Below are 112,845 nucleotides of genomic sequence, written 5' to 3'. Positions count from 1 at the left end.
ATAGCTCAATTCAACAGGGAGTTTTGTAACTTAAGGTTAACAACCCGTGGGAGCCGGCGCGCTCCCACGGTATCGCGTATAGCCGTTATGGCAAGACGGTCCAGATGGCGAAACCGGCATACCACAGCACGGCGGCACGCAGCAGCAGTTCCCATAACCGGTCGAGGCTGTTGATGCCCTCGGCGCCTACTGCGGGAGCCGGGATTTCGGCGGCGGCCAGGCCGACTTTCTCTACCAGTTGGGCTGCGCTGATGTCCCAGCTCAGCAACTCGTGGAGCATCACTCGGCTGACCGCGACGAAGTTGCCTACCAAGGCAAAGCTGGCCGCCAGCAAGCGCACCGGCAGCCAGTCGAACGCGTGGCGCAGTTGCCCGGCGCGTTCGGCAACCAAAGGGTTGAGGCTGTGCTCGCTGGCCAGTGCCAGCAGACGATAGGCCAGGGCGGCCACCGGGCCGAGCAGGAAATACCAGAAGATCACCGCAAAAAAACTCTGGTAAGCCTGCCACAACAGATGGCCCTGCACGCGCTCGAGCAGTTGCTCGCCGCTGTCGGCAGCCAGCGCCAAGTCGCGCTCGGCCACATGTTCGGCGGCCTGCAGGTCGCCGCGCCGCCAGGCGTCGCGGAACGGCCCCAGATCAGCCAGCAGATCGCCACGGCCCAGGCTGTAGATCACCACCAGCAGGTGCACCGGCAGTGCCAGCAAACCATAGGCCACCGGTTCCAGCACCATCAGCAACAGCGCCAGCACGGCCACCGGCAGCAGCACCAGTAACGTCAGGATCAGCCAGGGCCGCTGTGCCAGGCGCGGGCTCGATTCCAGCCTGGCCAGTTCGCGCAGCCAGCCGCCATCGCGCTGCAACCGATGACGCAGGGCCGAGAACTTCTCGATCCATACAGCCAGCACCAGTACCAGGAAACTCATCAGGTGTGTCCTCCATCCTGCAGGGCGCTGCGAAAGCGCGCCCAATCAAAAGCGGGGCCGGGATCGGTCTTGCGTCCCGGGGCAATATCGCTGTGACCACAAATGCGTTGCGCGGTGATGTCCGGATAAGCCGTCAGCAATTGCCGGGTCAGCTCGGTCAGCGACGCATACTGGGCATCCGTGTACGGCAGGTCATCCGTGCCTTCCAGTTCGATGCCCAGGGAAAAATCGTTGCAGGTTTCCCGTCCTTCGAACCGCGAAATACCGGCATGCCAGGCCCGGTCGCGGCAGGACACAAACTGCGTCACCGCGCCGTCGCGCTCAATCAGAAAATGCGCAGAGACCCGTAGGTCGGCAATCCCTTCAAAGTAGGGATGTTCCGTGACATCCAGGCGATTCTGGAAAAAAGCCTGCACGTTGCCGGTGCCGAACTGAGCCGGTGGCAGGCTGATGTTATGCACCACCAGCAGTGAAATCTCGCCTGCGGGGCGCTCGTTGAAGTTGGGCGAGGGGCAATGAGCAATGCCCTGGCACCAACCGCTGGCGGGGTCCAACTGCATACAGGTTCCTTGAACGGGACAACAGATGACCAGTATGCCGCGTTCGACCCCGTGGTTGCGATCACTTGGCGTGATTGAGTTGCCGCAGCCTGTCAACCACCGCGGCCAGCGCGCGTTCGAACAGTGGGCTGTCATCCAGCACCTGCAAACTGCCCTGCTTGAATGCCAGCGCCAGTTGGCCGGGGCTTTGCTCCAGCACCTTGAGCCCCGCGCGGTTGACGAACACATAGGTATTGGCCGGTGCCAGGATGGCGGCGAGCTTGCAGCGCAAGGCAACGGTGGCGTCCTGTTGACGCAGGATCCAGGCGCCGACCCGAAGTGAATGGACCTTGAGCAGATCGGGATCGTCGGATGGCAGGTCGATCGCCGGCTCGCCTGGCAACGTGCCAAGCACGAAAGGCTCGCGCACTTCGATCAACCCGTCGATGCGCTCGGCCGGTTGCACATGCAACGCCTGCAGCTGCACGAAGAATTCTCGGGCACTGAAAGGATCGAACGCGGCGCTGTTCAAACCATCGCGCAGCGCCTTGAGCAGGCCAGGCAACTGCTCCAGCAAACGCCGGCCGGCTTCGGTGTCGTCGTGCAGGCCGACGCTCCAGATCAGGTCGTCCATGGTGCGCAAGGCCGCCTGCCAGTGCACCGACTGCTCGCCATGCTTGAGGCTGGCCAGCAACAGCACCTGGCTCCAGGCCTGTTGCAGGAACTGCACCACCACCTGCGGCAGTACTTTGCCCAGCAGCCGCCGATTGAGCGCATCGGCCACCCGCTGACGCGCCTCGTCGGTGCGTACGCGGCCTTGTTCGGCTTCGCGGGTGTGCTGTTCGAGCAGCGCGCTGCGCCGTTGTTCGTCGGCGGTAAAGGCCCTGAATTCGGTGAGCAATTGGGAAAAAATCGCCGGGTCGTCGACAAACTCGTTGAGCAAGCGCTGCACCAGTTGCTCGACGCGCAGGTACAGGGGGTCGCGCGGCTCGTCTTCTCCCACGCTGGCGCCCATGGTCGCGGCGGCGATGTCATTGAGCAGGCGTCGCGCCGGATGGCTGGCGTGGCTGAAAAAGCCCTTGTCCAGCACCGCCACTTTCAGCATCGGAATCTGCAGGCGAGCGATCAATGACTTGAAGGTATCGGGGACGGTGCAGTCGCTGAGGATGAATTCGAACACCAGCGCAATCAGGTTGATCACGTCTTCGTCGGCTTCTTCCACCACCCGCGACTTGCCACTCTTGACGCTGACGCGGGTGAGTAATTGCTCAAGCTGGTTGCGCAGATCGAACTCGTCCTCGACCTGCGGCGTCGGCACGTACTGCTGCAAATGGGACAACAGTCGCAACAGGTCGCGGGTGGCGATGGGCTGCGGTTGGTGACTGGCTTCCAGGGTCGGCGCCACACTGCCGCGCACGGCTTTGAGTAAGGTTTGCAGCGCAGCGAAGGCTTGCTGGCCGCCCTCGTCGACGGGCAACTCGGTGGGCGGCAACGCCTCTTCGTGCCGCTGCTCACGAGCGGCACGCTCACCCGCGCGCCGCGACGGCGCAGCCTTGAGTTCAGGCAGCACGCCGGTGGCGACCAGCAACTGATTGGCTTCGCCATACAGTTGATCGGCATCGCTGAGGACGTATTTTTCGAAGAGTTTGAGCATGATCAGCTTGACGCGGATTTCCACCCCAAGGCTGCGCCCCGCCTGCAGGAAGCATTCGCAGAGCAGCGCCGGCCCCAGGGGGTTTTCACATTCGGCCAGGTGACTGCCCAACACGGCGCTCAGCCGTGCGGTGAGCTGCGCCAGCGCCAGCCCGTCGCGATGCCGCACACGCTCGAGCATGGCCTCCAGTGCCACGGCTTTTTCCAGTGCATCGCGGGGCGTCGTGGGCGCCGCTTCGTAAGACACCAGCGGCACCAGTTGCAGCTCACCGCGCCCGGCTTCGCCCAGGCTGGCGAAGGCCGCGAACAGGCGCTCCATGAACACGCGCTCGAAATTCTTGCGCTTGAGGCGCAGGTCGCGCATGGCCTCAAAGAAAATATGGTGGTCGACGTTGCTGCGGGCCTTGTCGGCCATTTCAAACAAGGTGTCGTCGGCGTTATCGAACAGGTCCTGCAAGCCCTGCTGCAGCTGCTGCGCCGCCTTGTCGCGAACCTGCAGCAACACAACCGGCAGGCGGGCGAGCGGCGATGGCGTGGCGTGCGCCTTGTTGATCGGCACCACCTTTCCGTCATTGTGCATCCTGGCCTCCTGAGACGGCGGTATCGAATGGGGCGGGACCGGCTGCGCGCCAGCACGCACGCTGGCAAAAGCCGGCCACCACCAGGACGTCAAAGCTATGACGCCAATTGCAAGGCGCGAGATTATCTTGCAAACGAGGGGGGTTACGCCAGCACGCTCTGACATTCGCGCATAAATCAGCAGGCCGCTGGGTTCGCAGGCACACACCCCCTATAATCGAGGCACTTTGTTTGTGGAGCCTGTTATGCCGAATCTGCGTCTTGCCGACCTCACCGCCGAAATTGAAGCCAACGTGCGCCGTGCGCTGCTGGAGGACATCGGCAGTGGAGACATCACCGCGCAGCTGATCCCTGCCGAACGGCTGGCCAAGGCCACCATCATTACTCGCGACGCAGCGGTGATCGCCGGCACGGCGTGGGTGGACGCGGTGTTCCGCCAGTTGGACCCTCGGGTCGCCGTGCATTGGCAGGTGGCCGATGGCGAGCGCGTCAGCCCCAATCAGGCATTGTTCCACCTAGAGGGCCCGGCGCGCTCGCTGCTCAGCGGCGAACGCAGTGCGCTGAACTTCCTGCAAATGCTGTCCGGAGTCGCCACACGCGCCCGGTTCCTGGCGGACTTCGTCGCCAGCACTCCAGTCAAATTGCTGGATACGCGCAAAACCCTGCCGGGCTTGCGCCTGGCGCAGAAATACGCCGTGACCTGCGGGGGCTGCCACAACCATCGCATCGGTTTGTACGATGCGTTCCTGATCAAGGAAAACCACATCGCGGCCTGCGGGGGCATTGCGCAGGCCATCACTGCCGCGCACAGGATCGCCCCCGGCAAGCCAGTGGAAATCGAGGTGGAAAGTCTGCAAGAGTTACGCGAAGCATTGGCGGCGGGCGCCGACATCATCATGCTTGATGAGTTGAGCCTGGAGGACATGCGCGAAGCCGTGCGCCTGAGCGGCGGTAAGGCGAAACTGGAAGCCAGCGGCGGTATCAATGAAAGCACCCTGCTGCCCATCGCCGAGACCGGTGTGGACTACATCTCCATCGGTGCGATGACCAAGGATGTGAAGGCGGTGGATCTGTCGATGCGGCTCAGTATTTGAGGCATTTCAAGCTGCAAGCAAGTCGAGTGAACACTTGCAGCTTGAAGCGTGCGGCTCTTATCTAAACCACCAGGTTATTCATCTCGCAATACTCGTCCCATTCGACGCCCAGCACCTCGGCCGCTTCCTTGTGCAGGACCAGCCGCTGAGCTTCGAATTCTTCCGGTGTCGAGGTGTACTTGAGGGTCAATTCCCAAGGCTGCAGGCCCTGGCTTTCGGCCTCGTCCTCGAATGCCCACTGGATCTGGTCGCGCTGGTCATCGGCGCTCAGGTCCTTGATCTCTTCTTTAAGCTGCGGCGACTCCTTGAGGTAAAGTTCAAGAGCTGCTTCGTGCCGCGCTGCCTGGGTCATTTCGGTCGTGGTCATGGTGTTCTCTTAGATCGAGGAATGGGGATGCATCTGGGACATCAGGTTGCGCAGATACAAAAGAACAGGCATGGATGCCGGCTCGTCTGGCCTTCAGAACCATTCTGGGATCAGCTGAAAACGTTGCCTTGAAACGCTGTTGCCTTTGTGCCCGAGACAGGAATCGAACCTGCGACCTTCGCGTTACGAGTGCGCTGCTCTACCGGCTGAGCTACACGGGCGGTGGACTAAAGCTAGCACCGCATCGGGCGTCCGGCAACTCGCGGCCTTCAGCGGGCGATGACACCCTGCGCCCAGAAGCGAGGCTGCAGGTAACTGCCCGTGGCGTCGAGGTACTGCCGCTGGGCCTGCTTGATGTGGGGCACATCGCGCAGCGCGACATGCACCAGCAACGCGATCGCCAATACACTCAACACTTTCCACACCGTCCAGGCCAACGGCCAAGTCGCCGTTGCAGGTGTTCGCCAACGATGCAACGCCATCAGCCACCCCACGACCAGCGCAAGCCAGACCTGGGAATTGGGCATCACCAGCACACCGTCGACCATGGACTGCGTCAGGGCACCCACCAACGCCGCAAACAGGCATAAGCGCAGCAGGTCCGCGCGTTCACTTGAGCGCGCGCGCTCACGCAACACAGCAACCGTGGCCCAGCCACTGCGTCCTGCCAAAACCGCCACGCACAACGTCGAAAGCACACCCCACTCGCTGGCCCACTGCAATACAGCCTGATGCGGATGGGCGGCAACCTTGTTGGCAATATCGGCAAAATGCATCGGGCCGAACCCCAGCCACGGCCGCTCGGCGACCATCTGCCAACCCTGCCACCAGATCGGGCCGCGCCCCGACAGTGAAGTGGTGAGGCGCTCGCTGGCGTCATTGGACGTCTCGATCCCCAGGTAGGTCGCCAGCACCGTGAACAGCAGCCAGTAAACCCACAAGCCGCCCAGCATTGCAGCCAACTGCCAACCCAACCATCGCCGCCCCCACGGACCGAGCAGCGCCAGTACCATTCCCGCCACCCCCATGCCCAGCCAGGTGCCGCGTGTACCGCCGCTGATCGCAATCAACCACCAGGCGCACAGCAACGCAAAGGCTATGCCCCGCAGTGAGCGAGAGACGGTGGGTAACAGCAGAGGAAGCGCCAGCAACGGCAGCGTGAATGTCTGGAACTGACCGTAGAAACGCTTATTGGAAAAACTCGACAACAGCAGGTCCGGGTTCAACGTGGGCCCGCCGCTGGCGAACGCAAGCACGCCGGCGTACAGGTACTGAAACGTTTTGATCAGGCACAGCAGCACAACGATCAGCAGCAGCGCCCGATCCAAAGGCTCACCGCCATGACGGCGCAGCGATGCAAAGGCCAGCGCGATGGCTGCGCAGCTGACGAACAGTGCCACTTCGGTCAGCGCCCAGAGCGGCTGATGGGCCAGCAGCGAAGACGTCACGCCCAAGCCCACGATTATCGATAGGCCCAACGCCGTCTGGCGATCCACCCAGGGTTCAGTGGGCGTCACCGAAATACCGTACAGCACCGCGCAGAACCCGATGGCAATCTGCATGACCCGCTGTAGATCGTGCCCACCGAACGGCGTGCAAATACCCACCACCAATAGGCACACAGCCAGCACCAGGAAAATACTGCCGCGCCGCTGTACGGATAATGTCATTGGCCATCTCGACGTGTGGGTTTAGGCACCGTCACGCGCCGCCGGCGGCGCAGCCCTTGGCGACGTATTTGGCCTCGGCAGTAGTGGTGCAGGTCCAGCCGCTGGTAGCGTTGCGAGTCAGGCTGATGGTCTTGCCCAGGACCGGCGCCGGCGCGTCGAGGATTTCGCAGCTGATGCCACCTGCGCCGGTGGCAACGTCGCCGGTCACGTCGATCTTGCAGTTGGCGGTAGGACTGGTGCCACCGATCAAGGCCACGGTAGGGGCCGTGCCCTGATTGAGCGTGTCTTCGTACCCAGCCTTTAACGCAGTGATTTCCGCCAGGCCGGCAGTGAACTTGGCCTTGGCCTGATGGGTGGTGTACATGGGCAGGCCAATGGTGGCCAGGATGCCGATGATTGCCACGACGATTAACAACTCGATCAAAGTAAAGCCTTTCTGACGCATCACTTTCATTCTCCAAAAGAACTCATGACAAGGCGCTTCCTGCGCCCCGTGTTGTGCAGCGGCGCCAGTGTACTCATCCGCCGAGCGTCAATCGCGTGCAAGACGCATATTCTGACATTTTATCCGCCGCCGCAGCCTGCCCCAACTCACCGCCTGACTAAGCTTTGAAGCTCAACGACCGTGTGCGGAACCGTGACATGAACAACGCTTCGACGACTTACACTTGGGAAGGCACCACGCGCAAAGGGCGCAGGGTGTGCGGGCAAAGCACCGCGCACAGTCCGGCCCTGGTCAAGGCGCAACTGCGCCTGCAAGGTATTCGCCCCAGCCGTGTGCGCAGGAAAGCCCTGCTGCTGCCAAGTTTTGCGGTGCCGATCAACACCGCCGACATCGCCCTGTTAACCCGTCAACTGGCCACATTGCTCAAGGCTGGTATTGCCTTGCTGCAAGCCCTCGACCTGATCAGCGAAGGTGTCGAAAACCGGGCCGTGCGTGAACTGCTGCAAGCGCTGAAACAGCAGATCGCCGCCGGCACCAGCCTGGCTGACGCATTGGGCAGGCATCCGCGGTATTTCGATGAGCTGTACTGCAACCTGGTAGCGGCCGGCGAACAGGCCGGCGCGCTTGAAACCCTGCTGGAGCGCGTAGCGGTTCATCTGGAAAAAAGCGAGCAGCTCAAAGCCAGGATCAAGAAAGCCATGACGTATCCCATCGCCGTGCTGGCGGTGGCCGGGGTGGTTACCGTTGTGCTGCTGGTGCAGGTGGTGCCGCAGTTCCAGGGCCTGTTCGCTGGCGTCGGCAGTCAGTTGCCGGACTTTACCCTGGCCGTCATCGCCCTGTCGGAATTCATGCGACAAGCCTGGTGGCTCGTCGCATTGGGGCTTGGCGCGGGGTGCATGGGGCTACGCCAGGCGCATCGAACGTCTTCACGCTTTCGCTACTGTCTGGATGCGGGTTTGTTGAAAATGCCGCTGGCAGGCAAACTGCTGCAGAAATCGGCCGTGGCACGCTACGCCCGCACGCTCTCAACCACATTCGCGGCGGGGGTTCCGCTGGTGCAGGCCTTGGATTCCGTGGCCGGCGCCGTCGGTTCCAGGCCATTCAAACAGGCAATCGAACATATGCGTCGCGATGTATCCACAGGCATGCAACTGAACCGCGCCATGGCCTCCAGCGGCTTGTTTCCCGGCATGGCGATCCAGATGACCGCCATCGGTGAAGAGTCCGGCACGCTGGACTTGATGCTGGAGAAGGTCGCCAGCCACTATGAGGCCGAGGTAGACAATCAGGTCGATAACCTGACCAGTCTGATGGAGCCGCTGATCATGGTGGTACTGGGAGGCATTGTCGGCGCGCTGGTCATCGCCATGTACTTGCCGGTCTTCCAATTGGGGAGCGCATTTTGAGTCAGCTGTTGAGTGAATCCCCCTGGCTGTTTGTGGCGCTGACGGCTTTGCTGGGGCTGATCGTCGGCAGCTTTCTCAATGTGCTGGTGTGGCGCCTGCCGAAGATGCTTGCACGGGAGTGGCGTGCCCAGGCCCACGAAGTGCTGGGTTTTCCTGCCGAAGCAACGGGGCCGACCTATAACCTGATACACCCCAATTCCTGCTGCCCCCATTGCGAGCAGCCGATCCGCCCCTGGAACAATATCCCGCTGCTCAGCTACCTGCTCCTCGGGGGCCGGTGCGCCCACTGCAAAGGAACCATCAGCGCTCGTTACCCCTTCACCGAACTCGCCTGCGGGGTGCTGTCGGCGCTGGTGGCCTGGCATTTTGGTTTTGGCTGGCAAGCCGCAGCGGTGATGCTGCTGACCTGGGGCCTGCTGGCGATGAGCCTGATCGATGCCGACCATCAGTTGCTGCCGGATGTGCTGGTGCTGCCGCTTCTTTGGCTGGGTCTGATCGTCAACAATTTCGTATTGCTGGTGCCGTTGTCCGACGCGGTGTGGGGCGCGGTGGTCGGGTACATGAGCCTGTGGTCGGTGTTCTGGCTGTTCAAGCTGATCACAGGCAAGGACGGCATGGGTCACGGCGACTTCAAGTTACTGGCTCTGCTCGGGGCCTGGGGTGGCTGGCAAATCGTGCCGATGACGCTATTTGTGGCGTCATTGGTCGGCGTGTTTGCCGGGCTGACCCTGATGCGTCTGCGCAAGGCCCAGGTATCCACACCCATGCCGTTTGGACCCTATTTGGCGATTGCCGGCTGGATTGCGTTGCTCTGGGGTGGTCAAATAACCGACTTCTATTTGCAGTCTGTCGGTTTCCAATGAGTCCTTCTTCTGTTCCAACTCCGTGGATACTCGGCCTGACCGGTGGCATCGGCAGCGGTAAAAGCGCGGCGGCTCAGCACTTTGTCGATCTGGGCATCGATATGGTGGATGCCGATCACGCTGCACGTTGGGTGGTCGAACCAGGGCGTCCTGCACTGGCACGCATCGCTGAACATTTTGGCGACGGCGTGCTCTTGCCTGATGGTCGGTTGGACCGTGCCGCCCTGCGCAAGCTGATCTTTGAAGTCCCTGAGGAACGCCGCTGGCTGGAAGCCCTTCTGCACCCGCTGATTGGCGAAGAAATTCGCAGCCATCTGGCGCAGGCGCGCTCGCCCTACGCGATTCTGGTGTCACCGTTGCTGATCGAATCAGGCCAGTACAGCATGACCCAGCGCATCCTGGTGATCGACGTGCCGCAATCACTGCAGATTCAGCGTACCCTGCAGCGCGACGGCATCAGCGAACAGCAGGTGCAGGCCATTCTCAAGGCCCAGTCCAGCCGCGAAGACCGCCTGAACCATGCCGACGACGTGCTGGTCAATGACAGAGACCTCGCCTGGCTGCACGACGAGGTCGAGCGACTGCACCACTTTTACCTTACTTTGCGTGGAGGCCGATCATGAGCCAACCCTTGACCGTCGACTGTCCAACCTGCGGCGCACCCGTAGAATGGAAAGCGACCAACCCCAACCGGCCGTTCTGCTCGGACCGTTGCAAGCTGATCGACCTGGGCGCCTGGGCCAGCGAAGAGCACAAGATCCCGGTGGCCCCGGACGCCGAAGACGAATTATTTTCCGAAGACCTGCCACCCCGCCACTAAGGGCGCATAAACGCATATTCCTGCTGGTCGTCGAGGTTTTCTGCCAGGTATTGCAGCTCGTCGGCCAGGTCTTCGAAACTGCGCACGCCCTTGCTCTGCTGCACCACCGCGCTGAGCATGGCGCGCAGGGTCAAGCCGGGGTCGAAACCGATTTCCTGGGCCGCGTCCTGACTTCTGCGAAGTTCCTGCCGTGCCCACTCATACACACTCATGATCCGCACTCCTGGAAAATTTCGCAGAGCATGGGCCTGCCGTGGCGCGCGCGGTTTGACCTGGATCAACGCAGCGAATCGTCGTCCTTCCAGGGCGCTGAGAGGTAGCGTGTGCGATTGAACGTCTCCAGCCATTCCGGACAAAACACCACCAGCGCACTGACGACCATGCCGTTGATAAAGGCTTCCGGAAAGATGATCAGCCACAGATAACCAATGAAGTCCTCCAACCATTCCGGCATGGCGAAAAGCCCATCGAACCACAGCAACCCCAGCCCCAGCAGCAGGCACGCCAACGCCGAGAGCGCAGCAGCCAGAAAACCGGAACAGAAGATGTACACAAAGGGATTGCGTGGCTGCGCACGCTCCACCCTTAACGCGACGCCTTCTGTGATCAGTACCGGCAGCACCATCAACAGCAGGCCATTGACGCCGATTGCGGCCAGGTCCTGGCGCCCGAGCAGTACCAGGCCCAATTGCGCGGCAACACCGCCGACAATCGCCAGTGGCCAGTCCAGCAGCAGCGTCACAGCCGTCATGCCGATGAAGTGGTAGGAAACCCCGGTGTCGAAATCGCGCCGAACCAGCCACAACATGAACAGCGCGAACACCGTCCCGAACAACAAATGCTGACGCCGTCGGTCGGCCAACAACTCGACCCACGGCGAGCGCAGTACCGCCCATGCCACCACTGGCGCAAACAACAGCCAACCGACAGCGAGGGTCTGCGGTGCCAGCACCGCGGCGCCGATCATGGCCTCACCTGCCCCACGGCCGGGAGACACGCGATCGTAAGATTGTAGGAAAGCCCTCCGAAACCCCTCACCGCTCACTCCTCGTACTGGCTTGATTGCAGGAGATCTCAGTCTACACCGAGCTTTTGCGGCGGGACTTCCTGCGGTCATCATTTGGACGCTAAGCTGCACCTATGGATGACTCAGATTACTTGCGCCTGCTCACCGTAGCGGCCGAACAAGCCAATGCGTTCCTATCCAATGCCCGCAAATGGGAGCGTGAGCGTTGGGTATGCCAGCGCCTGCTGCAAGGCCTGAATGTGCCCTACCGCGCCGAGGAGTTTCACCCTGCAGGGCAAGAGCCGCCGGACGTGTTGTTTCGCGATGCCAGCTTCGAGGTGTTTTTCGTGCTGGATGAGGGCCGACGACTGAACGACGAATGGCGCGATGAGTTGCTACGTCGACGCAGCGCGTTTTCCCTGAGTCAGCTGGTACGTCGCGAGGTCAAGCCGCGCCGCATTCCGGCGCATGAATTCCTGATGCGCCTGGCGCCTACGTTGCGCAAGAAGGCACATAACTACAAAGAACGCGGGATGGACCTGGGCGAACTGGATCTTGTCGCCTTCGCGAGCCTCAAACGTGAGGTGCTCGACCTCAACAGTCACTTCCCACCGCCAACCGAGTACCTGCGCCAGGGCTGGCGCTCGCTGTCGCTGGTGGGGCCGACGTTTGCCAGGGTGTTGTTCGCCCATCCGGACGCGCCGGATTTCTTGCGCAACAACCTGGGCCGCAGCATAGTGTTCGACGTGGGCATCAGCCTCTGAGCCCTGCTGTAACGTGGCGCCCCTTTGCAACGTCTACCTGACGAGGCCTTTATGACCAGCCGCCTGAAACCCGAAGACCAACAGCGTGTCGAAGAGTACCTGCAACTCTCCCAGAACAGAGTCGAGCGCAAGCCTTTCAGGCCCTGGCTGCTCCTTTGTGTGGTGCTGGTGGCCGTGATCGGGCTTGGTCTGCTGAGCCGCCTGTTGAGTTACCTCACGCTATGAGCTGCCTGGCGCTCGCGGGGGTAACTGCTCCGATTTCTTTTAGCCTTGCGAGATATCCCCATGACCCATCGTATTATTATCGTCGGCGGCGGCGCCGGCGGCCTGGAGTTGGCTACCCGCCTGGGTAAGACTCTGGGCAAGCGCGGCACCGCCAGCATCACGCTGGTCGACACCAACCTGACCCATATCTGGAAACCTCTGCTTCATGAGGTGGCTGCCGGATCCTTGAACTCTTCGGAAGACGAACTCAATTATGTCGCCCAGGCGAAATGGAACCACTTCGAGTTCCAGCTGGGGCGCATGAGCGGGCTCGATCGCGAGCAGAAAAAAATCCAACTGGCCGCGACCCTCGACGAGGAAGGCCGCGAACTGGTGCCTGCGCGCGTGCTGGGCTACGACAGCCTGGTGATCGCTGTCGGCAGCACCACCAACGATTTCGGCACCGAGGGCGCAGCACAGCACTGCCTGTTCCTCGATACCCGCAAACAGGCCGAGCGCTTTCACCAGCAATTGCTAAACCACTACCTGCGCGCCCATGCCGGGCAGACTGACGTGGTAGAAAAAATCAGTGTCGCCATCGTCGGCGCCGGCGCGACCGGCGTTGAACTGGCTGCCGAGCTGCATAACGCCGCTCATGAGCTGGCGGCCTATGGGCTGGACCGGATCAAGCCGGAAAACATGCACATCACGCTGATCGAAGCCGGCCCGCGGGTATTGCCCGCCCTGCCGGAACGCATCGGCGCGCCGGTACATAAAACCCTGGAGAAACTGGGGGTGACGGTGCTGACGAATTCGGCGGTCAGCGAAGTGACAGCCGATGCGCTGATCACCAGCAGCGGTCAGGTGATTCCGGCCAGCCTGAAGGTATGGGCCGCCGGTATCCGCGCGCCGGGCTTCCTCAAGGACATCGACGGCCTGGAAACCAACCGCATCAACCAGTTACAGGTGCTGCCGACGCTGCAAACCACCCGCGACGATAATATTTTCGCCTTTGGTGACTGCGCCGCGTGCCCGCAACCAGGCACCGACCGAAACGTGCCGCCACGCGCCCAGGCCGCGCATCAGCAGGCTTCGCTGTTGGCCAAGTCGCTCAAGCTACGGATCGAAGGCAAGGCGTTGCCGTCGTACAAATACACTGACTACGGGTCGTTAATCTCGCTGTCGCGATTCTCGGCGGTGGGCAACCTGATGGGCAACCTGACTGGCAGTGTCATGCTGGAGGGCTGGCTGGCGCGGATGTTCTACGTGTCGCTGTACCGCATGCACCAGATGGCGTTGTACGGCGTGTTTCGTACGGCAATGCTGATGCTGGGCAGCCGGATTGGACGCGGGACGGAGCCGAGGCTCAAGCTGCACTGACAGTAAGGTCTGGAGGGGGCTTGTTCGATGTGAGAGCAAGCCCCCTCTTGCATAGTCATAGTTTTCGCGCGCAAAAAAAATCCCCGTATCTTTCGATACGAGGATTTTTAATATGGTCGGGGTAGGGGGATTCGAACTCCCGACATCCTGCTCCCAAAGCAGGCGCGCTACCGGACTGCGCTATACCCCGGTAATAAAAAGGCGACCTTTCAGTCGCCTTCTTCGATCAGTGCTTTTGGCCTCTGATCTTAAGATCTGATCCCAGCGCTAACTGGTTTCAAAAATGGTGGGTCGTGTGGGATTCGAACCTACGACCAATTGGTTAAAAGCCAACTGCTCTACCAACTGAGCTAACGACCCAAATATGGTCGGGGTAGGGGGATTCGAACTCCCGACATCCTGCTCCCAAAGCAGGCGCGCTACCGGACTGCGCTATACCCCGATTTGAAGTTGGCTCCGTGACCAGGACTCGAACCTGGGACCCAATGATTAACAGTCATTTGCTCTACCGACTGAGCTATCACGGAACTTAGCACTTCAAACGTACAACTTACTGCTTTTTACTTCCTCTTCGACCCTTGCGTATCGCTACGTTCGTGTCTCTGAGGCGCGCTATTCTACAATCTTAAAAACCCCTGTCAACCCTTTAAATTGCTTTTAAGACAATGATTTGCGCTTGTTTCTGATTTCCTCTTGGGGAGAAGAAACCCGTGGGCTGACGTTGCTGCGGGGCGCACTTTACAAGCCTTTGCCTTACAGTTCAACGCCCTAGCGAAAAAAAAGGCCCCGCAATGCGGGGCCTTCCCTTCTCAACCGGCGACCAGGCCTCAGTGGAACACGATTTCGTCGTTTTCCACGCTGGCCGTGACGCTGGTTCCCGGCATGAAACTGCCCGAGAGGATCAACTGCGCCAGCGGGTTTTCGATCCAGCGCTGGATCGCACGTTTCAGAGGCCGTGCGCCATACACCGGGTCGTAGCCCACTGCGATCAGCTTGTCCAACGCTTCGCTGCTCAAGTCCAGAGACAGCTCGCGCTCGGCCAGGCGACCACGCAGACGACCCAACTGAATCTCGGTGATGCCTGCGATCTGATCCCGCGCCAAGGGCTCGAAGATCACCACTTCATCGACCCGGTTGATAAATTCCGGGCGGAAGTGTGAGGTCAACGCATCCATCACCGCCGCGCGTTGCGCCTCGCGATCGCCGACCAGTTCCTGGATCTGTGTCGAGCCCAGGTTGGACGTCATCACGATCACCGTGTTGCGGAAGTCCACCGTACGCCCATGGCTGTCGGTCAAACGGCCATCCTCCAGCACCTGCAGCAGGATGTTGAACACATCCGGGTGGGCCTTCTCGACCTCATCCAGCAGGATGACCGAGTAAGGCTTGCGCCGCACAGCTTCGGTCAGGTAACCGCCCTCTTCGTAGCCCACATAGCCTGGTGGCGCACCGATCAAGCGCGCGACCGAGTGCTTCTCCATGAATTCGGACATATCGATCCGCACCATGGCCTCTTCGGTATCGAAGAGGAACTCAGCCAGGGCCTTGCACAGCTCGGTCTTACCCACACCGGTCGGGCCGAGGAACATGAACGAGCCGCTTGGACGGTTCGGGTCGGACAACCCCGCACGCGAACGCCGCACCGCGTTGGACACCGCCACCACCGCCTCTTCCTGGCCGATAACGCGCTGATGCAATAGGCTTTCCATTTTCATCAGCTTGTCGCGCTCGCCTTCCAGCATCTTCGACACAGGAATGCCGGTCCACTTGGAGACGACCTCGGCAATTTCTTCCTCGGTCACTTTGCTGCGCAACAACTGGTTCTCGCTATGGCCATGCTGGTCGACCATCTGCAGGCTGCGCTCCAGGTCGGGGATAACCCCGTACTGCAACTCGGCCATGCGGTTCAGGTCGCCTTTACGGCGCGCAGCTTCCAGTTCCTGGCGGGACTGCTCGATCTTTTGCTGGATCTGCGCAGAGCCCTGCACTTCGGCTTTCTCCGAGGTCCAGATTTCTTCGAGGTCCGAGTACTCACGCTCCAGGCGCACGATTTCTTCCTGGAGTTTTTCCAGGCGTTTCTTCGCCGCGTCGTCCTCTTCCTTCTTGAGGGCCTGGGATTCGACCTTCAGTTGAATCAAGCGCCGATCCAGACGGTCGAGCACTTCCGGCTTGGAGTCGATCTCCATACGAATACGGCTGGCCGCTTCGTCGATCAAGTCAATCGCCTTGTCGGGCAACTGGCGGTCCGTGATATAGCGATGGCTCAATTTGGCCGCCGCTATAATCGCGCCATCGGTAATCGCCACCTTGTGGTGAACCTCATAACGCTCTTTCAGGCCACGCAAAATCGCGATCGTGTCTTCTTCGCTCGGCTCTTCCACCAGCACTTTCTGGAAGCGCCGCTCAAGGGCCGCATCCTTTTCTATGTACTGGCGGTACTCGTTGAGCGTCGTGGCGCCCACGCAGTGCAATTCGCCGCGGGCCAATGCCGGCTTGAGCATATTGCCCGCATCCATGGAGCCCTCGCCTTTACCGGCGCCGACCATGGTGTGCAGTTCGTCGATAAACAGAATGATCTGCCCTTCCTGCTTGGATAGCTCGTTCAGCAGGGATTTGAGGCGTTCTTCGAACTCACCGCGAAACTTGGCACCGGCAATCAGCGCCCCCATGTCCAGGGACAACAGGCGCTTGCCTTTGAGGCCGTCCGGCACTTCACCATTGATGATGCGCTGGGCCAGCCCCTCGGCAATCGCGGTTTTACCCACGCCAGGTTCACCGATCAGCACCGGGTTGTTCTTGGTGCGACGCTGCAGGACCTGGATGGTGCGCCGAATTTCGTCGTCACGACCGATCACCGGGTCGAGCTTGCCGTCTTCGGCGCGCTTGGTCAGGTCGACGGTGTATTTGTCCAGGGCTTGGCGCGACTCCTCATGATTAGGGTCGTTTACCGCATCGCCGCCGCGCAGGTTGTTGATGGCATTTTCCAGGGCTTTCTTGCTGACACCCTGGCCCAGCAACAACTTGCCCAGTTTGCTGTTCTCATCCATCGCGGCGAGCAGCACCAGTTCACTGGAGATGAACTGGTCACCTTTTTGCTGAGCCAGACGATCGGCCTGGTTCAACAGGCGCGCCAGGTCCTGGGACATGTTCACGTCGCCCGTCGGGTTCTGGATTTTCGGCAGTTGGTCGAGCTCTTTGCTCAACTCCTTGCGCAGGCTGTTGACGTCAAAGCCCACCTGCATCAGCAAGGGCTTGATGGAACCACCTTGCTGTTCCAGGAGCGCCTGCATCAAGTGCGCAGGCTCAATGGCCGGGTGGTCGAGGCCCACCGCCAAGGATTGAGAGTCCGATAAGGCCAACTGCAATTTGCTGGTTAAACGATCAATACGCATTAGTCACCTTCCTTTTGAGCAGGCCGGACCTATAAACACATCCTGAATGAAGAAACCTGCCAGATACCCTTATAGATGTGGTCGATTCTGGGAGATTCAAGCAGCCGGCAGTTGACGTAGATCAGGAGAGTCTAGCGCTCAAGCCAGATAAGGGAGGCGAATCGACCCGTACGAGGACTGCGGCGATAAGAGAAGAAGCGCGGATCGGTGACGGTGCACAAACCGCCACCATAGACCGCCTTGATGCCCCGCACAGCCAGGCGCAGGCGCGCGAGTTGATAGATGTCGGCCATGAACTTGCCGGGATTGCGGCTCGGCGTGAACGCCTGGGCGGTCGCCGGCAGTTGTTGCATGAACACTTCACGCACCTCCGGCCCGACTTCAAACGCCTGCGGGCCAATCGCCGGGCCCAGCCAGACCAATACATCGGCAGGCTCGACGCACAGGCTATCGACCGTCGCCTCCAGCACGCCGGCCGCCAGGCCGCGCCAACCGGCATGGGCGGCGGCCACGCGCGTTCCGGCGCGGTTACAGAACAGGGCCGGCAGACAATCGGCGGTCATTGATGTGCACGCGATACCTGGCGTGCCGGTCCAACTGGCGTCGGCCTCGACAGTACGGCCGGGATCGGCTTCGACCACGTTCACGCCGTGGACCTGACGCAGCCAGGCTGGCTGGATATCGAAGGTTTGGGAGAGACGCCGGCGATTTTCCAGGACCGCCTCCAGGCTGTCCTCGACATGATCGCCCAGATTGAGGCTGTCGAACGGCGCCAGACTGACGCCGCCCGCACGGGTGGTGACGCAGGCCTTGACCTGAGCCGGCGCGGGCCAGTCAGGCATCAGCCAGTCATTCATCCGATAAATGCCTCGCGGTCCTGCTTGAGCAGTGACAGCAACCACACCAGATCGTCCGGCAGCGGCGATTCCCAGCTCATGCGCTTACCGCTCGTCGGATGATCCAGTTCCAGGAACCGTGCATGCAGCGCCTGACGAGGGAAGGACTTGAGCGATTCAACCATAGTCGCGCTGGCCGCCGGCGGAATGCGGAAGCGACCGCCGTAGGCAGGATCACCGACCAACGGGAAGTTGATATGCGCCATATGCACACGAATCTGGTGGGTGCGACCGGTTTCCAGCTTGACCCGCACATGGGTGTGGGACCGAAAACGCTCCAGCACACGGTAGTGGCTCACGGCCTGCTTACCACCTTCCATCACCGCCATACGCTGGCGCTGCTGGCCGTGGCGGCCGATAGGGGCGTTGATCTTGCCACCGGCCACCACCACGCCGATCACGATGCACTCGTAGATCCGGCTGACGCTGCGACTCTGCAACTGGGTGACCAATTGAGTCTGGGCCTGGATGGTCTTGGCGACCACCATCAAGCCGGTGGTGTCCTTGTCCAGTCGGTGCACGATGCCGCAGCGCGGCACATTGATGATGTCCGGTACGTGGTGCAGCAGGGCATTGAGCAAAGTGCCATCAGCGTGCCCTGCCGCCGGGTGTACCACCAGGCCTGCGGGTTTGTTGATGACCAGGATGTCGTCGTCTTCATAGACGATATCCAGCTCGATGTCCTGGGCGACCCACTCTCCCTGGGCTTCCTGCTCGGCAGTCAGCTCAAGAATCGCGCCGCCATGGACTATGTCTCGCGGGCGGATAACCGCTCCATCCACAGTCAGGCGGCCGTCTTTGATCCAGGCGGAAAGGCGCGAGCGCGAGTGCTCAGCGAATAATTGTGCGGCGACTTGATCGAGGCGTTGGCCGCCCAATTCGGACGGCACCTCTGCGCGAAGTTCAATTTTATCGGACATGCTCAGACTAGGCGTGGCACAGCCTTTGGTTTCGGCTGCGCGCTTGTGGTTAAATACGGCGTCTTTTGCCCCGAGGCTTTCAACGGGGCGCTCATCATAACAGGACGGCCCCGCCCAAGACAGCGGCCGTCATAGGGACGCAAGCCGCCATGCAAGTGAAACACCTGCTGCTGATCGCCATCCTCGCCATGACTGCTGCTTGCTCGTCAACAAAGGAAGTCGTCGACGAAAACCTGAGCGAAGTCGAGCTGTACCAACAGGCTCAGAAAGACTTGGACAATAATAGCTACACCAGCGCCACAGCCAAGCTGAAGGCACTGGAGTCGCGCTATCCGTTCGGGCGCTACGCTGACCAGGCCCAACTCGAGCTGATCTACGCCAACTACAAGAACGCCGAGCCGGAAGCCGCCAAGTCCGCCGCCGAGCGTTTCATCCGTCTGCACCCGCAGCACCCGAACGTGGACTACGCCTACTACATGAAGGGCCTGACCTCGTTCGACCAGGACGTGGGCCTGCTGGCGCGCTTCCTGCCGCTGGACATGACCAAGCGCGACCCGGGCGCGGCGCGCGACTCGTACAACGAGTTCGCCCAACTGACCAGCCGTTACCCCAACAGCCGCTACGCGCCGGACGCCAAGCAGCGCATGATCTACCTGCGCAACCTGTTGGCGTCCTACGAGATCCATGTCGCTCACTACTACCTGACCCGTCAGGCGTACGTCGCTGCCGCCAACCGCGGCCGCTATGTGGTGGAGAACTTCCAGGAAACCCCATCCGTGGGTGATGGCCTGGCTGTGATGACCGAGGCCTACCAGCGCCTGCACCTGGATGAACTGGCCACTACCAGCCTTGAAACCCTCAAGCTTAACTATCCGGATCACCCGAGCCTGAAGGACGGCCAGTTCGTGCCCCAGGTTGCCGAAGCCGACAACCGCTCGTGGCTGAGCAAGTACACCCTGGGCCTGATCGAATCCCGTCCACCGCTGCCGCCGGGCGAAACCCGCGCCAACCAGGATGTGATCAAGCAGTTCCAGGACGCCAAGGATGCCATTCCTTCGGACCTCAAGCCCCACGACGAGAACGGCGACGTGATCGAAGAGGAAGAACCGCAGGCCCTGGGCAACAACCAGGACCGCTCGTGGTTCAGCTACATGACCTTCGGCGTCTTCGACTGACCCGTCGGCGTAACGCAAAAAAGGGAGCTCTTCGGAGCTCCCTTTTTCATGGGCCGGCATTATTGCTCTGTGCGCTTGCCACGTCCTTGGCTAAACTGGCGCATTCCCTGTAGAGAAACTGCCCATCATGCTTCGTCTTCTGTTCTGGATCGCCGTCATTGCTGCCGCAGTATGGTTCTGGCGCAAGTTCAAAAGCCCGGCCGCCAGGCAGCAGCGCGCCAGCGAGCCGAATGCAGCGCTGATGGTGCGCTGCGCCCACTGCGGCGTGCATGTGCCGCAGGATCGAGCCCTGAGCCTGCGCCAGGAGTGGTATTGCACCCAAGCGCACCTGGAACAGGGGCCGAAGTCTATCCAGCGTTGAGCCGGCCTTCGGGTGCATAAGGCGCCGGGTCGATAATCGGCGTTCGCCCCAGCAACAAGTCGGTAAATAGCTGGCAGGAGGCTGGCGCCAACACCAGGCCATTGCGGTAATGCCCGCAGTTGAGCCACAGCCCCTCGAAATTCGGAACCTGGCCAATAAAGGGAATGCCTTCCGGCGAGCCGGGCCGCAAGCCGGCCCAGTGCCCTACCACTTCAGCGTCCGCCAACGCGGGGATCAGCTCGACGGCGGAAGCTTTAAGGCTTTGCAGCGCAGTGTCGGTAGGCGCCTTATTAAAGCCTTCGTGTTCCAGGGTGCTGCCGATGAGAATATGCCCATCCCGTCGCGGAATTGCATAACGGCCCTTGGCCAGGACCATGCAGGACAGGAAGTCCGAAGCACACTTGTACAGAATCATCTGGCCCTTGACCGGCTCAACCGGCAGCGACAAGCCCAACGTACCCAGCAGTTCCCCGCTCCATGCCCCGGCCGCCAGTACTACCGTATCCCCAAGGATCGGACCATCAGCTGTATTAACACCCACTACGCGACCGTGCTCCACGACAAAACCGGCAACCTCGCAGTGTTCGCGAACCGCCACGCCAGGCAACGCCAGCAGTGCGGCCTTGAGGGATTTGACCAGGCGCGGGTTACGCACGTTGGCCACATCGGCCATGTACAGCGCCTGGGAATACCCGTCGCCCAACACGGGGACGGCATCATGGGCGGCCGATACATCCACCTTGCTCAGCGGGCGCCCCTCCCGCGCGGCCCAGGCCAGGGCCTCAGCCTCGTCGTCCAGATCGAGCCAGTACAAGCCGGTGATGTGAACCTGCGGGTCGACGCCCGTCGCGTCAAACAGGCGTTCGGCCAATTGCGGGTAGAAATCCTGCGACCAATGGGCCAACGCCGTGACCGCCGGGCTGTAGCGCCACGGATACAGCGGCGAAACAATGCCGCCGCCTGCCCATGAAGACTCCTGCCCTACGCCGGCGCGCTCCAGCAGCACCACCGCCTGGCCCTGGTTCGCCAGGTTGAACGCCGTCAACAAGCCGATGACTCCGCCACCGACAATCACTACCCGCTGTTGCTTAGCCATCATTTGATCCAGCCGATAAATAGGAACAAGCGCACCCGGCGCCCAATCATCCAGCATTTGCATCATTGCCCCCAGCACGCCTGGCGCGACATCTCCGGCTGCGCACCTGGATTGCTCCTCGCGCCGGTGCTGGTCAGGCTGAATTCGCCGCAAGCGTCGCCGACCATGAGCGAGTCAGCCACAGGCGTAGCCAGCAGATGGAAATCCTGAGGGTTCAATACGACGGTGATTCTATAGCGATCATTACCGGCACTGACGCCGCCTGCATCAATAAAAGTGCCGTTCCTGGTATAAAAACGCTCCAGCTCGTGTGCCTGCTCAGTCAGTAAGGCGACGATCTGCGCACGGTAGGCTGTTCTCACATGGCCGGTGTAACCGGGGTAAGCAATCCCGGCCAGCAGCGCGATGAGCACCACGCCGACCAGCAGCTCAATCAGGGTAAAACCTCGGCTTTCCTTGCCCATTGCATTTGCTCCTTATTGAAGTTGCCGCCAGGACACCCGCCGAAATCGTGAGCCGCCCTCCCCATCCACCCGCGCATACACGCTTTCCAGCACGGTGCGCGACTGACCATTGAGGCCCACTGCCGTCACGCGATAGAGCGCGGCCGGTGTCAGCGCCGGTAAATGCACAATCCCCACGCCAGCACCCAATGACTGAACGCCATAAAGACCGCCCTTAATCGCGACCCAGGTAATCGCCGAAACCGGGTGCGTCCCAGCATTCATGACTGTAAACGCCTCCTCCGGCGGGGCGCAGGTGACCGGCGAAGAACACGGCGGCAACCCCACGCCGCTGCGCCGTATGCTCCACTCTCCAAACCTCAAGCCGCTCTCGGCGCTTTGCAGCGACTGGTTGCGATGCCAGAAGCTGGCGGCCATTTTTTGCTGGGCCACCACCGCTTGCATCGAGGAAAGGCCGATCAGCGATAACAGCAGCAGGAAAACCAGGCTGAACAGCAGCACCATGCCTGCCTGGCGAAGATGAATACTTGCGGTGCGTTCCATGGTCGCCCTACCCCAGACGATTACGCAGCGCCGCAACGACACTGTACGTTTGATCCTTGACGCGAGCGGTCGGGTCCTGCAGCGTCATTTGAATACGCACGCTGCGTATCAACGAGTCGTCGGCCGGGCTGGCGTCGTAACGAGCCACCTGCGTCGATGCCGGGTCGGCGGCCACGCCGAAACTGATCTCGAACGCCCGCACGTTATCCACCAGCACCGCCTTGGCTGGCGCGGCCGGCGTACTGACCTTCAATTGACCCGCTTCGTAGGTGTAGGTGAGTTGGCGTACCGCGAAACGCATCTGCCCAGGGCCGGGAACAGGTGAATGCCCGGCATAAGCCTGGGCGGTGCCCGTACAGTCGGAGAGCACCGTCCAGTCCGGCCTGCCGGCGCCGTCACCTACGCTGGCGGTGACCAGGGTCAGCGATTTGGAACCTGCAACGGCGCTCCAGCTTACGGGCCGATCAAAGGCCGGTGGAGCGTGCTCGATGCCAGCGCTGGCCAGGCAACCGAACATGCCGACCTGGCGAATATCCTGAACCATCTTGCCGAGTGCGAACCGCGCATCGTCCTGCAACAACATCGCTGCCTGTTGGCTGGCGTGTGTCATTCGGGAAGAGATTGCAACCTGGCTGACGCCAGCCACCAGCACCCAGCCCAGCGTCATGGCCAGCAGCAATTCCACCAGGCTGAAACCGCGAATGAACGGGTTCATCGCATGCCCTCCACATCGGCGTCGAGGCGACTGGTCAACGTGAAGGTTTCGCGCGTGCCGGGGATGCCGCTGCCTCGGCTGTCATCCCAACTGATACTGACAGTCACGTCATGAGCATTGACGACCACCGCCCCTGCGCCGCTCTCCCCGGCGAACCCCAGGATATTGGCCTCGAAATCGTGCAGATCGAGGTCGCGCACGCTCGCGCCGGCAACACTGGCCGGGGCCCGCGCGGCACGGCCCCACGCGTAGTCGGCACCGGCGTTGGCACGGATTCGGTCGAGCATATCGTAGGCAATAAAGCTGGCCTGGCTGGTCATTCTCGAACTGTCGGTGGACTTCAACGCGTTGAGTTGGATAACCGCCGCGCCCAGCAGGCCAACGCCAAGAATCAGTACCGCTACCAGGACCTCGATCAGTGTCGTGCCGGCTTGGTGCCGCGGTAATGCAACAAAAAAATAAGCGTTGGAATAAGCGAGCATCACCATCGTCATCCGTGTCGAGGGTCGAAAGAGAGCAGGCAAAAACCTGCTGTGCGACCCAAGACTAGCGCCAGCTTTTCGCCCGTGCCGCGCCAGGAACAAAGGGAAATACTTTGGACATAAAGGCCATCATCCAAGGCCGAGCCCCAGGCGCTATACCTTGGTCTGCACCTGACATATTCAGCCGCGTCCACGGAGGGACAACCCATGAAACAACGAGGATTCACCCTGATCGAATTGCTGCTCGGGCTGATCGTGAGCGGTATTCTGGCTCACATCACCGTACCCGGTTTCAAGCACCTGCTGGAATCACAGCAGCGGCAAGGCGCAGCACACTCATTGGCAAACGGACTGCGCTTCGCACGCGCCGAGGCCATCGCACGCAATCGACCGGTGGTCATTCATGCCCTGAACAGCGATTGGAGCCACGGTTGGCGGATCATTGTCGACGTGAGCGGGCGCGGCCATCTGGACGATGACAACCCGATCCTGCTGGAGCGTCAGGACAACGGACGCATACCGCTTGTAGGCAACGGGCCGTTGAAGAACCAGGTACGCTTCAGCGGGCTGGGCGAACCGGTATTTTCGGGGGGAGGGTTTCGCGCCGGCACCGTGCATGTGTGCGACACGCAAAACGCCCGCAGCCTGCACCAGATAGTGCTGGCGCCCAGCGGGCGCATCAGCCTGCGCAGCGATAAGGCCGAACAGGCCTTGTGCCGCGGTTACTCGGGCAACCTCGCGCTCAGAGCAGCGAGCGAACCCGCAGCTCCTTGGGCATGGAGAAAGTAATGTTTTCCTCACGCCCGGCCAGCTCATCGGCGCCGGTCGCACCCCACGCGTGCAATTGCTGGATAACGCCACGCACCAGCACTTCCGGGGCTGAAGCACCCGCCGTGATGCCAATACGCTCAATGCCATCGAACCAATCGCGCTGCAGGTCTTCGGCACCGTCGATCAGGTACGCCGGGGTGGCCATGCGCTCGGCCAACTCACGCAGGCGATTGGAGTTGGAGCTGTTCGGGCTGCCAACCACCAGGACAACGTCGCACTCATCGGCCAATTGCTTGACCGCATCCTGGCGATTTTGCGTGGCGTAGCAGATGTCGTCCTTGCGCGGCCCGCCGATCGCCGGAAAGCGCGTGCGCAGGGCGTCGATGACGCGGCTGGTGTCGTCCATGGACAAGGTGGTCTGAGTCACGAACGCCAGACGCTCCGGATTGCGCACCTGCAGGTTGGCCACGTCCTTCTCGTCTTCGACCAGGTAGATGGCGCCACCGTTGCCGGCGTCATACTGGCCCATGGTGCCTTCAACTTCGGGGTGGCCGGCATGGCCGATCAGAATGCATTCGCGGCCGTCGCGGCTGTAACGCGCCACTTCGATATGAACTTTGGTGACAAGTGGGCAGGTGGCATCGAAGACTTTCAGGCCTCGGCCCGCCGCTTCGCTGCGCACGGCCTGGGAAACGCCATGGGCGCTGAAGATAACGATAACGTCGTCCGGCACCTGGTCGAGTTCCTCGACGAAGATCGCGCCGCGGGCGCGAAGATCTTCGACCACGAACTTGTTGTGCACGACTTCGTGACGCACATAAATCGGTGGCCCGAAGACTTCCAGAGCGCGGTTGACGATTTCGATCGCCCGGTCCACGCCGGCGCAGAAGCCACGGGGGTTGGCGAGTTTGATTTGCATGCTGTGGCCTCGTGCCTGGCGCTTGGTCAGAGTTGACGCTACTGAACTGTCAATGAAGATCAAAGGTGGGAGGGGGCTTGCCCGCTCCCACACCAGCCCGCTCCCGTATTTAAATCGGGGCGTTGATCAAAGTGCTTTAACGTCGATGATTTCCACATCGAACGTCAAGGTTTTACCGGCCAACGGGTGGTTGAAGTCGATGGTCACTTGCGCGTCATCGAACGTCTTGACCACGCCTGGCAACTCGGTATTCGCCGCATCGTTGAAAATCACCAGCAGGCCTTCAGACAGCTCCATGTCCTGGAACTGCGAACGCGGGATGATCTGCACATTCTGCGGATTGGGCTGGCCAAACGCGTTTTCCGGCTGGATCTGCAGGGTACGCTTGTCGCCGGCCTTGAAACCGAACAAGGCGGCTTCGAAACCCGGCAGCAGGTTACCGTCGCCGACCTTGAAGGTCGCCGGAGCCTTGTCGAACGTGCTGTCGACCGTATCGCCGTTTTCCAGGCGCAGTGCGAAATGCAAAGTGACTTCCGTGTTCTGGCCGATGCGTTGCTCAGCCAATACCTGTTCAGTCATTGACGGTCTCTCCGGTTTTCTTACTTTTGAACATATCCAGCGCCAGCATGATTGCACCGACGGTGATCGCGCTGTCGGCGAAGTTGAACGCCGGGAAATAGTGGCGGTTCTGCCAGTGCACCAGGATGAAGTCGATCACATGGCCCAGGGCAATACGGTCGTACAGGTTACCCAACGCGCCACCCAACACCAGGGCCAAGGCCACGGCCAACCAAGTGTCATCGCGGCCCAGGCGCTTGAGCCAGACCACCAGCACCGCACTGACCACCACCGCGATCAGGGCGAACAGCCAACGCTGCCATCCGCCGCTGTCGGCGAGGAAGCTGAACGCCGCGCCAGTGTTGTAGGCCAGGGTCCAGCTGAAGTAGTCAGGGATCACTACGATTTGCTGGAACATTTCCAGGGAGCCTTCGAAGTGAGCCTTGCTGACCTGGTCGATGACCAGCACCAGCAGACTCAATACGAGCCAACCCAGACGTCCGAAACGGCCGGCGTTAGGCATAGTGGCGAACCTCACCGGCACCGCTGATATTGTCGACGCAGCGACCGCAGATTTCCGGATGCTCGGGGTTCACGCCGACATCTTCACGGCAGTGCCAGCAACGGGCGCACTTGGCGAAGGCCGACTTGACCACTTTGAGCTTCAAGCCAGGCACTTCGGTAGCCACGGCATCCGCCGGAGCCTGGGCGAACGGCGCCAGGCTGGCGGTGGAAGTGATCAACACGAAACGCAGCTCGTTGCTCAACTTGGCCAGGTCGGCGCTCAGGCCTTCTTCGGCAAACAGCGTGACTTCGGCCTGCAGGTTGCCACCGACGGCCTTGGCCGCGCGCTGAACCTCCAGCTCCTTGTTCACCGCAACCTTGACCGCCATCACGCCTTCCCAGTACTCACGGCCCAATTCGAAGTCAGCCGGCAGTTCTGTCAGCCCTTCGTACCAGGTGTTGAGCATCACGGACTCGTTACGCTCGCCCGGCAGATACTCCCACAGTTCGTCGGCGGTGAAGGCCAGGATCGGCGCGATCCAGCGCACCAGCGCTTCAGAGATGTGGTACAGCGCGGTCTGCGCCGAACGGCGCGCCTTGCTGTTGGCGCCGGTGGTGTACTGGCGGTCCTTGATGATGTCGAGGTAGAAACCGCCCAGCTCCTGCACGCAGAAGTTGTGGATCTTGGAGTAGACGTTCCAGAAGCGGTATTCGCCGTAATGTTCCTGCAACTCGCGCTGCAGCAGCAGGGTGCGGTCCACGGCCCAACGATCCAGGGCGAGCATGTCCTCGGCCGGCAGGATATCGGTGGCCGGGTTGAAACCGGTCAGGTTCGACAGCAGGAAGCGTGCGGTATTACGGATACGACGGTAGGCATCGGCGCTGCGCTGCAGAATCTGCTCCGACACGGCCATTTCGCCGGAATAGTCGGTAGACGCCACCCACAGACGCATAATGTCGGCACCCAGGGTGTCGTTGACTTTTTGCGGCGCGATCACGTTGCCCAGGGACTTGGACATCTTGCGGCCGTTTTCGTCGACGGTGAAGCCGTGGGTCAGCAATTCGCGGTACGGCGCGTGGTCGTCGATGGCGCAACCGGTCAGCAATGAGGAGTGGAACCAGCCACGGTGCTGGTCCGAACCCTCCAGGTACAGGTCGGCGCGCGGGCCGGTCTCATGCCCCATCGGATGCGAGCCGCGCAATACGTGCCAGTGGGTGGTGCCGGAGTCGAACCACACGTCGAGGGTGTCGCTGATCTTGTCGTACAGCGGCGCTTCGTCACCCAGCAGCTCGGCGGCGTCCAGTTTGAACCAGGCCTCGATGCCTTCCTGTTCAACGCGCTGGGCCACTTCTTCCATCAGTTCAACGGTGCGCGGGTGCAGCTCGCCGCTTTCCTTGTTCAGGAAGAACGGGATCGGCACGCCCCAGTTGCGCTGGCGGGAGATGCACCAGTCCGGGCGGTTGGCAATCATCGAGTGCAGGCGCGCCTGGCCCCAGGCCGGGATAAAGCCGGTGCCTTCGATGGCCTTGAGGGCACGATTGCGCAGGGTGTCGCCGGCCACCGGTTCTTTGTCCATGCCGATGAACCACTGCGCGGTGGCGCGGTAGATCAGCGGCGTCTTGTGGCGCCAGCAGTGCATGTAGCTGTGCTGGATAGTCGCGGTCTGCATGAGTGCGCCAACGTCGCGCAGCTTGTCGATGATGGCCTTGTCAGCCTTGAAGATGAACTGGCCACCGAAGAACTCCAGCGACGGCACATAGACGCCGTTGCTTTGCACCGGGTTGATGATGTCATCGTTGACCAAGCCGTACTTCTTGCAGATCACAAAGTCGTCCACGCCGTAGGCAGGCGAGCAGTGAACCACACCCGTACCCGAACCCAGCTCGACGTAATCGGCCAGGTACACCGGCGACAGGCGGTCATAGAACGGATGACGGAAGTTGATCAACTCCAGCGCTGAACCGGTGGTGGTGGCAATCACCGAACCTTGCAGCTCGTAGCGCGCCAGGCACGCCTCGACCATTTCCTCGGCCAGCACCAGCAGGCGATCTCCGACGTCCACCAGGGCGTAGGTGAATTCCGGGTGCACGTTCAGCGCCTGGTTGGCGGGGATGGTCCACGGGGTGGTGGTCCAGATCACGATGGCCGCCGGCTTGGCCAGGCTGGCCAGGCCGAACGCATTGGCCAGCTTGGCCTCGTCCGCGATCGGGAAGGCCACGTCGATGGTCGAGGACTTCTTGTCTTCGTACTCAACTTCAGCTTCCGCCAGGGCCGAGCCGCAGTCGAAGCACCAGTTCACGGGCTTGAGACCCTTGAACACGAAACCGCCTTTGACGATCTCGGCCAAGGCACGGATTTCACCGGCCTCGTTTTTGAAGTCCATGGTCTTGTAGGGGTTGGCCCAGTCGCCCAGGACACCCAGGCGGATGAACTCGGACTTCTGCCCTTCGATCTGTTCGGTGGCATACGCACGGCACAGTTCGCGTGTCTTGTCCGCGCCCAGGTTCTTGCCGTGGGTCACTTCGACTTTGTGCTCGATTGGCAGGCCGTGGCAGTCCCAACCTGGAACATAAGGTGCGTCGAAACCCGACAGGGTTTTCGAGCGCACGATCATGTCCTTGAGGATCTTGTTCAGCGCATGACCGATGTGAATCGTGCCGTTGGCGTAAGGAGGGCCGTCGTGCAGGACGAATTTCGGACGATCCTTGCCAATTTCGCGCAACTTTCCGTACAGGCCAATACTGTCCCAGCGCTGCAGGATCTGCGGTTCGCGCTGTGGCAGGCCGGCCTTCATTGGGAAGGCGGTGTCCGGAAGGTTTAGCGTGGCTTTATAGTCGGTCATTTAAGGCTCTTCGGTTAGCGATGGGCGCTAGGTGCGGCTAGTGCACGGGCGGCGGCGACATCCGCATTGATCGCCGTTTTCAACGCCTCGAGGGAGGCGAAACGCTGCTCTTCACGCAGCTTCTGGTGGAAAACCACCGTCAAACGCCGGTCATACAAATCACCGGCAAAATCCAAAAGGTGAACTTCCAGGTGGGCCTTGCCATCACCTGCAACCGTGGGTCTGACGCCTATGTTGGCGACTCCCGGCCACGATTGACCGTCGATGTCGACGCTGACCAGGTAAACCCCGGTCAGCGGCACACGGCGGCGCTTGAGTTGCACGTTGGCGGTCGGCGTGCCCAATTGGCGCGCCAGCTTCTGGCCGTGCAGTACCCGCCCGGCGATGCGGAACGGGCGACCGAGCAAACGCTCGGCCAAGGCGAAGTCGGCGGCGGCCAGGGCATTGCGCACCTGCGTACTGCTTACACGCAGGCCGTCCAGCTCGACGGTTTGCGCGGCCTCGACGGTAAAGCCCTGGCGGATGCCGGCCTGTTGCAGAAAGTCGAAATCCCCAACCCGGTCGCAGCCGAAACGGAAGTCGTCGCCGACCTCCAGATGCTGCACACCCAGGCCATCGACCAGGATGCGGTCGACGAACTCGGCAGCGCTGAGACTTTGCAAACGCTGGTTGAAGGCCAGGCAGAGGACACGGTCCACGCCTCCTTCGGCCAGCAGCTGCAGTTTGTCGCGCAGGCGCGCCAGGCGAGCCGGCGCGGTCTCGGGGGAGAAGAACTCCCGCGGCTGCGGCTCGAAAATCACCACGCAGCTGGGCACGCCCAACTCGACCGCACGCTCGCGCAGCCTGGCCAGGATAGCCTGGTGGCCACGGTGAACACCGTCAAAGTTGCCAATAGTGGCGACGCAGCCCCGATGCCGGGGGCGCAGGTTGTGGAGACCTCGAACCAGCTGCATAACGCGCTTCTTGCTCATAAAGTGGTCGATTATAACCACACACTGCCCCGGACGACAGGCAACAGCGCAGGGCAAATGGGTCGAATCGATAAAACACCGGTTTTATCGCGGCAAACTCTCTAACTCAGCGACTTGCGATTGAAATCCCGCAGCCGGAAACCTTGCAGTAATAACATCCCGAAGTACACCACTACCCCAGCGACCACCAGCACGCCCAGGCGCATGAAGCGTTCGAGCATATGGCCCTGGTCCCAGGCGGGCATGAAGTGCATCAGCCCAAGCAACACGGCGCACATCATCCCCACCGCCACCAGCAGTTTGACCGCGAACATCCCCCAGCCTGGCTGCGGCTGGAACATCTGCTGTTTGCGCAGTTGGTAGAACAGCAGGCCGGCGTTGATGCAGGCGCCCGCGCTGATCGCCAGGGCCAGACCGGCATGGGCCAGCGGGCCGATAAACAGCAGGTTGAGCAACTGCGTGACGATCAGCGTGAAAATCGCGATTTTCACCGGCGTGCGAATGTTCTGCTGGGCGTAGAAGCCCGGCGCCAGCACCTTGATCACAATGATGCCGAGCAGGCCGACGGAGTAGGCGATCAGCGCGCGCTGGGTCATCAGGGCGTCATGGGCGTCAAATTGACCATATTGGAACAGCGAGACTGTCAGCGGCTCAGCCAGAATGCCCAGCGCCAGGGAACACGGCAGCACCAGCACGAAGCACAGGCGCAGGCCCCAATCGAGGATGCGCGAGTATTCCTGGCGGTCCTTGTTGGCGTAGGTTCGCGCCAGGGTCGGCAGCAGGATTGTGCCGAGTGCCACGCCCAGCACACCGGAGGGCAACTCCATCAGGCGATCGGCGTAATACATCCACGACACTGAACCCGATACCAGCAACGAAGCGAACGCGGTGTTGATGATCAGGGAAATCTGACTGACCGACACGCCAAGGATGGCCGGCAACATATTGCGCATGACACGCCAGACGCCGGTGTCCTTGAGGTTCAGGCGCGGCAGCACGAGCATGCCGATCTTCTTCAAATGCGGCAGCTGGTAAAGCAATTGCGCCAGGCCACCGGCCAGCACCGCCCAGCCCAGCGCCATCACCGGCGGATCGAAGTACGGGGTGAGGAACAGCGCAAAGATGATCATGCTGACGTTAAGCAGCGTTGGCACGAAGGCCGGTACCGAGAAACGGTTCCAGGTATTGAGGATGGCCCCGGCCAGGGAAGACAGGGAAATCAGCAATATATAAGGAAAGGTCACGCGCAGCAGGTCGGTGGTCAGCGCGAATTTTTCCGGGGTGTCGGCAAAGCCGGGCGCCGTGGCCCAGATCACCCACGGCGCGGCGAGCATGCCCAGGGCGGTCACCAGCATCAATACCAGGGTCAGCAGGCCCGAGACATAAGCAATAAAGGTGCGCGTCGCCTCTTCGCCCTGCTGGGTCTTGTATTCCGCCAGAATCGGCACGAACGCCTGCGAGAACGCCCCCTCGGCGAAGATGCGCCGCAGCAGGTTGGGCAACTTGAACGCGATAAAGAAGGCATCCGTGGCCATGCTGGCGCCAAAGATGCGCGCCAGCAGGGTGTCACGCACGAACCCCAGAACCCGGGAAATCATCGTGATAGAGCTGACGGCAGCCAGCGATTTGAGCAGATTCATTGAAAGAGTTTGCGCCTATGATAAAGAGCAGGCGAACTGTGCGCCCACTTATGCGATACTGCGCGCCTGCAACAGCACAGCGCCAAAGCTCGCGAGTTTACAGGTCAAGCGCCGGAAATAAATCACCCGCCTCTTAAGATCGACCACTCAGCAGTTCGCATCTGCCGCCCTTGACAACCCATCAAGTCATCGGCATGATTCGCGGCCTATTTTGTTTGCTATTTCCTAAAAAGTCTTTCGAGGAGCTCGACGGTGGCCAACACACCTTCCGCCAAAAAACGTGCAAAACAGGCTGAGAAGCGTCGCAGCCACAACGCCAGCCTGCGTTCCATGGTTCGTACCTACATCAAGAATGTAGTTAAAGCCATCGACACCAAAGACGCTGAAAAAGCTCAAGCAGCCTACGTTCTGGCTGTGCCGGTTATCGACCGTATGGCCGATAAAGGCATCATCCACAAGAACAAGGCCGCTCGCCATAAGAGCCGCCTGAATGGCCACATCAAGGCTCTGAGCGTTGCTGCTGCAGCCTGAGTGGTAACAACTGCAACGCAGCCCAGGTTGCGTAACAGTTAAGAAATGCCCCGTACCGAAAGGTCCGGGGCATTTTTGTTTGTGCCTGAAAATCATCGCAGCTCCACCGGTGGGCAAGTCCTCCCACATTTTGATCGCGGTGTATTTTCGGGCACAAAAAAAACGCCCCGAACCGGTCGGGGCGTTTTTGCTACCGCTTGATCAAAACATCAATCAATGGTGATGACCGCCTTCACCGTGGACGTGACCGTGGGCCACTTCTTCCTGGGAAGCGTCGCGGATGGCAACGATCTTCACTTGGAAGTTCAGGCGCTGGCCAGCCAGGGGATGGTTGCCGTCGACGGTAACGTCGTCGCCGTCCAGGTCACGGATTGTGACGATCTGCATTTGACCGTCCGGCGCGGAAGCGTGGAACTGCATGCCCACTTCCAACTCATCAACACCTTCGAACATGCTGCGGCTCAGGGTGCTGACCAGTTCGGCGGAGTATTCGCCGTAGGCATCTTCAGGCTCCACGGCAACGTTCAGCTCATCGCCAACGCTTTTGCCTTCCAGTGCCTTTTCCAGGCCTGGAATGATGTTACCTGCGCCTTGCAGGTAGACCAGCGGCGCGCCGCCGGCTGAGCTGTCGATGACCTCACCAGCGTCGTTGGTCAGGGTATAGTCGATGGAGACAGCCTTGTTAGCGGCGATCGTCATGGGGCGAGACCTTTTGCATAAGAATGAAGAACGGACAAGTCTAAACAAGGATTTGCCCGAAAGCGAACAGAACCCGGACGGACGGGACCGACCAACGGTCTCCCGCATCCTCGGCTTCCACCTGGACGCCGAGCAGCAATGGGTTGTCGAGCTGTCCTGCGGCCACACCCAGCACCTGCGCCACCAGCCACCCTGGCAATCCCGCGCCTGGGTACTCGACCCGCTGCAACGCAGCAAAAAAATAGGCCAGCGCTTTGCCTGCGGCTGGTGTGCGCAAGCCCACGAATAGCGATAACCTTGGCACCTGATTCCCGGCAGGCGCTCAGTCATAGAGCGCCACCGAAGCCATGCACCTCCAGAGAATTCGCATGCAGACTTTTTTTATCGCGCCCACCGATTTTGGTGTGGGTCTGACCTCCATCAGCCTCGGGCTGGTGCGCACCCTCGAACGAGCCGGGCTGAAAGTCGGCTTCTTCAAACCGATTGCCCAACCTCACCCAGGCGATACCGGCCCCGAACGCTCCACCGAACTGGTGGCGCGCACCCACGGCCTCAAGCCGCCACAGCCCCTGGGCCTGGCCCACGTAGAGCGGATGCTCGGCGACGGCCAGCTCGATGAGCTGCTGGAAGAAATCATCACCCTGTATCAGCAGGCCGCCGTGGGCAAGGATGTGCTCATCGTCGAGGGCATGGTGCCGACCCGCAGCGCCAGCTATGCCGCACGGGTCAACCTGCACCTGGCCAAGAGCCTGGATGCGGAAGTGATCCTGGTCTCGGCCCCGGAAAACGAAGTACTCACCGAGCTGTCCGGCCGCGTGGAACTGCAGGCCCAACTGTTCGGCGGGCCGAAAGACCCGAAAGTGCTCGGCGTAATCCTCAACAAGGTGCGCACCGACGAAAGCATGGAAGCCTTCTCGGCGCGCCTCAAGGAACATTCGCCCTTGCTGCGCAGTGGCGATTTCCGCCTGTTAGGCTGCATTCCCTACCAGCCTGAACTCAATGCCCCGCGCACCCGTGACGTCGCCGACCTGATGGGCGCACAGATCCTCAATGCCGGCGACTACGAAACCCGGCGCATGACCCGCATCATCATCTGCGCCCGCACCATGCGTAACACCGTGGAACTGCTCAAGCCCGGCGTGCTGGTGGTGACTCCCGGGGACCGCGACGACATTATCCTGGCCGTCAGCCTGGCCGCCATCAACGGCGTGCCCCTGGCCGGGTTGCTGCTGACCAGCGACACCCTGCCCGACCCGCGCATCATGGACCTGTGCCGCGGCGCCTTCCAGGCCGGGCTGCCGGTGCTGTCGGTGAGTACCGGCTCCTACGAGACCGCCAACCTGCTCAACAACCTGAACAAGGAAATTCCCATCGATGACCGCGAGCGCGCCGAGATCATTACCGATTTCGTCGCCGGCCATCTCGATGCACGCTGGCTGCACCAACGCTGCGGCACGCCGCGGGAGATGCGCCTGTCGCCGGCGGTGTTCCGCTACCAGTTGATCCAGCGCGCCCAGGCCGCCAACAAGCGCATCGTCCTGCCCGAAGGCAGCGAGCCGCTGACCGTGCAGGCCGCCGCCATCTGCCAGGCTCGCGGCATTGCGCGCTGCGTGCTGCTGGCCAAGCCGGCGGACGTGGAAGCCGTGGCCCGTGCCCAAGGCATCGAATTGCCCGAAGGACTGGAGATTCTCGACCCGGACCTGATCCGCGAGCGGTACGTCGAGCCCATGGTGGCGCTGCGCAAGAGCAAGAGCCTCAATGCGCCGATGGCCGAGCAGCAGTTGGAAGACACCGTGGTGATCGCGACCATGATGCTGGCCCTGGATGAAGTCGACGGGCTGGTATCCGGGGTTATCCATTCCACCGCCAATACCATCCGCCCGGCCTTGCAGTTGATTAAAACCGCACCGGGTTGCACGTTGGTGTCGTCGGTGTTCTTCATGTTGTTCCCCGAACAGGTGCTGGTGTACGGCGACTGCGTGATGAACCCGCACCCCAGCGCCGCCGAACTGGCGGAGATCGCCCTGCAGAGCGCCGACTCGGCGCAGGCGTTCGGCATTACCCCGCGCGTGGCAATGATCAGTTACTCCAGCGGCGACTCGGCCAGCGGCGAAGAAGTCGAGAAAGTCCGCGAAGCCACTCTGCTTGCCCATGAACAGCAAAGCGCACTGTTGATCGACGGCCCGCTGCAATACGACGCCGCCGCCAACGAAACCGTGGCGCGGCAACTGGCGCCCAACAGCCCGGTCGCCGGCAAGGCCACGGTATTCGTGTTCCCGGACCTGAACACCGGCAACACCACCCACAAAGCGGTGCAGCGCAGCGCCGACTGCGTAAGCCTGGGGCCGATGCTCCAGGGGCTGCGCAAACCGGTCAACGACCTGCCGCGCGGCGCCCAGGTCGACGACATCGTGTACACCATCGCACTGACTGCGATCCAAGCCGCCAACCGACCTATGGATATCTAAATGCTGGATTTTCTGCCTGCCGCCGTACGCGGGGTGATCGCATCGCTGTTGCTGGCGCTGAACACAATTCTGCTGTGTTCGTTTCTGTTCGTCGTGGCGCTGTTCAAGGCCCTGCCCTTTGCCAAGCGCTTCAGTGAATGGCTGATGAACCACACCCATGAGGCCTGGGTCACCAACAATAAGGGCTGGATGAACCTGGTCCGGCACACGCGCTGGCACGTGTCCGGCCTTGAAGGCCTGGACTACCAGCATTCCTACCTGGTGACCAGCAATCACCAGAGTTGGGTCGACATCATGGTGCTGCAATATGTGCTCAATCGTCGCATTCGCCCGCTCAAGTTTTTCCTCAAGCAGGAGTTGATCTGGGTGCCGGTGATTGGCCTGGCGTGGTGGGCGTTGGGCTTTCCCTTCATGAAACGCTACACCAAGGCCTACCTGGAAAAACACCCGGAGAAGAAAGGCAAGGACCTGGAAACCACCCGCAAGACCTGCGCGAAGTTTCGCGACAACCCGGTGGGCATCTTCAATTTCGCCGAAGGCACGCGGTTTACGCCGGGCAAGCACGCGCAGCAAAATTCACCGTTTCGCTACCTGCTCAAGCCCAAGGCCGGCGGTATCGCGTTTGTGCTGGATGCCATGGGCGAACAGTTGAAGTCGCTGGTGAACGTGACTATCCACTACCCCGCCGGGCGCCCTGGGTACTGGGACTTGCTATGCGGGAAGGTGAAGGACGTGGTGGTGCGGTTTGATGAGGTGCAGATCCCGCGTGAGTTCATCGGCAAGAACTATGAGCAGGATGGGGAGTATCGACTGGCGTTCCAGGGGTGGATCAACCAGCTGTGGGAAGAGAAGGATGCGTTACTGGACAAGCTACATAAAGACTTCCCAGACAAACGATAATCAAAAGGTGGGAGAGGGCTTGCCCTCGATAGCAGTGTGTCAGTCAGTACCTCTGTCACGGGTACATCGCTATCGGGGGCAAGCCCCCTCCCACATTTGACTGCGCAAGCTTAGATCGCGCCGCGCTGACGCAACAGTTCCAGCACTTGCTTGACGCTGTCTTCCAGCGACAGGGCCTGGGTGTCGATGACCAGGTCGGCGTTCAACGGCACGTCGTACGGGAAGGACTCGCCAGGAATGTTATCCCCACCGGCGGCATACAGGCCTTGCGGATCGCGCTCGGCGCACACCAGCGGCGATGCCTGCACGTAAACGGTCAGCAGGCGGTCGCTGCCAATCAGCGCCTTGGCCTGTTCACGACCTTCGGCGTCCGGTGCGACGAACGCGGCCAGGGTCAGCAGGCCGGCTTCGTTGAACTGACGCGCCACATGCGCGGCACGCCGCCAGTTCTCGGTACGCCCGGCGCGATCCTGCGGCAGCCCTTTGTTGAGGTCGTGGCGCAGGTTCTGGCCATCCAGCACGAACACGGCACGGCCCATATCGAACAGCTTGCGCTCGACCGCATAGGCCAGGGTGCTCTTACCGGCGCCCGACAACCCGCTGAACAACACCGTAGCCGGTTGCTGGCCGAAGCGCAGCGCGCGCTCTTCGGTTGCCACATGGGCCAACTTGCCGTGGTGCGACGCACCGCCATGGTTCACCGGCGGCGCGATGATCATGCCGGCCGCCACGGTGCCGTTGGTCAAGCGATCGATGACAATGAAGGCGCCGGTGGTGCGGTTGCTGTCGTAACCGTCCAGCGCGATGGCGGCGTCGAGGCTGACCTTGACCCGGCCGATCTCGTTCAACTGCAACGAACTCGCCGGGCCTTCGGCCAGGGTGTTCACGTCCACGCGGTGCACGATGCTGGTGATGGAACCCGGCACGTAACTGGTGGCGCGCTTGATGTCGTATTTCTTGCCCGGCAGCATCGGTTCTTCGGCCATCCACACCAGCATGGCATCGAAGGCGTCGGCCACCTGCGGCACGTTGTCGGCATGCACCAGCAAGTCGCCGCGCGAGATGTCGATCTCGTCTTCCATGGTCAGGGTCACCGCCTGGCCGGGGCCGGCGTGCTCCAGCTCACCTTCGAAGGTGACGATGGATTTGACGCGGCTGCTCTTGCCCGACGGCAGCACCACGACTTCGTCGCCCTTGTGCACGATGCCGCTGGCCAGGGTGCCGGCGAAGCCACGGAAGTTCAGGTTCGGACGGTTGACGTACTGCACCGGGAAACGCAGGTCGGTGTAGTTGCGGTCGTTGGCGATCTCGACGGTCTCGAGGATCTCCATCAGCGACTGCCCGGTGTACCAGGGCGAACGCTCGCTCTTGTTGACCACGTTGTCGCCCTTGAGCGCCGACATCGGCACGAACGCCATGGTGCTCGGCTTGAATGCGATGCCGTCGGCGAACTTCAGGTAATCGGCCTTGATCGCCTCGAAGACGTTTTGGTCGAAGCCGTTGATATCCATCTTGTTGACGGCGATCACGATGTGCTTGATGCCCAGCAACGAGGCGATGTAGCTGTGGCGACGGGTCTGGGTCTGCACGCCATAGCGCGCGTCGATCAGAATGATCGCCAGGTCACAGGTGGACGCACCCGTGGCCATGTTGCGGGTGTACTGCTCATGGCCGGGCGTGTCGGCGATGATGAATTTGCGCTTGGCGGTAGAGAAGTAGCGGTAAGCCACATCAATGGTGATGCCCTGCTCACGCTCGGCCTGCAAGCCGTCGACCAGCAGGGCCAGGTCGATATCGTCACCGGTGGTGCCGGACTTCTTCGAATCGCGGGTAATGGCTTCCAAGTGATCTTCGTAGATCATCTTGGAGTCGTGCAGCAGGCGCCCGATCAGGGTGCTCTTACCGTCGTCGACGTTGCCACAGGTCAGGAAGCGCAACATTTCCTTGCGCTCGTGCTGGCCCAGGTAGGCGAGGATGTCCTCGCTGATCAAATCAGATTGATGGCTCATTGGGTTCAAGCTCCGAGCTGTAAGCTTCAAGCGGCAAGCTTGTCGGCGTACAGCTAGTCAGAAATTTTGTTGATCAGGCCGCAGAGCATTTTTGAGAGCTCGCGAGTTTCTGTAATCCAGTTTTCAGCCAGCGGGCGGGCGATGTAAGCAATGTCGCTACCGATGAGAATCTGTGTCCGTAACTCACCACAAGAAGCCTTCGCTATCCAAAGAAAACGCGCCTTTTCTTTAGCACTGCGACGCTCCGTACCCTCAGCAATATTGGAGGGCACCGAAAGTGCAGAGCGAGTGATCTGGTCCTTAAAACCAAGATCCCTGCATTGCGCCAACTCCCGGTAGACTCCCACCGCTAAACATTTGCTTCTCTGCCAAACGACCAACTTCTCGAAGCCCATTACGAGTCACTCGATAGCGGCTCGCAACAACCGGCTGCAAGCACCAAACCGCCAAATTACGCATACCGCCTTTAACTTGCAGCTTGCCGCTTGTAACTCGAAACTTAAAAGTACCCCTGCCGTTTTTTATCTTCCATGGAGCCGGCGCCATCATGGTCGATGACCCGGCCCTGGCGCTCGGAAGTTCGCGTCAGGAGCATTTCCTGAATGATGTCCGTCAGCGTTTCGGCTTCGGACTCCACCGCGCCCGTCAACGGGTAGCAGCCAAGGGTACGGAAACGGACTTTCTTTTTGACGATACGGGCTTTGTCTTCGTCGGACAGGTGCTCAAGGATGCGGTCGTCGTCGATCATGATCAACGTGCCGTTCTTCTCGATCACCTCACGCTCGGCGGCGAAGTACAGCGGCACGATCGGGATGCCTTCCAGGTAGATGTACTGCCAGATGTCCAGCTCGGTCCAGTTGGACAGCGGGAACACGCGGATCGACTCGCCCTTGTTGACGTTGCCGTTGTAGACGTTCCACAGCTCCGGACGCTGGTTCTTCGGGTCCCAGCGGTGTTTGCTGTCGCGGAACGAGTACACGCGCTCTTTGGCGCGGGATTTCTCTTCATCGCGACGGGCGCCGCCGAATGCTGCGTCGAAACCATACTTGTCCAGGGCCTGCTTGAGGCCCTCGGTTTTCATGATGTCGGTGTGCTTGGCGCTGCCGTGGGTGAACGGGTTGATGCCCTGCGCCACCCCATCCGGATTGACGTGGGTGATCAACTCCAGGCCCAGTTCTTCGACCATTTTGTCGCGGAACTTGTACATCTCCTGGAATTTCCAGCGGGTGTCGACGTGCATCACCGGGAATGGCAGCTTGCCCGGGAAAAACGCCTTGCGTGCCAGGTGCAGCATCACGGCGGAGTCTTTACCGATCGAGTAGAGCATCACCGGGTTGTCGAACTCGGCGGCGACCTCGCGGATGATGTGGATGCTTTCCGCCTCCAGCTGTTTCAGATGCGTCAGTTTGTCGACCATGGCTACTCACGAAAACGATCTTATGGACGGCCAGCGGGCCGTGTTCGAGCGGGGCATGCTAGCACAGCAACTTCTTCTATTTAGGGCGCCATCTAGACCGAAACGATATATGAATATGCCCCAAGGTTTGGCGTCGATGGCCGGTCGAACCCGCTCAGACGCAGGAGTGTGCGTCAGATCGGGTTGGGGCAATCGATGAATAAATGCTCCAAGGCAAAGCGCCGCGCCAGGTAATCGCCCAGCGCCTGTACGCCGTAACGCTCGGTGGCGTGATGGCCGGCGGCAATGAAGCTGACGTCGTTTTCGCGGGCGCTGTGGAAGGTCTGCTCGGACGCCTCGCCGCTGAGGAACAGATCGACACCGGCGGCGATCGCCTGGTCGATATAGCCCTGGCCGCCGCCGGTACACCAGCCGATGCGGCGGATCATCTCGCTGCCCTCGATCAGCAGCGGCTCGCGGCCCATGACGTCCTGCACGCGGCGGGCGAAGTCGCGGGGCGACAAGGGCTCGGCAAGGGAGCCGACCAGACCGATAACTTTCAGGTTATCCGGGTCCAGCGGGCCTTCGACGGTGATGTCCAACTGCCGCGCCAGCTGCACGTTATTGCCGACGTCGGGGTGCAGGTCCAGCGGCAGGTGGTAGGCCAGCAGGCTGATGTCGTGCTTGAGCAGGGCTTTCAGGCGACGTTGCTTCATGCCGGTGATGCACGGGTTTTCGCCTTTCCAGAAATAACCATGGTGAACCAGCACCAGATCGGCCTGGGCCTCGACGGCGGCATCCAGCAGCGCCTGACTGGCGGTCACGCCGCTGACGATGCGCATCACCTGCGGACGACCCTCGACCTGCAGGCCGTTGGGGCAGTAATCAGCAATTTTTGCACTGCCGAGGTAGCGGTCCGCTTCCTCGACGAGGGTGGTAAGGGGGACGGCCATGAAAGTCTCCTAAATATCCCGTTCAGAGGCGCTCGCAGCCTCGTATAATGCGCGACATTATGGGCGCTCCCCCGCCCCCTGCAACCTGTCAGGACTTACTTGATGCTCAAGGCGCTGCGTTTTTTTGGATGGCCATTGCTGGCCGGCGTGCTGATCGCGATGCTGATCATTCAGCGTTTCCCCCAGTTGGTGGGCTTACCCAGCCTTGATGTGAACCTGCAACAGGCCCCGCAGACCACCACGGTGGTGCAAGGCCCGGTGACCTATGCCGACGCAGTGGTGATCGCCGCTCCGGCGGTGGTCAACCTGTACACCACCAAAGTCATCAACAAACCGGCGCATCCGCTGTTTGAAGACCCACAGTTCCGCCGCTACTTCGGTGACAACGGGCCCAAACAGCGGCGCATGGAGTCCAGCCTGGGTTCCGGAGTGATCATGAGCCCCGAAGGCTACATTCTCACCAATAACCACGTGACCAGCGGCGCCGATCAGATTGTGGTGGCCCTGCGTGACGGCCGCGAAACCCTGGCCCGTGTGGTGGGCAGCGATCCGGAGACGGACCTGGCGGTGCTGAAGATCGATTTGAAGAACCTGCCTGCGATCACCCTCGGCCGCTCCGATGGTTTGCGCGTAGGCGATGTCGCGCTGGCGATCGGCAACCCGTTCGGGGTCGGTCAGACCGTGACCATGGGCATCATCAGCGCCACCGGGCGCAATCAGTTGGGCCTCAACAGCTACGAAGACTTTATCCAGACCGACGCCGCGATCAACCCGGGTAACTCCGGCGGCGCGCTGGTGGATGCCAATGGCAACCTGACCGGCATCAACACGGCGATTTTCTCCAAGTCCGGCGGCTCCCAGGGCATCGGGTTTGCGATTCCGGTGAAGCTGGCGATGGAGGTGATGAAGTCGATCATCGAACACGGCCAGGTGATTCGCGGCTGGCTGGGCATCGAAGTGCAGCCACTGACCAAAGAGCTGGCCGAGTCGTTCGGCCTGACCGGGCGTCCCGGCATCGTGGTGGCGGGGATCTTCCGCGACGGCCCGGCGCAGAAGGCCGGCCTGCAACTGGGTGACGTGATTCTGAGCATCAACGGCGAACCGGCCGGCGACGGGCGCAAGTCGATGAACCAGGTGGCGCGGATCAAGCCAACCGAGAAGGTTGCGATCCAGGTCATGCGCAATGGCAAGGAGATCAAGTTGTCAGCCGAAATCGGCCTGCGCCCACCGCCAGCCCCAGTAAAAGAAGAGGAATAATCGACCTCATCCACGTGCCCGTTGACAGGCACGCGGGTGATATTTCGTAGCGATTCATTCTCATTAGTCATGTTATATTGTTTCAATACTGTTATTGGAACGCTCTCTCATGCCGTCTCGAAAAATCGCTCCCCTGGCTGGCCTGGCCCTGGGATTGCTGCTGGACCCGGCCTTCGCCGAAGACAACCGCCTGGAACTGGAAGCCATCAGCGTCACCACCGATGCCTATGAATCCGCCACCGGCCCGGTCAAGGGCTACCGCGCCACCCGCTCCGCCAGCGCGACCAAAACCGACACGGCCCTGCGCGACATCCCACAGTCCATCAGCGTGATTCCGGCCACGGTACTCAAGGACCTGGGCAGCACCAACGTGGAACGCGCGCTGGAATTCGCCGGTGGGGTGTCCAAGCAAAACAATTTCGGCGGCCTGACCCTTTACGAATACAGCGTGCGCGGTTTCACCACGTCGGAGTTCTACCAGGACGGCTTCAGCGCCAACCGTGGCTACCCGAGCACGCCGGACACCGCCAATATCGAACGTATCGAAGTGCTCAAGGGCCCTGCCGCGAGCCTCTACGGACGCGGCGATCCCGGCGGTACGGTGAATATCGTCACCAAAAAGCCTCAACCCGAAGCCTTCACCACCCTGCAAACCAGCGCAGGCAGTTGGGATCGTTATCGCACCGCACTGGACGTCAACACCCCGCTGGACAGCCAAGCTAACGTGCTGTCACGGGTCAACCTGGCGGTGGAGGACAACCACAGTTTCCGCGATCACGTCGGCAGCAAGCGGGTGTTTGTCGCGCCGTCGTTCAGTTGGCAATTGGACCCGGACACCACGCTCTTGGTGGAAAGTGAGTTCGTGCGCCACAGCTCCACCTTCGACCGTGGCATCGTCGACGCTCCCGGCGTATCGCGCCGCACATTCCTCGGCGAACCCAACGACGGCAACATCGACAACCACAACAACCGCCTGCAGGCGACCCTCGAACATCACCTCAACGATGCCTGGAAACTGCGCCTGGCCAGCCACTACAAACAAGGCAGCCTGTGGGGCGATGCTTCGGAAAACCGCGCGCTGAATGCCGACGGTCACACCCTCAATCGCCGTTACCGCGAACGCTCCATGCGCTGGCACGACAGCATCACCCAGCTGGAACTGCGCGGCCTGTTCGACATCGGCAGTTGGCAGCACGAGCTGTTGGTGGGCACCGAATACGAGGACTACCGCAAGAACGAGCGCGTGACTGCGGTCGCGGGGAGCTACCCCATCGACCTTTACAACCCGGTCTACGGCCAGCCCAAACCCAACGGCGCGCGCTCCGGCACTGACTTCTTCGAGCAGACCAGAAGCCACGCCTTGAACCTGCAGGACCAGATCGTCTTCACCGACCGCCTGCGCGGCATGATTGGCGCGCGCGTTGAGCATTTCGAACAAACCGTCGATGACTTTACCCGTAACGCCCCAACCAGCCGCCAAACCCACGACGCCCTGACTCAGCGCGCCGGATTGCTTTACCAGCTCACGCCAGAAATCGGTGTGTTCGCCAACGCCTCGACCTCGTTCAAGCCCAATAGCGGCCTGGACGCCACGGGCAAAACCTTCAAGCCTGAAGAAGGCGTGGGCTATGAAGTGGGGGTCAAAAGCGAACTGTTCGACGACCGCCTCAGCGCCACCCTCGCCGCCTTCCATATCGAAAAGGAAAACGTGCTGGCCCTCGACCCGGCCACCAACACCAACCGCGCCATGGGCAAGGCCCGCAGCCAGGGTTTCGATCTGCAACTGACCGGGCAAGTGACCGACGCCGTGCGCGTGATCGGCGCCTTCGCCTACATCGATGCCGAGGTGACCAAGGGTGACAACACCATTCCAGCCGGCAGCCGCATCCTTGGCGTGGCCAAGCGCAGCGGCAGTCTGTTGGGGGTGTATGAATTCCAGGAGGGCGCCCTGCGCGGCTCGGACCTGGGCGCAGCATTCACCTATGTGGGGGACCGCTCGGGGGAAGCCGGCGGCAGCTTTGAACTGCCCGCCTACCACACCGTCGACCTGCTGGCCCATTACAAAGCCACGCAAAACGTGACGGTGGGCCTGAACCTTAACAACCTGTTCGATGAAAAGTACTACGAACGGTCCTACAGCAGTTACTGGGTCAGCCCAGGCGAACCGCGCAATCTCACGGTCAGCCTGACCCTCGACCTATAACGCGGCTAAAGTTGCTGCGGCGCGCGCTCGCACAGGGTATTGAGCGCCGCCGCCCACTGCGGGTCGTCGTTCAGACAGGGCACCAGCACCAGCTCTTCGCCACCGGCCTCACGGAACTGCTCGCGGCCGCGATCGCCGATCTCTTCCAGAGTCTCGATGCAATCGGCGACGAACGCCGGGCACATCACCAGCAGCTTTTTCACGCCTTGCTGGGCCAGCGCCTCCAGGCGCGCCTCGGTGTAGGGTTCGATCCACTTCGCGCGGCCCAGCCGCGACTGGAATGCCACCGACCATTTGCCGTCCGGTAAACCCAGGCGTGCAGCGAAATCACGGGCGACGGCGAAGCACTGCGCGCGATAGCAGGTGGCAAGCACCTGCGGCGACGCGTTCCTGCAGCAGTCGGCATCTTTGAAACAATGCTGGCCGGTGGGGTCGAGCTTGGTCAGGTGCCGCTCCGGCAGGCCGTGAAAACTCAGCAGCAGGTGATCGTAATCCTGCTCCACATATGTCCGAGCGCTCGCCGCCAATGCCTCGATGTACTCCGGCTGATCGTAGAACGGCTGCAGGATCGAAAACTGCACATCCAGTTTCTTATCACGCACCACGCGCTGGGCTTCTTCGATCACCGTAGTCACGGTGCTGTCGGCAAACTGCGGGTACAACGGCGCGAGCGTGACTTTGCGGATGCCCTGGGCGGCCAGGCGCGTCAGGGTGGTTTCCAGGGACGGCTCGCCGTAACGCATCGCCAACTCCACCGGGCCTTGGGTCCATTGCGCGGTCATCTGCGCTTGCAGGCGCCGGCTGAGTACCACCAGCGGCGAGCCCTCCTCCCACCAGATCGACGCATAGGCGTGCGCCGACTGCTCCGGGCGCTTGATCAGGATCAGCGAGACCAAAAGGCGTCGCACCGGCCATGGCAGGTCGATCACATAAGGGTCCATCAAAAACTGGTTGAGGTAGCTGCGCACATCGGCCACCGAAGTGGACGCCGGTGAACCCAGGTTGACCAGTAACAACGCGTGATCCGTCATGCAACATCCTATCTCTAGAGGCGGGTGGACAAGTCGTCCAGAGCCGCGCGCAACTCAGTGAACTGGAAAGTGAAACCGGCCGCCAGCAACCGTTCGGGTACGGCCTTCTGCCCGCCCAGCAATAACCCCGACAACTCGCCCAGCCCCACCTTCAGCGCGAAGGCCGGCATGGGCATGAACGCCGGACGATGCAGCACCTGGCCCAGGGTTTTGGCGAACTCGCGGTTACGCACCGGGTGTGGCGCGCACGCATTATAAGGACCGCTGGCGTCTTCCTTGTGCAGAAGAAAATCAATCAGGGCGATTTGATCCTTGATATGCACCCACGGCATCCACTGCCGTCCATCGCCGATCGGCCCGCCCAGCGCCAGCTTGAAGGGCAGCAGCAACCGCGACAAAAAGCCGCCCTGCGCAGCCAGCACCAGGCCAGTACGCACCAGTACCACGCGAATGCCCAGGGCTTCGGCGCGCTGGGCGGTTTCTTCCCAGGCGATGCACAACTGGCTGGGGAAATCGTCCTGCACCGGGCCGCTGGCTTCGGTCAGTTCGCGCTCGCCGCCGTCGCCATACCAACCCACCGCAGAGCCCGACACCAGCACCGCCGGTTTCTGCTCAAGGCCTTCGAGCCAGGCCAGCAGGGTTTCGGTAAGACTGATGCGGCTGCTCCACAGCAGCGCCTTGCGCCTATGGGTCCACGGGCGGTCGGCGATGGGTGCGCCGGCCAGGTTGACCACCGCATCCACTGCGCCGATCACCTCTTCCAGGCGCGCAACGCCCAGTACTTGTGCGCCGCACAGCGACGCCACTTCTTCCGGATGACGGCTCCACACGGTCAGGCGATGCCCCTGGGCCAGCCAGTGTTGGCAGAGCTGGCGACCGATCAAGCCGGTACCGCCGGTCAGCAAAATATGCATGGGACGCTCCTCATGTAACGTTCGCCGCCGATCACTGGTCTATTTTATAAGCAGGGATCAATTCGTAGTTGGGCGTGGCGTATGGTTAACCATAGGACACGTCAACGGTTCAGGTACGCCAAAACTTATACCAAAAAACAATATTGTACAGCTATTGGTCTCGGCGTAGCCTGTACGCAACGGTAAATGAGGCTCACCATGACTCTACCCATCGCGATTATCGGTACCGGTATTGCCGGTCTCTCCGCCGCCCGAGCGTTAAAAGAGGCCGGGCATGTTGTACAACTCTTCGATAAAAGTCGCGGCAGCGGCGGGCGTATGTCCAGCAAACGCAGCGATGCCGGTGCGCTGGACATGGGCGCCCAGTACTTCACCGCCCGTGATCGGCGTTTTGCCACCGAGGTGCAGCGCTGGCAGGCGCAGGGCGTGGTCGATCAGTGGCTACCCAAGCTCTACCAATTCAAGTCCGGCCAGCTCACTCCCTCCCCCGATGAACAGGTGCGCTGGGTCGGCACACCACGCATGAGTGCCATCACTCGCGCACTGCTGGATGATTTGCCGGTGCAGTTCGGTTGCCGCATCACCGAGGTGTTCCAGGGCAAACATCACTGGAACCTGCAGGACGCCGACGGCGGCAATCACGGGCCTTTCAGCCACGTGATCATCGCCACCCCGGCGCCCCAAGCGAGCGCCCTGCTGGCGGCCGCGCCCAAACTGGCGAGCGTCGCCGCCGGGGTAAAAATGGACCCCACCTGGGCCGTCGCCCTGGCCTTCGACACACCGCTGGACACCCCGATGCAAGGCTGTTTCGTACAAGACAGCCCCCTCGACTGGCTGGCACGCAACCGCAGCAAGCCAGGGCGCGACACGCGCCTCGACACCTGGGTTCTGCATGCCACCAGCGCTTGGAGCAAGGCCCACCTGGACCTGTCCAAGGAAGCAATCACGGAATACCTGCACGGTGCCTTCGCCGAGTTGCTGCACAGCACCATGCCCGAGCCTTCGTTCAGCCTTGCCCATCGCTGGCTCTATGCGCGACCGTCCAGCGCCCATGAGTTCGGCGTACTCGCCGATGCTGACCTGGGGTTGTATGTCTGCGGCGACTGGTGCCTGTCCGGCCGCGTAGAAGGCGCCTGGCTCAGTGGCCAGGAAGCGGCGCGCCGTCTGATCGAGCATCTGCAATGAACCGCATCAACCCGGATAAATTGCTGCTGTCGAAATGGACAGCAGCACACCCGAAAAACAAGGAAAAACATTTCCTGGTCACTGAGCTGTTTCGTGATGAGGAAGGCACCGTACTCGAACTCGAACTGCAGGCAGTGATGACCCGCCGTGGCAAGCGGCTGCCGTGGCAGACCCTGCAGGACGCCGAAACGTGGACAATCGGCTGGAAATAACCTTCGCGCAAAAACCTATACAAATAATTTGACTTGTACAGCATCAAACCTATGATGAGATTTAGTTGTACAGGCTATAGAGTTTGTATAGGAATTTCGCAGAGGTTTGCCCATGTCCAACAGCCCCAAACCGAAGATCGCTATCAGTGCCTGTCTGTTGGGCGAGAACGTGCGCTTCAATGGCGGACACAAGCAATCCCTGCTCTGCTGCCAGACCCTGGCCGACTATTTCGACTTCGTTCCCTTGTGCCCGGAAGTGGCCATCGGCCTGGGCATTCCCCGCGAGCCGATTCGCCTGGTAGGCGACCCTGCCCAGCCGCAGGCCGTCGGTACCGTGAACCGTGCGCTCAACGTCACCCAACCGCTGGACGATTACGGCCGGCAGATGGCGCGCGAACATACTGACTTGTGCGGTTACATCTTCATGCAGAAGTCACCATCCTGTGGCCTGGAAAGGGTCAAGGTCTATCGTGAAAACGGCACACCGGTGGACGGCGGCGGTCGCGGCATCTATGCCCAGGCGTTCTGCGCGCGCCACCCCAACCTGCCGGTAGAGGAGGACGGGCGCCTGAACGACCCGGTCCTGCGGGAAAACTTCCTTACCCGCGTGTTCGTCTATGCAAGCTGGCAAGCACTGCTGGCCGAAGGCTTGAGCCGCCATCGCTTGCTGGCCTTTCACTCGCGCTACAAGTACCTGCTGATGGCCCACAGTCCGCAACATTACAAAAGCCTCGGCCACCTGCTGGGCACGATGGACAAAGGCATCCCGCTGGAAGAACTGGCCGCCGGCTACTTCAGCGAATTGATGACCGGCCTGAAAAAATGCGCCACCCGCGGCACCCACAGCAACGTGCTGCAGCACATCAGCGGCTACCTCAAGCAGGTAATCAGCGCAGACGACAAACAGGAAATGCAAACCGTCATCGGCCAATACCGCCACGGCATCGTGCCGCTGGTGGTGCCGCTGACGTTGCTCAAGCACCACTTTCGCCAACACCCGGACCGCTACATCGCGCAGCAGGCGTACTTGCAGCCGCACCCGGAAAATCTCAGCCTGCGAAATGCGATCTAACCCATGAAAAGCGTCATGAAAACCGCCGTGCACGAAGAACCCGGCGAAGACATTGCCCAAGCCCTTGAAGATGGCTGGCTGCCGATCCGTGAGGTCGCGCGTCAGACCGGCGTCAACGCAGTGACCCTGCGCGCCTGGGAACGTCGCTATGGCTTGATCGTGCCCCAGCGCACGCCCAAAGGGCATCGGCTATTCAGTGCCGAGCATGTGCAACGTATTCACACCATCCTGACGTGGCTCAACCGAGGCGTACCGGTCAGCCAGGTGAAAAACCTGATCGACTCCGCCCAGACCAGCCCCGACAGCGTTGCCAACGAATGGCAGAGCCTGCGCCAGACCCTGGTGCAGGCCATCAGCGACCTGGCCGAGCGCCGGGTGGACGATGCCTTCAACCAGGCCATGGCGCTCTACCCGCCGCGCACCCTGTGCGAGCAACTGCTGCTGCCGCTGATCCAGGAACTGGAGCAACGCTGGCAGGGCCAGTTCGGCGCTCAGATGGAGCGGGTGTTTTTTCTGTCATGGCTGCGCAGCAAATTCGGCGCGCGCATCTACCACAACAATCGCCAATTGCACGGTGCGCCACTGCTGTTGATCAATCAATCCGACCTGCCGCTGGAGCCGCACCTGTGGCTCAGCGCCTGGCTGGCCAGCAGCGCCGATTGCCCGGTGGAAGTCTTCGACTGGCCGCTGCCCGCCGGCGAACTGGCGCTGGCGGTGGAACATCTCAAACCACGCGCAGTGTTGCTGTATTCAAGCAAGGCCTTGCAACTGCCGGCCTTCGCCAAACTGTTGGGCGGTGTTGACTGCCCGACGCTGCTGGTCGGTCCCACGGTGAGCATTCATCAGGCCGAGCTGGCGTTGCTCAGCCATGACCTTGCCGATCTGTCCGTCGCCGAAGACCCGCTGTCGGCCCACCAACTTCTGCTCCAGCGTGGACTCGTCTAAATGCACCTGATCTGGCTGCGCACCGACCTGCGCCTTCACGACAATACCGCCCTGGCCGCCGCGAGCCAGCGCGGCCCGCTGGCGGCGGTTTACCTGATCACGCCCGAACAATGGCGGGCCCACGATGACGCACCGTGCAAAGTGGATTTCTGGCTGCGCAACCTGCAGCACTTGAGCCAGTCCCTGGGCGCACTCAACATCCCGCTGCTGATCCGCACCGCCGCCACCTGGGACCAGGTGCCCGCCGTGCTCAGCCAATTGTGCGGCGAACTGGGCGTGGCCTCGGTGCATGTCAACGAAGAGTACGGCATTCATGAAAGCCGCCGCGACGCAGCGGTGGCCAAGGCGCTGGAAGCCGATGGCGTGACTTTCCACAGCTACCTGGACCAACTGTTTTTTCAACCAGGCAGTGTGCTCACCAAAAGCGGCACGTATTTCCAAGTGTTCAGCCAGTTTCGCAAGGTCTGCTACACCCGCCTGCACAGCGCCCTGCCGCGTCTGGTGAACGCGCCGAAGGCGCAGCAAAAACTCGCCATCGAGAGCGACGCCGTGCCGATCGCCGTCGATGGCTTCGAACCGCCCAGCGAGCGCCTGCGCGCACTCTGGCCTGCCGGCGAAGATGAAGCCCGGCGCCGCCTGGAAACCTTCGCCGACGCGCAGATCAGCTATTACAAGGATGAGCGCGATTTCCCCGCCAAGCCCGGCACCAGCCAATTGTCGGCCTACCTGGCAGCCGGTGTGATCTCGCCGCGCCAGTGTCTGCACGCGGCGCTGCAAACCAATCAGGGCGAGTTCGAAAGCGGCGATATCGGTGCGATCACCTGGATCAACGAACTGCTTTGGCGTGAGTTCTACAAACATATTCTGGTGGGCTACCCGCGCGTGTCCCGCCATCGCGCCTTCCGCCCCGAAACCGAAGCGGTGGCCTGGCGTGACGCACCCGAGGACCTCGCCGCCTGGCAACAGGCGCGCACCGGTCTGCCGATCATCGACGCGGCGATGCGTCAGTTGCTCGACACCGGCTGGATGCACAACCGCCTGCGCATGGTGGTGGCGATGTTCCTGACCAAGAACCTGCTGATCGACTGGCGTGAAGGCGAACGTTTCTTTATGCGCCACCTGATCGACGGCGACCTGGCCGCCAATAACGGTGGCTGGCAGTGGAGTTCGTCCACCGGCACCGACTCGGCGCCGTATTTCCGGATTTTCAGCCCGCTGAGCCAGTCGGAAAAATTCGACCGCGACGGCGTGTTCATCAAGCACTGGCTGCCGGAACTGGCCGGGTTGAATAAAAAGGAAGTCCACAACCCCGATGCGGTTGGCGGCCTGTTTGGCGTGGCGGATTACCCCCGCGCCATCGTCGATCTGAAAAAATCCCGCGAGCGCGCCCTGGCCGCGTTCCGCAGCCTGCCATCGCGCGAAGCCGCCGGGGGTGCCCATGAGTGACTTTCTGCGCCGCTTCGCCCACACCTTTGCCACGCTGGACAAGCACAACCTGCACCTGCTCGACAGCCTGTACAGCAAGGACATCGTCTTTACCGATCCGCTGCACGAGGTGCACGGTCTGACCGCGCTGCACCGATATTTCGAAACGCTGTACGGCAATGTCAGCCAACTGCGTTTCGACTTTCACGGCTTCGATCAGGTGGCCGAAGGCGAAGGCTACCTGCGCTGGAAAATGAGCTTCTGCCACCCGCGCCTGGCCAATGGCCGGGTGATTCGCGTGGAAGGCTGCTCGCACCTGATGTGGCGTGACAAGGTCTACCGCCATCGTGACTATTTCGACGCTGGCGCCCTGCTGTATGAACACCTGCCCGTACTCGGCAAAGTGGTCAGTTGGCTGAAAAGGAGAGTGGGATGAATAGCGTGACGCCCCGTCGTTATTGGCTGACCGGCGCCAGCAGTGGCATCGGCGCCGCGCTGGCCGAGGAGCTGCTCAACAGCGGCGCCCAAGTGGCCGTGAGCTCACGCTCCAAAGAGCCGCTGGAGGCCCTGGCGCAACGTTACCCCGGCCAAGTGCTGGTGGTGGCCGGCGACTTGACCAACAGCCAGACCGTGCGCGAAATCGGTGAACACATTACCCACGCCTGGGGCGCGCTGGACACCGTGATCCTCAACGCCGGCACCTGCGAATACGTCGACGCCCGCCAGTTCGACTCGTCCATCATCGAGCATGTGGTGCGCACCAACCTGCTGGCCAGCAGTTATTGCATCGAAGCGGCGCTGCCGCTGTTGCGCGCCGGCCTGACGCCACACCTGGTGGGCGTCGCCAGCGCCGTGACCTACCTGCCGATGCCGCGCGCCGAGGCCTACGGCGCCTCCAAGGCCGGCCTGCGGTATTTGTTCGAATCGCTGCGCATCAGCCTGTCGCCGGAAAACATCGACGTCACGGTGATCAGCCCGGGCTTTGTCGACACGCCCCTGACCGAACGCAATGACTTCCCGATGCCCCTGAGCTGGCCCGCCGACAAGGCCGCGCGGCATATCTTCGCCAAACTGCAAAAGCGGCCGTTGGAGATCGCCTTCCCCGCGCTGTTTATCGCCACCCTGTGGCCCTTGTCGAAGCTGCCTAACCGCGCGCAGTTGATCATCGGCAAGCGCATGTTGCGCAGTGCTCCGCCGAAGAAGGACGACCTGTGAAGATCGCCATCATCGGCAGCGGCATCGCCGGGTTGACCAGCGCTTACCTGCTCAACCGCCGTCACGACATCACCCTGTTCGAAGCCGGCGACCGCATTGGGGGCCATACCCATACGGTCAAGGTCACGGTGGAAGGCCAGCACTACGCGGTGGACACCGGTTTCATCGTGTTCAACGACTGGACCTACCCCAATTTCATTCGCTTGCTGGGGCAGATCGGCGTGGCGTTCAAACCCACCGAGATGAGTTTTTCGGTGTGCGACGAGCGCACGCGCTTTGAGTACAACGGCAATAACCTCAACAGCTTGTTCGCTCAGCGCAGCAATATCCTGTCGCCGGGCTTCTGGGGCATGTTGCGCGACATCCTGCGCTTCAATCGCCAGGCGCCATTGGATTTACAGGAACACCGCATCAGCGCCGACATGACCCTGGGCGACTACCTCACCGCCGGCGGCTATGGCGAGCGCTTCGTGCGCCACTACATCGTGCCGATGGGCGCGGCGATCTGGTCGATGTCGCTGGCGGACATGCTGGGCTTTCCGTTGCAGTTCTTCGTGCGTTTTTTCAAGAATCACGGCCTGCTCTCGGTGAACAATCGCCCACAGTGGTGCGTGATCGAAGGCGGCTCCAGTGCGTACATCGAACCCCTGACTCGCGGTTTTCGTGAGCGGATCCGCTTGAGCTGCCCTGTGCATAACGTCGAGCGCAACGAGGACGGCGTGGTTATCCACAGCGCGTCCGGCAGTGAGTCCTTTGACCGCGTGGTGTTCGCCTGCCATAGCGACCAGGCCCTGGCGTTGCTCGGCGACCCGAGCCAGGCGGAGCAGGAGATCCTCGGTGCCCTGCCCTATGCCGATAACGACGTGGTGCTGCACACCGACACGCGCCTGCTGCCCGATCGCACACTGGCCTGGGCCAGTTGGAACTACCGGCTGACCGGCGACAGTCAGGCCCAGGCCGCCGTGACCTACGACATGAACATCCTGCAAGGCATCGACAGCGCCACGACGTTCTGCGTAAGCCTCAACCAGACGGCGGTGATCAACCCGCTGAAGATTCTTGCGCGCTACACCTATGCCCATCCGCAATACAGCCTGGGCGCCGTCGCCGCCCAGAACCGCTGGGAAGAATTGAACGGCGCCCGCCATACCCATTATTGCGGCGCCTACTGGGCCAATGGCTTTCATGAAGACGGCGTAGTCAGCGCCCTGCGCGTGGCGCAAGCCTTTGGGGAAACCCTGTGAACAGTGCCCTGTACAGCGGCTGGATCGCCCATCGCCGGTTTGCGCCCAAGGGCCATGCGTTTCGCTACCGCATCGGCCTGCTGTACCTGGATTTGAGTGAAGAAGACCACGTGCTAGGGCTCTCGCCCCTGGCCGGGCGCAGCCGCCTGGCGCCTTTTGGTTTTCGCCAGCAGGACTACCTGCGTGAGTTGACCGGCCACGGCATGAGCCTGAGCGATGCCGTGCGCCAGGAAGTCGGCAAGGCGCTGGGGCGTACACCCCAGGGCGTTATCTGCCTACTGACCCAGGCCCGCAGTTGGGGCCTGGCTTTTAATCCGGTGAGTTTCTTCTACTGTTTCGAGGCCGACGGGCAACTGGCCGCGATCCTGTGTGAAGTCACCAATACCCCTTGGCGCGAGCGCTATCGCTACGTGCTGCCGGCCCAGGCTCTGGGTGCGGACGAGCACCAGCATTTTGCCGTGGCCAAGGCGTTCCATGTGTCGCCGTTCCTGCCGCGCGACCTGCAATACCGCATGAGCTTCAGCCCGCCCGCCGAGCGGCTCGGCGTGCACATGGCCGACTGGCAGGGCGAATTGAAAGTCTTCGACGCCACCCTCAGCCTGCACAAAGAGGCGCTGACCCGCGCCAGCCTGCACCGCTACCTGTGGCGCTTTCCGTGGATGACCGCCAAGACCTGCCTGGCGATTTACTGGCAGGCCTTGCGTCTGTTGCTTAAACGTACACCGATTTTCTCCCACCGGGCCGCCGATGGCGCCTCTCGCACCGCCGTCGGGTATACCAAGGAACATCGCCATGAAATCCCCTAGCTTATCGGTCAAGGCCAGCCGCCTGAACGTCAACGGCATGACCACCGCGCTGCTGCGCAAGGGTGTGCTGCGTCAACTCAGCCAATTGCGCCACGGCCAGTTGGTGGTGATCGAGGATGGTGAACGCCAAGTGTTCGGCGCACGGGAAGCGCACCTGCTAGGGGAAATCCAGATCGTCGATCCGGCCGTGTGGGGCCTGGTGGCGGCCAACGGGTCGATCGGCGCCGGCGAGGCATTTATCCACGGCCATTGGACCAGTCCGGACCTGACCGCCGTAGTGCGGGTGATGGTCAGCAACCTGGACGTACTCGACGCGATGGAGGGTGGCCTGGCCCGCCTCGCGCGCCCGCTCACCCAAAGCCTGCACTGGCTCAACCGCAATACGCGCAAGGGCTCGCAAAAAAATATCGCCACTCACTATGACCTGGGCAACGACTTGTTCGAAGCGTTTCTGGACCCGACCATGATGTACTCGGCGGCGCAATTTCTGACGGCCGACGACACGCTGGAACAGGCGCAACTGAACAAACTGGAACGCATCTGTCAGAAACTGGCGCTTAAACCCAGCGACCATTTGCTGGAAATCGGCACCGGCTGGGGCAGCATGGCGCTGTATGCGGCGCAGCATTACGGCTGCAAGGTCACCACCACGACGTTGTCCAAAGAACAGTTCGCCTACACCCAGCAACGAATCCACGCCTTGGGCCTGCAGGACCAGGTCACCCTGTTGCTGAGCGATTACCGCGATCTGACGGGGCAGTACGACAAACTGGTGTCGATCGAGATGATCGAAGCGGTGGGCCATCGCTTTCTGCCCACCTACTTCAAGCAATGCGCGCAGTTGCTCAAGCGCGACGGCCTGATGCTGCTGCAGGCCATCACCATTCGCGAACAGCGTTTCGAGCAGGCCAGGCGCAGTGTGGATTTTATCCAACGCTACATTTTCCCCGGCGGCGCCCTGCCTTCGGTGCAGAACATGCTGCACATCGTCGGCCGCGACACCGACATGAACCTGTTGCACATGGAAGACTTCGGCCTGCACTACGCAAAAACCCTGCGCCTGTGGCATGAGAATTTTCGCCGCGCCCATGGCCGCCTATCGGAACTGGGCTACGACGAATACTTCCTGCGGCTGTGGGAGTTTTACCTGTGTTACTGCGAAGGTGGCTTTATGGAGCGCACCATCGGCACCGCTCAATTGCTGCTGGCCAAGCCCGCAGCCATCAACCCACCCCTGCTCGGACGCTTCAATGCTTAAAACCGTGGCCAACGCCGCGCTGTTCCAGTGCGGCTGGTTTGCCTGCGTGCTGGGCGGCGACAGCCTCTGGTTGCTGCTGGGTGTGGTAGTCCTGGCCGTTCACCTGCTGTGGATAAGTTCATGGGCCGAGGACGGCGCGCTGATTATCGGCGTGACCCTGGCGGGCACTGTGCTGGACACCTTGCTGCGGGTGTCGGGGGTGTTTCAGTTCAGCGAACCGGGGCCGTTGATCCCGTTCTGGCTGATGCTGTTGTGGGCCCTACTGGCGACCACGCTGCGGCATTGCCTGGCCTGGAGCGCGCAACCCTGGTGGCTGGCCGCCTTGCTGGGCGCGGTGGGTGGGCCGCTGTCGTATTACGCCGGCAGCCAGTTGGCGGGGGTGCGATTTGGCTTCGCCCTGGCACCGACGCTCAGCGGGTTGGCACTGCTGTGGGCGACGGTTTTTGTCGGATTGCATCGGCTGGCACGCTGACGTCTGTCAGACCTTTCACACCCACAGCCTGCGCTTGCCTTACACTGCGCGCCTATGAACACCATCCCCCACCTGCAAATTGCTGAACCCGCCGTCACCTGTTCTACGTGTGCGGCGTGCTGCTGTCAGCTGGAAGTCATGTTGATTACCGACACGGGTGTACCGCAGCGCTATATCGACACGGACGATTGGGGCGGTGAAGTCATGCTGCGCCTGGACGACGGCTGGTGCGCGGCGCTGGATCGGGACACGATGATGTGCACAATTTACGAGCGGCGACCGCTGATTTGTCGCGAATTCGAGATGGGCGCACCGGAGTGTCTGGACGAACGCCAGGGCATTGCCACGGCGTATCGCTGATGCGCCATGCGGTAGGAGGCAAGCCCCCTGCCGCAAGGGTTTTACGGGAGGGCGGTTACAACGGCATGGTGTAGTGCAGCGCGTAGCTCTCTACCCCATCGTTGTTGCTGCTGATACCGGCGTTGGAATAATGCGTGGCGCGGATGCCCACTTCATGCCCACCGGTAAAGCGCAGCCCGAAACCCAAGCGGTCTTCGAACTGGAAAGCCTGGCCAATGTTGTTGTCTTCCAGCTTGGTGCGGGAAAACACCGCCACACCGATGCCGGCCTCGATATACGGCTTGACCGACTGCCCGGCGAATTCATACACGAACACTGGCGAGAACGACAGGCTGCTGGCGCCTGCGCGGTCGTCACCTTCCCAATACGTGTAAGCGCCGCTCCAGTAACCGGTCAGGCGCCCCATGTCGCTCTGCATCCAGCTCTTGTCCCAATCCGACGTCAGCCCCAGGCGATACGTCAGCGTCGAATCACTGGTGGCCCCCAGGCCGAATTCGAGGCCGGCGGCCTGCGCCGATAACGAGTGTCCTACCGCGACGGCTGCAATCGCAGCCAAACAGAACAAGCGCTTCATAAAACATCCCTTCCGAACGAGTTGTATGGTTTTTTGTACAAGCAATCTCGCTATAGAAGCCTGCGCAGTGACAGAAGTTCAGCTTCTAATGGCGAAATTTCACGAAATTTTCACGTGCGGAAGCTTCGCACAATTCCGGGATGTTTCCATAGTGTCGGTAGGACATTTCTGAAGTGAGACAGATCGCCACTGGTCCAGAACTGCGCCATCGCAGGTTCGCCGCCGGCCAGCACGTCGCGTTCACCCAATAAACGCTTAAGTTGACGTGCCACTGCGGCGCCAGTATCGATCAGGATGATGCTCGGCGGGAGCATCTGCGCCAGCAGCGGTTTGAGGAAGGGATAGTGAGTGCAGCCAAGGATGATGGTGTCGCAACCGCCACTGAGCAGCGGCCCGACGTAGCCCTGGAGCAACTGGCGCAGGGCCGGGCTGTCCAGGTCGCCGGTTTCAATCAGTTCCACCAGGCCCGGACAGGGTTGGGTGATCACGCGCACATCGGCGGCAAAACGATCAAGCAACGCCGCGAACTTGGCGCTTTGCAGGGTGCCGGTGGTGGCGAGCACGCCGACCACACCGCTGCGGGTCGCGGCGGCGGCGGGTTTGACGGCGGGCTCCATGCCCACCAACGGCCAATCGGGGTAATCCAGGCGCAGGTCAGCAACGGCGGCAACGGTGGCCGTGTTGCAGGCAATCACAAACGCCTTGGCGCCCCGCTCACGGAAAAACGCCGCGACCAAACGCGAACGTTCGCGGATAAAGGCCGGAGTTTTCTCGCCATAGGGGATATGTCCGCCATCGGCCACATAAAGCAGCGACTCGTGGGGCAGCAGTTGCTGGATTTCCTCCAGCACCGACAGGCCGCCGACACCGGAATCGAACACACCGATCGGCGCGTCCTTACCCATGGCGAGTGCCGCAGACACTGCAGCCAGGGTCACGCTTGACCCGCAGCTCGCGAAAACGCGTGGTCAAGGCATCGATCAGCAATAAACGCCCGACCAACGGTTCACCGAAACCGGCCAGCAGCTTCAGGGCCTCGAGGGCTTGCAGGCTGCCGACCAGCCCCACCAGCGGGCCGACCACGCCGGCTTCACTGCAGGTCAGCTCGGCGTCGCTGCCGTGCCCGTATAAACAGTGGTAACACGGGCTGTCGGCGCGACGCGGGTCGAACACCGACAGCTGGCCTTCCAGGCGAATCGCCGCGCCGCTGATCAACGGCTTGACGGCGGCGACACAGGCGGCATTGACCGCCTCGCGGGTGGAGAAGTTGTCGCTGCAATCGAGTACCACATCCACGCCGGCCACGGCAGCGGCCAGCGAATCGGCGTCCAGCGCGGTGCGATGGGGCACCAGGCGGATGTCGGGGTTGATCGCGCTCAGGCGCGCCATGGCCGAGTCGACTTTGGTCTGCCCGACGCTGGCGGTGTCATGGATGATTTGACGTTGCAGGTTGGTCAGGTCGACCGTGTCGAAGTCCGCCAAATGCAGCTGGCCCACTCCCGCAGCCGCCAGATACAGCGCGACCGGCGCGCCCAGGCCGCCGAGGCCTACGATCAGGGCGCGGGCGCTTTTGAGGCGCAACTGGCCGTCGATGTCCACATGCTGCAACAGAATCTGTCGGCTATAGCGCAACAGCTCCTGGTCGGTCAGCACGGCCGGCGCCCCAGGCTGATACGGTCGTGGCCGCCCAGGTCGACGCGGCTGTGCACGTGCTCAAACCCTTGGCTATGCAACAGGTCGCGCACCGCAGGGGCCTGATCGTAACCGTGTTCCAACAGCAACCAGCCACCGGCATTCAAGTGGGCCGGCGCGTCTTTGATGATCAACCGCAGGTCATCCAAGCCATCATGGCCCGCCACCAGGGCGCTGGCCGGCTCGAAACGCACGTCACCGGCCACCAGATGCGGATCGTTGTCGGCGATATACGGCGGGTTGCTGATAATCAAGTCGAAGGTATGACCATGCAGGGCGCTGAACCAATGGCTGTTGAGCACCGTGACGTTAGCCAGGTGCAGACGCTGGCGATTACGCTCGGCCAGTGCCACCGCTTCCAGCACACGGTCGACCGCGGTGACCTGCCAGGCCGGGCGTTCGCTGGCCAGGGCCAGGGCAATCGCGCCGCTGCCGGTGCCCAGATCAAGCACCCGGGCGGGTGTAGCGGGCAACAATTCCAGCGCCGCCTCCACCAGCATTTCGGTCTCCGGACGCGGGATCAGCGTGTGCGGCGCCACTTCAAGGTCGAGTTTCCAGAAGCCCTGCTGGCCGAGAATATAAGCCACGGGCTCGCCCGCACGGCGGCGCTGCAGGTAGCCGGCAAATGTCAGGGCGTCTTCGCTGCTGACGATTTTTTCCGGCCAGGTGTGCAGGTAACTGCGCGATTTGCCCAGGGCCGCGGCCAGCAACAGTTCGGCGTCCAGACGCGCGGTGGGCGAATCAGGCAGGTCGGCGGCGCGCAACAGGCTGGCGATGATGGTCATTTATTCACCTATCGCCGCCAGTTGGTCGGCCTGGTATTCGGCGAGCAACGGCTCGATGACCGCGTCCACGCCGCCGGCGAGGATCTCGTCCAGGGAATACAGGGTGAGGTTGACCCGGTGGTCGGTTACTCGGCCCTGGGCGAAGTTGTAGGTGCGAATACGCTCGGAACGGTCGCCCGAACCCACCAGCAGTTTGCGCTCGCTGGCAATCGCATTGGCAGCGGCGCTGGTTTGCTGGTCGTTAAGCTTGGCCGACAGCCAGGACATCGCCCGCGCCCGATTCTTGTGCTGGGAGCGCTCTTCCTGGCACTCCACCACGATGCCCGACGGCAAGTGAGTGATACGAATCGCCGAGTCGGTCTTGTTGACGTGCTGGCCGCCGGCGCCCGACGAGCGGTAAGTGTCGATGCGCAGGTCCGCCGGGTTGATCTCGATGGCTTCCTGCTCGTCCGGCTCGGGCAACACGGCCACTGTGCATGCGGAGGTGTGAATGCGGCCCTGGGATTCCGTGGCCGGCACCCGTTGTACACGGTGCGCGCCGGACTCGAACTTCAGCTTGCCATAGACATTGTCGCCTTCGACACGCGCAATGACTTCCTTATAGCCGCCGTGCTCGCCTTCGTTCTCGGACAGGATCTCCACCCGCCAGCCGCGACGCTCGGCGTAGCGCGAGTACATGCGAAACAGGTCGCCGGAAAAAATTGCGGCTTCGTCGCCACCGGTGCCGGCGCGGATCTCCAGGAATACGTTGCGCCCGTCATTGGGGTCCCTGGGCAGCAGCATGCGCTGCAGGTCGCCTTCCAGTTCGGCAAGCTTTTCCTTGGCCTCGCGGACTTCTTCCACGGCCATTTCACGCATGTCCGGGTCGCTGTCCTTGAGCAGCGCCTGGGCGCCCTCCAGGTCGGCCTGCACTTTGAGCAGGTTTTTGTAGGTGGCGACCACGGGCTCAACTTCGGCGTATTCCTTGGAATAGGCACGGAACTTGGCTTGATCGGCGATGACTTCGCCATCGCCAAGCAATGCGGTCAGTTCTTCGAAACGGTCCTGGAGCACGTCCAGTTTATTGAGCAGTGACGCTTTCATTGCGGTTTTTTATCCGAAGAGCTGTCTGACGCGCCCTCACCGAGGGCAAAGAGTTCCTGGGCCATGGCCAGCGCATCGAGGCGGCCTTCGGCGGTCAATTTCTTGAGCTGTACGCTGGGTGCATGCAGTAATTTGTTGGTCAGGCCCCGCGCCAATTGCATCAGCACCTCTTCAGCGCTGCTGCCATTGGCCAACAGACGTTGAGCTTTGATCAGCTCTTCATCGCGCAGACGTTCGCCCTGCTGACGATACGCCTTGAGCACATCCACCGCCGCCAATTCGCGCAGGCGCACCATGAAATCTTCGGCGCCGGTGCTGACCATTTCCTCGGCGGCCTGGGCTGCGCCCTGCCGCGTCTTGAGGTTTTCGGCGACCACTTCATGCAGATCGTCGACGCTATATAAGTAAACGTCGTCCAATTCGCCGACTTCAGGCTCGATATCCCGGGGAACGGCGATATCCACCATGAAAATCGGCTTGTGCTTGCGCAGTTTCAGCGCACTTTCCACCGCGCCTTTGCCCAGGATCGGCAACTGGCTGGCGGTGGAGCTGATGACAATGTCACTGCGTACCAGTTCAGCGGGAATATCCGCCAACAGCACCGCATGGGCGCCGAACTGCTCGGCCAGAATGCTGGCACGCTCCAGGGTGCGGTTGGCCACCACGATACGCTTGACTCCCAGGTCGTGCAGGTGACGGGCGACCAGGGTAATGGTTTCCCCGGCGCCGATCAGCAGCGCCTGGCTGCGCTGCAGGTCGCTGAAAATCTGCTTGGCCAGGCTGACGGCGGCAAACGCCACCGACACCGGGTTCTCGCCGATAGCGGTGTCGGTGCGCACCTGCTTGGCGGAATTGAAGGTGGCCTGGAACAACCGGCCCAGCAGCGGCCCCACTGTGCCGGCCTCGCGCGCTACGGCGTAGGCGGATTTCATCTGGCCCAGAATCTGCGGCTCGCCCAATACCAGCGAATCGAGACCGGATGCCACGCGCATCATGTGACGAACTGCCGCATCCTCTTCGTGCACATAAGCGCTGGCGCGCAGCTCATCGAGGCTCAAATGATGGTAATCGGCCAGCCAGCGCAGAACGACATCCGCCGAGAGATGTTCCTGTTCTATATAGAGCTCGCTGCGATTGCAGGTCGAAAGGATCGCAGCTTCGCGACTGTCGGTGAGCCGGCAGAGCTGCTGCAAGGCCTCAACCAACTGCTCAGGCGTAAACGCCACGCGCTCGCGCACGTCTACAGAGGCAGTCTTGTGGTTAATACCGAGTGCGAGGAAGGCCATTCAATATCGCTGATGATGTCGGGAAGCCGGCGATTGTCCTACTTCGAAAGATTCAGAACAACCACCGTCGTCTATTGTCCCTATACCTTGTGCCTATAAAAGGCGCGCACTGAGACTCGGTTATGTTTGACCGAAGGCTTGTGTCATGATGATCCGACCGCAGGTTAGTCGTCCTCTTCCTATATGAATAGATCTTCCGCGTTGCTCCTTGCTTTTGTCTTCCTCAGCGGCTGCCAGGCCATGGCCCCCGCGCAGCCGGACGGTACGCCGCCGGCGGAAGACAGCACCCCCGCCCCAGAAAAGCCCAAGGTGTATTCATCGTTCAGTGAAGAAACGGTGTACAGCCTGCTGACTGCCGAACTGGCCGGCCAACGCAATCGCTTCGACATTGCGCTGGACAACTACGTCACCCAGGCCATCAATACGCAGGACCCGGGCATCTCCGAGCGCGCGTTTCGCATCGCCGAGTACCTGGGGGCCGATCAAGCGGCGCTGGATACTTCACTGATCTGGGCAAAGAACGCCCCGGACGACCTGGAAGCACAGCGGGCCGCAGCCATCCAACTGGCGCGGGCCGGACGCTATGACGACTCCATGGTGTATATGGAGAAAGTCCTGCAGGGCAAGGGCGACACCCATTTCGACTTCCTCGCGCTGTCGGCCGCCGACACCGATCAGGACACCCGCAATGGCCTGATGAAAAGTTTCGACCGTTTGTTGCAAAAGCACCCGAAGAACAGTCAGCTGATTTTCGGCAAGGCCCTGTTGCTGCAGCAGGATGACGAGGCCGAGGCGGCCTTGAAACTGCTGGAGCAGAACCCGCCGGACGACGGCGAGATCGCCCCGATCCTCCTGCGCGCTCGCCTGCTGCAGGCCCTCAATCGCGGCAAGGAAGCGATTCCGCTGCTGGAAAAAAGCATCAAGAAATACCCGGAAGACAAGCGCCTGCGCCTGACTTACGCCCGCACGCTGGTGGAACAGGACCGTATGGAGGACGCCAAAGTGCAGTTCGCCAATCTGGTCCAGCAATACCCGGACGACGACGAACTGCGCTATTCGCTGGCCCTCGTGTGCCTGGAAGCCAAAGCCTGGGACGAGGCCAAAGGGTATCTGGAAGAGTTGATCCAGCGCGAAAGCCATGTGGACTCGGCACACCTGAACCTTGGCCGTATTGCCGAAGAACGCAACGATCCACAGGCTGCGCTGCTCGAATATGCCCAGGTCGGCCCCGGCAACGACTACCTGCCGGCGCAACTGCGCCAGGCCGATATCCTGACGAGTAACGGCCGCACCGACGAGGCGGAAAAGCGCCTGGCCGCGGCGAGGGCTGCCGAGCCGGACTACGCCATCCAGCTGTACCTGATCCAGGCCGAGACATTATCTGCTAACAATCAAGGCGATCGCGCCTGGAAAGTGCTGCAGCAAGCCCTGCTGCAATTCCCCGACGATTTGAATCTGCTGTACACCCGCGCCATGCAGGCGGAAAAGCGCAATGACCTGGCACAGATGGAAAAAGACCTGCGCCTGATCATCAAGCGCGATCCGGACAACGCGATGGCGCTCAACGCTCTGGGCTACACCTTGTCTGATCGCACCACGCGCTACGACGAGGCCAAGGCGCTGATCGAACAGGCGCATAAGCTCAACCCGGAAGACCCGGCCGTACTCGACAGCCTCGGCTGGGTGAACTACCGCCTGGGCAATCTGAATGAGGCTGAACGGTTGCTGCGCCAGGCACTGGAGCGCTTCCCCGACCAGGAAGTCGCCGCTCACCTGGGCGAAGTGCTGTGGGCCAATGGCAAGCAACGTGAAGCCCGCCAGATCTGGGAGAAATTCCTCAAGGAACAACCTGAAAGCCCTATTCTGCGCGGCACCATCAAGCGCCTGACCGGATCCGAGACCCTTTAAGCTTATGTTTTTGCGCCACGTTGCAATATTCAGTCTTATCGCCTTACTTGCCGGCTGCTCCGGCCTTGGCACCCGCGAATCCGTTGAAGGCCAGGGCAACCCGGCGCAATGGCAGCAGCACAAGAATCAGCTGGCCAGCATCGATGGCTGGCAGATCGAGGGGAAAGTCGGCGTTCGCGCGCCGAAAGATTCCGGCAGCGGCACATTGTTCTGGCTGCAGCGCCAGGACTACTACGATATTCGCCTCTCAGGCCCACTGGGCCGTGGCGCAGCGCGCCTGACCGGCCGGCCGGGGCAAGTCAGCCTTGAAGTGGCCAACCAGGGCCGCTACGAAGCAAGCTCCCCGGAGGCTCTGTTGGAAGAGCAGATTGGCTGGAAGTTGCCGGTGTCTCATCTCGTCTGGTGGGTTCGCGGGCTGCCAGCCCCGGACAGCAAGAGTCGCCTGAGCCTCAACGGCGACAGCCGCCTGGCCACCCTGGAACAGGATGGCTGGCAGGTTGAATACTTAAGCTACGTGCAACAGAACGGCTATTGGCTGCCTGAACGCATCAAGCTGCACGGCACCGATCTGGACGTCACGCTGGTGATCAAGGACTGGCAACCGCGCAAGCTGGGGCAATGACGTGAGCGCAGAAAAACTGACCCTGCCCTCCCCGGCCAAACTCAATTTGATGCTGCACATTCTCGGACGCCGTGAAGACGGTTACCACGAGCTGCAGACGCTGTTTCAATTTCTCGATTACGGTGATGAATTGACCTTCGCCGTGCGCGAAGACGGTGTGATTCGCCTGCATACGGAATTCGACGGCGTACCCCACGACAGCAACCTGATCGTGCGCGCCGCGAAAAAGCTCCAGGAGCAATCGGGCTGCGCGCTCGGCATCGATATCTGGATCGATAAGATCCTGCCCATGGGCGGTGGAATCGGCGGTGGCAGCTCGAATGCCGCAACCACTCTGCTGGGTCTTAACCACCTGTGGCAGCTCGGCTGGGACCCTGATCGCCTGGCGGCGCTGGGCTTGACGCTGGGTGCCGACGTCCCGGTTTTCGTGCGTGGCCACGCGGCTTTTGCCGAAGGCGTGGGGGAAAAACTGACCCCTGTGGAGCCCGACGAGCCGTGGTATGTCGTGCTTGTCCCGCAAGTATCTGTAAGTACAGCAGAAATTTTTTCAGATCCGCTGTTGACACGTAACTCTCCTCCCATTAAAGTGCGCCCCGTTCCCAAGGGAAACAGTCGAAATGACTGCTTACCGGTTGTAGCAAGGCGTTATCCAGAAGTACGTAACGCATTGAATTTGTTAGGTAAATTTACCGAAGCAAAATTAACCGGAACTGGAAGTTGTGTGTTTGGGGGCTTCCCAAGCAAAGCTGAAGCTGATAAAGTCTCGGCCCTTCTTACAGAGACCCTTACAGGGTTTGTAGCAAAGGGAAGCAACGTTTCGATGTTGCATCGCAAGCTGCAAAGTCTGCTCTAAAAGGAATCGAGTACTGGGTACTCGTTGCAACAGATACAGGGGCGTCGCCAAGCGGTAAGGCAGCAGGTTTTGATCCTGCCATGCGTTGGTTCGAATCCAGCCGCCCCTGCCATTTTCCTATACTCATCCAGGTTACCCTCAGCCTCTAGGTACTGCGCGTGTCCAAGATGATGGTCTTTACGGGGAACGCTAACCCCGATCTGGCTCGACGTGTCGTACGTCAGCTGCATATCCCTCTCGGTGACATCTCTGTCGGTAAATTCTCCGACGGCGAAATTACAGCCGAGATCAATGAAAACGTCCGCGGTAAAGATGTCTTCATTATTCAGCCGACCTGCGCTCCGACCAACGATAACCTGATGGAACTCGTCGTGATGGCTGATGCCTTCCGCCGCTCCTCAGCGACTCGAATCACAGCTGTAATCCCTTACTTTGGTTATGCCCGTCAGGATCGCCGTCCGCGTTCCGCACGTGTGGCCATCAGCGCGAAAGTCGTGGCTGACATGCTGACCGTGGTAGGCATCGACCGTGTTCTCACGGTTGACCTGCACGCAGACCAAATTCAGGGGTTCTTCGATATTCCGGTAGATAACATCTACGGCTCCCCCGTCCTGGTGGATGACATCGAAGACCAGCGCTTTGAAAACCTGATGATCGTGTCCCCGGACATTGGTGGCGTCGTGCGTGCACGGGCAGTTGCCAAATCCCTGGGCGTGGACCTCGGGATCATCGACAAACGCCGTGAAAAAGCCAATCACTCTGAAGTGATGCATATCATCGGTGATGTCGAAGGGCGTACCTGTATTCTGGTTGATGACATGGTCGACACCGCCGGCACCCTGTGCCACGCGGCGAAAGCCTTGAAAGAGCACGGTGCGGCCAAAGTCTTCGCCTACTGCACGCACCCTGTGCTGTCGGGCCGAGCGATCGAGAACATCGAAAATTCCGTGCTGGACGAACTGGTGGTGACCAACACCATCCCGTTGTCCGCCGCCGCTCAAGCCTGTGCGCGTATCCGTCAATTGGATATCGCACCGGTCGTAGCCGAAGCGGTTCGCCGCATCAGCAACGAAGAATCGATCAGCGCGATGTTCCGTTAAGGGTAACCCCCTTGGCAACACAGCACTGACGAAAAGCGCCCCGCCCCAGCATTGTGTTGGGGCGGGGCTTTTTTGCCCATATCGAGCCTGGCGCTGGTCGCAAACGCCACTCGATGATGGCTATTTTGGAGATACAAAATGACTGAATTTACTCTGAACGCCCAAGCGCGTACTGACCTGGGGAAAGGTGCGAGCCGCCGCCTGCGTCACGCCGCGAACATTCCTGCCGTTGTATACGGTGGTAGCAAGCCTGCTGAATCCGTGACCATCCTGGCCAAGGAAATTGCCAAGCTGTTCGAAAACGAAGCTGCCTACAGCCACGTTATCGAGCTGAACGTCGACGGCACCAAGCAGAACGTCATCGTTAAAGCGATGCAGCGTCACCCTTCCAAGCAGTTCATCATGCACGCTGACTTCGTTCGCGTTGTTGCCGGCCAGAAACTGACCGCTATCGTGCCTGTGCACTTTGTTGGTGAAGAAGCTCCGGTCAAGAAAGGCGGCGAGATCTCGCACGTCCTGAACGAAATCGAAGTGACCTGCCTGCCGAAAGACCTGCCTGAGTTCATCGAAGTCGACCTGTCGGCTCTGGAAATCGGCGCCATCGTTCACCTGTCCGACATCAAGGCGCCAAAAGGCGTTGAGTTCGTTGCACTGGCTCACGGTGATGACAAAGCAGTTGCCAACGTACACGCTCCACGCGTTGCTCCAGAAGCTGAAGAAGGCGCTGCAGAGTAATTCACTCTGTCTTGCCGGAGCTTGAGGAAACATCGCGGACCGAAACGTAGCGAGAAAGCGGGCGATAACGCGACGTTTACTCTTGAGTAAATGATCTTTGTCGTCCACTTTCGCCGCACACAGGTCGCGGCGACGTTATCCACAACTCCAAAGGAAGGGCCCCTGTCGTGACTGCCATCAAACTGATCGTTGGCCTGGGAAATCCAGGCGCCGAATACGAACAGACCCGGCATAACGCGGGGGCCCTTTTTGTTGAGCGCATCGCCCACGCCCAAGGTGTCAACCTGGTGGCCGATCGCAAATATTTCGGCCTGACCGGGCGCTACTCGCATCAGGGTCAGGATGTTCGTCTGCTGATTCCCACCACCTATATGAACCGCAGCGGCCAGGCTGTCGCGGCGCTTGCGGGCTTCTTCCGGATCAAACCCGAGGAAATCCTGGTGGCCCATGACGAACTGGACCTGCCACCCGGCGTCGCCAAGCTCAAGCAAGGCGGTGGCCATGGCGGCCACAACGGTCTGCGCGACATCATCGCGCAGTTGGGCAATCAGAATACCTTTTACCGCCTGCGGCTCGGCATCGGCCACCCAGGCGTTGCCAGTATGGTTTCAAATTTCGTCCTGGGTCGTGCGCCACGCGCCGAACAGGAAAAACTCGATGCCAGCATCGATTTTGCCCTCGGCGTGCTGCCGGATATCCTCGCCGGTGAATGGAACCGTGCGATGAAAAACCTGCACAGCCAGAAGGCCTGACTCTTACCGAGGGGAAACACCATGGGATTCAATTGCGGCATCGTCGGCCTGCCCAACGTCGGCAAATCCACCCTGTTCAACGCCCTGACCAAGTCCGGTATTGCGGCGGAGAACTTCCCCTTCTGCACCATCGAACCCAACAGCGGTATCGTGCCGATGCCTGACCCGCGCCTGGACGCATTGGCGGCGATCGTCAATCCCAAGCGCATCCTGCCGACCACCATGGAATTCGTCGATATCGCGGGCCTGGTAGCCGGCGCGTCGAAAGGCGAAGGCCTGGGTAACAAGTTCCTGGCCAACATCCGTGAGACCGACGCCATCGCCCACGTGGTCCGCTGCTTTGAAGACGAGAACGTGATTCACGTCTCCAACAGCGTCGACCCGAAGCGCGATATCGAGATCATCGACCTGGAACTGATCTTCGCCGACCTCGACAGCTGCGAAAAACAACTGCAGAAAGTCGCGCGTAATGCCAAGGGCGGCGACAAGGATGCCGTGGTCCAGAAAGGCCTGCTGGAGCAGTTGATCGCGCACTTCACCCTGGGCAAGCCGGCACGTAGCCTGATGAAAACCATGGGCGCCGACGAGAAGGCCGTGATCAAAGGCTTCCACCTGCTGACCACCAAGCCTGTGATGTACATTGCCAACGTCGCCGAAGATGGCTTCGAGAACAACCCACTGCTTGATGTGGTCAAGGCCATTGCCGACGAAGAAGGCGCCATCGTTGTTCCGGTGTGCAACAAGATCGAAGCAGAAATAGCCGAGCTCGACGACGGCGAAGAAAAAGACATGTTCCTTGAGGCCCTCGGCCTGGAAGAGCCTGGCCTGAATCGCGTGATCCGCGCCGGTTACGAAATGCTCAACCTGCAGACTTACTTCACCGCCGGTGTCGAAGAAGTCCGCGCATGGACCGTCAAGGTCGGCGCCACCGCTCCACAGGCGGCAGGTGTGATCCACACCGACTTCGAGAAGGGGTTTATCCGTGCCGAAGTCATCGCCTATAACGACTTCATTCAGTACAAAGGTGAAGCCGGTGCCAAGGAAGCCGGTAAATGGCGACTGGAAGGTAAGGAATATATTGTTAAAGATGGCGATGTGATGCACTTCCGCTTTAACGTATAAACATCACTCAGCACTTCCGTCACAAATAAAAAAGCCGATGCCCTGCATCGGCTTTTTTGTGCCCATCTCTTCAAGGCCGAGCGCACAATCCCTCTCCCGACTTATCCTACTTGCCCAACCTTCTTTAATTAAAAGTTAAAACATATAACTCCAGACTCACACCATGAACTTTTTCCTACGTCATTCCAGAACATGACTACTTTAAGTTTTGGCGATCCGCTTGATACTCTGCGCTCGATTGCATTGCGATAATGGAGCACTTCTTAATGCCGGCCTCCAAGCACAGGGACAATGAAATAGACATTTCACTCATCGAAGGTCCGGACATTGAGAACATACTAAACAGCACCGCTACGCTCAACATTGACCTGCTTTTACTGGGAGAAACAGGCACCGGAAAAGATACCCTTGCACAGCGGATTCATCGCCTATCGGCGCGGCGAGGCAGCTTCATTGCCGTGAACTGTGCGGCTATTCCAGAAACGCTTGCGGAGAGCCAGCTATTCGGCGTAAACACCGGTGCCTACACTGGCGCCGTGCAGTCGAGGGCGGGCTTTATCGAAGCCGCACATCTGGGGACGCTGTATCTGGATGAAATCGACAGTATGCCGCTCCCATTGCAAGCCAAACTATTACGCGTACTGGAATCGCGCAGTGTCGAACGCCTGGGCTCAACTCGATCCATTTCTGTCGACATGCGCGTCATCGCCTCCGCCCAACAATCACTGCACGAGATGGTCGAGCAAGGCACCTTTCGCAGGGACCTCTACTATCGCTTGAACGTCGTCAGTATCTACCTTCCGCCCCTGCGGGACCGGCGAGAGCGGATCATCCCATTGTTTCTGGATATGATTGCGCAAGAGGCCCAACTCTTTAAGCGTTCCAAACCCAGCCCTCTTGGCAAGCTATTGCTGGAGCAACTGTTGCAACACCCCTGGAAAGGCAATATCCGCGAATTACGCTCTACAGCGAAACGCTTCGTGCTGGGGCTCCCCACATTCTCAGCGCCAGTGGTACCCCGCCATGAAGCCGACCAGAGCCTGAAGTCACGATTGCACCAGATGGAAAGATCGTTGATCGAGGAATCACTGCGTCAACATGAATACTGTATCGACGCCGTGGCGATTGAATTGGGTGTCGCGAAAAGGACGCTCTATCATCGGATCAAGCAGCTGGGAATCTCACTCAATGGAGAATGACCTCTGTAACCGGTGAAACTCTACACTTTTTGAAACATACATGACGTGAAGCAATGGAACGCTCAAATTTTATGAACCACATAACTTATGGAACAGCCTTGCTGAATCCGACAAAAGAATACTCACTTCTTGGAGAAAACAGTATGAATATTCCAGGTTACACCCCGCCGTACGTTGGCAGTTATGGAGGTCTTTCTGAAAGTGAGGCAGATAACGCTTTCGAGCAGATACAAGATAAAAAGCGTGCGGACGGTGTCCGAAACGCCCTGGAAAAAGCAGTCGCTGAAAACACCAACGGTAAAAAAGCGACGGCTGACACGATTCGCTTGTCGTAAAGATTGAGCGCATCGGGGCTTTCCCGGCATATCGTGCCGGGAAGGTCATGTCAACCAAATAACGGTCATTACTGACAACAATAGGTTCGTTCACATTTTATGATGGCAGGTGTTCCATGCTTATAGGAAACATACGAGAGAAGGAGATCAATACACATACCAAGGACCAGGAGTCCGCCCCGCCGAGTTCAGATGTAGATTTTTTTAACGCCCTGTTGCCACCTCAGGCATTCGCGAGTACGGCCATAAGTACCGCGCCCTCGATGAGGCTACTGTCCGAGGCATCAAACACGTTGGACTCGATGACTAAAAACATGACTAAAAGCCTGCGTGCATTGACCAGCAAGGACAAACACGAAGAGGCTCGAAAATACCCGAGCCAGCTATCCGACGCAGTACTGCTTCAACATATGTTGACCAAGTGCGTTGGTAAAACCGCTCAGGGCATCGATAAAATCTGCAATCTCCAATAGGTTTAAATGACTCGCACGCTGCTTATCGTATCCACTCTGCCCCTCATACTCTTGCTGACCGCTTGCAGTGAACGTGTCGAGCTTCATACCAAGTTAACTGAGCAAGAAGCCAATGAAGTTGTGGCAGAACTGGCCGACAAACATATCCGCGCCACCAAGGCTCCAACAAAAGACGGTGTTACGGTGGCCGTCGATGCCAACGATATTGCGCGCGCTGTGCGAACACTGGAAGCCGTTGGGCTGCCGCGTGCGACGCGCGCTACGTTAGGCAATACCTTTCGCAAAGAGGGCGTCATTTCAACCCCCTTGGAAGAACGCGCTCGCTACATCTACGCGTTGTCCCAAGAACTGGAAACCACGTTATCGAATATTGATGGGGTTATTGTCGCTCGCGTGCACGTCGTACTGCCCGAGCGCGTCGCGCCGGGAGAACCTATACAGCCTGCGTCCGCGTCCGTGTTTATCAAACATGATCCGCGGCTTGATCCCGATAACATCAACGCCCGTGTACGCAGGATGGTTGCAAGTAGCATTCCCGGCATGACCACAGCGGTCGACAACCCACAAAAAATGACGGTCGTATTTGTGCCGGCCACGGCCTATCTGGAGCAGCAACGCTTGGCCTATTTCGGGCCCTTCCTGGTGCCCGGAAATGACATCGGTTTTTGGCGGGCCAGCGTTACATTCTCGCTGATCGCTGTAGTGCTTATAGGTGCGGCGGGAATATTCTGGCGTAAACGAAAGAAAGCTCAGCCCCTTGACGTGCCTGTTCGCTCCCCAAATGAACAGTAATCTGGCTTGGGCCCAATGGTGGTCGGCACCTTGGTTACAGGCCCACGAGGACTGGAGAGAACTCGATAACTACCCAGCACACCTGGCGCTGCATCGCACCCGGCAGGTGGTAGTGGGCACGTATTACGGCGTTGCGCCCTGCCTGCCTCCCCCACCCGACCCTGTCCTGCTTCAACTGGCAATTGCCTCGGCGGCACAACTTGAACTTGCGCTCGCCTTGATTGGCAGTGTCTGCCGCCCGGCCTGCGCCCAAGCATTGGATGAAGAACTTTATCAGTGGTGTAACAGACTATCCAAAGCGCTGGCGCTTGATATGGCGCAACCTGATGTTGATCCGTTGCAATTGCTGCGCGCCTGGGTTCCTGCCGATACCTGGCAACGAATCAGGCTGCGATTCCCCCGTCAACGCGTTCTGGATCTGGAAGCAGAGATACTGTCGCGCGGCGACTCACAGAGCCGTCTCGATACGCTGTGGCATGCCGTCGTTTGGCGAATAGGGGGAATGTCGAGCAACGATAGCGCTTCGAGTTCAGAGGCGCATGGAGATTAACTATGCTGGTCCGACGTAAAATCAAATCCGTGGAAGGGGCGCCGCCTCTGTCGGGAAGCCTGATCTCTGGCGAAACGCTGGCAAGCTACTCGCAGGCCATTGATGTGGTGGATCAAGCAAAAGCGGAAGCTCGGCAACTGCTGGAAGAAGCCAAAGAACAACGCCAAGAGTTCCTTGAAAAAGCAAGTCTTGAAGTATGGGAGCGTGCCGATGCGCAGTTCAGACGCTGGGAAATCGAGCATCAGGCCTTATGCGATAACCTGGAGCAATACGCCACCTCAGTCGCCAACCAGGCCATTTATCATCTGCTTGAAGAAACACTCGCTCCACAGCGCCTGGCTGCGCTGATCAGGCAACTAATGGCGTGCCATGTTCCGGCGATCAAGGCTACGTTGGCCTGCCATCCGCATGACCTTGAAGCAATCAAGCAGTGCCTTGCCAGCCGTAACAGCACTCACTGGCTACTGCGCCCAGATAATGCCCTTCAACCTCAAACACTGATATTGCATACCGACGAGGGGGACTTCCATATTGATTGGGAGGCGATGATCCACGCGTTCATGGAAAACGATAAAGGCCGTTAACGTCACGCCACACCGTCGTATAAGAAATAAGTGGCCACACATGGAACCAAATCGACATAAAAACCAAAAAATAAAAAATATCCCCCTCAAAGGCCCCCCTATGACCTTTATCGATAGCTATAAAGACAGACTTCTAAGCGATGCGAGACACGCCAAAAGGAATGTCGACTTCGCAGCGGAAAATAACTCTGGATCAGAAGAAGATGTGGCGGCGTTTTACGACCTGATCATGAAATATCGCAAAGCAGAATACGCTATCAATGAACAGACGCGAATTAAATTCATGCTAACCAAATCTGGCCTGGACAGCGTATAGCAAATTGAAAACGTTGATTCGTGAGTACTTGAGAAACAAGAGCGGGGAGTTCCGTTACTTCGAGAATGATGACGAAATCATCTTTCGCTACTGTTCAAGCCGTTTGTTGATAAGTGTTCAACTGTCCACCCGCGCTCCGGATAAAGCACAGTTGATGACGTGGATGCGACTGGGAGAGCCCAGTCTGAATCACTTTCAGGGAGCGCTCGCTCAAGCCCCAACCAGCGGTGCACTTTGGTTGATTCATTGTCTGCCTGAACGGACGGACGAACAGCATCTGAATAGCGGCATCGAAGCCCTGCTCAACCAACGCGATACTTGGCGCGCCACTGCCGCGCGCATGAATGAACGCCCTCCTGAACCGCCCCTCACCTCGCTACGTTCGTTGCTGTACTAATCAGAGAAATGTCTATGTATAACAAGCCCCACAAGCGCAACAGTTTGTGTATCGCCCCGTCCGAATCTTCATGCAGACGAGCCGATTGGCGAAGCCTGATCTTACTGGCCTGCCTGTTGACGCCGGCGCAAAACACCCTTGCCGCCATCCCTCCCGAATGGAAAAACACCGCTTACGCCTATGAAGCCGAACACAAACCTCTGCGCGAAGTACTGGAAGACTTCGCCCAGACCTTCGGCACCCAGCTCCAGGTCGAAGGCCTGCTGGAAGGTAACGTCAACGGCAAGATCCGCGCTAATACCCCGCAGTCGATGCTCGACCGTCTCGGTGTGGAATACCGTTTCCAGTGGTACCTGTACAACAACACCCTCTATATCAGCACGTTGGATCAGCAGGAATCAGCGCGCCTGGAAGTCTCGTCCGAAACCATTGCCGACCTCAAGCAGGCCCTCACCGATATCGGCCTGCTCGACAGCCGTTTCGGCTGGGGTGAGTTGCCCGAAGATGGCGTCGTGCTCGTCTCAGGCCCCCGTCGCTACATCGAGCAGATCAAGCACTTCAGCAGTCAACGCCGCTCTCCGGATGAAAAACAGAGCGTGCTGAGTTATCCACTGAAGTTCGCCAATGCGGCTGACCGCCGCGTGGATTATCGCGGTGAGAAGCTCACCATCCCCGGAGTGACCAGTATTTTGCGCGGGCTGTTGGAGCCGCGCTCCACCTCGACGCTCTCGAGTCTGAGCCAGCGCCCAGCGTCACCCCCCGCGCCGCTCACACCCAACATTCCCCGGTTAGGCAACCCGCTGCTGGGCCAGATGCTCGGAGCCGGTGCAAACCCAGCGCCATTGGACAACGGTGCAACGCTCACTCCACGCGCCCCAGCCCCCACCAGCAGGATTCGCGTCGAAGCCGATGTGCGCAATAACGCGGTGCTGATCTATGACCTGCCGGAACGCCAGGCCATGTATCGCGATCTGATTACTCAACTCGACGTCGCGCGCAAACTGGTGGAAATCGACGCCGTCATCCTGGATATCGAGCGCACGCAGCTGCATGAGTTCGGCGTTACCTGGGGGTTCCAGAACAGCCGGTTCCGCGGTGGCGCCGGCGTGTCACCGGGCGCCTCGTCGCAGCTGTCGATTGAAAACCGCGACCGTTTCTATGCCGACATCCGCGCCCTGGAAGCCAAGGGGCTGGCAACCATGGTGTCCAACCCATCGGTGCTCACCCTGGAAAACCAGCCGGCGGTGATCGACTTCAACCGTACGCAATACCTCACGCCCGGCAGTGAGGTCGCCACCATCCTGCCGGTGACCGTGGGCACCAGCGTCCAGGTCGTGCCACGCGTCATCACCAGCCGTGGCGGGCATCAGATCCATCTGGCGGTGGATATCGAAGACGGTAACTTCGATGACAGCAACTCTAAATCCGGCAACCTCGATGTACGCCGTGGCACGGTCAGTACCCAGGCAGTAATGGCGGAAAAACGCTCGCTGGTGGTCGGTGGTTTCCACGTCACCGAAAGCAGCGACAAGCACAGCAAGGTGCCCCTGCTCGGCGATATTCCCTTACTGGGCAAAGCGTTGTTTTCCTCGACCGAACGGCAGAACAATCGACGTGAACGCCTGTTCATCCTGACCCCGCGGGTCATCGGCGACCAGGCCGACCCGTCACGCTACCTGCCCCAGGCCGATCAGGTTGAGTTGCAGACCGCCCTCGCGCCGTTGGCCAGGCGTTATGCCTCTCATCAACCGGTGATCAAGCGCAGCGATATCATCGGCACCCTGGCGCATCTGGTCAGCGGTGAAGTGCCCAAGGCCTTCAAGGCCGCGCCGATGCCGCTTGGGCTGAATACGCTGTGCAGCACCCGTGACGTGCTCGCGCTGAACACCGAACGCAGCCAATGGTATGCCGGCCCCGACTACAACGTCGCAGTGGTGGTGCTGCGCAACCAGTTCACGCGCAATGTGCGTATCGACGAGAAAGAATGCAGCAACTCGCAGACCCTGGCCGTCAGCGTGTGGCCGCGTGCCTGGCTCAAGCCGGGTGAAGAGGCCGAGGTATTTATCGCCATGCGCCCCGTGGTGAAGGATGAACACCTGAGTGTGCCGCGCCCCTCCTTGATCACTCCTGCTCAAAAGGTTACGCCATGAAACCTCGCCTGCTATGCGCCACCCTGATCGCCACTGCGCTGCTCGTCGCCGGCTGCACCCCCACCTGCAAGGGCGACTCCTGCTCTCGCCCGCAATCGAGCAAGGACACCATGGTGATCTGGTGGCCGCCACAGATGCGCATTGAACCAGGCCCCGCCGGCGAGCGAAAAGACTACCAGACGGTATCACTGGAGCGATGAGCGCGCCGCAAATACCCGGCGCGCTACGCCAGGCGTTTCTGGACAATCTGGTGAGCGGCGCTGCCGCTCACCTGCCGCTCGCTCCCGGTATCAAGGCGTGCGCGCTGCAAGGCGGCAAGCAGCCGGGGCTGGCGTTGTATATCGCGCGCGAGGCTTTGCAACCCGGGCAACTGCAACGGGTGCTGGAGCGACGCTTTGAGTATGCGTCGTTGTACGAGGGCTGCTTCGCCTACCTCGATGCCCAGCACGCTTTGGTGATCTGGCACGCATTGCCCGCGGCGCGTCACACGCTGGACACAGTCCTCAGCCGGATGTTGTCGCTGGCCAACCTCGCCGCCCTGGACTCACCGTCCAACCGCTGATCAGCGCCGCTCCAGCTCCGGCAACTCCAGGGTTTCACGCTTGGCCTCATCATCCAGCTCACGCAGGGTCCGGTAGATCAATGCCACGGCCTGCAAGGTTTCGCGAGGAATGCTTGCACCCAGTTTGTTCTTGTAGAGCGTGCGGGCCAGCCAGACGCATTGGATCACCGGCACTTCGGCGGCCTTCGCCCGGGCGATCAGCTGTCGCGCATCGGCGTCCGTACCTTTGCTGACCAGCAGCGGCAACGGCGTCTTGCCTGGGCGGTAGTACAGGGCCACCGCAAAGTGCGTGGGGTTGACCACCAGCATGTCGGCCTCCTCCAGCTTGGGCAGCTTGACCTTCGGCTCCTCCTGGGCCAGTTGGTACGCCAGTGAGCGGCGCTGGCCTTTGACATGGGGGTCGCCTTCCATGTCCTTGTACTCCTTGACGACCTCGACCTGGGTCATGCGCATGCGTTTGGCGAAAAAGTACTTCTGCAGGCTCAGGTCGATCAGCGCCAGCACCAGCAGCAGCCCGAGACAGGCATGCAGCAAGTGCCTGAACAGTGCGATCAGCGCCAGCAGGTAACTTTGCAGGTCGCTGTTGGCCAGATTGATCAACACCCCCAGCGAAGGCCAGACCACCACGTACACAATCAGGCCAATCAGGAATGCCTTGGCGATGCTCATCAACAGGTTCATCACCGACTGGGCCGAGAACATTTGCTTGAGCTGGCTGACGGGGTTGAGGCGGTTGAAATCGAGCTTCAGGGCCTCCGGGGCGAACAGCAACCCGAACTGCATCCAACTGCTGATCAGCTTTGTGACAATCGCCACGCCAACCATCAGCAGGGCGAACGAGACAAACATCAACAGCCCTTCAACCAGCACTTCTTCCAGCGCTCGTACAAACGGCTGGTTAAAGCGCGACATCGGCAGCGCCATCAATTGCTGGAAGCGCTGCAGGCTGGTCTCGGCGGTGAACAAAGCGATCTCACTGATGGCGGTGAGCACCAGCAACTTGGGAACGTCCTGACTCTGGGCGACCTGCCCCTTCTTGCGCTGGTCGCGCAGTTTCTTGGCTGAAGCGGGGTGCTTTTTTTCGCCCGAATCACTCATGGTGCCGAGGCCCTGAACAGCAGCCCGAGCGAGTGTTTTAACTCGCCAAGCCCGAACATGCGCCCGACCATCAGGTCCTGCAGCAGCGCAAAGTACAACAGCACAACCCCGATACCTGCCAGGCTCTTGACCGGCGGTGCCAGCGTACTCACCTGTAACTGCTGGCTGTAGACCCCCAGTAAGGCGATTCCGAATTCCAGCAACAACAGCACCGCAATGAAGGGCGCGGCGTACAGCATCATATGCATGAAGGTATCGCCAAGCAGGCCGACGAATACACTCGTGCCGTTAGGCGCAGGCAGCGGAAACCACACCGTGGGGGGCCAGATCAGGTAGCTGTCCCAGATCACCTGGGTCAACGCGCCCAACCCCAGGCTGACCATCAGCAGAAAGATCGCCAGCTGCTTGAACAAGTGCCCGATCGGCGTGGCATCCGGCCCCAATGAAGGGTTGAGTTGACCGCCGGCCAGCGCACCGCGCTGGTTGTCCAGCAGTGCCCCTACCGCCTCGAACATCCAGAACGGCATCGACAACAGCACTCCCAGCAATACGCCCAGCGCCAGCTCCTTGAGTACCAACCCGCCGAGCATGAACGCCGAATAATCCTGCCCCTGCAGCGCCGCATGGATAGCCGGCGCGGGCATCAATGCCATGACCATCACAATGGTGTGCCGAGGCATGCCGCGTATGTGCTGAAAACAGAACGCAGCCACCAGGAAGGCACAGGGGTAGATACGCGCCATGCCGATCAACAGGCTGGGCAGGAACTCGAGATAGAACAGCACGGGCGAGGCCTCAGTTCAGGGCCGAACGGCCGATCATGTCGAAGGTCAGGTTGATCAGTTGGATCAACTCCACACCAATCCAACGCCCGGTCACGATCAGCGTGATACCCACCGCCACCAGCTTGATACCGAAGGGCAACGTCTGGTCCTGTATCTGCATCAGCGCCTGCACCAGGGACGTCAGCACACCGACCACCACCGCCACGATCAACGGCGGCGCTGACAGCACCACCACCAGCAACATGCCCTGCTTGAACAGCACGATCGGTTCCATAAGCCACTCAGAGGTAAGAAAGGAACAGGCTGTCGAGCAGCCGCGACCAGCCGGACACCAGCACGAACAGCAGCAGTTTTAGCGGCAGGGAAATGGTCATTGGCGACACCATCTGCATGCCCAGCGCCAGCAGCAGGTTGGAGACGATCAGGTCGATCACGATGAAGGGGATATAGATCAGAAAACCGATCTCGAACCCCGCCTGCAGTTGCGACAGCACGAACGCCGGCACCAGCAGGATCAGGTCTTCACGCTGCACCTCCTGCGCCATTTGCGCAGGCCACAGCCGCGTGGTGTTTTCCAGCAGATGGGTCAACACATCCGGGTCCACGTTGCGCAGCATGAAGGCACGCAATGGCTGGATAGCTTCACTCCCGGTCTGCAAAAACAGTTGCACACTGCTCGTGTCCACGGGTGAAGCCTTGACGTTCTCCGCGATCGCGTACCCCACCGGCGCCATGATAAACAGAGTAGCCGCCAGGGCGATGCCGTTGATGGCCATGCTCGGCGGTACCTGCTGCACGCCGATGGCGTTGCGGGTAATCATCAGCACAATGACAATCTTCAAAAACGATGTGCAAATCACCAACAGCATGGGCAGCAACGCCAATGCCCCGACGAACATCGCCAGAACCAGGGGGTTGACCCCTTCAAATGTCATCGGCCGACCATCACGCGGGACAACTGCAAGCCCAGGCGCCCGTCGACTTCCACCAACTGTCCCTGGCCGATGGTGCGGTCGCCGTAATAGAGACCCGCCATGCCAGGCGCATAACCGGCGATACCCAGTACCGAGCCGGGTGCGAGATTCCGCAGCTCACCCAGTGTCAGATTCAACGTGCCGCAGCGCACGTTCAACGTCATGCTCAACTCGTCGAACGGCTCGTGGCCGAACACATCCACCACGGGTTCATCTTCTCCATAGTTCGAATAATCGGGCGCCGCAAAATGTTCATCCATGGATGTGTCCTCGATAGAAGTAAGGGTCAGGCACAAAGCCCCGCCGGCATCGTCGATGCAGCCATGCAGCCGCTGTTTGCCAACCTGCAGGTAGCCGCTGCCCTGGGCTTGGAAAAAAGTCTGCTCAGGCACCAGCACGTCACCGGTACGCAGGCCGCGCACCTGGGCGATCAGTAGGTGCAAACGCCCAAGGGTCACGGCAATTGCCAGCTGCAATTGCGCCGGCAACGGCTCGGCCACGGCACGCCACGCGCCGGCCTCGCACAACGCCAGAAAGCTGTCAGGCGTCAGCCACACGTAGCTGTCGACCCGAGACGTGCCCAGGGAAACGCAGAGCCGGCAACCAAACCCTTCAGGGCGATCGGTTTCCAGCAAACGCACAGGGCCCAGTAACGCGCTCACCTGAGGGCTCAGGTGATGCTGGAACACTGCCCAGAACCATGAATCCGGATCGTTGCCGGACGGGGCCAATGTCACTGGACAATCGCCCAGCAGACTGAGCACCGGCCCTGCCTGGGCGAGCGCCAGCACGCCACACGCGGTTTCGAAGCAAACGGCCTCGGCCCGTGTGGGCGCGCGTCCGGGCTCCAACCGCAGCTCGCCGTTCTGGTCAGCAACCTGAAACGCCAGGCGCAGTCCGCGCCCCAAACGCCGGCGCGCGGCAACCGTGTCGCCCTTGATCAAGGGCAAGGTCAATGTCGGGACCATCATGCGCCGCCGGCAGCAGGCAGCAGCAGATTGACCGGCAGACCCAGCACGTGTGAAAACCGGTCTTCACAGTGTTGTCGCACACCGCTGAGCCAGCGTGCCGTCGCGTCCTGTTCCGCTTCCAGTTCAACGCTCCAGGCGCTCTGTTCACGGTGCACGCGGGCGTTGATCCGGCCCAGGCGAGGTAAATACAACACTGCCTGCAGGGGCCATTGGGAAGCGGCCTGTATGCGAGGCGCCAATTGTTCGGCGAGGGCCTCAACCATGCCCGCCGCAGCCGATGCCTTGATGCCCGATAAGGACGCCCCAGAACCGCTGTGTTCATCGCTATCGGCAAACAGTTGAGCGAACAGTCGCCCTTGCTCCCAAGCCACTGCGCCCACAGCGCCCGGCTCGCGCTCCTCGCGCGCGTGAAGCGGACGTGGGCGCTCAAGGGGTTTATTCGAAACCTCGCTCATGTCGACTCCTGAGCCAGAAGGCGGGACAACTCCTGGAGTTTTTCCACTTGACGCAGACACTCGGTGACGTGCTTCTGGGCCTGCCCAACGCGGCTTTCCCTGTCGTCCTGCTGGCCTTGCAATTGCGCCAGTTGGCCTTGGTTGCGCCGGGTACTGGCGGATAACGAGCGCTCCTGCGCGCCCCAGGACTTCAAATCCTGCAGGCTCAGCATTCGCCCCTGGTGCTGGCTGAGCAGTTGAGCACTTTGCCGGGTCTCTTCCAGTCGAGTCTGCTCAAGTGCTTCCTCGGCCTGTTGGATATGTGCGAGCAGCGCCTGCCGGGCACGCTTGGCCTCGCGTAACGCCCGCTCGGCCCGGTCGGCACGATGCCGGCGCAGGCGCCGCAATGTATCCACCTCACCGAGCAGCACATCAGAATGGGACATGGGTGGTCAGCTCCTTGAGTTGCTCCAGCGTGTGCGCCATCGGCGTCGGCTCACGCAGGTCCTGGCGCAGGAAACCGTCGACCGCCTGGCGACTGTCCACCGCCAGGTCAGTGAGAGGGTCGCTGCCGGGTTGGTACTCGCCCAGCTTGAGCATCAGTTCGATCTGTTGGTACGCCGACAACAAACGACGCAAGCCGGTGCCGGCCTGGATATCTTCAGGTGCCGCGACGTTGCTCAAAATCCGCGACAGGCTCGCCAGCACATCCACCGCCGGATAGTGCCCGCGTTCGGCCAATTTGCGGGACAGCACGATATGGCCGTCGAGCAGTGAGCGCACTTCATCGGCCACCGGATCGTTCATGGAGTCCTGTTCAATCAGTACCGTGTAGATCGCCGTGATCACGCCATCGCGCGTCAACCCGGCACGCTCCACCAGGCGCGGCAGCAGGCTGTAAACCGACGGTGGCAGGCCTCCGCGCCCCAGAGGTTCGCCGGCGGCCAGGCCGATTTCGCGCTGGGCCCTGGCGAAACGGGTCAGTGAGTCGATCAGCAGCAAGACTCGCCGGCCCTCGCGCCGAAACCCTTCAGCCAGAGCCGTGGCGGTGAACGCCGCGCGGGCGCGTTCCATGCTGGAGCGGTCGGAGGTGGCACACACCAGCACCGCCTTGGCGCGCAGTTGCTCATCGAGTTCATGGTCGAGGAACTCCCGCAGTTCCCGACCCCGCTCACCAATCAGGCCGAACACGATGACATCGCACTCGACGTTGCGCGCAATCTCGGCCAACAACGTGGTCTTGCCGCAGCCGGCACCGGCAAACAGCCCGACGCGCTGCCCTTCGCCGAGGGTCAAAAGGCCGTCGATCGAACGCACGCCGGTGGCCAGTGCGCGATTGATCCGCGGCCGCTCGGTGGGCAGCGGTGCCTCACACAACACGGAGTGGGCGTCCGATGCGCCAGCTTCGGCAAATGCACTGGCGCCCTCGCCGCCGATCGGTCGCCCGAAACCATCCAGCACCTGGCCCAGCAATGCCTGGCTGACCTGCACGCGATGCGAGATGCCCAGGCGCTCTACGCCCGCGCCGACTTGCACGCCTTCGAGGTTGCCCAGGGCACTGAGCACCGCATCCTGATTATCGAAGCCGATGATCTCGGCGAGCATGTAATCGCCGGGGTGCTTTTCCACCTGGCACAGATCACCGATACGCGCCTGGGGCAGCCGACATTGCAGCAGCATACCGTTGACGCGCTGGATTCGACCGCGCATGGTCACTGGCGAAAAATTGGCCAGTGACTGGATCTGCCGCTGCTGCCACGCGTCCAGGCGCGCCTGTAATTGCGTGCTCACCAGCGCACCTCATAACGCTGCGCGCCATCGAAGACCACCTTGCTGTTGTCGATCAGTACCAGGCGCAGCCCATCCACTTCGTCGCCTACAAAGAGTCGGTTGCCCTCCTCCAGCACCACGTGACCGTTGGGCCCTCCTACGATCTGCACAATCCTGAACGGCAGTTGCTCATCGCGCGCTCGCACGCGGCTGATCACCGGCACCGCGCTATCGAACTGCTCACCAAAACGGCTGAGCATGCGCGCCACCAGCTCCACTTCTTCCTGGGAAACGTCGCCGCCGAGTGCGACCTGGCCATTGATCAGTTGCAGGCTGACGCGCTGGCTCAATTCACGCTCGCTGAGCATCTTCAACAACTGCTGGCGCACGTCAAACGGCGAATCGAGTTTGTGTTTCTGGGTCACCGGCGGCATCAAGGAAGCCTGGGCCTCAGGCTCCCCTGTAGAAATCATGCCCACCACCACGATCATGGCCGTAACCGCCAGCACCAGACTGAGCAGGCGCTTTTGCTGCGATGGCGGGATCGACGATAGTTTAAAGCCCGGTGCGGGGTCATCGGCCGGTGACTGCGAGGGTGGCTCGGGCGTGGCGGCCTGGGGCCAGGGCTGGTCGGCCAAGGTGACGCACAACTGCGCCTCCCCCACCCAGAACGGTACGTTCAGCGCCAGGCTTGCGATCTGTGCCAGCATCCGACCGCCGGCGTCCCGCAGCAGCCCCGCCTGCGCCTGCACCGACCAGTTAGCCTTGATAAAACGAAGGTGCGCATGTTGCTCAGCGATCCCCGTACCATGGAGTACCAGGTCGGCATCGGCGTGGGCACCGATGCTCCACTGCTCACCGAACAATGGCAACGCAGCGCCCTGACTCGGTCCGTCAAGCACCCGTAGCTCAAACATCATAGGGCCCTCCACACCGGCCGTGGCCAAGTCGTCATGCCGCCGCACCACGCATCAGCTCGTCCTGGCCCAGGTCAATGCGCCCCAGCACTTTGACCTTGGACGTGCTGCCCAACTCGGCAAACGACAACACGGCTATATGGTTGAACTCTTCCACCAGCAAAGTACGCAAGGGGCTGCGTAAGTCCTGCGCCACCAACAGCACGCTTTTGCTCTTGGCCCTCAAGGTAAAGGCCTGGTTGAGCAGGTTGATCAAGGCTGCGCTGTGTTCATCCTCCAGCGCGAAGAACACCCCGGTCTGTGTCTGGCGCAGGGCTTCACGCAGGATGTTTTCGCTGTGCGGCGACAGCAACCAGGCATGCAGGCCATCGTCTTCGCTGTGCTGGTGGTATATCTGCGCCTTGAGGGCAATGCGCGCGTAGTCGGCCAAGGCCTCCGGTTCCCGCTCGTGCTGGCCGTATTCGATCAGCGACTCGACGATCAGCCGCACAGCCCGCAGCGGCACCCCCTCACTGGCCAGGCGCTGCAGCACCGCCGAAAAGCGTGACAGCGGCATGATGCGTTGCAGTTCCTGCACCAACTCCGGCTGGTTGTGCTCCAGCCAACCGAGGATCGCCTTGCTCTCCTGGATGCCCAGGAACTGCGGCCCGCTGAGCATCATGGCCTGCTTCATGCGGTCGATGATCAACGCCGTGGCGGTGAAGCGCTCCAGCTGCGGATCATCGAGCAACGGGTCATCCGGCGCCAGCCAGAGCCAATTCTGCTCGTCACGCTCCACCAACCCCGGTATGCCACGCCCAGGCTCGACTGTCAGCGCACTGCGCTCAACCGCCAGATGGCTGACCACCGACGCTTTGACCATCGGCACTTCGTGCACACAGAAACGCATTTCATCGGCGGCCAGAGAATCATCCAGCTCGACTTCGAATGGCGGCAGCGTCAGGCCGATATTGGCGACCAATGCGTTACGCGACTGGCGAATCCCGTGAATGAGCTCCGCCACCTGGGGCGTACCGCGCAAGGACGAAGGGAACTGCAGCAGGTAAGGACGCGAAGGATCGAACCCGCGCAAATCCTCGCTGCCGTTCTCCTCGGGGCGAACGGCGTCGGTGGCCTGAGCGGCGGGTTCCGCTTGCCGTCGACGCTGACGCAACAGGTAAAACCCCAAGGCGCCGGTGATCAGCGAGATCAGCATGAAGACTGCGGTCGGCATGCCCGGCACCGCGGCGAATGCGAGCATGCCCACCGACGCGATCACCCAACTCTTGGGTTCGCTGGTCATCTGCCGGGCGATTTCGGCGCCCATGTTGGTCACGCCCCTGCGCCCATCCGGCGCCACGCGGGTGATGATCATGCCGGCCGTCAGCGAAATCAGCAGCGCCGGAATCTGTGCAATCAGGCCATCACCGATGGTCAATACCGAATACAACGCCATGGAATCGGCGGCACTCAAACCGTGCTGGAACATCCCCGTGGAAAAGCCTCCCAGCAAGTTGACCACCACGATGATCAGACCGGCTATGGCATCGCCCTTGACGAACTTCATGGCGCCGTCCATCGCCCCGAACAACTGACTCTCGCGGGACAGTTGCTCGCGCTTGTCGCGCGCTTGCGCGCCGTCAATCAGGCCGGCACGCAGGTCGCTGTCGATGGACATCTGCTTGCCCGGCATGGCATCGAGGCTGAAGCGCGCGGCGACTTCGGCGACCCGCTCGGAGCCCTTGGTGATGACCAGGAAGTTGACCAGGGTCAGGATCAGGAAAATCACCATCCCCACCGCCAGGTTGCCCCCCACCACAAAATTGCCGAAGGCCTCGACGATATCCCCCGCGTCCTGTTCCAGCAGAATCAGGCGCGTCGTCGCGATCGACAGTGCCAGCCGGAACATGGTCGTCAACAGCAGGATTGAAGGAAACGAGGAAAACGCCAAGGGCCCCGGCAGGTAAAGCGCCAGCACGATAAGCAGGCATGAGATGCAGATATTGAGTGCAATCAGGATGTCCACCAGCCAGGTGGGCAGTGGCACGATAAAAATAAACACGATGGCCATGACCACCACCGCGCCCAGCACTTCGGCGCGCTGTGCCACTTTGAGCAATACACGGTTGATGGCCGACAGTGCGGTCACGCCGTGCCCCTCGGCTCACTGATAAACCGTGCGGCTGGGCGTGTCGTACGGTGCAACTCATCCAGCAGCACCAGCAATACATGCAAGGCCTCCTGCCGTGCTCGGCTGTCGGGCCACACCGCCAGGGGCATTTGTTGGAACAACGGATAAAGCGCGTTGAGGCACACCAATTGCTGCTGGGTCGGGCCACCGCCCAGCTCACTCGCCAGGCGCAAGGCCTCGGCGGATGCAATGCCGCCGCCGGCGTAACCCAACAGACGCTGGAGCAAGTCGACGGCGTCGTACTCGACGCACAGGCGTTGGATCATCCCACGGCAGCCGGCCAGCACTGCGCTCAGTTGCCCGCAGCTTTGCAGCCCCAGCAGCAAGGTGCGCAACGCGGCAGTAGGCACCGATGAGACCTGCGCGGCAACATCGTCGGCCAGCGCTTTGCGCATCACCTTGATGCCTTCGTGGAACCGCTCAGCACCGTATACACCCAACAGGGCTTGCATCATCGTTGCCAAGGATTGGCGCCTGACCACACTGGCGTAATACAGAGCACGCAGCGCCTGGCGCTCCTGCGGATCGACACCCGTCGCCTGCAGCGCCGAGGCGATGTTCAGACCGGCCTGAATCTCACCACTGAAACGAACCTCCAGCCTGGCAATGGCATCGCGCGCCAGTGCAGCCTCAGCCGCACGCACTTCGGCATCCGCCTGGGCCGCCACGTACTTGAGCACCACAAAAGCCCGCGCCGGGTCTTGCCCGGTGAGTTCCAACAGTGTTTCAACGGTGGGGTTGTGCAGCAGCTGCATCCTGATCCGACGCGAAATGGATGCCATGGTCGCCTGGGCCGGATGACCCAGCTGATCATAGAGCTGCGCAAGCTGCTCGGCGGGGGGCACACGCACACCCACTTTCCGTTCGGCCAGGGTCCGAAACTGATTACCCACTTCCTGGCTGAACAGCTCAGCCAGCTCGTCAACGCCTTTGCCGGGCACCGGTACCGACGCCGGGGTGACCGCCGGCAGATCCAGGCGTGGGTTCACTTGAATATCGTTATTGGCTTCAATCTTCATGGCAGGCCAGCACAGCAAGAATGTTTCCCTGTGTGGCAAGACCCGCCGCTACGGTTCCATCCAATTCCAGTGTGCGCGCCAATTGAAAAGACTTGCACAGACGCCCCTGCACAGCGTGCCAGCGGTTGCGCAAAATCGACTCAATTCAAGATATTTATCTATATTAATCAACTAGTTATATATGTTTTTTTGCTTGGCACAGGCAGTGCTTAGTGGGTCTGGTCGACACGTTTCGACTGCGTCTACCCAAAGGAAAAAAACATGAATATCCCTATTGAAGCTTTAGCGCACCTCGTTGGCAGCTCGCCTCAATTCATGCATCACCTGACAGACGACGAGCAAAAAAAACTCCGGCGCTTCATCCACAAGCGCGTACTCAACCCCGAAGATGCGGACGATCTGCTGCAATTGACCTACCTGGAAGCCTGGCGCAACCGTGAGCGCTACAGCGGCATAGCCACGCTCAGCACCTGGATGTGCGGCATCGCGCAGAACCTGATACGCAATCACTTCAGGCGCATGTACGCCAAGCCGGCGCACTGCGAATTCGACGAGTCGCTTTCCCACGGCCAGGATGAAAGCAACAACCTGGACTGGGAGTTCGAGGTCAATCGCCGCCTGGAAAAGACCCTGAACGCCATCGATCATTTGCCCACGGAAATGCGTAAGACACTTTACGCCTCGCTGGAAACCGACGGCAGCTATCAGGACACGGCTGACGCGCTGGACATACCCATCGGCACCGTTCGCTCCCGCCTTTCACGGGCACGTGAACAGCTCAAACGCGTGACTCACACTTCGCAACATCCGTAGCCGAGACTCAACGTTGGGCGGCAGGGATATCGCCCAATCGAAGCCTTCGTGTACCGCCTGCCAACCGCGCAAGCTCGACAGCCCCTCTACTGCCGAAAGCCTCCATCCACCTCGCCACTCGTCGCCGAAGCGCGCTGTTTTCGTTAAACAGTTGAAAGCGTAGGTAAAAATTCAAAATAAACGCTTGACGCTTTGGCGTTCTGCGCGAATAATGCGCGCCACTTGGCTACATAGCTCAGTTGGTTAGAGCATAGCATTCATAATGCTGGGGTCCGGGGTTCAAGTCCCTGTGTAGCCACCAAGTACTGAAAAACGGCTTACCGAAAGGTAGGCCGTTTTTTTATGCCCGCCGAAAAGCATGTCCGCCGTGCCCCACGCGGCCGTTGTACATGCGCGTAAAAAAACTCTCCAACTGTATTTTGACGCTCCCTCGACCCACTGTTAGTGTCCAGCCTCCCCCACACACGGAGTGCCCCACGGTGAAATTGGACATCTACCAAGTCGACGCCTTCAGCGAACAGCCTTTCGGCGGCAACCCGGCTGCGGTCTGCCCACTCACCGAGTGGTTGCCGGACGAGCGGCTGCAGGCAATAGCCGCCGAGAACAATCTCTCCGAAACCGCTTACTTCGTACGCCGGGGCGAAGGTTATGAGTTGCGCTGGTTTACCCCTGAAGTCGAAGTGGACCTGTGTGGCCATGCCACGCTCGCGGCGGCGTGGGTGTTGATTCACAAGCTGGCGGACAGGGCCGACGTGCTGCGCTTTGCCACCCGCAGCGGCGAGCTTCGCGTGACACGCAACGGTGATGAGCTGGCGATGGATTTCCCGGCCAAAACGCCACAACCGTGCGAGCCGCCCGCCGGAATGTTCGCCGCGCTGGGCATTGAACATGCCGACGTGTTCAGCACCGACGACTTCATTGTGCTGCTGCAGGATGAAGCCCAGGTGGCGGCGCTGACCCCGGACTTTGCACGGCTCAAGGGCCTGCCCAAGCGCGGAATTGCCGTGACCACGCGCGGTACGCGGTTTGACATTGTGTCGCGCTGGTTCGGACCGAATGTCGGGGTCAATGAAGACCCGGTCACCGGTTCGGCGCACACCTCGTTGGCGCCGTTCTGGGCCGAGCGCCTGGGCAAAACCCACTTGACTGCGGAGCAAGGCGGCGCACGTAAAGGCCAGCTGCACTGCGAACTCAAGGGCGACCGCGTGATTATTTCCGGCAAGGCTGCGCTGTATATGCAAGGCACGATTTACCTGTAGAACAGCCTTGGCCAAAGGACAACGATTACTGCTTACCATGAACGGAGTTCAGCGCGTGTTTTCGATTTCTCGCCGTCAACTGACTGTCATCGCCGCGACCCTGGCGTTGGCAGCCTGCCATAGCTCGGTTAACGAACAGCCTCCGGCTCCGGAGCTGGGCTCGGGCTATCGCACCGGCCTTACCCCCCGTCACGCCGAGCGCCACATGGCCGCCGCCGCCAACCCGCTGGCCGCGCAAGCCGGGCGCGACATGTTGCGCCAGGGCGGCTCGGCGATTGACGCCGCGATTGCAATGCAGGCGGTGTTGACCCTGGTGGAGCCGCAGTCATCGGGGATCGGTGGCGGTGCATTCATCCTGCTGTGGGATGGCGAAAACGTGCACGCGTACGACGGCCGCGAAACCGCACCGGCCGGGGCCTCAGAGCACCTGTTCCTCAGCGCCGACGGCAAGCCGATGGCGTTTCCCGAAGCACAGATCGGTGGCCGCTCGGTCGGTACGCCAGGGGTACTGCGTGCGCTGGAAATGGCGCATAAAAAGACCGGTCATCTGCAGTGGGCCAAATTGTTCGAGCCGGCGATCCGTCTGGCGGAACAAGGCTTCGCGATGTCCCCGCGCTTGCACAGCCTGATTGCCGCCGACCCGTATATCGCCCAATCGCCGGACATGGCGGCGTATTTCCTGAATGCCGACGGCACGCCTAAAGCCACCGGCACCCTGTTGAAGAACCCGGCGCTGGCTCACGTGTTCAAGCGCATCGCCAAGGAAGGGCCGGACGCGCTCTACACCGGGCCGATTGCCGACGAAATCGTGCGCAAGGTCCAGGGCCATCGCAATGCCGGGAGCCTGTCCCAGGCCGACCTGCAAGGCTACGCCGCCAAGGAGCGCGCGCCGCTGTGCAGCGATTACAAACAATGGACAGTCTGCGGCATGCCCCCGCCATCCTCCGGTGGGATTGCCGTGGCACAGATCCTGGGCACGCTGCAGGCGCTGGAAGCCCGCGATCCGCGCCTGGCCATCGCGCCGATGACACCGCTCAAAAGCCCATCGCCCGCCGGGTTGGAACCGACGCCCGAGGCCGTGCACCTGCTCGCCGAGGCCGGGCGCCTGGCATTTGCCGATCGCGCGCTGTATGTGGCCGACGCCGATTTCACACCGGTTCCGGTCGCAGGCCTGATCGCACCGGACTACCTGGCCCGGCGCGCCACCTTGATCGGTGAACGCAGCATGGGAGTGGCCAAGCCCGGTCAACCGGCTGGCCTGCAGGTGGCCTACGCACCGGATCGTTCGCCGCTGCGCATCTCCACCTCGCAGGTGGTGGCGGTGGATGACCTGGGCGGCGCGGTGTCGATGACCACCACGGTGGAAGCCGCGTTTGGCTCCCACCTGATGGTCCAGGGCTTTTTGCTCAACAACCAGATGACCGACTTTTCGTTCATCCCCGAAGAAAATGGCCAGCCCGTCGCCAACCGCGTGCAACCCGGCAAACGGCCACGTTCGGCCATGGCACCGACATTGGTATTCGACCGCCGCAGCGGTGAGCTGCTGGCCACTGTGGGCTCTCCGGGAGGCTCGCAAATCATCGAATACGTGAGCAAGTCGCTGGTGGCCCTGCTCGACTGGAAACTCGATCCGCAGGCGGCGATCAACCTGCCTAACTTCGGCAGTCGCAATGGCGCAACCGAGCTGGAGGCGGGCCTGGTCAGCCCGGCGCTCAAACAGACGCTGAAAGACAAGGGCCACACGCTGAGCGAGATCGAGATGACCAGCGGCGTACAGGCCATCGTCCGCACGCGGGACGCGCAAGGCAAGGTATCGCTGAACGGCGGCGCCGACCCTCGGCGCGAAGGCGAAGCGCTGGGTGACTGACTGGAAGGGGGCAAGCCCGTTCACCACAACACGCTCACTCAGCGGCTGATCTTCAGCCCCTTGCGCGCCGCGTGCCGCTCCATCGCCAGTTCGATCAGGCGGGTGACCAGCTCGCTGTAGCTCATCCCCGCGGCCTGCCATAGCTTGGGGTACATGCTGATGCGGGTGAAGCCGGGCAGCGAGTTGATTTCGTTGATCAATACCTCGCCATTGTCAGTGAGGAACACATCGACACGCGCCAGCCCGGAGCAGCCCAACACTTCAAACGCCTGCACTGCCAGGTGGCGAATGCGTTCGCTGGCGTCATGACTGATCGCGGCCGGCACCACCACCTGGGCAGCCTGGTCGTCGATGTATTTGCTGTCGTAGGAATAGAACCCGCTGCTCACCACGATCTCGCCGCAACCGCTGGCGATGGGGTTGTCGTTGCCCAATACCGCACATTCGATTTCACGACCCTGAACAGCAGACTCCACCAGCACCTTCTCATCGAAACCCAGCGCCAGTTCAACGGCGGCACGGTACTCGGCTTCGCTGCCGACCTTGCTCACGCCCACTGAAGATCCCTGGTTGGCCGGTTTGACGAACAGCGGCAGGCCCAGCGTATTCGCCGCCTTCTCAAACGAAGTGCGGGCCGCATTGCCACGGGTGAGCGTCAAAAACGGAGTGACGGCGATACCGGCGTCACGCAGCAGGCGCTTGCTGATGTCCTTGTCCATGCAAATCGCCGAGCCCAGCACGTCGGAACCGACAAACGGCAGGTCGGCCATGCGCAGCAAGCCTTGCAGGCACCCGTCTTCCCCAAGGGTGCCGTGGACGATGGGAAAGATCACGTCGATATGTTCCAGCACGCCTTGGCCGGAAGTCTCCACGACCTGGCGATTGGCTTTGCCCGGCACGACCGCCAGTTCGCGATTGGATTGGTTGAGGGCGATCAAGGCTGGGTTTTCCTGATTAAGCAGGAAGTTGGAGGTGTCGTTGAGGTGCCAGTGACCGGCCTTGTCGATGCCAATCAGGATCGGTTCGAAGCGCGTACGGTCGAGGGCATCGACGATGTTGCGCGCCGACTGCAACGACACTTCATGCTCAGCCGAACGGCCACCGAAAATAATACCTACCCGCACCTTGCCCATGACTCGACCTCATTGTTGAACGTAGGGCTTCTTACCATGGGCGGTCAGCGCTTGCCAAACGCGCCGGTAGCCAGCGGCTGCACGATCGTACAAGACCCCGCAGACAGCGCGCCCCACACTGAGTTACCGTGTTTCCACCTCTTCCTGTGACAAGTCACCATGGGCAATTCGACCACCCCGCTCGATTGGCTGCACCGTGCGCCGCACGCCAGCGGCCTGGACCGTATCGAGGCGTACTTTGCAGGTTTCGCCTTCGACCCGCATCGCCACGACACTTACGCCATCGGGCGTACGTTGTTCGGCGTGCAGAGTTTTCATTACCGGGGCGGCATGATCCACAGCCTGCCCGGCACGACCATGGTGATTCATCCCGATGAGGTGCACGACGGCCGCGCCGGGAGCGAGGAAGGCTTCAAGTACCGCATGATTTATGTGGAACCGGCGTTGATTCAGCAGATCCTCGGCGGCAGGCCGTTGCCGTTCGTGCCCGCGGGACTGTCCACCGATCCGCGGCTGTTCCGCGCCAGCGAAGTGCTGTTGCAGAACCTGGATTGCCCGGTCGACCCGTTGCAGGAACAGGATGCGTTGTTCGACCTGGCCCAGGCGTTGAGCGCTGCGTCAGGAGCGGTCGTCAGCCGCAAGACGTTCGACTACCTGGCCGCCGAGCGGGCACGGGAATTTATCCACAGTGCCCTGGGCCGCAGCATCACACTCGATGACATGGCCGAGCACGCAGGGCGAGACCGCTGGGGCTTGTCGCGGGATTTTCGCCTGCTGTTCGGCACCAGCCCCTACCGTTACCTGACCATGCGCCGCCTGGACCTGGTGCGCAGCCTCCTGGCCCAGGGCCAATCTCTGGTAGATGCGGCGCTCACCGCCGGCTTCACCGACCAGAGCCATATGACCCGGCAATTTCGCAGCACCTACGGCATGCCGCCGTCGCGCTGGGTGAAGATGCTGGGACGTTGAATGCGTTGGCCAGGCTTACAACTGGCGCCCATCGATCGGCTGGCCGATGCTCAGGAAATGCCCGCCCGCCACGTGGTGCAAGGTGCGCAATGGGTCGTGCCCCTCGAAGTGCCAGCGCCCGTCACTGAAGACACGCTCATCGGCGTAGGCGGCGACCACTTCACCGAGGAACAGGTCGTAGGTTTGCTGGTTATGCGGCTCGGGCAGCAGGCGGCACTCCAACCACGCCACGCACCCCTCCAGCAACGGTGCGTCGGTGTGTTCACCGTTGAACGTGCGCAAGCCATAGGCGGCGAATTTGTCGAGGTCGCGGCCACTGATGGTACCGACGGTCTGCACCAGGTCGGCCTGGGCCGCACACGGCACCTGCAGCACAAAGGTGCCGGCGCCTTCCAGCAGTTCGCGGGTCCAGGTGGATTTGTCCAACACCACCGCGACCTTCGGCGGTTCGAAATCCATCGGCATGGCCCAGGCGGCAGCCATGATAGTGCGCTGGCCTTCATGAGCGGCGCTCACCAGCACGGTCGGGCCGTGATTGAGCAAGCGGTAGGCCTTGGGCAGCGGGACAGGACGGCAGTGTTCGGGGCTCATGCAGGGTGGCTCTTCAAGCGAAAAAACCTACGATACCTCAAGCACAAGCTCCCCGGGTAAGGTCCGCCGTGAGTGGCCAAGCCCTCGGAACATGAAAAAAATCGCCAACACAACGGATCTATAGGGGGGCAACGTCCGATCAGGTATCCTTTTGGCGCAGGAAACAAAAAGAAACAATTATCCTAACCTGTTCGATAAGGAGTCCCGCTTTGGCGTTATCGACTGCTGCGTGGATGGTGCACGACACCCGCCTGATGTTTTGCGTACTACTGGCCATCGCCAGCATCATCGTGCTGATCAGCGCGACCAAACTACCGCCATTTCTGTCGATTTTGATCGGCACCTTTATCGCTGGGGTTGGTGCAGGCCTGCCGCCGGAAGACGTGCCCAAGGCCTTCAGCAAAGGCGCCGGGGCGATCCTTGGCGAGGCCGGGATCATCATTGCCCTGGGTTCGATGCTAGGCGCGCTGATGGCCGAGTCCGGTGCGGCCGATCGCATCGCCACCACCCTGCTGGGGCTGGGCAAGGGCAAGTCGCTGCCGTGGGTCATGGCCTTGGTGGCGATGGTGATCGGCTTGCCGCTGTTCTTTGAAGTGGGCCTGGTGATGATGGTGCCGATCATCTTCGTCATGGCCAAGCGCTCGAACCAGCCACTGCTGAAAATCGCCATCCCGGCGCTGGCGGGCATGACCACGTTGCACGCGTTGATGCCGCCGCACCCAGGGCCGCTGATTGCGGTGGGCGCGCTTCACGCCGACCTGGGCCTGACCATGTTGCTGGGCTTTAGCCTGGCGGTGCCGGCGGTGATACTGGCCGGGCCGATCTATGGCAACTGGCTGTCCAAGCGCCTGCATGTGGATGAGCCGGCCGACATCGGCGCGCTGTTCAGCGCGCCGCCCAAGGCACCGCGCCAGCCGACCTTCGGCGTGTCGTTGCTGATCATTCTGTTGCCGGTGATTCTGATGCTCGGCAGCACCTTGGCCAAAGTCGCATTGCCCGCCGAAAGCAGTGTGGGCATGACGCTCAAGTTCCTCGGCGAACCGCTGATCGCCCTCGGCCTGGCGGTAATCGCTGCGGTGATCTGCCTGGGCTGGGCGGCCGGCATGCCACGCGCCGAGGTCGGCAATACCCTGCGCAAGGCACTCGCGCCGATTGCGGTGTTGCTGTTGACCATCGGAGCCGGCGGCGGCCTCAAGCAAACCCTGCTCGACGCCGGCGTCAGCCAGACCATCAGCAAGGTCGCCGAAGGCGCGCACATGCCGTATCTGCTGCTGGCCTGGCTGATCGCCGTGGCGTTGCGGCAGGCCACGGGTTCGGCCACCGTCGCCACCACCACAACGGCGGGCATCCTGGCGCCGATGATGGCGGGCCTGGCGGCGACACAAAGCTCACTGGTGGCCCTGGCGATCGGCGCCGGCTCGGTGTTCTTCTGCCACGTCAACGATGCCGGGTTCTGGATGGTGCGTGAGTATTTCGGGCTGCAGCTCAAGCAGACCATTTGGGTCTGGTCGGTACTGCAGACCATTGTGTCCGTGGTCGGCCTGGTCGGTACGTTGCTGCTCTGGCACTTCCTGACCTGACCCTCAGGCCATCAAAGCGTGGCGCTTGCCAAACAGCGCCACACTGCCCACCCCCACCGCGCCCATCACCACGCAGTAGCCCACACAGATCCACGGACTGGCGGGCATGAGTGCGATCAGCATCAGCGGCGTGGTGCTGGCCCACAGCGCGTAGGCGATGTTGTACGTGAAGGAAATCCCCGACACCCTCACCGCCGGCGGAAACAGGCCGACCATCACCGAGGGCACGGCGCCCACCACACCGCAGCTCAAGCCCGCAACGGCATACGCGGCGCCGAGCCACGCACCACCGCCGATCAGGCTGGCGTACAACAGCGCAATCCCCACCGGCAGCAACAGGCTGTAGACCAGCACCGCGCGCCAGGCACCGATGCGGTCCACCAGCAGGCCGGCGAGCACACAGCCGATGTTGAGAAAGACGATGCCCAGCGCGCTCAAGGCGAAGGTGTGACTGGGGCTCATGCCGAAGGTTTTCTGCATCATGGTCGGGGTAATGACCACCAGCACCACCACGGCCGAGGTGAGCACGCAGGTGAGGATCATCGCCGGCAGCAACACCGCGCGATGGTCGCGCAATACGGTGCGCAGCGGCAGTTCGGCGGCAGCCTGTCGGCGCGCCTGCATTTGCATGAAGACCGGGGTTTCACTGAGCCAGCGGCGCAGCCACACGCCGATCACCCCGAACACACCACCGAGCAGGAAAGGAAACCGCCAGGCGTAGTCGAGGATCTCAGCGGGCGTAAAGACTTGCGCCAGCAGCGTTGCGGTCAGAGCGCCAAGCAAGTAACCGAAGGTCAGCCCGGCCTGTAGGAAACCGAGCGCGTAACCGCGATGGTTGCGCGGCGCATGCTCGGCAACGAAGGTCCAGGCACTGGGCACTTCACCGCCCACCGCCGCGCCTTGCAGCACCCGCAGCGCCAACAGGATCAGCGGTGCGAAATAACCGATCTGGGCGTAGGTGGGCATGATCCCGATCAGCAGGCAGGGCAAGGCCATCATCAGGATGCTCAGGCTGAATACGCGTTTGCGTCCCAGGTGATCGGCAAAATGCGCCATCAGGATGCCGCCCAACGGGCGCGCCAGGTAGCCGGTGACAAAGATGCCGAAGCTTTGCAGCAGGCGCAGCCACTCGGGCATTTGCGGCGGGAAGAACAGTTGGCTGAGGGTCAGCGCGAAAAACACAAAGATGATGAAGTCATAGATTTCCAAGGCACCGCCCAAGGCAGCCAGGCCCAGGGTTTTGTAGTCGGAGCGGGAAAAGCGCTGCGCCTGTGCGACAGAGGTGGCAGTCATGGAGTGGCTCGGCAGACAAACAAAATGGCGTGCAGGTTATGAGCTGAACCGGATCATGGCAATCGCGGCAGATATATTTGTTTTCCTCATGGATCGATGAAGATAACTGCATTCCCATATGAATGGCCGTAGCGGAATATGCCGTCCAATTGCCAAACCCATAATAACGACAAGAGGTAATGACTCGTGGCCGACGCTATCGAAGAAAGCCGCTATGCCCGATTCGCCCTGCGCTGCTCCAACTTTGCCGAACGCTGGTTCCCGGACTCCTGGGTGTTTGCCGCGCTCGCGGTGATCATCGTCGCCGTGGCGACCCTGGGCATGGGCGCCGCCCCGACCGACGCCGCCAAAGCCTTTGGCGATGGTTTCTGGAGCCTGATCCCGTTCACTATGCAGATGGCCTTTGTGGTGATTGGCGGTTATGTGGTCGCCAGCTCGCCGCCGGCGGTGCGCTTGATTGACCGCCTGGCCCGCATTCCGAAGAACGGCCGCTCGGCCGTGGCGTGGGTGGCGCTGATTTCCATGGTCGCGTCGTTGCTGAATTGGGGCTTGTCCCTGGTGTTCGGCGGTCTGCTGGTGCGGGCGCTGGCTCGGCGCAACGACCTGCGCATGGATTACCGCGCGGCGGGTGCGGCCGCCTATCTGGGCCTGGGCGCGGTGTGGGCGCTGGGACTGTCGTCGTCGGCCGCGCAGTTGCAGGCCAACCCAGGCAGTTTGCCGCCATCCATCCTGGCCATCACCGGGATGATCCCCTTCACCGAGACGATCTTCCTGTGGCAATCCGGCGTGCTGTTGCTGGCGCTGATCGTGGTGTCGCTGATCATCGCCTACGCCACCGCCCCAGGCCCCAACAGTGCCCGCGACGCCCAGGCCTGTGGCGTCGATCCGGCCTTCAACCTGCCCAAGCCGCAGGCACCGACGCGCCCCGGCGAATGGCTGGAACACAGCCCGCTGCTGACCATCCTGCTGGCGCTGCTGGCCGCCGGTTGGCTGTTCCATGAGTTTTCGACCAAGCCGGCGATCAGTGCCATCTCGGGGCTCAACACCTATAACTTTCTGTTCATCATGGTCGGCGCGCTGCTGCACTGGCGCCCGCGCAGCTTCCTGGATGCGGTGGCCCGCGCGGTGCCGACCACCACCGGGGTGTTGATCCAATTCCCGTTGTACGGCTCGATCGCCGCGCTGATGACAGTGGTCAAGGGCGGCGACGGCCAGACCCTGGCGCACCATATCTCGACCTTCTTCACCTCCATCGCCTCCCACGACACCTACGCGCTGCTGATGGGGGTGTACTCGGCGGTGCTGGGCTTCTTTATTCCTTCGGGCGGCGGCAAGTGGATCATCGAGGCGCCGTACGTGATGCAGGTGGCCAACGATCTGCAATACCACCTGGGTTGGTCGGTGCAGATCTACAACGCCGCCGAAGCGCTGCCGAACCTGATCAACCCGTTCTATATGCTGCCGCTGTTGGGAGTACTGGGGCTCAAGGCGAGGGATTTGATCGGTTTTTCGTTCGTGCAATTGCTGGTGCATGCGCCGCTGGTGCTGTTCTTGTTGTGGGCGTTGGGAACCACGCTGGCGTATTTGCCGCCGGTGATGCCGTAGGCCAATGGAGAGTGCGCCTGTTATTGCAACGGGCGCAGTCAATCAGGCGCGCCAGCCGGTATATGTGCTCGGTCTGATGCGACATTGCAGTCGACTGTCAGGCAGTCATCGGGGGTAAGCCCCCTACCACAGGTTCTCGCAGCGCCGGCAGGTCGCGCCGTTGTCTTGGTTCCGTCATATCCCCCTGCTAACGTCCTGCGAAATATCTTGCAACATTTTGCCAGGACTCCCCCGCAATGAGTGACGAGCACAAAGACCGCCCCTCCCCCGATTCTGTAACTCAACCGCCTGTGGACACCAGCCGTCGGCGCTTCCTGGGAGGCGCGGCGGTACTGGGGGTGGGCGCTACCTTGAGCGGCTGCGGCAATACCAGCGAAGCGCCCGACACACCGCAGGAACGACCACTGACGCCGCAGGAACTGGACAAGGCCTTGCGCGAACAGGTGAAAACCGTGGTGGTGATCTACGCCGAAAACCGCAGTTTCAATAATCTGTTTGCGGATTTCCCCGGCGTGGAGAAACCACTGTCGGCGCTCTCCGCCGCCGACTACCAGCAGCGCGACCGCGACGGCAGCCTGCTGACCACCCTGCCTGCAGTTTGGGGCGGTGTGCTGCAGGTAGGCCCGCAAAGCGTGGACGGGGTGACTTACCCCAATGACTTTCAATTCCAGGAAAACCTGCCCAACGCACCGTTCGCCCTCAAGGGCCCGAATGCCGAAGACTTGCCTTTGAGCCTGGTGACCCGCGACTTATGGCATGTGTTCTACCAGAACCAGATGCAGATCAACGGCGGCAAGAACGACGGTTTTGTTGCCTGGGCCGATTCCGGCGGCCTGGTGATGGGCCATTACGCCCAGAGCCGTTATTCCCTGCGTCTGTGGGACGTGGCCAAAGAGTTCGTGCTTTGCGACAACTTCTTCCAGGGCGCGTTTGGCGGCTCATTCCTCAACCATCAATACCTGATCAGCGCCACCGCGCCGGTGTACCCGAACGCGGCGCAATCGGTGGCCAAATCGCAGATCGCCACGTTGCAAAGCGATGACCCCACCGACACGCGCCTCAAGCCATTGGACAAATCCCCGGCCAGCGCCATGACCGGCCCGCCGCAATTCGGCCCCAGTGCGTTGACTCCGGACGGTTATGCGGTAAACACCCTGGCCCCGCCCTATTGGCCGACCTGGATCCGCGACCCGCAGAATCCGGATTACTCCAAGCCCGACCTGCCCAATGTGCTGGTGCCGCAGACCCACGAACACATCGGCGACAAGCTGTCGAAGAAGAATGTCGACTGGGCCTGGTACGCCGGGGCCTGGCAGGCGACGCTGGATCAGTTCAAGGATTCGGGCGGGATCCCCAAGATTCCCAATTTCCAGTACCACCATCAGCCGTTCAACTACTTCAAGCAACAGGGGCCGCAGAACCCGGCGGAGCGCAGCAAGCGTCTGCGCGATGGGGGGTTGGGCGATGAGTCCAGTACCAACAAGTTCTTTGCCGATGCGCAGGCTGGAAAGCTGCCGGCAGTGACGTTCTACAAGCCTCAGGGCAACCTGAACATGCACGCCGGTTACGCCGATGTGGCGTCGGGCGACCGGCATATCGTCCGCGCGCTGAAGGTGTTGCAGGAAAGTGCGCAATGGAAAAACATGGTGGTAGTGGTGACCGTCGATGAAAACGGCGGCTGGTGGGACCACGTGGCACCGCCCAAGGGTGATCGCTGGGGCCCTGGCACGCGCGTTCCGGCGCTGGTGGTGTCGCCCTTCGCGCGCAAGGGCACAGTGGACCACACGGTTTACGACACCGCGTCGATCCTGCGGTTGATTACTCGGGTTTTCCAGCTCGAGACCCTGCCCGGCCTGAAACAGCGCGACGACGCGATGATTGCACGCGGCCAGGTGCCGATGGGCGATCTGAGCAACGCATTGCACTTCAGCGTGTAGGGTTTCTTATCCAATAGCGACATGTTCGCTGATTTAGCACGCGGTTTTCCTGGTCAGCCGCTACTGTGTGCAAGTGGGCCTTCATCCCGCGCAGACGGGCTTTCGCTGACAAGGAATCAATTATGTTCACATCGACCAGGCTGTCCCTGACCCTGGCCGCACTGATGGTCAGTGCGGTCGTGCAAGCCGATATCGAAGTACCTCTGGGCAGTACCCAGCGCGTCACCCAATTGTTCGCCTTTCCCAATAACTGCAATGTGATCTGTTATCGGCCCTGGACGCTGGAGCAGACCGCCGAGCATTACCTGAACCAGAGCCTGCAGCGCGACGGTTACGGCCGCGCCAAAGTCAGCGTCAAAAGCCATGACGGCCAGGTGACGGCGACATTCAGCGGCGTGCCGGACGATTATGGCCAACCGTTGACCACCCTGCTCAACACCGCCGACCTGGCGTATCAGGGCGCCAGCAAACTCAACAGCGACGGCAAGTGGGCCTATAACTGGTACCTGTTCCTGCCGCTGGGCATGGCCCTGGAAAACCGCAAGAGCATCGAATTGCTGCACTTCCCGCCGGACTATTCGCTGACCCAGGCCCAGGATTACCTGGAATCGGCCACCACCGACCGTTGGGCCACGCTGCTCACCGACAACGGCGTGCCGGCCACCGAAACCCCGGCCTACCAGACCATCATCGATATCGCCCCCATCGCCGCACCCTCCAATGCCGGTAAAGATTTGGAGGCGGTCTACAGCTATTTCACCGACTACCAGACGCGCATGGTCAAGGAATTGAGCCTGTTGCCCAACGGCGCGCTGCCGATGGTGGCGTTCGGCGCACCGGTGCGTAACTGGATCAAGCAGCAATACGGGCAAACCGTGGGCGTGCTGGGCCTGGCGCAGATCAGCCCGGCTGTCGGTAAGAGCGTATCGGTGCTGGGCTCCAACCACCCCAGCTATATCTGGTACGCCGCCGACCCGGCGACGTATGACGGCAACGAGCAGAAGGCCGACGAGGCGGGTTTGAAAGTCATGGGCCAGGACTTGAGCGCCGCCTGCTGGCAGGCGGGCATGGGCCAGAAACCGGCGAGCGATGCGAACGTGCTGCTCCAGGCCTGTATGAACACCTGGCAGGTCACGCGCAAGGAACAGACCTGTGAATTGTTCTACACCTCGGTGCGCAAACTGACCCCGACCGAAGCTAACGCCAAGTGCGCCACCCCGACCATAAAAACTCAGCTCAAGCAACTGAAGAACGCCGCCCCGACGCCGACAATCATGGCGCCGCACCTATAGGGCGCCACCCTGCGCGAACGATTTCTACTGTCATATTTGACAGTAGAAATCGGATCCAACTTCGGCGAACCTTGAGCCGCGCCCATCCATTGCAAGACTGGCAGTCAGACATTATCCGCAGGTCGAAGCAGCCTGACCAAGGGCCCACCTAGGAGAGTCATGAAAACTCAAGCCATGGGTATGGCTGAAACGGCAGCAAATGATTGCCTGTACCCTTTCAAGACATTGCTCGTTGAGCGAGGCTACCCCTCGTCCAAACACTTCAAGATCGTTGGCAAAGGCGGCGGTGTCGAGGCGCGCGTTGGATTCGACAGCCGTGTGCTGATTGCACAGGTTTCCGGCTACGCCGTGAACAAACGAGGCCCGCGCACGCTGCAGTTGTCGCCGCGTATCCACTTGTACGACTGCTGGTTCTGCGGCCTGCTGCGGCACTCGTGTAACCCGAATGTATTTTTCGACAGCACCTACCTCGAGTTGTGGACCGTAAGGCCCATCCCCGCCGGCACGCCACTGACGCTCGATTACGCCAGCAACGAGGACACCCTGTCCCGACAATTCGCCTGCCATTGCGGCGAGCTCAATTGCCGGGGCTGGATCACGGGTCGCGATGAGCCGCTGAACGCCGAAGGGCAGGCGTTCATGGCTCGATGGCGCGAGCGTAAGCGCCCTTAAGCTTCGCCCAGCGGACGCAGGCGGTATTGCGGTGGCAGTTGCTCGAAGCCGCTGATGGTGGTGTTCAGGCTTTTCCAGCGGCCATCCTTGATGCCGTAGATGCAACCATGGATCGACAGGCTCTGCCCGCGGTGCCAGGCGTTTTGCACAATGCTGGTGTGGCCGACGTTGGCTACTTGCTGAATCACGTTCAGCTCGCACAGCCGGTCCACACGCTCTTCTTCGGTCGGCAGCTGGGCCAGCACGTCACGGTTCTCATAGTAGAGATCACGAATGGTGCGCAGCCAGCCGTCGATCAGGCCGAACTGGCGGTCGTGCATGGAAGCACGCACGCCTCCGCAGCCATAGTGCCCGGTGACGAGGATGTGTTTGACCTTGAGTACATCGACTGCGTACTGGATCACCGACAGGCAATTGAGGTCGGTGTGCAGCACCACGTTGGCCACGTTCCGGTGCACGAACAGATCGCCCGGCAGCATGCCGACGATCTCGTTGGCCGGCACCCGCGCATCGGAACAGCCGATCCACAGGTATTCCGGGGTTTGCTGGCGGGCGAGCTTGGCGAAGAATTCGGGATCTTCCTGTTTGATCGCATCCGCCCAGCGTTCGTTGTTATCAAGCAGGTCTTGTAGTTCGTTCATCAGGAAAGCCTCAGGAATGATGCGCAGCTGTGTGACACACGACCACTCGTCCAGGTCACGCCCATGCGCAATTAGCTTGAATCTTTAGGGCGCCGTGCCTGTCCACACACTATATGCCCCACAGTATGAGGATTGGCCATGACTGAATCACGACGTCCCTACGGCGCTACCCAGCCCGAACCGATTGATGACAACGAAGACCGCATGGGTTCGATGCGCGAGCTGGATTTTGACGACGAGGCACCCAGCGCAGAAATCGGCGACGAAATCCCCCGTGGCGAGCGCGAACACTTGATGCCTGACGAGCGCGTGCGTGAAGCCGGGATGACCGGGGCTTCCACCGACGATCATGAATCGACCGACGACGACTTGAGCCCGGAAACCCTGATCCACGAAGATGGCGCACGGGATGCACGAGAGGCCGGCGAAGACAGCCCCGCCGATTTCGATCTGAGTGTTGTGGACGAAGACGAGATTGGCGCAGGAAATGGTCTGGATGAGGCAGAACTGGCGGATATCGACCCTGTAGATGGTAATCGCTGACCGGCGCAGTTCAACCTGCGGGAGCCGGCTTAGCCGCTCCCGCATCGGCTCGGGTGGTCAATCGACCAGGGTGCAGGCCATGACCACCGCATCTTCACGCCCACCGACCGCCGGGTAGTAATCTCGGCGACGGCCGATTTCATTGAATCCGTAGCGCTCGTACAACCGAAAGGCCCCGGTATTGCTGTCACGCACTTCCAGGAAACACTCCCGCGCATTCGCCGCATAGGCACGCGACATCAGGTGTTCCAGCAGTGCCAGGCCCAGGCCACGGCCCTGGTTCTCCGGCTTGACCGTAATATTGAGCAGATGCGCCTCGTCGAGAATGATCTGCACCACGCCGTGCCCCACCTGCTGCTCGCCTTCGAACATCAGCCAGATCTGGTACTTGCCCAGCCCATCGAGGAAAATGCCACGGGTCCAAGGGTGGCTGAACGCCGCGTATTCGATTTTCAGCACGGCGTCGAGGTCGGCCTCGGTCATCGGGCGGAAGGATAAAGCCTCACTCATCGGTTGTTTTCCAGCGCGCCATCAGCCGGCGCATGGCTTGCCAGACATCAGCCTTACGCTGTGGCTCTTCCATTAATAATTCCAGGCCCGGCAGGGCCCATACCGAGCCCAGGCTTTCGACCTGCAGCTCGCGATACCACGCCTCGGCGTTGGCTTCACCGGCAAACCGCACGGCGGGCAGGCCAATCAGCCACACGCACACGCTGGGTTCGTCTTCCAGGCGCGCCGCGACAAACCCTTGCACGAAGTCGCGCGCGGCCTCCGGGCCTTGATCCATGGTGCCCCGCGCCAGCAACGGCCAGCGCACCGGGTCGCCGACGATCTGCGGGCTGTCGGGCAGGCCGGCGGCACGCAGCATGTCCTTGAGCAGCAGGTAGGCCGGGTCGCGGGTTTGGAAGCGCTCGCCGGTAGGCAGTTCCACCAGCAGCAGGCAGCGCCCGGCACGCAGCAATTGCAGGGCAAAACGCGGCGGCGGCACCACCGGCGCCTTGACCACCGGCGCAGCCTCTTCGGCCACTGTGGGCTTGGTCACTGGCGAAGGCCGCGGGACTTCGACCTTGGTCCGCTCCACCGCCGGGCGTGTCTCGGGCACCGACTTGATCACCGCGACCGGCGGGGCCGCTTCCTCCCCCGAAGACTCCAACACCACATCGGGCTCAAGCGCCTGCAACAGCTCGGGCCGCGATGGCGCGGCAAACGGCAGTTCGGTACGGGGCAGCCAATTGACCACCTGCATGGCGGTCAAGTAAGCGCGACGTCGGGACTCGATAAGCACAGCTCGGCCACTTGTGGATAAGTAAAGAGCGGGGATTCTACCGCTGTTCGCTCTCAATCGCCCACTGCGCACTGACCGGCTGTGGATAAATCCCCCGTCCGATGCAGTACAATCGCGACTTTTAATCGCCAACCAGCCGGCCATTCCCATGATCGAACCCAAGCGCGTCCTGCGCGCCCTCGCCGAACACTGGGCCTTACTTGAGCCACTGTGCGAACACTTCGACCAAGGCACCCTGAGCCTGAGCGAGCTGCGCGCGCAACTGGCCGCCCAACAACTGGACAGCACGCCGCAGGACATCACCAGCCTGCTGGACGTGTGGATTCGCCTCGACATCCTCGTACCTGTGGCCAAGAGCCCGAACCGCTTCGAGCTTAACGCCCAGATTCACGATTTCCTGGCCTACCTTCGCAAGGAACACCGGCTCGGCCTGTGCCTGGAGATCGAAGCCTACCTGCGCCACCTCGAGCGTCTGGCCGGCTATATTCAGGACGCCTTCGACATCCGCGACGGCCACGACCTGGCTCGCCAACTGCGCCTGCTCGATATGCGCGTGCGCGACGTGCTGAAAAAACTCGCCAACGATGAACAGGCCCTCGCCGCCGTGGCCGACCGCGCCAAGACCAGCGACCGGCAGATTCCGTTGCGCCAGCGCTATGCCGAAGTCCTGGCGACCTGGGATGAATACGTCGAACCGATGATCCAACTGGTGAACGCCGACGGCGCCTTCGAACAAGGCGTGCGCAAGGTCGAGAATGTGCTGTTGCGCCTGCTCACCGAACAGCAGCGCCTCGGCCATCTGGTGGACGATGACATGCTGCTGCGCACCCACGCGCGCATCCTCGAAATGCAGACCAGCGCCCAATTGACCTTGCGCCATGCGCGGGAACTGTTGCTGCCGCTGCGTGAAGAAGCGCGCCGGCACAACGCCGTGACCCGTGGCGCGGCGTTGGCCTTGTCAGCGATTCGACGCAAAGGCCTGGACGCGGTGCCGCAAGCGGCGATGCCTATGTTCACCCGACCGCAAAGCACCTTCCTGGGCAGCGCGAGCCAGGTGGAAGCCTATGTGTATGCCCTGGCGAACTTCGAGCCCAAGCCTGCGCGGTTCCCCAAGGCACACAAGTCCCACAAGGGCGAAGCCCAACGCGCGCCGCGCACGGTCAAGGAGATGCTCGAGCGCTGCGAAGACGCACTGCCGATGCCGGACCTGATGACCTGGCTGCTGGAGCAGGAGCCCGACGGCGCCACCGACGAGTTGCTGTACTGGTTCTCGCGCCTGTCCCGGGAAAAACGCTTCAAGCGCGAACGCCTGGAACGTCGCGATTACCACACCCACGAGCATCAGGTCAGCCTGCGCTCTTTCGCCCTGCTCCCGGCCACGCCCGACGCGGCCGAGCATTCTGCGAGCATTCCTCATGCATCTTGATCTATCCGAACTGTCCCAGCTGGCGCCGATTTTCCGCGAGCTGTTCAAGGGTTACCACGTCAGCCGCCGCGACCCGGAGCTGTACGCCCAACTGTCGAACTTCCAGGACCAGTACCGCATGCTGTTCAAAGCCCTGGGCTTTGAGCTGGTGTGCGACACCCGCGGTTTCTATTACTTCGTGCCGGACACCGCCGTGGCTGCCGCGCAGGTCAACAAGACCGCGCAGCGCCTGGCGTTGTTCACCTTCATCCTCGTCGAGCACCTGGCCGACCAGGGCCGCGACCCGATCGCCGTGCTCGACGGCGGCAGCCTGGGTCGCGACGAACTGCCCTCGCTGCTGGAAAAGTACCGCGACCTGTTTATCCAGGCTGAAGTGCAAACCCAGGAAGAACTCGAAGAAAAAATCATGCGCCGCATGACCCAGCTCGGATTCGCCGGCGAAGACAACGGCGTGTACCGCTTCCTGCCACCGATGCATCGCTTTCTCGACGTGTGCCTGTCGGTGCAGCAGGACCGCGATCTGGCGGCCAGCGTGCACAGCGTGTTGCCACTGCCGGCGCCGGTGATCATCGACGAAGACAGCGATGAAAAACTGTTGCAGACCGATGATCCGCTGGACCTCAGCGAGTTTGACAACGAGAGCGAAGAAGACGCCCTGGCCCGCGCCATTGCCGAAGAACAGGAGACCGACGCATGAGTAAGGAACGCTACGGCATCCGCCGCTTCGCCCTATTGAACACCGCCGGCTACAGCCTGGGCCTGTTTCCGCTGGAAGAGCCGCTGTCGGTGTACGGCGCGAACAACCTGGGTAAATCCGCCTCGATCAACGCGCTGCAGTTCCCGATTCTGGCGCGCATGTCGGACATGAGTTTCGGCAAGTACACCCTGGAACAATCGCGGCGTTTCTACTTTGCCAGCGACACCAGCTACATCCTCGTCGAAGTCTCCCTGCCCCACGGCCCGCATGTGATCGGGGTGGTCGGTCGCGGCCCCGGCGGCGGTTTCGGCCACCAGTTTTTTGCCTACGCGGGCAAGCTGGACCTGGCCCATTACCAGCAGAACGACACCTGCCTGCGTCAGAAAGAGCTGTTCACCAACCTGGAGCGCGAAGGCCTCAAGGCCTATGAGCTCAAACCGGATGAACTGCGGCGCTTGCTGGTGGGTGGCCACACGTCGATCCCGCTGGACCTGACGTTGATCCCGTTGCGCTCCACCAGCGAGCAGAGCCTGAAGACCTTCCGCGCGCTGTTTATCAACCTGCTGCACATGCGCGAAATCACCGCGGCCAAGCTCAAGCAACTGTTCCTCGATGCGTTTGAACACAGCCTGCGGTCCGGCAGTGTGGATTACATCGCCGCGTGCGAAGAAGCCTTCCGCGATGTGCGACGCATGGAACAGGACTACAACTCGCTGGTGGCCGCCGGGCCGCTGGTCGAAGCCCTGGCCAATGGCGTGAAACAGCGCGACATTCTGCGTGGCAAGCTGCATCGTCTGTCGCCGCTGCTGGATTCGCTGCTGGGGACCTGGTCGGACTACGCCAGTGCGCGCAAGGAAGAGCTGACGATCCAGGCCGAGCACTACCGCAACGAGCAGGACGCCCTGCAGAACGACCAGCGCGGCGGTACTCAGGAACTGATGCGCCTGGAGCGGGAGATCAGCGGCATCCAGCGTTGGCTGGGTGAATTGTCGGTGCTCAAGCATCGCTTTGCGCTGGTGGATGACGTCAAGGTGCTGGAGCAACAGCTGCTGGCCGCCAAGGACGCCCACGACGAACTGGCCGGCGCACTGGCACAGTCGCGGCAGTTCAGCGCCGAAGACCTGGATGAGCGTTTGCGCGATCTGGAAAAGCGCTTGAAGTCAGTCAAGCAACAGCTCGATCACGCGGACAACAACAGTTACGCCAAACTGCGCGAAGAATTCTCACAGCAGGACGTCGAGCGTCTGATGCGTCTGTTCAACAGTTCGCTGTTCAGCCTGCCGCTGGGCGAACACGGCATCACGCTGGACGAGGACGGTCAGTGGGTCAAATCCCTGGAGCAGATCCTTGATGGTTTCAAGGGCGAGCGCTTTGAAGTACCGGGGCTGTCCATCGATATCTCGCACATCGAACCGCCGGCATTGCAGGCCCTGGCGGACCGCGCGGCTTTGCGCGATCAGAAAGAGCGCCTTGAAAAAGAACTCAAGCAGCTCAAAACCCAGCAAGCCGTGGCGGCTGACCGCGCGGCGAGCAAAACCCAGACCGAAGCGTTGTACCAACAGGTGCTGGATGCGCAAAAAGCTTTGGAAGACTTCCGCCGCGCGCAGACCCTGAGCGCCGAGGAAGGCGAAAAACTGGAAAGCCTGGCGCAGATGGAAGCGGCGCAGGACGAGTTGAAACGCTCCAGCGATGCGTTCACCGAGCGCGTCCAGCAACTGTCGGCCAAGCTGCAACTGGTCGGGCGGCAGATCGGCGACATGGAAGCCAAGCAGCGCACCCTGGATGACGCGCTGCGCCGTCGCCAGTTGCTGCCGGCGGATCTGCCGTTCGGCACACCGTTCATGGACCCGGTCGATGACTCCATGGACAACCTGCTGCCGTTGCTCAATGACTATCAGGACAGTTGGCAGGGCCTGCTGCGCGCCGACGGCCAGATCGAAGCGCTGTACGCTCAGGTGCGCCTCAAGGGTGTGGCCAAGTTCGACAGCGAGGATGATGTGGAACGTCGCCTGCAACTGCTGATCAACGCTTATGCCCACCGCACGGATGAAGCCTTGACTCTTGGCAAGGCACGCCGCGCGGCGGTCACCGATATCGCGCGAACCTTGCGCAATATCCGCAGCGACTACGACAGCCTGGAACATCAGCTGGCGCTGTTCAACCGCGAGATCAACAAGCGCCAGGTGTCCAACCTGCAAAGCTTCCGCATCGTGCTGGCGCCGAACAAGGAAGCGCTCAAGCATATCGACCAGATCATCCACAGCGCCGGGCAGTATGAGGAAGGCGAAACCTTGTCGGTATTCGACCTCAGCCAGAGCGCCGAGCAAGACAACAAGAACGAAGAAGCCAAGGAATACCTGGCTCGCCTGGTGGCCGCTAATCACAACCAGTTGGGCCTCAAGGATCTGTTCGAGCTGGCCTTCGAAATCACTAAGGTCAACGGCCAGCCGGTGATCCACACCGATATCGATGGCGCGGCGTCCAACGGCACTACCATGACCATCAAGGCGCTGACCAACATGTATTTGTTGCTGCACCTGATGGACCGTGACCAGGCCGGCCGCGTGCGCTTGCCGTACTACCTGGATGAGGCGGCGGATATCGATGAGAAGAACCAGGCAGCGCTGCTGGAAACCAGTTTGCAGTTGGGCTTCGTGCCGATCCTGGCGAGTGTGAAACCCCAGGTATCCGCCCAGGTGGCGATCGACCTGGAAGGTGGCAGCGGGCCGAACGGCATCTATATCGACGAGGCGGACTGGAAGTACATACGTCGCCATGATGTGGTGAAGGCGACGGTGAATGTGCAGGCGGATGAACCGGAGCTGGATGAGGTCTGACCGGCTGCACTGAAATGCAAAAAGGCCGCGATTTTATGGATCGCGGCCTTTTTGGTTTTTGCAATGATGTTGAGGGCCCCATCGGGGGCAAGCCCCCCGGTTTATCTGCCCAGTGGAATTTTAGGCGCCCAGGTCAGCCATTCGTCTTCAAATTTGTCGAACAGCGCAAAGGTTTGTTGCGGTCGCGCGGCGTTGCCCATGCGCTCGCCTTCCGGCGTCGCGAAGGCAATGCCGCCGGCAACCAGGGTCTCCAGGGATTCGGTGCGTACCGTTGCGCCTTTGAACAAGCCGAAGTCGAGGCCGAAACCGCTGGTGTTCCAGAAGCGGCTGCCGCTGCGCACAAGTGGCGCGTACTTGGGCTCGATCAGGATATGAATCAGCACACGGTCGGCGGTTTGCCCCAACTCGTAGCCGGTGACTTTGCCCACGGTGACCTCACGGTAGGTAACCGGCACGCCTTCCTTCAACGAACCACGACGCGCGGCGCTCAGCACCAAGCTCAGGCCGGCCTCTTGGTGGACGGCTTCCGGCGGCTGGTTCAGCGCGACGAAACTCTTCTGCGGGCCAGCATTTTTCGCTGCCGGTTGCACTTCGATGTACTGGCCGGTGACCAGGGTTTCGAGATTCGAGGTTTTCATCAGGCCCAGCTCAGGCTTGACCACCCAGAATTGGCTGCCGGCCCGCGCGATGCGATCCGCCACTTGGGTAATACGGGCGGTCAGCAGCACCGACTGCATATCGGCACTGAAGTCGACGTTCTCGATCTTGCCGACATCCAGGCCTTTGAAGCGCACAGGAGTTCCCGGACGAAGGCCGTCGGCACGGTCCACCTTGATGGTCACCAGGGTGCCATGTTGGTTGGCCGCTTCACGGTCGGCAAACAGGCGGAAACGAGGGATACGTTTTTTCAGCGGTACATTAGGCTGTGGCGTTTCGAATGCGATCCCGCCCGCCATCAGGCTGGCCAAGGATTCACTCTTGACCTGGATGCCACCGGTGAGACCGCCGGTCAGGGTCACGCCGCTGGCATTCCAGAACCGCGTCGAACCGTTGACCAGGTTTTCGTATTCCTTCTCGATGTGAACGCCGATCACCAGCTGCTTGTTCTTGCGCGAGAACTGGTAGCTCTGCACCGAACCGACCTTAACCTGCTTGTAAAGGATCGGGCTGCCGACATCCAGGGAGCCCAGGTTATCGGTGAACAACACCATGTGCAGACCTGGGGAACGCAGGTCCAGCGGTGGCGCTTTGGCGCGCGCGACAAACTCACGTTGCGGAGCACTGCCTTTATCGCCGGGGCGGATGGCGATGTAGTTACCTTTTACCAAGGCTTCCAGGCCGGTGATGCCGGCCAGAGAGATGGACGGCTTGACCACCCAGAATTGAGTGTCCTGTACCAGGTAGTCTTCCGCCAGGGGGTCGAGGGTCAATTCGGCGTTGGCGCTGGACAGATCCGGGTCGATCTTCAAGGTTTTAAGGCTACCGACCTGAATGCCTTTGTACATGACTGGAGTGCGGCCCGCTTGCAGGCCCTCGAAGTCGGTGAGCTTGACCTTGACCCGAATGCCGGCCGCGGCGGCGTCGAAATCTTCGTACAAACGGAACGGCAGACTTGGATCCGTGGGCGGGCTGTCCTTGCGATTCTCCGGAGTAGCGAACGCGATACCGCCGGCGACGATGCTGGAGAGCGATTCGCTGCGCACCTTCACACCGGAGAGATTAGCGTCGATGCTGATGCCGCTCGCATTCCAGAAGCGCGTGTGTTTGCGCACCAGGTGAGCGTAGGTCGGCTCGATATAAAGCTTGATCTCGACCGTGCTCTGGTCTTCGGACAGCAGGTAGCTTTTGACCTGACCAACCTGGATCTGTTTGTAGAACACTGGGCTGCCACGATTCAGTGAACCCAGACGGTCGGCTTTGACGGTCAGGTGCAGGCCGGGCTTGGCGTCCGATAAAGGTGGCTCTTCGGAGAGAGCCTTGAATTTACGCGTGGGTTCGCCATCGCCGGGGCTGGCGGCGATGTAATTGCCGGAGACCAGGGTTTCCAGGCCGGTGATACCGGCGAGGCTGACGCTGGGCTTGACCAGCCAGAAACGCGTATTGGTCTTGAGGTATTGCTCGACGTCCTTGCCCATCTCGATGGTGGCGATTACCCCGCGGTTGCTGCCTTCGTCGTCCAGCGCCAGGGCTTTGACCTTGCCCACGGGCATGCCTTTATAGACCACCTCGGTTTTGTTGACCTGGATGCCTTCGCCGCTTTCAAAGCGCACTTGAATCTCGATGCCCTGTTGCGAGTAGGCACGCCAGCCAAGCCAGCCGCCAATGATCAAGGCAATCAGGGGCAAGACCCAAATGGCCGACCAATTGGAGGCGGGGCGGGTTTTAGCTTTAGGCAAGTCACTCATGGTCGTCGTCCGACTCCGTGTTATCCCAAATCAGTCGGGGATCGAAAGTTACAGCGGCAAGCATCGTCAAGATCACCACACTGGCGAACGCTGCAGCGCCGAGGTTGGCCTCGACGCTGGCAAGTCGTCCAAAGTTAACGACCGCCACCAGAATGGCGATCACGAAGATATCCAACATGGACCAACGTCCAATGAATTCGATAAAACGGTACATCACGATACGTTGTTGTGCAGAGAGCGGCTGATGACGCTGCACCGAAAACAGGAGCAGCCCAATGCCCACGAGCTTAAAAGTCGGCACCAGGATACTGGCGATGAACACCACGGCGGCGATGGGAAACATACCGTGCTGCACCAACTGGATCACACCGGCCATGATAGTGCTGGGTTCTCCCTGGCCGAGTGAGTTGACCGTCATGATCGGCAATACATTGGCGGGGATATACAGAATCGCAGCGGTAATCAGCAACGCCCAGGTACGCACAAGGCTGTCAGGGCGGCGTGCATGGATCAGCGCACCACAACGAGTGCAGGTTTGCTCATCAGTATCAGGCTCTTGCCTGTTCAACTCATGGCATTCGGTACATATCAGAATGCCCGCATCAATCGCCCGCATGATCATCCTCTCCTGACAGCGCTTGCCAGATCTGGTGGGGCGACATCACTACCTCAAGCAGGACTTGAACCATTAATAAACTGATAAAGCAGAACAGGCCCAAGCCGATCGTGATGGAGGCCATGTCTGCGAGCTTTACGATCGCTACGAGCACCCCCATCAAATAGACTTCCAGCATTCCCCAATCCTTCATATGGTGGTAGATGCGGTACAGCAGTAACCCGTAACTGCGGCCGATGTTCCAACGAACACTCAGCAACACCAACAATTGGCATAGCAGCTTGAGCAAGGGGATGCCCATGCTGCACAGGAACACCACGATGGACACGCCTTGCATACCGGTGTCGAACAAACCAACAACGCCGCTCCATACGGTATCTTCCGAGGATTGCCCGAGTAGATTGAGCTGCATGATGGGTAGAAAGTTCGCGGGTATGTATAGCAACAAAGCGGCTAGTACCAACGCCAGGCTTCGTTCAATCACGTTGTGGCGGTGAGCGTAGAGCTCATAACCGCAGCGCGGACATTGGGCCTTTTCTCCAAGGGCGAGCTCTGGCTTGCGCATCAGCAGGTCGCACTCATGGCATGCCACCAGATCGTCCAGCGGTAAGTCCGATACCTCAAGGGCATCAACTGGATCGGGCATAGGTAGGGCTCTGACTCTAAAAAAGGTTAGGTGCCTATTCTAATGATCTGGTTCAGAAATAACTGTGCAAATTTGTCGGGCGGCTTGACGAGGCGTGTGCAGGCGCAATGGCTGATAACAGTACTCGCGCTGATGCCGGCGGCGCTTTTCGAGCGCCCAAAACAAAACCCCAACTGCTCTCGCAATTGGGGTTTCGGAATTTAATCTTGACGA

At 61.0% G+C, this 112,845-nt stretch carries 114 protein-coding genes and 7 tRNA genes; 61 read left to right on the top strand and 60 right to left on the bottom strand.

Features of this window, described 5'->3' with window-relative positions:
- Window positions 1–85: 85 nt before the first annotated feature.
- The 3 genes from ampE to QRN10_RS03950 all read right to left on the bottom strand — a co-directional run bounded on the left by ampE (window position 86) and on the right by QRN10_RS03950 (window position 3,694).
- Window positions 86–922 carry a regulatory signaling modulator protein AmpE gene (gene ampE / locus QRN10_RS03960; protein WP_285427879.1) on the bottom strand — a complete coding sequence of 279 codons (837 nt, stop codon included), beginning with the start codon at window positions 920–922 and terminating at the stop codon, window positions 86–88.
- Window positions 922–1,482, bottom strand: coding sequence for a 1,6-anhydro-N-acetylmuramyl-L-alanine amidase AmpD (ampD, locus tag QRN10_RS03955; protein WP_181079646.1), 561 nt, complete (start codon window positions 1,480–1,482; stop codon window positions 922–924). The genes ampE and ampD overlap by 1 nt, the downstream gene beginning before the upstream one ends.
- Window positions 1,483–1,543: 61 nt before the next feature.
- Window positions 1,544–3,694, bottom strand: coding sequence for a DUF1631 domain-containing protein (locus QRN10_RS03950; protein WP_285427878.1), 2,151 nt, complete (start codon window positions 3,692–3,694; stop codon window positions 1,544–1,546).
- Window positions 3,695–3,938: 244 nt separating this feature from the next.
- On the opposite strand from QRN10_RS03950, the gene nadC reads away from it, so the two are divergent.
- Entirely contained in the window at window positions 3,939–4,787 is an 849-nt protein-coding gene (nadC, locus tag QRN10_RS03945) for a carboxylating nicotinate-nucleotide diphosphorylase (protein ID WP_181079644.1), read from the top strand.
- A 61-nt stretch (window positions 4,788–4,848) separates the two neighbouring features.
- On the opposite strand, the gene QRN10_RS03940 is transcribed toward nadC, so the two are convergent.
- The 4 genes from QRN10_RS03940 to QRN10_RS03925 all read right to left on the bottom strand — a co-directional run bounded on the left by QRN10_RS03940 (window position 4,849) and on the right by QRN10_RS03925 (window position 7,269).
- Entirely contained in the window at window positions 4,849–5,154 is a 306-nt protein-coding gene (locus tag QRN10_RS03940) for a DUF6388 family protein (RefSeq protein WP_253510431.1), read from the bottom strand.
- Window positions 5,155–5,302: 148 nt separating this feature from the next.
- Window positions 5,303–5,375: transfer RNA gene (locus tag QRN10_RS03935), tRNA-Thr, on the bottom strand.
- Between the two features lie 48 nt (window positions 5,376–5,423).
- Window positions 5,424–6,824 (bottom strand): O-antigen ligase family protein, encoded by a 1,401-nt coding sequence (locus tag QRN10_RS03930; protein WP_285427877.1) that lies wholly within the window; start codon window positions 6,822–6,824, stop codon window positions 5,424–5,426.
- A 31-nt stretch (window positions 6,825–6,855) separates the two neighbouring features.
- Window positions 6,856–7,269, bottom strand: coding sequence for a pilin (locus QRN10_RS03925; RefSeq protein WP_277528140.1), 414 nt, complete (start codon window positions 7,267–7,269; stop codon window positions 6,856–6,858).
- Between the two features lie 197 nt (window positions 7,270–7,466).
- On the opposite strand from QRN10_RS03925, the gene QRN10_RS03920 reads away from it, so the two are divergent.
- Genes QRN10_RS03920 through yacG form a run of 4 tightly spaced genes read left to right on the top strand, consistent with a single transcriptional unit; the run spans window position 7,467 to window position 10,358 of the window.
- Window positions 7,467–8,675 (top strand): type II secretion system F family protein, encoded by a 1,209-nt coding sequence (locus QRN10_RS03920; protein WP_285427876.1) that lies wholly within the window; start codon window positions 7,467–7,469, stop codon window positions 8,673–8,675.
- Window positions 8,672–9,538 carry a prepilin peptidase gene (locus tag QRN10_RS03915; RefSeq protein ID WP_285427875.1) on the top strand — a complete coding sequence of 289 codons (867 nt, stop codon included), beginning with the start codon at window positions 8,672–8,674 and terminating at the stop codon, window positions 9,536–9,538. Before QRN10_RS03920 ends, QRN10_RS03915 begins: the two co-directional genes overlap by 4 nt.
- Complete coding sequence (gene coaE, locus QRN10_RS03910) at window positions 9,535–10,161, top strand: dephospho-CoA kinase (protein ID WP_181079639.1); 627 nt, start codon at window positions 9,535–9,537, stop codon at window positions 10,159–10,161. The genes QRN10_RS03915 and coaE overlap by 4 nt, the downstream gene beginning before the upstream one ends.
- Window positions 10,158–10,358 carry a DNA gyrase inhibitor YacG gene (gene yacG, locus QRN10_RS03905; protein ID WP_181079638.1) on the top strand — a complete coding sequence of 67 codons (201 nt, stop codon included), beginning with the start codon at window positions 10,158–10,160 and terminating at the stop codon, window positions 10,356–10,358. The genes coaE and yacG overlap by 4 nt, the downstream gene beginning before the upstream one ends.
- On the opposite strand, the gene QRN10_RS03900 is transcribed toward yacG, so the two are convergent.
- A complete protein-coding gene (locus QRN10_RS03900) occupies window positions 10,355–10,570 on the bottom strand; it encodes a hypothetical protein (protein ID WP_003171680.1) in 216 nt (71 codons plus the stop codon). The genes yacG and QRN10_RS03900 overlap by 4 nt on opposite strands.
- A gap of 65 nt (window positions 10,571–10,635) precedes the next feature.
- A complete protein-coding gene (locus QRN10_RS03895) occupies window positions 10,636–11,325 on the bottom strand; it encodes an energy-coupling factor ABC transporter permease (protein WP_181079637.1) in 690 nt (229 codons plus the stop codon).
- A gap of 173 nt (window positions 11,326–11,498) precedes the next feature.
- Here QRN10_RS03895 and QRN10_RS03890 point away from each other — a divergent pair, with 173 nt between their 5' ends.
- The 3 genes from QRN10_RS03890 to QRN10_RS03880 are packed head-to-tail and all read left to right on the top strand — an operon-like array spanning window position 11,499 to window position 13,712.
- Window positions 11,499–12,128 carry a DUF1780 domain-containing protein gene (locus QRN10_RS03890; RefSeq protein WP_285427874.1) on the top strand — a complete coding sequence of 210 codons (630 nt, stop codon included), beginning with the start codon at window positions 11,499–11,501 and terminating at the stop codon, window positions 12,126–12,128.
- A gap of 51 nt (window positions 12,129–12,179) precedes the next feature.
- Entirely contained in the window at window positions 12,180–12,353 is a 174-nt protein-coding gene (locus QRN10_RS03885; RefSeq protein WP_181079635.1) for a DUF3094 family protein, read from the top strand.
- Between the two features lie 60 nt (window positions 12,354–12,413).
- Window positions 12,414–13,712 (top strand): NAD(P)/FAD-dependent oxidoreductase, encoded by a 1,299-nt coding sequence (locus tag QRN10_RS03880; RefSeq protein ID WP_181079634.1) that lies wholly within the window; start codon window positions 12,414–12,416, stop codon window positions 13,710–13,712.
- A gap of 113 nt (window positions 13,713–13,825) precedes the next feature.
- Here the strand turns inward: QRN10_RS03880 and QRN10_RS03875 are convergent.
- From QRN10_RS03875 to rluD, 7 genes are all read right to left on the bottom strand, one after another.
- A tRNA-Pro gene (locus QRN10_RS03875) sits at window positions 13,826–13,902 on the bottom strand.
- Between the two features lie 94 nt (window positions 13,903–13,996).
- Window positions 13,997–14,072: transfer RNA gene (locus QRN10_RS03870), tRNA-Lys, on the bottom strand.
- A gap of 5 nt (window positions 14,073–14,077) precedes the next feature.
- Window positions 14,078–14,154: transfer RNA gene (locus tag QRN10_RS03865), tRNA-Pro, on the bottom strand.
- A 9-nt stretch (window positions 14,155–14,163) separates the two neighbouring features.
- Window positions 14,164–14,239: transfer RNA gene (locus QRN10_RS03860), tRNA-Asn, on the bottom strand.
- Between the two features lie 300 nt (window positions 14,240–14,539).
- A complete protein-coding gene (gene clpB, locus QRN10_RS03855; protein ID WP_181079633.1) occupies window positions 14,540–17,104 on the bottom strand; it encodes an ATP-dependent chaperone ClpB in 2,565 nt (854 codons plus the stop codon).
- Between the two features lie 131 nt (window positions 17,105–17,235).
- Window positions 17,236–17,961, bottom strand: coding sequence for a peptidoglycan editing factor PgeF (pgeF, locus tag QRN10_RS03850; RefSeq protein WP_253510418.1), 726 nt, complete (start codon window positions 17,959–17,961; stop codon window positions 17,236–17,238).
- Window positions 17,958–18,920, bottom strand: a complete 963-nt coding sequence (rluD, locus tag QRN10_RS03845) for a 23S rRNA pseudouridine(1911/1915/1917) synthase RluD (protein WP_024073341.1) — start codon at window positions 18,918–18,920, stop codon at window positions 17,958–17,960. Before rluD ends, pgeF begins: the two co-directional genes overlap by 4 nt.
- A gap of 149 nt (window positions 18,921–19,069) precedes the next feature.
- Here rluD and QRN10_RS03840 point away from each other — a divergent pair, with 149 nt between their 5' ends.
- Together QRN10_RS03840 and QRN10_RS03835 are read left to right on the top strand one after the other, a co-directional pair.
- Complete coding sequence (locus QRN10_RS03840) at window positions 19,070–20,095, top strand: outer membrane protein assembly factor BamD (RefSeq protein ID WP_169867962.1); 1,026 nt, start codon at window positions 19,070–19,072, stop codon at window positions 20,093–20,095.
- 127 nt (window positions 20,096–20,222) lie between these two features.
- Window positions 20,223–20,456 carry a PP0621 family protein gene (locus tag QRN10_RS03835; protein WP_181079631.1) on the top strand — a complete coding sequence of 78 codons (234 nt, stop codon included), beginning with the start codon at window positions 20,223–20,225 and terminating at the stop codon, window positions 20,454–20,456.
- Here the strand turns inward: QRN10_RS03835 and thiO are convergent.
- The 5 genes from thiO to pilV all read right to left on the bottom strand — a co-directional run bounded on the left by thiO (window position 20,443) and on the right by pilV (window position 23,756).
- Entirely contained in the window at window positions 20,443–21,552 is a 1,110-nt protein-coding gene (gene thiO, locus QRN10_RS03830) for a glycine oxidase ThiO (RefSeq protein WP_253510416.1), read from the bottom strand. The two genes, QRN10_RS03835 and thiO, sit on opposite strands and share 14 nt — an antisense overlap.
- A gap of 62 nt (window positions 21,553–21,614) precedes the next feature.
- Window positions 21,615–22,016, bottom strand: a complete 402-nt coding sequence (locus tag QRN10_RS03825) for a type IV pilin protein (RefSeq protein ID WP_285427873.1) — start codon at window positions 22,014–22,016, stop codon at window positions 21,615–21,617.
- Between the two features lie 12 nt (window positions 22,017–22,028).
- Entirely contained in the window at window positions 22,029–22,559 is a 531-nt protein-coding gene (locus QRN10_RS03820; RefSeq protein WP_285427872.1) for a pilus assembly PilX family protein, read from the bottom strand.
- Between the two features lie 7 nt (window positions 22,560–22,566).
- Entirely contained in the window at window positions 22,567–23,274 is a 708-nt protein-coding gene (locus QRN10_RS03815; RefSeq protein ID WP_285427871.1) for a PilW family protein, read from the bottom strand.
- On the bottom strand, window positions 23,271–23,756 hold the full coding sequence (gene pilV / locus QRN10_RS03810; RefSeq protein WP_253510408.1) for a type IV pilus modification protein PilV: 486 nt from the start codon (window positions 23,754–23,756) through the stop codon (window positions 23,271–23,273). The genes QRN10_RS03815 and pilV overlap by 4 nt, the downstream gene beginning before the upstream one ends.
- A gap of 207 nt (window positions 23,757–23,963) precedes the next feature.
- Between pilV and QRN10_RS03805 the strand changes: the two genes are divergently transcribed.
- Complete coding sequence (locus QRN10_RS03805; RefSeq protein WP_285427870.1) at window positions 23,964–24,545, top strand: GspH/FimT family pseudopilin; 582 nt, start codon at window positions 23,964–23,966, stop codon at window positions 24,543–24,545.
- Here the strand turns inward: QRN10_RS03805 and ispH are convergent.
- From ispH to murJ, 6 genes are all read right to left on the bottom strand, one after another.
- Window positions 24,499–25,446 (bottom strand): 4-hydroxy-3-methylbut-2-enyl diphosphate reductase, encoded by a 948-nt coding sequence (gene ispH / locus QRN10_RS03800; RefSeq protein WP_181079625.1) that lies wholly within the window; start codon window positions 25,444–25,446, stop codon window positions 24,499–24,501. The two genes, QRN10_RS03805 and ispH, sit on opposite strands and share 47 nt — an antisense overlap.
- Before the next feature lie 126 nt (window positions 25,447–25,572).
- The gene (fkpB, locus tag QRN10_RS03795) at window positions 25,573–26,010 is read right to left on the bottom strand and encodes an FKBP-type peptidyl-prolyl cis-trans isomerase (protein WP_181079659.1); all 438 of its coding nucleotides are present in this window, start codon (window positions 26,008–26,010) and stop codon (window positions 25,573–25,575) included.
- A gap of 7 nt (window positions 26,011–26,017) precedes the next feature.
- Window positions 26,018–26,527 carry a signal peptidase II gene (gene lspA / locus QRN10_RS03790; protein WP_181079624.1) on the bottom strand — a complete coding sequence of 170 codons (510 nt, stop codon included), beginning with the start codon at window positions 26,525–26,527 and terminating at the stop codon, window positions 26,018–26,020.
- On the bottom strand, window positions 26,520–29,351 hold the full coding sequence (gene ileS / locus QRN10_RS03785) for an isoleucine--tRNA ligase (protein WP_285427868.1): 2,832 nt from the start codon (window positions 29,349–29,351) through the stop codon (window positions 26,520–26,522). The genes lspA and ileS overlap by 8 nt, the downstream gene beginning before the upstream one ends.
- 14 nt (window positions 29,352–29,365) lie before the next feature.
- Window positions 29,366–30,304, bottom strand: a complete 939-nt coding sequence (gene ribF / locus QRN10_RS03780; protein ID WP_285427867.1) for a bifunctional riboflavin kinase/FAD synthetase — start codon at window positions 30,302–30,304, stop codon at window positions 29,366–29,368.
- A 119-nt stretch (window positions 30,305–30,423) separates the two neighbouring features.
- Window positions 30,424–31,962 carry a murein biosynthesis integral membrane protein MurJ gene (gene murJ, locus QRN10_RS03775; protein WP_181079621.1) on the bottom strand — a complete coding sequence of 513 codons (1,539 nt, stop codon included), beginning with the start codon at window positions 31,960–31,962 and terminating at the stop codon, window positions 30,424–30,426.
- Window positions 31,963–32,214: 252 nt separating this feature from the next.
- On the opposite strand from murJ, the gene rpsT reads away from it, so the two are divergent.
- Complete coding sequence (gene rpsT, locus QRN10_RS03770) at window positions 32,215–32,493, top strand: 30S ribosomal protein S20 (protein ID WP_016976313.1); 279 nt, start codon at window positions 32,215–32,217, stop codon at window positions 32,491–32,493.
- Window positions 32,494–32,706: 213 nt separating this feature from the next.
- Here the strand turns inward: rpsT and QRN10_RS03765 are convergent, their stop codons facing one another.
- Entirely contained in the window at window positions 32,707–33,192 is a 486-nt protein-coding gene (locus QRN10_RS03765; protein WP_181079620.1) for an FKBP-type peptidyl-prolyl cis-trans isomerase, read from the bottom strand.
- Between QRN10_RS03765 and QRN10_RS03760 the strand changes: the two genes are divergently transcribed.
- The 3 genes from QRN10_RS03760 (at window position 33,191) to yihG (ending at window position 36,560) form a co-directional block, all read left to right on the top strand.
- Complete coding sequence (locus QRN10_RS03760; RefSeq protein ID WP_370694740.1) at window positions 33,191–33,481, top strand: DUF3565 domain-containing protein; 291 nt, start codon at window positions 33,191–33,193, stop codon at window positions 33,479–33,481. The two genes, QRN10_RS03765 and QRN10_RS03760, sit on opposite strands and share 2 nt — an antisense overlap.
- A 79-nt stretch (window positions 33,482–33,560) precedes the next feature.
- On the top strand, window positions 33,561–35,660 hold the full coding sequence (pta, locus tag QRN10_RS03755; protein ID WP_253510400.1) for a phosphate acetyltransferase: 2,100 nt from the start codon (window positions 33,561–33,563) through the stop codon (window positions 35,658–35,660).
- Window positions 35,661–36,560, top strand: a complete 900-nt coding sequence (yihG, locus tag QRN10_RS03750; RefSeq protein WP_181079617.1) for a 1-acylglycerol-3-phosphate O-acyltransferase, YihG family — start codon at window positions 35,661–35,663, stop codon at window positions 36,558–36,560.
- 110 nt (window positions 36,561–36,670) lie between these two features.
- Here yihG and cysN read toward each other — a convergent pair whose 3' ends face one another.
- The 4 genes from cysN to QRN10_RS03730 all read right to left on the bottom strand — a co-directional run bounded on the left by cysN (window position 36,671) and on the right by QRN10_RS03730 (window position 40,918).
- Entirely contained in the window at window positions 36,671–38,569 is a 1,899-nt protein-coding gene (gene cysN / locus QRN10_RS03745; protein WP_181079616.1) for a sulfate adenylyltransferase subunit CysN, read from the bottom strand.
- 53 nt (window positions 38,570–38,622) lie between these two features.
- Window positions 38,623–38,964: a four helix bundle protein gene (locus QRN10_RS03740; RefSeq protein ID WP_285427865.1), complete on the bottom strand. Its 342-nt coding sequence runs from the start codon at window positions 38,962–38,964 to the stop codon at window positions 38,623–38,625.
- Between the two features lie 104 nt (window positions 38,965–39,068).
- Entirely contained in the window at window positions 39,069–39,986 is a 918-nt protein-coding gene (gene cysD / locus QRN10_RS03735; RefSeq protein WP_003208447.1) for a sulfate adenylyltransferase subunit CysD, read from the bottom strand.
- A gap of 173 nt (window positions 39,987–40,159) precedes the next feature.
- Window positions 40,160–40,918 carry a Nif3-like dinuclear metal center hexameric protein gene (locus tag QRN10_RS03730; RefSeq protein ID WP_285427864.1) on the bottom strand — a complete coding sequence of 253 codons (759 nt, stop codon included), beginning with the start codon at window positions 40,916–40,918 and terminating at the stop codon, window positions 40,160–40,162.
- Window positions 40,919–41,020: 102 nt separating this feature from the next.
- On the opposite strand from QRN10_RS03730, the gene algW reads away from it, so the two are divergent.
- Both algW and QRN10_RS03720 read left to right on the top strand, forming a co-directional pair.
- Window positions 41,021–42,175, top strand: a complete 1,155-nt coding sequence (gene algW, locus QRN10_RS03725) for a Do family serine endopeptidase AlgW (protein WP_181079613.1) — start codon at window positions 41,021–41,023, stop codon at window positions 42,173–42,175.
- Window positions 42,176–42,284: 109 nt separating this feature from the next.
- Entirely contained in the window at window positions 42,285–44,378 is a 2,094-nt protein-coding gene (locus QRN10_RS03720) for a TonB-dependent siderophore receptor (RefSeq protein WP_285427863.1), read from the top strand.
- Between the two features lie 5 nt (window positions 44,379–44,383).
- On the opposite strand, the gene hemH is transcribed toward QRN10_RS03720, so the two are convergent.
- Window positions 44,384–45,409, bottom strand: a complete 1,026-nt coding sequence (gene hemH / locus QRN10_RS03715) for a ferrochelatase (RefSeq protein WP_266245919.1) — start codon at window positions 45,407–45,409, stop codon at window positions 44,384–44,386.
- Between the two features lie 14 nt (window positions 45,410–45,423).
- Window positions 45,424–46,323 carry a TIGR01777 family oxidoreductase gene (locus QRN10_RS03710; RefSeq protein ID WP_285427862.1) on the bottom strand — a complete coding sequence of 300 codons (900 nt, stop codon included), beginning with the start codon at window positions 46,321–46,323 and terminating at the stop codon, window positions 45,424–45,426.
- Between the two features lie 198 nt (window positions 46,324–46,521).
- On the opposite strand from QRN10_RS03710, the gene QRN10_RS03705 reads away from it, so the two are divergent.
- The 12 genes from QRN10_RS03705 (at window position 46,522) to QRN10_RS03650 (ending at window position 56,517) form a co-directional block, all read left to right on the top strand.
- The gene (locus tag QRN10_RS03705; protein ID WP_253510390.1) at window positions 46,522–47,508 is read left to right on the top strand and encodes an NAD(P)/FAD-dependent oxidoreductase; all 987 of its coding nucleotides are present in this window, start codon (window positions 46,522–46,524) and stop codon (window positions 47,506–47,508) included.
- Window positions 47,505–47,720 (top strand): TIGR02450 family Trp-rich protein, encoded by a 216-nt coding sequence (locus QRN10_RS03700; protein ID WP_266245915.1) that lies wholly within the window; start codon window positions 47,505–47,507, stop codon window positions 47,718–47,720. Before QRN10_RS03705 ends, QRN10_RS03700 begins: the two co-directional genes overlap by 4 nt.
- Window positions 47,721–47,832: 112 nt before the next feature.
- The gene (locus QRN10_RS03695) at window positions 47,833–48,792 is read left to right on the top strand and encodes a YbgA family protein (protein ID WP_285427861.1); all 960 of its coding nucleotides are present in this window, start codon (window positions 47,833–47,835) and stop codon (window positions 48,790–48,792) included.
- Window positions 48,793–48,807: 15 nt separating this feature from the next.
- A complete protein-coding gene (locus tag QRN10_RS03690; protein WP_253510386.1) occupies window positions 48,808–49,737 on the top strand; it encodes a MerR family transcriptional regulator in 930 nt (309 codons plus the stop codon).
- Window positions 49,738–51,183, top strand: a complete 1,446-nt coding sequence (gene phrB, locus QRN10_RS03685) for a deoxyribodipyrimidine photo-lyase (RefSeq protein WP_285427860.1) — start codon at window positions 49,738–49,740, stop codon at window positions 51,181–51,183.
- On the top strand, window positions 51,176–51,598 hold the full coding sequence (locus tag QRN10_RS03680; protein WP_181079604.1) for a nuclear transport factor 2 family protein: 423 nt from the start codon (window positions 51,176–51,178) through the stop codon (window positions 51,596–51,598). Before phrB ends, QRN10_RS03680 begins: the two co-directional genes overlap by 8 nt.
- A complete protein-coding gene (locus QRN10_RS03675) occupies window positions 51,595–52,377 on the top strand; it encodes an SDR family NAD(P)-dependent oxidoreductase (protein WP_253510382.1) in 783 nt (260 codons plus the stop codon). Before QRN10_RS03680 ends, QRN10_RS03675 begins: the two co-directional genes overlap by 4 nt.
- On the top strand, window positions 52,374–53,621 hold the full coding sequence (locus QRN10_RS03670; protein ID WP_181079602.1) for an NAD(P)/FAD-dependent oxidoreductase: 1,248 nt from the start codon (window positions 52,374–52,376) through the stop codon (window positions 53,619–53,621). Before QRN10_RS03675 ends, QRN10_RS03670 begins: the two co-directional genes overlap by 4 nt.
- Window positions 53,618–54,427 carry a DUF1365 domain-containing protein gene (locus tag QRN10_RS03665; RefSeq protein ID WP_181079601.1) on the top strand — a complete coding sequence of 270 codons (810 nt, stop codon included), beginning with the start codon at window positions 53,618–53,620 and terminating at the stop codon, window positions 54,425–54,427. Before QRN10_RS03670 ends, QRN10_RS03665 begins: the two co-directional genes overlap by 4 nt.
- Window positions 54,414–55,685 (top strand): SAM-dependent methyltransferase, encoded by a 1,272-nt coding sequence (locus tag QRN10_RS03660; protein WP_181079600.1) that lies wholly within the window; start codon window positions 54,414–54,416, stop codon window positions 55,683–55,685. Before QRN10_RS03665 ends, QRN10_RS03660 begins: the two co-directional genes overlap by 14 nt.
- Window positions 55,678–56,157, top strand: coding sequence for a DUF2878 domain-containing protein (locus QRN10_RS03655; RefSeq protein ID WP_285427859.1), 480 nt, complete (start codon window positions 55,678–55,680; stop codon window positions 56,155–56,157). Before QRN10_RS03660 ends, QRN10_RS03655 begins: the two co-directional genes overlap by 8 nt.
- Before the next feature lie 54 nt (window positions 56,158–56,211).
- The gene (locus QRN10_RS03650) at window positions 56,212–56,517 is read left to right on the top strand and encodes a YkgJ family cysteine cluster protein (protein WP_181079598.1); all 306 of its coding nucleotides are present in this window, start codon (window positions 56,212–56,214) and stop codon (window positions 56,515–56,517) included.
- 55 nt (window positions 56,518–56,572) lie between these two features.
- Here QRN10_RS03650 and QRN10_RS03645 read toward each other — a convergent pair whose 3' ends face one another.
- From QRN10_RS03645 to hemA, 6 genes are all read right to left on the bottom strand, one after another.
- Window positions 56,573–57,091 carry an acyloxyacyl hydrolase gene (locus tag QRN10_RS03645; protein ID WP_181079597.1) on the bottom strand — a complete coding sequence of 173 codons (519 nt, stop codon included), beginning with the start codon at window positions 57,089–57,091 and terminating at the stop codon, window positions 56,573–56,575.
- 110 nt (window positions 57,092–57,201) lie between these two features.
- On the bottom strand, window positions 57,202–57,996 hold the full coding sequence (gene murI, locus QRN10_RS03640) for a glutamate racemase (protein ID WP_253511991.1): 795 nt from the start codon (window positions 57,994–57,996) through the stop codon (window positions 57,202–57,204).
- A complete protein-coding gene (locus QRN10_RS03635; protein WP_181079595.1) occupies window positions 57,989–58,744 on the bottom strand; it encodes a molybdopterin-synthase adenylyltransferase MoeB in 756 nt (251 codons plus the stop codon). The genes murI and QRN10_RS03635 overlap by 8 nt, the downstream gene beginning before the upstream one ends.
- Window positions 58,738–59,568, bottom strand: coding sequence for a peptide chain release factor N(5)-glutamine methyltransferase (gene prmC / locus QRN10_RS03630; RefSeq protein WP_285427858.1), 831 nt, complete (start codon window positions 59,566–59,568; stop codon window positions 58,738–58,740). Before prmC ends, QRN10_RS03635 begins: the two co-directional genes overlap by 7 nt.
- The gene (gene prfA / locus QRN10_RS03625) at window positions 59,569–60,651 is read right to left on the bottom strand and encodes a peptide chain release factor 1 (protein ID WP_181079593.1); all 1,083 of its coding nucleotides are present in this window, start codon (window positions 60,649–60,651) and stop codon (window positions 59,569–59,571) included.
- Window positions 60,648–61,937: a glutamyl-tRNA reductase gene (gene hemA, locus QRN10_RS03620; RefSeq protein ID WP_181079592.1), complete on the bottom strand. Its 1,290-nt coding sequence runs from the start codon at window positions 61,935–61,937 to the stop codon at window positions 60,648–60,650. Before hemA ends, prfA begins: the two co-directional genes overlap by 4 nt.
- A gap of 183 nt (window positions 61,938–62,120) precedes the next feature.
- Between hemA and QRN10_RS03615 the strand changes: the two genes are divergently transcribed.
- The 18 genes from QRN10_RS03615 to QRN10_RS03530 all read left to right on the top strand — a co-directional run bounded on the left by QRN10_RS03615 (window position 62,121) and on the right by QRN10_RS03530 (window position 76,387).
- Window positions 62,121–63,845 carry a tetratricopeptide repeat protein gene (locus QRN10_RS03615; RefSeq protein WP_181079591.1) on the top strand — a complete coding sequence of 575 codons (1,725 nt, stop codon included), beginning with the start codon at window positions 62,121–62,123 and terminating at the stop codon, window positions 63,843–63,845.
- Between the two features lie 4 nt (window positions 63,846–63,849).
- On the top strand, window positions 63,850–64,467 hold the full coding sequence (gene lolB, locus QRN10_RS03610; RefSeq protein WP_181079590.1) for a lipoprotein insertase outer membrane protein LolB: 618 nt from the start codon (window positions 63,850–63,852) through the stop codon (window positions 64,465–64,467).
- Between the two features lie 49 nt (window positions 64,468–64,516).
- Entirely contained in the window at window positions 64,517–65,320 is an 804-nt protein-coding gene (gene ispE, locus QRN10_RS03605; RefSeq protein ID WP_266247463.1) for a 4-(cytidine 5'-diphospho)-2-C-methyl-D-erythritol kinase, read from the top strand.
- A gap of 37 nt (window positions 65,321–65,357) precedes the next feature.
- Window positions 65,358–65,432 (top strand) — tRNA-Gln (locus QRN10_RS03600).
- Between the two features lie 46 nt (window positions 65,433–65,478).
- Entirely contained in the window at window positions 65,479–66,420 is a 942-nt protein-coding gene (locus QRN10_RS03595) for a ribose-phosphate pyrophosphokinase (protein ID WP_003171603.1), read from the top strand.
- 138 nt (window positions 66,421–66,558) lie between these two features.
- Window positions 66,559–67,155, top strand: coding sequence for a 50S ribosomal protein L25/general stress protein Ctc (locus tag QRN10_RS03590; protein WP_034095781.1), 597 nt, complete (start codon window positions 66,559–66,561; stop codon window positions 67,153–67,155).
- Window positions 67,156–67,322: 167 nt separating this feature from the next.
- Window positions 67,323–67,907: an aminoacyl-tRNA hydrolase gene (gene pth, locus QRN10_RS03585; RefSeq protein WP_095169011.1), complete on the top strand. Its 585-nt coding sequence runs from the start codon at window positions 67,323–67,325 to the stop codon at window positions 67,905–67,907.
- A 21-nt stretch (window positions 67,908–67,928) separates the two neighbouring features.
- Complete coding sequence (ychF, locus tag QRN10_RS03580; RefSeq protein WP_253510373.1) at window positions 67,929–69,029, top strand: redox-regulated ATPase YchF; 1,101 nt, start codon at window positions 67,929–67,931, stop codon at window positions 69,027–69,029.
- Between the two features lie 266 nt (window positions 69,030–69,295).
- The gene (locus QRN10_RS03575) at window positions 69,296–70,228 is read left to right on the top strand and encodes a sigma 54-interacting transcriptional regulator (protein WP_181079587.1); all 933 of its coding nucleotides are present in this window, start codon (window positions 69,296–69,298) and stop codon (window positions 70,226–70,228) included.
- Between the two features lie 53 nt (window positions 70,229–70,281).
- Window positions 70,282–70,563, top strand: coding sequence for a hypothetical protein (locus QRN10_RS03570; RefSeq protein WP_253510371.1), 282 nt, complete (start codon window positions 70,282–70,284; stop codon window positions 70,561–70,563).
- Window positions 70,564–71,042: 479 nt separating this feature from the next.
- Window positions 71,043–71,828, top strand: a complete 786-nt coding sequence (gene sctJ / locus QRN10_RS03565; protein WP_181079585.1) for a type III secretion system inner membrane ring lipoprotein SctJ — start codon at window positions 71,043–71,045, stop codon at window positions 71,826–71,828.
- A complete protein-coding gene (locus QRN10_RS03560) occupies window positions 71,818–72,378 on the top strand; it encodes a type III secretion protein (RefSeq protein ID WP_285427857.1) in 561 nt (186 codons plus the stop codon). The genes sctJ and QRN10_RS03560 overlap by 11 nt, the downstream gene beginning before the upstream one ends.
- 2 nt (window positions 72,379–72,380) lie before the next feature.
- On the top strand, window positions 72,381–72,962 hold the full coding sequence (gene sctL, locus QRN10_RS03555; RefSeq protein ID WP_181079583.1) for a type III secretion system stator protein SctL: 582 nt from the start codon (window positions 72,381–72,383) through the stop codon (window positions 72,960–72,962).
- 100 nt (window positions 72,963–73,062) lie between these two features.
- Window positions 73,063–73,278, top strand: a complete 216-nt coding sequence (locus QRN10_RS03550; protein WP_266245891.1) for a hypothetical protein — start codon at window positions 73,063–73,065, stop codon at window positions 73,276–73,278.
- 4 nt (window positions 73,279–73,282) lie between these two features.
- Entirely contained in the window at window positions 73,283–73,675 is a 393-nt protein-coding gene (locus QRN10_RS03545; RefSeq protein ID WP_181079581.1) for a type III secretion protein, read from the top strand.
- Window positions 73,676–73,689: 14 nt separating this feature from the next.
- On the top strand, window positions 73,690–75,825 hold the full coding sequence (sctC, locus tag QRN10_RS03540; RefSeq protein ID WP_285427856.1) for a type III secretion system outer membrane ring subunit SctC: 2,136 nt from the start codon (window positions 73,690–73,692) through the stop codon (window positions 75,823–75,825).
- Window positions 75,822–76,025 carry an HrpT family type III secretion system protein gene (gene hrpT / locus QRN10_RS03535; RefSeq protein WP_181079579.1) on the top strand — a complete coding sequence of 68 codons (204 nt, stop codon included), beginning with the start codon at window positions 75,822–75,824 and terminating at the stop codon, window positions 76,023–76,025. The genes sctC and hrpT overlap by 4 nt, the downstream gene beginning before the upstream one ends.
- Window positions 76,022–76,387 (top strand): transcriptional regulator, encoded by a 366-nt coding sequence (locus QRN10_RS03530; RefSeq protein ID WP_285427855.1) that lies wholly within the window; start codon window positions 76,022–76,024, stop codon window positions 76,385–76,387. Before hrpT ends, QRN10_RS03530 begins: the two co-directional genes overlap by 4 nt.
- Here the strand turns inward: QRN10_RS03530 and sctU are convergent, their stop codons facing one another.
- From sctU to sctW, 11 genes are read right to left on the bottom strand one after another with little or no spacing between them, the layout of a single operon-like run.
- A complete protein-coding gene (gene sctU, locus QRN10_RS03525; RefSeq protein WP_181079577.1) occupies window positions 76,388–77,485 on the bottom strand; it encodes a type III secretion system export apparatus subunit SctU in 1,098 nt (365 codons plus the stop codon).
- Window positions 77,482–78,270 carry a type III secretion system export apparatus subunit SctT gene (gene sctT / locus QRN10_RS03520; RefSeq protein WP_285427854.1) on the bottom strand — a complete coding sequence of 263 codons (789 nt, stop codon included), beginning with the start codon at window positions 78,268–78,270 and terminating at the stop codon, window positions 77,482–77,484. The genes sctU and sctT overlap by 4 nt, the downstream gene beginning before the upstream one ends.
- Window positions 78,271–78,280: 10 nt before the next feature.
- Window positions 78,281–78,544 (bottom strand): type III secretion system export apparatus subunit SctS, encoded by a 264-nt coding sequence (sctS, locus tag QRN10_RS03515; RefSeq protein ID WP_181079575.1) that lies wholly within the window; start codon window positions 78,542–78,544, stop codon window positions 78,281–78,283.
- Window positions 78,545–78,551: 7 nt separating this feature from the next.
- On the bottom strand, window positions 78,552–79,205 hold the full coding sequence (sctR, locus tag QRN10_RS03510; RefSeq protein WP_181079574.1) for a type III secretion system export apparatus subunit SctR: 654 nt from the start codon (window positions 79,203–79,205) through the stop codon (window positions 78,552–78,554).
- Window positions 79,202–80,215 (bottom strand): FliM/FliN family flagellar motor switch protein, encoded by a 1,014-nt coding sequence (locus tag QRN10_RS03505; RefSeq protein WP_181079573.1) that lies wholly within the window; start codon window positions 80,213–80,215, stop codon window positions 79,202–79,204. Before QRN10_RS03505 ends, sctR begins: the two co-directional genes overlap by 4 nt.
- The gene (locus QRN10_RS03500) at window positions 80,212–80,670 is read right to left on the bottom strand and encodes a type III secretion system HrpP C-terminal domain-containing protein (protein WP_285427852.1); all 459 of its coding nucleotides are present in this window, start codon (window positions 80,668–80,670) and stop codon (window positions 80,212–80,214) included. The genes QRN10_RS03505 and QRN10_RS03500 overlap by 4 nt, the downstream gene beginning before the upstream one ends.
- Window positions 80,667–81,095: a type III secretion system stalk subunit SctO gene (sctO, locus tag QRN10_RS03495; protein WP_181079571.1), complete on the bottom strand. Its 429-nt coding sequence runs from the start codon at window positions 81,093–81,095 to the stop codon at window positions 80,667–80,669. Before sctO ends, QRN10_RS03500 begins: the two co-directional genes overlap by 4 nt.
- Window positions 81,082–82,440, bottom strand: a complete 1,359-nt coding sequence (locus tag QRN10_RS03490) for a FliI/YscN family ATPase (RefSeq protein WP_285427851.1) — start codon at window positions 82,438–82,440, stop codon at window positions 81,082–81,084. The genes sctO and QRN10_RS03490 overlap by 14 nt, the downstream gene beginning before the upstream one ends.
- On the bottom strand, window positions 82,437–83,336 hold the full coding sequence (locus QRN10_RS03485) for an FHA domain-containing protein (protein WP_181079657.1): 900 nt from the start codon (window positions 83,334–83,336) through the stop codon (window positions 82,437–82,439). The genes QRN10_RS03490 and QRN10_RS03485 overlap by 4 nt, the downstream gene beginning before the upstream one ends.
- Before the next feature lie 34 nt (window positions 83,337–83,370).
- A complete protein-coding gene (sctV, locus tag QRN10_RS03480) occupies window positions 83,371–85,464 on the bottom strand; it encodes a type III secretion system export apparatus subunit SctV (RefSeq protein WP_285427850.1) in 2,094 nt (697 codons plus the stop codon).
- Window positions 85,461–86,525 (bottom strand): type III secretion system gatekeeper subunit SctW, encoded by a 1,065-nt coding sequence (gene sctW, locus QRN10_RS03475; RefSeq protein WP_285427848.1) that lies wholly within the window; start codon window positions 86,523–86,525, stop codon window positions 85,461–85,463. Before sctW ends, sctV begins: the two co-directional genes overlap by 4 nt.
- Window positions 86,526–86,786: 261 nt before the next feature.
- On the opposite strand from sctW, the gene QRN10_RS03470 reads away from it, so the two are divergent.
- The 4 genes from QRN10_RS03470 (at window position 86,787) to ggt (ending at window position 90,464) form a co-directional block, all read left to right on the top strand.
- Window positions 86,787–87,338, top strand: coding sequence for an RNA polymerase sigma factor (locus QRN10_RS03470; RefSeq protein WP_181079567.1), 552 nt, complete (start codon window positions 86,787–86,789; stop codon window positions 87,336–87,338).
- Window positions 87,339–87,562: 224 nt separating this feature from the next.
- A tRNA-Met gene (locus tag QRN10_RS03465) sits at window positions 87,563–87,639 on the top strand.
- Between the two features lie 178 nt (window positions 87,640–87,817).
- The gene (locus QRN10_RS03460) at window positions 87,818–88,597 is read left to right on the top strand and encodes a PhzF family phenazine biosynthesis protein (RefSeq protein ID WP_181079566.1); all 780 of its coding nucleotides are present in this window, start codon (window positions 87,818–87,820) and stop codon (window positions 88,595–88,597) included.
- 37 nt (window positions 88,598–88,634) lie between these two features.
- Window positions 88,635–90,464: a gamma-glutamyltransferase gene (gene ggt / locus QRN10_RS03455; RefSeq protein WP_285427846.1), complete on the top strand. Its 1,830-nt coding sequence runs from the start codon at window positions 88,635–88,637 to the stop codon at window positions 90,462–90,464.
- Window positions 90,465–90,502: 38 nt separating this feature from the next.
- On the opposite strand, the gene ddlA is transcribed toward ggt, so the two are convergent.
- Window positions 90,503–91,597, bottom strand: coding sequence for a D-alanine--D-alanine ligase (gene ddlA, locus QRN10_RS03450; RefSeq protein ID WP_181079564.1), 1,095 nt, complete (start codon window positions 91,595–91,597; stop codon window positions 90,503–90,505).
- 159 nt (window positions 91,598–91,756) lie between these two features.
- Here ddlA and QRN10_RS03445 point away from each other — a divergent pair, with 159 nt between their 5' ends.
- Window positions 91,757–92,566 (top strand): AraC family transcriptional regulator, encoded by an 810-nt coding sequence (locus QRN10_RS03445; protein ID WP_181079563.1) that lies wholly within the window; start codon window positions 91,757–91,759, stop codon window positions 92,564–92,566.
- A 15-nt stretch (window positions 92,567–92,581) separates the two neighbouring features.
- Here QRN10_RS03445 and QRN10_RS03440 read toward each other — a convergent pair whose 3' ends face one another.
- Complete coding sequence (locus QRN10_RS03440) at window positions 92,582–93,157, bottom strand: flavin reductase family protein (protein WP_253510342.1); 576 nt, start codon at window positions 93,155–93,157, stop codon at window positions 92,582–92,584.
- 209 nt (window positions 93,158–93,366) lie between these two features.
- Here QRN10_RS03440 and QRN10_RS03435 point away from each other — a divergent pair, with 209 nt between their 5' ends.
- Window positions 93,367–94,737, top strand: coding sequence for a GntT/GntP/DsdX family permease (locus QRN10_RS03435; RefSeq protein WP_285427845.1), 1,371 nt, complete (start codon window positions 93,367–93,369; stop codon window positions 94,735–94,737).
- A gap of 3 nt (window positions 94,738–94,740) precedes the next feature.
- Here the strand turns inward: QRN10_RS03435 and QRN10_RS03430 are convergent, their stop codons facing one another.
- Window positions 94,741–96,030, bottom strand: a complete 1,290-nt coding sequence (locus QRN10_RS03430; RefSeq protein ID WP_181079560.1) for an MFS transporter — start codon at window positions 96,028–96,030, stop codon at window positions 94,741–94,743.
- Window positions 96,031–96,216: 186 nt separating this feature from the next.
- Here QRN10_RS03430 and QRN10_RS03425 point away from each other — a divergent pair, with 186 nt between their 5' ends.
- The 4 genes from QRN10_RS03425 to QRN10_RS03410 all read left to right on the top strand — a co-directional run bounded on the left by QRN10_RS03425 (window position 96,217) and on the right by QRN10_RS03410 (window position 101,536).
- Window positions 96,217–97,635, top strand: a complete 1,419-nt coding sequence (locus QRN10_RS03425; RefSeq protein WP_253510338.1) for a short-chain fatty acid transporter — start codon at window positions 96,217–96,219, stop codon at window positions 97,633–97,635.
- Window positions 97,636–97,871: 236 nt separating this feature from the next.
- A complete protein-coding gene (locus tag QRN10_RS03420) occupies window positions 97,872–99,572 on the top strand; it encodes an acid phosphatase (protein WP_285427844.1) in 1,701 nt (566 codons plus the stop codon).
- A 122-nt stretch (window positions 99,573–99,694) separates the two neighbouring features.
- Window positions 99,695–100,864, top strand: a complete 1,170-nt coding sequence (locus QRN10_RS03415) for a hypothetical protein (protein ID WP_285427843.1) — start codon at window positions 99,695–99,697, stop codon at window positions 100,862–100,864.
- 159 nt (window positions 100,865–101,023) lie between these two features.
- The gene (locus tag QRN10_RS03410) at window positions 101,024–101,536 is read left to right on the top strand and encodes an SET domain-containing protein-lysine N-methyltransferase (RefSeq protein ID WP_253510334.1); all 513 of its coding nucleotides are present in this window, start codon (window positions 101,024–101,026) and stop codon (window positions 101,534–101,536) included.
- Here the strand turns inward: QRN10_RS03410 and can are convergent.
- Window positions 101,533–102,177 (bottom strand): carbonate dehydratase, encoded by a 645-nt coding sequence (can, locus tag QRN10_RS03405; RefSeq protein ID WP_285427842.1) that lies wholly within the window; start codon window positions 102,175–102,177, stop codon window positions 101,533–101,535. The two genes, QRN10_RS03410 and can, sit on opposite strands and share 4 nt — an antisense overlap.
- 138 nt (window positions 102,178–102,315) lie before the next feature.
- On the opposite strand from can, the gene QRN10_RS03400 reads away from it, so the two are divergent.
- A complete protein-coding gene (locus QRN10_RS03400; protein ID WP_253510331.1) occupies window positions 102,316–102,720 on the top strand; it encodes a serine kinase/phosphatase in 405 nt (134 codons plus the stop codon).
- Between the two features lie 57 nt (window positions 102,721–102,777).
- On the opposite strand, the gene rimI is transcribed toward QRN10_RS03400, so the two are convergent.
- A complete protein-coding gene (gene rimI, locus QRN10_RS03395) occupies window positions 102,778–103,230 on the bottom strand; it encodes a ribosomal protein S18-alanine N-acetyltransferase (protein WP_003188286.1) in 453 nt (150 codons plus the stop codon).
- The gene (locus tag QRN10_RS03390) at window positions 103,223–103,966 is read right to left on the bottom strand and encodes an energy transducer TonB (protein WP_181079656.1); all 744 of its coding nucleotides are present in this window, start codon (window positions 103,964–103,966) and stop codon (window positions 103,223–103,225) included. Before QRN10_RS03390 ends, rimI begins: the two co-directional genes overlap by 8 nt.
- A gap of 187 nt (window positions 103,967–104,153) precedes the next feature.
- Between QRN10_RS03390 and mksB the strand changes: the two genes are divergently transcribed.
- Genes mksB through mksF form a run of 3 tightly spaced genes read left to right on the top strand, consistent with a single transcriptional unit; the run spans window position 104,154 to window position 108,965 of the window.
- The gene (gene mksB / locus QRN10_RS03385) at window positions 104,154–105,431 is read left to right on the top strand and encodes an Mks condensin complex protein MksB (protein ID WP_181079554.1); all 1,278 of its coding nucleotides are present in this window, start codon (window positions 104,154–104,156) and stop codon (window positions 105,429–105,431) included.
- A complete protein-coding gene (gene mksE / locus QRN10_RS03380) occupies window positions 105,421–106,128 on the top strand; it encodes an Mks condensin complex protein MksE (protein ID WP_253510327.1) in 708 nt (235 codons plus the stop codon). Before mksB ends, mksE begins: the two co-directional genes overlap by 11 nt.
- A complete protein-coding gene (mksF, locus tag QRN10_RS03375) occupies window positions 106,125–108,965 on the top strand; it encodes an Mks condensin complex protein MksF (RefSeq protein WP_181079552.1) in 2,841 nt (946 codons plus the stop codon). Before mksE ends, mksF begins: the two co-directional genes overlap by 4 nt.
- A 101-nt stretch (window positions 108,966–109,066) precedes the next feature.
- Here the strand turns inward: mksF and QRN10_RS03370 are convergent, their stop codons facing one another.
- The 3 genes from QRN10_RS03370 to QRN10_RS03360 are packed head-to-tail and all read right to left on the bottom strand — an operon-like array spanning window position 109,067 to window position 112,632.
- Entirely contained in the window at window positions 109,067–111,370 is a 2,304-nt protein-coding gene (locus QRN10_RS03370; RefSeq protein ID WP_253510325.1) for a PqiB family protein, read from the bottom strand.
- Window positions 111,363–111,986, bottom strand: a complete 624-nt coding sequence (locus QRN10_RS03365; protein WP_181079550.1) for a paraquat-inducible protein A — start codon at window positions 111,984–111,986, stop codon at window positions 111,363–111,365. The genes QRN10_RS03370 and QRN10_RS03365 overlap by 8 nt, the downstream gene beginning before the upstream one ends.
- Window positions 111,973–112,632, bottom strand: a complete 660-nt coding sequence (locus QRN10_RS03360) for a paraquat-inducible protein A (RefSeq protein ID WP_253510323.1) — start codon at window positions 112,630–112,632, stop codon at window positions 111,973–111,975. Before QRN10_RS03360 ends, QRN10_RS03365 begins: the two co-directional genes overlap by 14 nt.
- Window positions 112,633–112,845 lie beyond the last annotated feature (213 nt).

The sequence above is a fragment of the Pseudomonas sp. lyk4-R2A-8 genome (assembly GCF_030209095.1).
GTDB lineage: Bacteria > Pseudomonadota > Gammaproteobacteria > Pseudomonadales > Pseudomonadaceae > Aquipseudomonas > Aquipseudomonas quebecensis.
The sequence above is the reverse complement of the archived record's forward strand: the minus strand, read 5'-3'. Positions and strand labels throughout refer to the sequence as shown.

Coding starts and splice junctions, on each gene's coding strand:
- QRN10_RS03825 (WP_285427873.1), bottom strand. CDS start 22,016: ATGGGCAAGGAAAGCCGAGGTTTTACCCTGATTGAGCTGCTGGTCGGC.
- QRN10_RS03440 (WP_253510342.1), bottom strand. CDS start 93,157: ATGAGCCCCGAACACTGCCGTCCTGTCCCGCTGCCCAAGGCCTACCGC.
- QRN10_RS03805 (WP_285427870.1), top strand. CDS start 23,964: ATGAAACAACGAGGATTCACCCTGATCGAATTGCTGCTCGGGCTGATC.
- ychF (WP_253510373.1), top strand. CDS start 67,929: ATGGGATTCAATTGCGGCATCGTCGGCCTGCCCAACGTCGGCAAATCC.
- QRN10_RS03705 (WP_253510390.1), top strand. CDS start 46,522: ATGACTCTACCCATCGCGATTATCGGTACCGGTATTGCCGGTCTCTCC.
- prmC (WP_285427858.1), bottom strand. CDS start 59,568: ATGACCATCATCGCCAGCCTGTTGCGCGCCGCCGACCTGCCTGATTCG.
- QRN10_RS03730 (WP_285427864.1), bottom strand. CDS start 40,918: ATGGCCGTCCCCCTTACCACCCTCGTCGAGGAAGCGGACCGCTACCTC.
- coaE (WP_181079639.1), top strand. CDS start 9,535: ATGAGTCCTTCTTCTGTTCCAACTCCGTGGATACTCGGCCTGACCGGT.
- QRN10_RS03420 (WP_285427844.1), top strand. CDS start 97,872: ATGAGTGACGAGCACAAAGACCGCCCCTCCCCCGATTCTGTAACTCAA.
- QRN10_RS03360 (WP_253510323.1), bottom strand. CDS start 112,632: ATGCCCGATCCAGTTGATGCCCTTGAGGTATCGGACTTACCGCTGGAC.
- hrpT (WP_181079579.1), top strand. CDS start 75,822: ATGAAACCTCGCCTGCTATGCGCCACCCTGATCGCCACTGCGCTGCTC.
- QRN10_RS03720 (WP_285427863.1), top strand. CDS start 42,285: ATGCCGTCTCGAAAAATCGCTCCCCTGGCTGGCCTGGCCCTGGGATTG.
- QRN10_RS03560 (WP_285427857.1), top strand. CDS start 71,818: ATGAACAGTAATCTGGCTTGGGCCCAATGGTGGTCGGCACCTTGGTTA.
- QRN10_RS03485 (WP_181079657.1), bottom strand. CDS start 83,336: ATGTTTGAGCTACGGGTGCTTGACGGACCGAGTCAGGGCGCTGCGTTG.
- QRN10_RS03415 (WP_285427843.1), top strand. CDS start 99,695: ATGTTCACATCGACCAGGCTGTCCCTGACCCTGGCCGCACTGATGGTC.
- thiO (WP_253510416.1), bottom strand. CDS start 21,552: ATGGCTAAGCAACAGCGGGTAGTGATTGTCGGTGGCGGAGTCATCGGC.
- QRN10_RS03925 (WP_277528140.1), bottom strand. CDS start 7,269: ATGCGTCAGAAAGGCTTTACTTTGATCGAGTTGTTAATCGTCGTGGCA.
- QRN10_RS03680 (WP_181079604.1), top strand. CDS start 51,176: ATGAGTGACTTTCTGCGCCGCTTCGCCCACACCTTTGCCACGCTGGAC.
- QRN10_RS03920 (WP_285427876.1), top strand. CDS start 7,467: ATGAACAACGCTTCGACGACTTACACTTGGGAAGGCACCACGCGCAAA.
- murJ (WP_181079621.1), bottom strand. CDS start 31,962: ATGAATCTGCTCAAATCGCTGGCTGCCGTCAGCTCTATCACGATGATT.
- sctR (WP_181079574.1), bottom strand. CDS start 79,205: ATGACATTTGAAGGGGTCAACCCCCTGGTTCTGGCGATGTTCGTCGGG.
- QRN10_RS03700 (WP_266245915.1), top strand. CDS start 47,505: ATGAACCGCATCAACCCGGATAAATTGCTGCTGTCGAAATGGACAGCA.
- algW (WP_181079613.1), top strand. CDS start 41,021: ATGCTCAAGGCGCTGCGTTTTTTTGGATGGCCATTGCTGGCCGGCGTG.
- QRN10_RS03765 (WP_181079620.1), bottom strand. CDS start 33,192: ATGACGATCGCCGCTAACAAGGCTGTCTCCATCGACTATACCCTGACC.
- sctU (WP_181079577.1), bottom strand. CDS start 77,485: ATGAGTGATTCGGGCGAAAAAAAGCACCCCGCTTCAGCCAAGAAACTG.
- cysN (WP_181079616.1), bottom strand. CDS start 38,569: ATGAGCCATCAATCTGATTTGATCAGCGAGGACATCCTCGCCTACCTG.
- QRN10_RS03650 (WP_181079598.1), top strand. CDS start 56,212: ATGAACACCATCCCCCACCTGCAAATTGCTGAACCCGCCGTCACCTGT.
- sctL (WP_181079583.1), top strand. CDS start 72,381: ATGCTGGTCCGACGTAAAATCAAATCCGTGGAAGGGGCGCCGCCTCTG.
- QRN10_RS03370 (WP_253510325.1), bottom strand. CDS start 111,370: ATGAGTGACTTGCCTAAAGCTAAAACCCGCCCCGCCTCCAATTGGTCG.
- QRN10_RS03820 (WP_285427872.1), bottom strand. CDS start 22,559: ATGGAACGCACCGCAAGTATTCATCTTCGCCAGGCAGGCATGGTGCTG.
- QRN10_RS03470 (WP_181079567.1), top strand. CDS start 86,787: ATGAATATCCCTATTGAAGCTTTAGCGCACCTCGTTGGCAGCTCGCCT.
- phrB (WP_285427860.1), top strand. CDS start 49,738: ATGCACCTGATCTGGCTGCGCACCGACCTGCGCCTTCACGACAATACC.
- QRN10_RS03675 (WP_253510382.1), top strand. CDS start 51,595: ATGAATAGCGTGACGCCCCGTCGTTATTGGCTGACCGGCGCCAGCAGT.
- QRN10_RS03900 (WP_003171680.1), bottom strand. CDS start 10,570: ATGAGTGTGTATGAGTGGGCACGGCAGGAACTTCGCAGAAGTCAGGAC.
- sctW (WP_285427848.1), bottom strand. CDS start 86,525: ATGAAGATTGAAGCCAATAACGATATTCAAGTGAACCCACGCCTGGAT.
- QRN10_RS03930 (WP_285427877.1), bottom strand. CDS start 6,824: ATGACATTATCCGTACAGCGGCGCGGCAGTATTTTCCTGGTGCTGGCT.
- QRN10_RS03570 (WP_253510371.1), top strand. CDS start 70,282: ATGGAACGCTCAAATTTTATGAACCACATAACTTATGGAACAGCCTTG.
- ispH (WP_181079625.1), bottom strand. CDS start 25,446: ATGCAAATCAAACTCGCCAACCCCCGTGGCTTCTGCGCCGGCGTGGAC.
- QRN10_RS03390 (WP_181079656.1), bottom strand. CDS start 103,966: ATGCAGGTGGTCAATTGGCTGCCCCGTACCGAACTGCCGTTTGCCGCG.
- QRN10_RS03615 (WP_181079591.1), top strand. CDS start 62,121: ATGAATAGATCTTCCGCGTTGCTCCTTGCTTTTGTCTTCCTCAGCGGC.
- sctJ (WP_181079585.1), top strand. CDS start 71,043: ATGACTCGCACGCTGCTTATCGTATCCACTCTGCCCCTCATACTCTTG.
- QRN10_RS03365 (WP_181079550.1), bottom strand. CDS start 111,986: ATGCGGGCGATTGATGCGGGCATTCTGATATGTACCGAATGCCATGAG.
- QRN10_RS03760 (WP_370694740.1), top strand. CDS start 33,191: ATGGGGCGAGACCTTTTGCATAAGAATGAAGAACGGACAAGTCTAAAC.
- ggt (WP_285427846.1), top strand. CDS start 88,635: ATGAACGGAGTTCAGCGCGTGTTTTCGATTTCTCGCCGTCAACTGACT.
- clpB (WP_181079633.1), bottom strand. CDS start 17,104: ATGCGTATTGATCGTTTAACCAGCAAATTGCAGTTGGCCTTATCGGAC.
- QRN10_RS03950 (WP_285427878.1), bottom strand. CDS start 3,694: ATGCACAATGACGGAAAGGTGGTGCCGATCAACAAGGCGCACGCCACG.
- QRN10_RS03430 (WP_181079560.1), bottom strand. CDS start 96,030: ATGACTGCCACCTCTGTCGCACAGGCGCAGCGCTTTTCCCGCTCCGAC.
- QRN10_RS03695 (WP_285427861.1), top strand. CDS start 47,833: ATGTCCAACAGCCCCAAACCGAAGATCGCTATCAGTGCCTGTCTGTTG.
- sctS (WP_181079575.1), bottom strand. CDS start 78,544: ATGGAACCGATCGTGCTGTTCAAGCAGGGCATGTTGCTGGTGGTGGTG.
- pgeF (WP_253510418.1), bottom strand. CDS start 17,961: ATGAATGACTGGCTGATGCCTGACTGGCCCGCGCCGGCTCAGGTCAAG.
- prfA (WP_181079593.1), bottom strand. CDS start 60,651: ATGAAAGCGTCACTGCTCAATAAACTGGACGTGCTCCAGGACCGTTTC.
- QRN10_RS03590 (WP_034095781.1), top strand. CDS start 66,559: ATGACTGAATTTACTCTGAACGCCCAAGCGCGTACTGACCTGGGGAAA.
- QRN10_RS03550 (WP_266245891.1), top strand. CDS start 73,063: ATGACCTTTATCGATAGCTATAAAGACAGACTTCTAAGCGATGCGAGA.
- QRN10_RS03575 (WP_181079587.1), top strand. CDS start 69,296: ATGCCGGCCTCCAAGCACAGGGACAATGAAATAGACATTTCACTCATC.
- mksB (WP_181079554.1), top strand. CDS start 104,154: ATGATCGAACCCAAGCGCGTCCTGCGCGCCCTCGCCGAACACTGGGCC.
- ddlA (WP_181079564.1), bottom strand. CDS start 91,597: ATGGGCAAGGTGCGGGTAGGTATTATTTTCGGTGGCCGTTCGGCTGAG.
- ispE (WP_266247463.1), top strand. CDS start 64,517: ATGCTGCACATTCTCGGACGCCGTGAAGACGGTTACCACGAGCTGCAG.
- QRN10_RS03710 (WP_285427862.1), bottom strand. CDS start 46,323: ATGCATATTTTGCTGACCGGCGGTACCGGCTTGATCGGTCGCCAGCTC.
- QRN10_RS03445 (WP_181079563.1), top strand. CDS start 91,757: ATGGGCAATTCGACCACCCCGCTCGATTGGCTGCACCGTGCGCCGCAC.
- QRN10_RS03655 (WP_285427859.1), top strand. CDS start 55,678: ATGCTTAAAACCGTGGCCAACGCCGCGCTGTTCCAGTGCGGCTGGTTT.
- QRN10_RS03400 (WP_253510331.1), top strand. CDS start 102,316: ATGACTGAATCACGACGTCCCTACGGCGCTACCCAGCCCGAACCGATT.
- ileS (WP_285427868.1), bottom strand. CDS start 29,351: ATGACCGACTATAAAGCCACGCTAAACCTTCCGGACACCGCCTTCCCA.
- hemH (WP_266245919.1), bottom strand. CDS start 45,409: ATGACGGATCACGCGTTGTTACTGGTCAACCTGGGTTCACCGGCGTCC.
- QRN10_RS03645 (WP_181079597.1), bottom strand. CDS start 57,091: ATGAAGCGCTTGTTCTGTTTGGCTGCGATTGCAGCCGTCGCGGTAGGA.
- lolB (WP_181079590.1), top strand. CDS start 63,850: ATGTTTTTGCGCCACGTTGCAATATTCAGTCTTATCGCCTTACTTGCC.
- QRN10_RS03885 (WP_181079635.1), top strand. CDS start 12,180: ATGACCAGCCGCCTGAAACCCGAAGACCAACAGCGTGTCGAAGAGTAC.
- sctO (WP_181079571.1), bottom strand. CDS start 81,095: ATGTCCCATTCTGATGTGCTGCTCGGTGAGGTGGATACATTGCGGCGC.
- can (WP_285427842.1), bottom strand. CDS start 102,177: ATGAACGAACTACAAGACCTGCTTGATAACAACGAACGCTGGGCGGAT.
- yacG (WP_181079638.1), top strand. CDS start 10,158: ATGAGCCAACCCTTGACCGTCGACTGTCCAACCTGCGGCGCACCCGTA.
- nadC (WP_181079644.1), top strand. CDS start 3,939: ATGCCGAATCTGCGTCTTGCCGACCTCACCGCCGAAATTGAAGCCAAC.
- QRN10_RS03530 (WP_285427855.1), top strand. CDS start 76,022: ATGAGCGCGCCGCAAATACCCGGCGCGCTACGCCAGGCGTTTCTGGAC.
- QRN10_RS03880 (WP_181079634.1), top strand. CDS start 12,414: ATGACCCATCGTATTATTATCGTCGGCGGCGGCGCCGGCGGCCTGGAG.
- QRN10_RS03940 (WP_253510431.1), bottom strand. CDS start 5,154: ATGACCACGACCGAAATGACCCAGGCAGCGCGGCACGAAGCAGCTCTT.
- QRN10_RS03505 (WP_181079573.1), bottom strand. CDS start 80,215: ATGATGGTCCCGACATTGACCTTGCCCTTGATCAAGGGCGACACGGTT.
- sctC (WP_285427856.1), top strand. CDS start 73,690: ATGTATAACAAGCCCCACAAGCGCAACAGTTTGTGTATCGCCCCGTCC.
- yihG (WP_181079617.1), top strand. CDS start 35,661: ATGCTGGATTTTCTGCCTGCCGCCGTACGCGGGGTGATCGCATCGCTG.
- QRN10_RS03410 (WP_253510334.1), top strand. CDS start 101,024: ATGAAAACTCAAGCCATGGGTATGGCTGAAACGGCAGCAAATGATTGC.
- ampD (WP_181079646.1), bottom strand. CDS start 1,482: ATGCAGTTGGACCCCGCCAGCGGTTGGTGCCAGGGCATTGCTCATTGC.
- cysD (WP_003208447.1), bottom strand. CDS start 39,986: ATGGTCGACAAACTGACGCATCTGAAACAGCTGGAGGCGGAAAGCATC.
- pilV (WP_253510408.1), bottom strand. CDS start 23,756: ATGCTCGCTTATTCCAACGCTTATTTTTTTGTTGCATTACCGCGGCAC.
- lspA (WP_181079624.1), bottom strand. CDS start 26,527: ATGCCTAACGCCGGCCGTTTCGGACGTCTGGGTTGGCTCGTATTGAGT.
- mksE (WP_253510327.1), top strand. CDS start 105,421: ATGCATCTTGATCTATCCGAACTGTCCCAGCTGGCGCCGATTTTCCGC.
- murI (WP_253511991.1), bottom strand. CDS start 57,996: ATGGGTAAGGACGCGCCGATCGGTGTGTTCGATTCCGGTGTCGGCGGC.
- ribF (WP_285427867.1), bottom strand. CDS start 30,304: ATGCAGCTGGTTCGAGGTCTCCACAACCTGCGCCCCCGGCATCGGGGC.
- mksF (WP_181079552.1), top strand. CDS start 106,125: ATGAGTAAGGAACGCTACGGCATCCGCCGCTTCGCCCTATTGAACACC.
- ampE (WP_285427879.1), bottom strand. CDS start 922: ATGAGTTTCCTGGTACTGGTGCTGGCTGTATGGATCGAGAAGTTCTCG.
- rimI (WP_003188286.1), bottom strand. CDS start 103,230: ATGAGTGAGGCTTTATCCTTCCGCCCGATGACCGAGGCCGACCTCGAC.
- rluD (WP_024073341.1), bottom strand. CDS start 18,920: ATGTCCGATAAAATTGAACTTCGCGCAGAGGTGCCGTCCGAATTGGGC.
- QRN10_RS03740 (WP_285427865.1), bottom strand. CDS start 38,964: ATGGGCTTCGAGAAGTTGGTCGTTTGGCAGAGAAGCAAATGTTTAGCG.
- QRN10_RS03815 (WP_285427871.1), bottom strand. CDS start 23,274: ATGAACCCGTTCATTCGCGGTTTCAGCCTGGTGGAATTGCTGCTGGCC.
- QRN10_RS03690 (WP_253510386.1), top strand. CDS start 48,808: ATGAAAACCGCCGTGCACGAAGAACCCGGCGAAGACATTGCCCAAGCC.
- pta (WP_253510400.1), top strand. CDS start 33,561: ATGCAGACTTTTTTTATCGCGCCCACCGATTTTGGTGTGGGTCTGACC.
- QRN10_RS03890 (WP_285427874.1), top strand. CDS start 11,499: ATGGATGACTCAGATTACTTGCGCCTGCTCACCGTAGCGGCCGAACAA.
- QRN10_RS03895 (WP_181079637.1), bottom strand. CDS start 11,325: ATGATCGGCGCCGCGGTGCTGGCACCGCAGACCCTCGCTGTCGGTTGG.
- QRN10_RS03500 (WP_285427852.1), bottom strand. CDS start 80,670: ATGAGCGAGGTTTCGAATAAACCCCTTGAGCGCCCACGTCCGCTTCAC.
- QRN10_RS03840 (WP_169867962.1), top strand. CDS start 19,070: ATGCAAGTGAAACACCTGCTGCTGATCGCCATCCTCGCCATGACTGCT.
- QRN10_RS03660 (WP_181079600.1), top strand. CDS start 54,414: ATGAAATCCCCTAGCTTATCGGTCAAGGCCAGCCGCCTGAACGTCAAC.
- hemA (WP_181079592.1), bottom strand. CDS start 61,937: ATGGCCTTCCTCGCACTCGGTATTAACCACAAGACTGCCTCTGTAGAC.
- QRN10_RS03835 (WP_181079631.1), top strand. CDS start 20,223: ATGCTTCGTCTTCTGTTCTGGATCGCCGTCATTGCTGCCGCAGTATGG.